We start from the raw sequence: 115,343 nt of genomic DNA, 5'->3' as shown, positions 1-115,343 counted from the left end.
AAAAAAGCGGTTCAGTTATGACTTCTAGTCAAGTAGCCAAAGAAGGGTATCGCGGATTTTTAAAAGGAGATACACTGATTATACCGGGAGTGCGCAATCGCCTATTGGCATTTATGCCCCGATTATTACCACGCAAATGGACAACACATCTCGTCAGATCAACGCAAGCTAAAAATACCCATTAATTGTTGTATTTTCAGATACAGAAGAGTAAGTATATGATGTCAGCAATCGTTAGAGTGTTTCCAAGAACTGGTTTTAAATACTCAATATCATTTTTAAAAATAATACTTTACCGATCGTTCTAGAAATGATATGCTTACTTTTAGTTAGACCAAGACGACGTTGTATACCAAATTTAGAACGATCGTTCTTGAATTATCAAAATACGATTAAAGGGAGAAATAATAATGAAATATACTGTGATTACAGGAGCAAGTTCAGGAATTGGTTATGAGAGCGCATTGGCATTTGCAGCTAAAGGCAAAAACTTAATTATCGTAGCAAGAAGAGTAGAGAAGCTGGAAGAACTTCAAGCCAAAATCAAAGAACTCTACCCAGCATTAGATGTTGTAGTCGTGGAGAGTGACCTTTCTATTACTCAGCAAGCCTATACGTTATATAACAGTCTGAAAAATTATGAAATTGAGACTTGGATCAACAATGCAGGACTTGGCGAAGGTTCTTTTATCGTCGATCAGAATCTAAGCAAAGTCGAAATGATGTTAAAAGTTAATATCGAATCGTTAACGATTCTTTCGACTCTGTATGTCAAAGATTATGCAGATGTTGAAGGTGCTCAATTAATCAATGTATCTTCAGCCCTTGGTTATGCGATTGCTGTCGGAAGTGTAGCTTACTCTGCTTCTAAATATTATGTCAGTGCATTTACAGAAGGTCTTGCCAAAGAATTAGAAATCAAAGGGGCTCATCTAAAAGCTAAAGTATTGGCTCCAGCGATCACTGAAACTGATTTTGTGAAAAATTCAAACGATATTGAAGAATATGATTACCAAGCCAATATGCCTAAGTACCACACAGCAAAAGAAATGGCTGGATTTATGTTGAATCTGTATGAAGGTACAGAGACTGTAGGTATTGTCGATACAAACTATCAATTTAATTTAACAGCACCGATCTACCCGGTCATTTCAGAATTTTAAATATCAAATCAATAGCATTTAGCTTATAACCTATCCAATATCGGAGGAATACAAATGGAAAAATTATGGACCCCCACAAAAATAGGAAATATGGAATTACAGCATCGACTAGCTATGGCACCGATGACACGCAGTAGAGCACAAGAAGATGGTACCCCTGGAGAGTTAGCCGCAGAGTATTATACGCAACGCGCTTCTTTGGGGCTTCTGATTACAGAAGGAGCACAGCCTTCAGACGATGGTCAAGGATACTTATGGTCACCCGGTATTTATACAGAACAACATATCGCAGGCTGGAAAAAAGTGATTGATTCTGTTCATGAAGCAGGCGGATATGTCTATATACAATTGATGCATGTTGGACGGATGTCACATCCTGAAAATACACCTCATCATCGTCAAGCCGTAGCGCCTTCTGCAATTGCTCCTGGCGTCGACATGTTTACAGCAAATGGTATGCAAAATATCCCTGTACCTCGTGAGTTGAGCCAAGAAGAGATTCAAATAACGATTCAAGAGTTCCGTCAAGCCGCGGCGGCTGCTATTGCAGCTGGAGCCGATGGCGTTGAGATTTATGGTGCGAACGGTTATCTGATTAATCAATTTATAGGCGAAAATTCAAATACACGTACTGATGAATATGGTGGTTCGATCGAAAATCGTGCTCGCTTTGCTATCGAAGTTGCCCAAGCCATTGTAGAGGAGATTGGAGCCGACAAAACAGGATTCCGTATTTCTCCACATACACCTCTTGGAGGTATTGAAGAAGGTGAACAGGGTCCTGATCTTTATCGTTACCTGACCAAAGAATTAGCACAATTCAATCTGGCTTATCTTCATATCATGCACCTTGGAAATGAAGAATTGTTAAAAGATATTCGATCTATATGGACGAATCCATTATTGGTTAATCGCGCAGGTCGAACTTTAGAAAATATAAGTGCAGATCTGGATAGCGGTCTAGCTGATCTTGTACCGGTTGGTGTATGGGCATTAGCTAATCCTGATTTGGTAGAAAGACTTCAAACAGGCGCACCACTAAATGAAGCAAACCCTGCTGCATTCTTTAGTGGAGGTAGCGAGGGTTACACGGATTATCCTACGTTAAAAGAATTAGAAAAACAAAAGAATTAGAAAAACAGTAACACAGTCATTCCTTTGATCTGCTTAAAGAGAGCGTACAATTTAAACCATGTACGCTCTCTATTATTCAATATTTTAATAAGTGTAAATAGGATTATTTAACATAAATAGTATATATTTGTATAATGCGACTAAAAACATAAATTCTAAAATGAATTTAAAAAGGATGTGTACTCATACATGAACAAAACAATGAAAGCTGCTCAGATCAGCAAGTATTCCAAGCAAATAGAAGCACAAGTGAATACGATTTCGATTCCAGATATTGAAGATCATGAAGTGCTGGTCAAAGTCAAAGCTGCCGCTGTGAATCCACTAGAAATGTTAATCATAACAGGTAGTGTCAAATTAATTCAAGACTATCCTTTTCCACTAACAATCGGTAATGAATTAGCAGGTGTGATTGAAAAAGTAGGCAAAAATGTACACGAATTTCAGGTAGGCGATGATATTTATACACGGTTACCTTTGAAAAAAATAGGCGCATTCGCAGAGTATGTAGCTGTAGATGCGGCGGCTATTGCACCCATGCCCAAAAATTTGTCTTATGCAGAAGGTTCAGCGGTAGCATTGACAGGACTTACTGCTTATCAAGGGCTACATGAAGAACTAGAAGCAAAATCAGGGCAGTCTGTGTTTATTCCCGGTGGATCTGGTAGTTTTGGACAAATCGCTGTATCTATCGCCAAAGCTATGGGATTAAAAGTTATTGTAAGCGGCAATGCACAGACACGCGAACGTACGTTACAGATTGGTGCAGATCAATATTTAGATTATACGAAAGAAAATTATGTAGACGTTCTAACGAATATTGATCATGTGATCGATGCTTTAGGACCGGAAGAGTTCGATAATGAATTACAAATTATGAAGCGTGGCGGACGATTACTTTCTCTTCGTACCGGGCCTAATAAACGTTTTGCTGAAGATCGTGGCTTTCCTTGGTGGAAACAAAAGCTTTTTGGTGCTGTTGGTGCGAGATACGATAACAAAGCGAAGAAGAAAGACATACAATATCGATTTATCTTTGTCCGCTCAGACAGTACACAATTGAAAGAAATTACTCAAATCGTTGAAACCAATCATATTGTTCCACTTCTTCATCCGCAGACATTTACGATCAACGATATCAATTATGCGTTAGAGCTTGTAGCTAATGGTCGACCAAAAGGTAAAGTTATTATACAATTCTGATACGTTCAGTTTTGTGGACTCTGGAAGCTGAATAGTTAGAGATCGAAGGAGGCTACAAATTGAATCATATAAGAATTGAATTGATTACAGAAGCAACCAAAGATTCTTTGCAATTACCTAATGAGACCTTTCAGATATTCGGTGAATTAGTCGTAACCAAGCCTAATGATCAATGGGAGTATCAAGAAAAGTACTTTGATCAGACGCAGGAGAAAACATTTCCAGAAGAAAATTATTCATTTGCCAAAATCTATCAGAATGGTTTTGCTATAGCTGCCTTTGATCAGGAGATCTGTGTTGGACTCGCTGTGTTTGAGATCCATTGGAATAAGTATTGTTATCTTAGTGATCTGAAAGTAAATCAAAACTATCGTAGAAGTGGTGTCTCTACAGATATGCTTGATTTGGGAATAGTCGTATCCAAAGAAAAAAATTGTAAAGGCTTGAGTACTATTGCCCAATCATATAATCTTGCTGCAAATAAATTCTATTTAAAATATGGTTTTGAGATCGGCGGTTTGAATACAAGAGATTACCATTTTACATCTGAACGAGGCAATTCTGATATCTATTATTATCTGGATTTTGAAGAATAATATCATGATTTAAAAAGATTAATACTATGATGTTAAAGGTTCAACAGTTTCTGTTAGGAATGAGTTGGGATCAATCTCACGTTTGCTGATCATTCACTTCAATGTATACTAAATAAGCGAGGTGAGCACAATGGCAAGGCATAAAGAATTTGAAATTAATGAAGTACTTGATAAAGCGATGTATCTATTCTGGTCCCAAGGTTATGAGAAAACGTCAATGCAAGAATTGGTTGATACGATGGGGATTCATCGTAGAAGTATCTATGATACATTTGGAGATAAACATGCGCTGTTTATTCAAGCGCTACAACGCTATCAACTTCTTCAGTCCCAACGACTGCAACATTTATTGGAACAGCAAGTTCCTGTTACAGATATCATTCGTATATTTCTGGAGACAACGGTTGATAATCAAGCATTACCGAAAGGCTGTCTAATGGTGAATTCTGGTGTAGAATTAGGTACACTCGATCCTGAAGTCTCTGCATTAGTAGAAGGTGCTTATACACACACTGAACAATGTTTGTTGGATCTACTGGTGGCAGGTCAAGGAAGTGGAGAGATCCAAGCAGACCTTGATGCTGAACTGCTGGCTCACTATTTTATGAATGCCTGGTTAGGTCTACGTACCACAGTGAAAACAGCTGTAGATCAGCAGAAATTAACAGATATTATAGATACCACGTTAAGGATTTTGAACAAATGAAATATCTAACCTTATAACTATAGCCTAACCATTTGCGATCGCGAGAGAGTCATAATGTTTCAGGCTTTTTTATTTGGTATACAATGTTTATATTACACGTTTGATAGAAAAGGAGGACAATATGACTTTTTTTGATCATAAAAGAGTTTGGCTAGTGACTGTAATTGTGATGTTACTGTTTATGTTAATACCTAATAGAGTACATATAACACGAAATTTCCCTTCAGATATTGTAAAGCAGTATCAGTTTGGTCAGTTTTCTTCTTTTTTAACATTGCAGACAAGTGATGATCTGACAGGATATGAAAATCTATGGTTTATCACTATGCATACAGAGAAAGTATATTTTAAAACAGATTCTTTTTTTGTATCATTAATAGGTTGCTATATTACAGCATATTTTCTAATAAAAGTGTGGCAAGTACTGCGTAATCGGTTAAGTGTAAAGTAAGCTGTATACATAACGACTAAGCTTGAGGTGAAATAATGGATTTTTTGATACAAATGCTTGTAGGTGCAGGAGTAGTCTTTATTATTTTTGGTTTTATGACGATCCAAACGAATCGTAAAAATAAGCGTAATCAACGTAAATAAACGGTAGATTTGATATTTTGCACTATAGGCTTTCTCTGTTATCTAGAGAAAGTCTTTTTGGTTTATTTTATGATCAATGTTGACTTGGAGAGTAATTTTAGTTAATAATAACTATATGTTAATAACAATAAGTGAATATCATTCGAACATATATCTGATTTATTTTGCTGAACACATTTAACCAATAAACGTAAATACTAATAATAGCTAATTCTAATACGGAGGTTATATTTATGTCTGATTCGCCAACTGATACGACGCCCATTCTTAACCATAAAGGTCTTACAGAAGAACAATTTCTGGAACAATATGATGCTGGTATATATGATCGACCTTCAGCTACAGTCGATATGCTGATTTTTACAGTGATGAATCAAGAGCAAGATAACTATCGCAAATTACCAGAAAAGTCATTGCAGTTGCTGATGATTCAACGTGGTGAACATCCATATATGGGGCAGTGGGCATTACCGGGTGGGTTCGTATCTATCGACGAAAGTCTGGATGAAGCGGCGGCTCGGGAATTGCGGAGTGAAACAAATCTAGAGCACATCTATATGGAGCAATTATACACATGGGGCGAAGTGAATCGTGATCCTCGCACACGGGTAATCAGTTGTTCTTATATGGCACTGGTCGATTCTACAACTCAGCAAGTACAAGCGGGAGAAGACGCAGACGATGCAAGATGGTTTAAGCTTAATTATCAGATTATGCAAGAGAAGAAAGTACGTTTACCCGATGGATGCGAGATTGAGCGGGATATTCGTATTCATTTACAGCATGGCGAACATGAATTATCTGGCTTGGTTCGAGTCACTCATGTCTATCGAGGTACGATTAACGATGTACGCTGGGAAGTAATAGAGAGCGAAGGAATCGCTTTTGATCATGCCAAAATGATTGCTTATGGTGTAGAACGTTTGCGTAGCAAAATTGAGTATACCGATATTGCTTTTAATTTGATGCCACCGTTATTTACATTATCTGCATTACAACAAGTCTATGAAATTATTTTGGATCGAGAGTTATTAGCACCTGCATTTCGCCGTAAAATCGCTTCACAAGTGATAGCTACGAATGAATATACCAAAGATGCAGGACATCGACCGTCCCAACTGTTTCGTTTTCGTCCCGCTTGGGAAGAGGTCATCAAATAACGTCTGGATCAAGAAAAGAGGAATCATACAATGAGTAGATCAAGCTCTCAATCTGAACGCTTTTTATTTTTTTACCGAGATGCCTCTCCATTCTCTCAATGGTATCCAGCTTCTTTTGAGTTGGAAGGGCAGCAATTTACATCAGCAGAACAATATATGATGTATGGCAAAGCTCAATTATTCGGTGATCGGGATATCGCTGCACGTATTTTATAAGCGGATCATCCACGTCAGCAAAAAGCGTTAGGCAGACAGATTCAACGATTTGATGATGAGCTTTGGAATCGAGAAGCCAAAAATATCGTATACCGTGGCAATCATGCCAAGTTTACGCAGAACCCGGAATTATTACTGGTACTGTTAGCCACAGCTGGACAGACTTTAGTCGAAGCCAGTCCAACTGATCGTATCTGGGGTATTGGATTATCTGAAGATGATCCTCGTATCCATCAGCGAGCAACATGGCGGGGAACGAATTGGCTAGGCGAAGTTTTAACACAATTGCGAGAAGGTTTATTGTCTCAAGTCTAACTAGAAATAGAGAAGTAAGGAGTTGCCAATCATGACATCACGAGAAGTTCGCTCCAAGTGGGCGCAAGAAACATTAGATATTTTAGAACGAGGTCATTACAAAGTACTATCAGGTAAACAGATTGAGATCAAGTCAGAGATTGAATATACTATCAATCATTCTGTTCTGTATACACCTGAAAAATTACCAACAGTCAAAGAAAAAGTAGTCGCAAAGATCAACACTCTTTTACAACATACAACTCATATAGGAAATCCAAATCCAGCAGATTTATTACAACCGGAAGAGTCGTCATTGTCGGATGATGAGCGCTGTGCGTCAAAGATTATTGTAAATCCTTATTCAACGCTCAAAGCAGTTGAACAACTCACCATGAGACAACAACGTGACAAAGTCGCTTGTCTCAATTTTGCTTCTGCACGTAATCCTGGTGGTGGCTTTCTAGGAGGAAGTCAGGCGCAAGAAGAAAGTCTAGCACGTTCTTCTTCTCTGTATCCGAGTCAGATTCAAATGACTGAAATGTATGACTATAATCGTAAGCAAAAAAGTTGTCTGTATTCAGACTATATGATCTACTCACCACAAGTAACGGTCTTTCGGGAAGACGATGGTTCGCTGAGAGCACAGACCTATCAAGTATCTATGATTACTGCACCAGCTGTTAATGCAGGTGTAGTCAGAGAACGTGAACCTGCAAATGTAAATCGAATCGGTGAAGTGATGTTAGAACGTATTCGCTATATTTTGGCTGTAGCCGCAGAGCAGGGAGACGAGTATCTGGTATTAGGGGCATTCGGATGTGGTGTATTTCGCAATGATCCGCACGAAGTAGCAGCGTGGTTCCGTCAAGTGCTACTAGAAGAAAAATATGCACTCTTATTTAAACAGATTGTTTTTGCTGTGTATGATCGATCCCCCAAGAAGCATGTTATTCAAGCTTTTGAGAAAGTATTTTCACTATAATGAGCGGATGGATTCAGCCAATCTCCATAGATAAAGTTCAAGTCTTATATATCTCAAAGCATACCAAAGTGGCTTGTCCATCATAAGGTATGCTTTTTATTTTTTGAAAGTAACTTATAAATTAAACTAAACAATTTAACTAACTCTCCGATATAATCCATATAGTACCAAAAAAGTATAATAACACTTATAATGTAAAGGGGTATACTCATGAAAAAAATGAACAAAGCATGTTCAGGATTAATCGCATTATCATTATTAGCAGGATTAACAGTAGCTGTTGCACCAACGGTTCAAGCACAATCCAGTCAAGCTGGAAGTTATGTGAATACCAAATCCAAAACAGTCTTTTACAAAAACTGTAGCGCTGTTCGCAAAGCAGGTAAAGCGCCTTTGTATAAAGGAGAGCCAGGATACCGTTTAAAATTAGATCGTGATAAAGACGGCGTAGCTTGCGAATAGTCTATAGCTTTTTTATATTAAAATAAAAAAAGAACCTTTGTCCTCCTCTTAGGGAGCAAAGGTTCCTTTTTATTTAATGGTGAATGTAATGCAGTCTTTAATTATTTAGTAAGTACCTTTTTTTCTCCATCTACGAATACGTTCCCATTTTTAAAAATATATAGTCCACTTTTTCCTGTTCCAATAATATTATTGCGATTAAAATTAATTGTACCCATCGTTCCGCTACCTAATGTACCGAAAACATACTTACCTGCTTCACTAATTGTATTATCATTAAATGTTACATTATCGATTTTTCCCGGTCCTGTAGTTACCAAAAGGCTTGGATGACCACCGCCTAGATTAGTAGCAGTAGAATTTAGTGTGTTGTTATTAACAGTAACTTGATTGACATCTTGAGTATTATAATCGCCCGCTTCTGTAGCCACTAAAATTCCAGCCATGTAAGTATTTTGAATAGAGTTCCCTTCAATCAATACATCATGACCGCCTACAACAGAAATACCACGTGCTTCTGTACTACCATTAACTTGATTGTTAAGAATTTTTACGTCATGAGTAGGCAGTAATTTGCCTGAGCTATCTTTATCATCACCGTAGCTAACAACAGCAATCATATCGTCCAGAGTACGATTGACCTTATTATTTGCAATCGTAATATTATAACTCCCATCAGTTGTATGAATACCATCTGCTCCTGTGTCTTGTACAATGTTATTTGTAATCGTTCCTTGATTAGCTTGACCTCTTATTAACATTCCAGCAGCACTCGATTTGTCTACAGTCACATGATCAATCGTAAAGTTAGTTGCGCCATGTACAGTAATACTGTTTTTCTCATTCGCACCATTGCCACGTTCAACGGTCGTCTGATACGTATGGGTCAATTGGCGAAGAGCAGGGCTGGTTCCAGACAGATCAATCGAGCCATTGTTAGGATCAGTAGAAGTCAGGATAGAGCTATCTTGAGATTCTCCATGAATGGCTACACTATCTACTTTAAGAATTTGACTTAGTGTAAAATTGCCTGTCGGTACATAGACTTCTTTTCCTTGTTTTTTAGCTTCTGTAATTGTTTTGGTAATCGCAGCGTAATCATCTTTGCCGTCATTGGGGATAGCTCCAAAATCGACTATCGATAGATACGGATTGTCTGGAGTGGTATACGTAATCGTTGGATTCCATAGGGTATGATCGAAGCTGATCGACTGTACTTTATTGATTACAAAATGAATTTGTGTGCCTTTGACCACTGGAATTTGAGTAACTCCGGTAGGGTTTTGGTCAGCAGTCGTTGTAATTTTTTGCGTCCACAAAGTAGTATTATCTTTTTTGATCGTAGCTTGGATACCATCGCCATCTGCGGAGCCTTTAGTGATACTTCCAGAGATCGTGATCGTGCCTGTACCTGGAGATATCCATGTACGAACAGCATCAGCAGTATTGCCGGGATGCTGAGCATTAGCAGAAACCCATGGATAACTTTGATTCAAATTCCAACGACTCGCACCCGTATTGTAAGTGAGATTAGAGTATGTATTGCCAGACCCTTGTTGATAATACCAATTATGTTGTCCTTGTGTGGTAGCAAAGTCGCTAGATGCTTGATAAGACGTAGAAGCAGCATCTACCTGAGCAGGAATCTGGTTCCATCCCAATAACATTACCGATAATATACTTATACCTATCTGCCTCTTTTTCATGACACAGCCCCCTAATAATGTTAATTCATAGTATAATCCCATAATTTAGGATCATATAATAAATTAACCAACTCTCTAAAAAGGTAAACTTACTTAATAAGTTAAGTGAATATATCCTATTCCGTAGTTGTATCCATATCATTTAAGTTTTATAGCAATCCAAAAAGGCGAATCTAAAGATTCACCTTTGGAGTCATATATTGATTTAGCAGATTTATCGAACAGAATCAGCATGGGATTATCGAGGCAACTGTAAAGCAAACGTACTACCCGCAGAAGAACTTTGACGCAATCGCAATTCGCCACCTTGAGCACGAGCAAGCAATTGACTATACGTTAATCCGAGTCCTAATCCACGTACACTACGCTTTTTACAATCTCCACGATAAAAGCGTTCGAAAATATGAGATTGATCTTCAGGTGCTACGCCTGTTCCGTTATCTGTTACTTCAACATGAACATATTGTTGTTCTGCATACATCCGAATCCGAAATTGAATCGGTATACTTTTATCAACAGCTTGTAATCCATTATTTAATAAATTGACAAAGATTTGTTGAATCCGTAGCGAATCGCCCATCGTATATAGTGGTTCTTCAGGCAGATCAAGAATCATATCTACAGGATAGGCTTCATGCGTTATTTTCCACTGGTAGGCAATCTCAGAGATCAACAACTGTAAATGCAAGCGATCACTTTGGATCTCTACACTACCCGAAGTAAAAGCATTATAATCCAGCAGATCCGCAATCATACGTTCCATACGATCTGATTCTTTCAGTGCAATATCAAGAAATTCTTTGGCTTCATCTTGGGTAACGACTTCTTCACGTACCGCCATGACCAGACCTTTAATTGATGTAACAGGTGTTTTCAGTTCATGGGTAACTCCAGCTAACGATAAAGCACGCCATTCTTCCAATTGCTTCAACCGTTGAGCCATTTCTTCAAAAGATTGCACAAGTTCGGTGATTTCTTGTTCCCGTGTATCAATATCCAAGTTAACATCGTAGTTACCTGCACGAATTTGCTTGGCGGCATCGGCTACTAATTGAATCGGTCTGGATAGTTTGCGCGACAGCCAGTAGATAGTAAGCCACCCTGAGATAATAAGCGTACTTAACAGAACCACTACTAATATAATTTCATTTGGGCTATACGTTAACGACTTTTTGGATTGAAGAAGAGTCACTTGTCCAATCTTAACTCCTTGTTCATTGAAAATAGGTGTGTTTACCGCCATATACCGTTTATCTGTCGGTTCGGCAAGATCAGGAGTTAACTTTTTACTTAATTTATCTTGCGGAAGATTAGGCATAGAGAATAAGAATTGCCCTTTTTCATTAGCGATCATAATACACATATATTCATCTAAATTAAAAAACTTTAGTCGATTTTGAATAATACCATCCAGCCTCTGAGGAATAACGATAGTCCCATTATCCGAAGTGACTCGATCAGCAACTTCCTGTCCGAGTAAACCCGCTGTTTTCAAACGGTTATCCATGGCTGTATCGCGTACCCAATAGACCGCCGCAGCTGCAATAATTAAGAATCCAACACACAGTATTAGAAAATAACGAATCGTCCAATACGATAAGATCGAAGTTTGTTTTGATTTTTTTACTCGCTTAGCCAAAATTGATACCCCATTCCGCGCAATGTTCGAAGTTCTCCCGTCTGTGATGACCAGTGAGAGAGTGACTGGCGCAATCTTTTGACCGATAGATCGACCGCTCGATCACTTCCATCGTAATCCATTCCCCAGACTTGCTCTATCAAGTGATCACGGGTAAATGTACGATTTGGATGTTCTGATAAAAAGAGTAATAATGATAGATCTCGTGGACTGAGTGCCACTTCAGCACCATTTAGATAGACACGTTTGGCAGCCATATCAATCACTAGATTACCAAAGTTCCGTTTACTGCCCCCATCGTTCCAGTGTGGACGACGACGTAGTACCGCATTGACCCGTGCGACCACTTCTTCAGGCATAAAAGGCTTGGTCATATAATCATCGGCTCCACCGTCCAGTCCAGTGAGTCGATCTTGAATATCATCGCGTGCAGTTAGCATAATAACCGGACAAGCACTTTTACTTCGAATAATTTTGAGTAAATCCCAGCCATCCATGCCGGGTAACATAATATCGAGGATAACCAATGCAGGAGCAGAAGAATTGAATAGTTCTAACGCTTGATGACCATCCGTTGCACGTAATGTTTCGAAGCCTGCTTTTTTCAAATAAGCCGAAAGTACTCGTGCAATACCTTCTTCATCTTCTACAATCAGTATTAAGTTCATATTTCAAAGGCTCCTTATATCTACATAATATCTACGTTTAGCTTGCACTATCGTTTAATGAGAGCATAATGCGTTGTCTACTTATTGTACATACCGATCTTCAATGATCAAGCCATTTTATAATATTTTATTATTTTAACCTTCCGCATCGATTTGGACATCTTCTCGACACATTCGCCGTTTATGATAGGGGTACAAGAACAGTTTACAAAAGGAGATTAAATCGATGAATAAAAAAACAAGAAATATCATCATTATTGCAGCTATCGTTATTGTGGTTGTAGCTATTGGTGGATATCAATTTATGAAGAGTTATATGGGGAACAAAGTAGCAATCGAGCAAGTCATACCAGCAGCAACGTCTACTGAATCCAGTGCAACCGCATCAGGTGCAAGTGCAACAGGCGAACAACTGAATGGCGATTGGAAAATCAATACCGATGCTTCTAAAGTGTACTTCTCCGTTACCACTTCACAAGAGACCGTTAACTTTGTAGATAACAAAGTAACAGGTAACTGGAATATCAATGTAGATGATCCTACCAAAATGGTAGCTGAAGGACAAATTGATATGAGCGCGATTGATTCAGGAACAGCGCAACGTGATGAACATGTGAAAGGAGCCGATTTCTTCGATGTTGCTAAGTTCCCACAAGCTACATTCAAAGCAACTTCTTTTGAAGGCTTGCCAACAACATGGACAGAAGGCGCAACAAATGATTTCACCATGAAAGGCACATTGACGGTTAAAGGTATTGCTAAAGATGTAACTGTTGCAGGTAAAGCAGTATACAAAGGTGGACAAATTCTACTATCCGGTACAACGACTGTCACATTTGAAGATTTCGGTATGAAAAATCCTCACTCTGTTGTATTAAGCACACAAAATGATATCGGTGTTCAATTGGAATTAACATTAGATAAATAAGAAGCTATCTTGAAAAAGCATTTCGGTCATTATGATCGGGATGCTTTTTTGCTGTCTAATTTGAGATTCAAGCTTGTTTGAAAATGTTGTAATCTTGCTTTTACATTCAAAACAGCGTACAAAGGGGGATTGAAAAAGATATACTACAGATAGAGGTGAACCCGATGACGGATATCCAAACGCAGTTCAATCATGAATCTCAGATTTCTATCGAGCAGTGGCAAGCGATTATTAATAATGATGCTTCTTATGATGGGCAGTTTTTTTATGCGGTACGTACAACAGGTATATTTTGTCGTCCTTCTTGCAAATCCAAAGAACCCAAGCCCCAAAATGTAACGATTTTTGCAGATGCTCAGCAAGCGATAACAGCCAAATATCGTCCTTGCAAACGGTGCAAACCAACAGGAGAGCGATTGCCAGATAGCGAGTGGGTATCAGTAATGACTGAATATATAGATCATCATTATACAGAACCGTTAACACTACATCAGTTAGCTGAAATATGTCATGGAAGTCCTTATCATTTACACCGCACATTCAAAAAAATCATGCATATCACGCCTGTCGATTATATTCAGCAGCATCGTATCCATCAAGCTTGCCAAGAATTAAAAGAGTCTCATCACAGTATTACGGCTATAGGACTGAATATAGGCATACCGAATACGTCTTATTTTGTTACTTTATTCAAAAAGAAAATGGGCATTACACCTGCGCAATATCGTAAACAACACCAAATGATACATCAACAGAAAGATAGCATTAAGGAGGGAATCAGCAGTGAACAATCATAATACAGCCACCAAGCCTATCATCTACTGGGCATATATCGAACATGATCAATGGAAATTCTATCTTGCAGCAACACCAGAGGGACTTTGTTATATCGGCTCACAAGGTCAACCTTATGACGAAATGGAAGTGTGGCTTCACGCCAGACGACCAGGGAGCACGATCATACATGATGAACATCAATTACAACCTTATATTGAAGAAATGATTCAATATTTAAGTGGAGAACGACAACAGTTTACGATCAGACATGACTTTCAAGGGACTTCTTTTCAAATACAGGTCTGGCAAGCGTTGTTACAGATTCCTTATGGAGCAACATGGTCGTATTCAGATATTGCACAACATATTGGGCGTCCTGCGGCCGTTCGTGCAGTAGGAGCAGCGATTGGTGCGAATCCGTTCTTAATTACAATTCCTTGTCACCGAGTGATTGGCAAAAGTGGAGCGTTAACAGGCTATCGTGGTGGATTGAATATGAAGACAACGTTATTAGATTTGGAAAAACGTAAGGAGGTTCTATGATCCGAGAGCAGATTTTAGCAAAAGTCGATTCAGATTATCAACAATTTTCAGCCAGCTTGTTGCCTACGATCACCAATATATTAGGAGTGCGCATACCTGCACTTCGTATTATGGCCAAGCAGATCGTTAAAGACGATTGGCGTATATATTTACAACAAGCCGATCATGAATATTTTGAAGAAGTGATGTTACAAGGGATGGTTATCGGGTATGCACAGATGGATATTGAAGAACGATTGCAATACATGACTGATTTTGTACCGAAAATTGATAATTGGTCTGTCTGTGATCGCTTCTGCGGTGGACTAAAATTCACTTCAACCCATCAACAGCCAGTATGGGAATTTATTTTGCCTTATCTTTCTTCAGAGCACGAATATGAGGTGAGATTTGCAGTTGTAATGTTACTTACTTATTATGTAGACGAATATTATATTCAAGATGTGCTGCGTCATTTGGATCGTGTTCAACATGAAGGATATTATGTGAAAATGGCTGTCGCATGGGCAATTTCGATTTGTTATATTCATTTACCTGAACCAACGATGCACTATTTGCAACATAATCAATTGGATCGCTTTACGTACAACAAAGCATTGCAGAAAATCACAGAATCTTACCGGATCGACCCAGAGACCAAACATCATATACGAAGTATGAGACGCAAATAATCATATTATAGATTGGTGACATACAGATTGAATATCAAGTACGATATATAGGATAGAACAGAAGGGCTACACGTCAAAATGTAGCCTTTTTGTGCATGATCATAACAATTAATTTACGAAATTGTTTTTTGTTTTTCTCAATCGTAACAAAAATGTGATATGAAAGTAGCTATTGAAGGATGAAATGGACTCTGCACATTAGATATAATAATGACGAGAGATGTCGAAATTACATAGGACAAGGGAGAGAGAAGATTATTATGTTACGCTATCAAAAATGGATACTGGTTACGATTTTAATTGGATTGTTAATTCCTCAATGGGCTACACAAACAGCAGTTGCTAGTGCAAGTAAAACAGCTACAAAAAGTGCAACTACCACACGTTCAGAAAAAGCAGAAAAAGTTATTTATTTAACATTCGATGATGGGCCAACAGCACATACTATGCAACTGTTGGATATCTTAGGTAAATATGATGCGAAAGCAACCTTCTTTATGTTAGGACCGCATATGGAACAATATCAGACAGCAACGAAACGAATTGTTAAAGAAGGCAATGGACTTGGATTACACGGTGTAACGCATGTGGTTAAAAAATTCTATAGTTCACCATTCAGCGCTTACAAAGAAATGCGTGATGCTAACGAAAGTCTATTCCAAGTGGCAGGCGTTCGTACCAGTCTTGTACGTACACCTTACGGCAGTAAACCTTATATGAAGCAAGGGTATCGTGATGTGATGTTGAATCAAGGTGGATTCCATTTATGGGATTGGAACGTCGATTCACTGGATTGGAAATACAAAAAAGACCATCAACGTGTCTACAAAAATATTATGAGTCAAGTTAACTCTGTTGAGAAACGTGGTACCGCTCCAGTCGTACTAATGCATGATCAGCCAGCGACACTGAAAGTATTGCCATTGGTATTAGAAACACTCAAAAAAGATGGATATACGTTTAAAGTACTGAACAAACAAAATCATCCTGTGAATTTCTGGAATGACGAACGTTAATCATATCTGTAAATAAATAAAACCTCCTGCCTTTTTCTCACAGAGAATAACTGTGATGTAAAGAGCAGGGGGTTTTTATTTTGCTAAAAGAATAGCGTGCTAGACATTCATCGCTTGCAGTTGTTGTTGATACAATGATAAATTATCGGCATCATAACATACAAACATAATCTGCTTTAAGGAAGTTGTAGGATGTTGCTCGATATACTCTTTTACCGTATTTAAAGCGATCGTAGCTGCTTCTTTTTTAGGGAAATGGTAAATTCCTGTACTGATATTGGGAAAAGCAATCGAAGTCAGTTGATGTTCATCTGCTAGTTGAAGAGAATGGCTATAGCATTGAGCCAGTAATTGTTGCTCATGATTAGAACCACCATTCCAGACAGGACCTACCGTATGGATCACATGCTTGGCTGGTAAGCGTCCAGCTGTTGTAATGACTGCTTCACCTGTAGGACATCCTCCTTGACGATTACGAATCTGTTGACATTCTTCAAGAATTGCAGAACCACCTGCACGATGAATAGCACCATCAACTCCGCCACCTCCTAACAGACTAGAGTTAGCCGCGTTTACAATTGCATCAACGTGTTGCACAGTAATATCTCCTTGAAGCAATACAATATGTGTCTGTCCCATCTGAATATCATTCATCTTCTTATCCTCCTACCAATGATGGACCAGAGCAATTTCTAATATTCAGATGTACTCACAGACTCATTTATCATGTTAACGCATCGGTGAGAAATCATGAACATTTTCCATGATCTGATCGATTTGTGATAATGTATCTTCGCTCAAAGTAATATTTACCGCTTCTACATTTTCTTGAATCTGATGGGGTTTGGATGCTCCGATAATAGCTGAACTCACACCCGGTTGACGAAGAACCCAAGCTAAAGCCAATTGAGACAATTTGATGTTCAGTCCTTGCGCTAATTGATCCAACTGACCAACCACCTCTAATACATCGTCTCGTAGGTAACTGTTAATCACATGGTTTACCGAATCGTCTGCTGCTCGTGTGCCTGCTGCGGGAGCTTGACCCGGCTTGTATTTACCTGTCAGAATACCTTGAGCAAGCGGGGAGAAGACGACTTGTCCTAATCCATGTTGCTGAGAAACAGGAAGAACTTCATGTTCGATATAACGTTCAAATAAATTATAAATTGGTTGATTGGCTGCAAGTGGACGTAAGCGCAGACGATCTGCTATATGAGCCGCATCACTTATCTGAGCTGCTGTCCATTCACTCACTGCACTATACAAAATTTTACCTTGTGATGTAAGATCATCTAGTGCACGTAATGTTTCTTCAGTAGGAGTCTCTTGATCAAAGCGATGGCAGAAATAAATATCAATATAATCTGTACCCAGACGCTTGAGGCTGGCTTCGCATTGTTCCATAATATGTTTACGTGATAATCCACGATCATTGGGACCTTCACCCATCGGGAAAAAGACTTTCGTGCTTAGTACATAGCTTGAACGTTCATACGAACGAAGCGCAGATCCAATCGCTTTTTCCCCTTGACCACGGTTGTAAGCGTTTGCGGTATCGAAAAAGTTAATCCCTAAATCAAACGCAGTACGTATACAATCATCGGCTGCTTGTTGTTCTGCCGCCGTACCATAAGTTAACCAGCTTCCAAGACTAATTTCGCTCACTTTTAGACCGGTTTGACCCAGATTACGATATTTCATGATAAGCGCTCCTCTGTGTATGTAGATTAAGTATCGAATTGTCAGCCAAGCTAACAACTCACTTCTTTTATCATTAACGAAAAAAATAGATTCGTCAACATTACATGAGATTCAGAAAGGGAGGATATTGATGTTACGCTCATCTTTTTTGACAAGTGGATTAAAAATAATCGCCGATTGTCAGCAACAGTCAGGAGATATCTGGGATGCTCATTATGGAACAGCTAGTATTGCCGCTTACTTCTTAGCCCAATCGCCTACGATCACAGATGAAGTAGCAACCGCGTTATTGAACCAAGCGGAGCAGATGACCACCCAATATGAATTAACATCTACTACGTATCTAAGTGAAGATCAATCGGTCAAAGAAAAGGCAGCGATACAGGATTCCACTACGTCGCTATCTTCACACAATCCAGAACAGGAATTGAAATCTACGCTTTCTTCTCCAGACGAACTTATTTCATATGCAGATGCGTCCATGTTCATTCTAGAAGCATTACAAGCTAATATCGATCAACTGCACTGGGTAGGTCACAATGTTATCTATGCCGCTGTATCATTGCTCGCTATGCGTGAACAGAACGTATGGGAATGTCGAGCAGATATAGAACGTATTCAGCAATTGATTACTGCTTTTGATCGCACGATTCCGGGACGTTCGTGGATCGGATATAAAGTATCGGACGTCAAAAAGTTAGAAATCACTACAGAGGATCATTTTCCAGCTATAACATCTCCTGCGGAATTATCTGCTTTTATTTTGCAGGAGTTAGCAGCAACAGAGCGGATCTATCTAGCAGAAGCGCATCATGATCTGATCGGGCATACGTTAACTTTTGCTCATGCACTGAATATATTACACGATCTAGGGCAACCCGAATTATTTCAACGTGGATTACATCCTTTATGGAAAATGGTCAAAATTCTACGGTACAGTCGGGATTGGGATGGAAGTACAGTGGAAGCAGTTGGGTTGTATTCTCCTGTCGACCGATTACCTCTTCAGTATGCCACTCCTGCGCCTTTTGAATATACAGATATACGATTTTGGCAACAGAATTTAGCCAGTGTAGATTGGGATTATGGACATCATTTCAAATTTGTATGGAGTTATAACGATCATATCGAACGTTCGCCTTTGTGGAGTGAAGCTACAAGTGTCCCTTTTCATTGTTTGATCAAAACAGTTAAGGAGGAGAAAGCATGATTACACTAATGATCGCAGACGATGAAGTCATGACTCGCCGGGGATTGGAAATGCTCAACTGGCACGATCATGGATTTCAATTGGTCGGCATAGCTGCTAATGGAATTGAAGCCAGACAACTCAGTCTTTCGCAAAAGCCAGATTTATTGCTTACAGATATTCGGATGCCCGGTCTGGATGGATTAGCGTTAATGGATAGTCTTAATCAGCAACTATGTGCACCTAAAGTCATCTTTATTACAGCTTATCATCAGTTGGATTACGCACTCAAAGCGATTCAATTAGGAGCATTAGGGTTTGTTTTAAAACCGACAGATCCAGATGAGATTATAGCGGCTTGTCTCAAAGCCAAAGCAACGATTCTAGAAGAACGTCAACGCCAGCATACTGAAGAAGAATTACGGGATCAACTCGAAGAATATGCACTGACTTTACAAGGTAAACATACAGCTCATCAAGAATCGCCCTCAATACATCCTGTTATTCAGCAAATGCTTCAGACGATGGAAAAGCAGTATATGAAAGATATTACGATAGAACATATTGCAGACAAAAATCACTTTAATGCCGATTATCTTAGTCGATTATTCAAAAAAGAAACAGGCGACAATTTCTTGAATACGCTTACAAGAATTCGGATGCAAAAGGCTGTTCAATTGCTTGCCAATCCTCATCTTGAAATTTATAAAATAGCAGAGCAGGTAGGGATTCGAGATGCTCGTTATTTTGGACAAGTGTTCAAAAAAAGATATGGACTAACTCCGAATGAATTTCGTAAAAAAGGAGATCAATCCCATGCTTGAAGTGTGGTTACATCGACTGATTCAAGCGGCTCGTGATCTCAATATTCGCAATAAATTATTTATCGCCTTTATCGTCCTTAATCTGATTCCATTAGCGGTCATTAGTGTCTGGACGTACCAGAAATCGAGTTCACTGATTCAAGAGCAGACAAATATTTATACAATGGATATGTTAAGTGAAGTCAGTAAAAATATTGAACTGCATATGCATGATATTGAACGTCTGTATTATGCTATTTTTACTAATCAAGAGATTCGTGGATCGCTCAAAGCTGTTAATCGACAGCAATGGTCGCCACTTCAACATGTCTCAGCAGATAAGCGCATACGTAATATTCTGTACGGGTTAATAAGTGATCGAGAAGATGTTGAAGGTGTCAGTCTATATGCACTCGATGGTACTTCTTTTCAGACCAGTACCTATCCAAGAAAGTTAGATTTGCGAGATCAGAACTGGCAAGTATTACAGCGCAACCGTGGCGATCTAACCTGGTTCAATCCGTCAGGACAGCAATCGGTCGTAGCCGCAGTAAGTACTATTTATGACGTAGATAGCCTGCAAAAGATAGGCTATTTTTTGTTGACTTATCATGAGGAAGCTTTGTACAAAGTGTACAGTCAGATCAAGCTTAATGAACAAGGTGAGCTATTTATTATTGACAGTCATGGACAGATTATTTCCAGTGGAAATAAAGCAAGTATTCATCATACACCTACTGAAGCATATCTACAGAAGATTATCACCAGTGGAGATACAGGTGATTTTGCAGATCATATTGATGATAAACAGCAGATTGTATCGTATCAACGTATTCAGAATACCGATTGGAAAATCGTTAGTATTATTCCGACTGCACGTTATTCAGAACAATCGATTGTGTTGCAGCAATGGATGTTAATTTTGTTTATCGTTGTTGCACTTATCACCCTGATATTAGGCTATTCCTTATCTGTCAGTATTTCCAGACCGATTCGTCAGTTATCGTCTATTATGAAAAATACGGAACGTGATAATTGGTCGATTAGCTTTAATTATCCTTCGCGAGATGAGATTGGTATTCTCAGTCTAAATTTCAATCGAATGATTGCACGTATTCATTATTTGATCAATCAAGTGTATGAAGAAGAACGTCTACGGCAACAATCACAACTGAAATTTCTAATGTTCCAGATCAATCCTCATTTTTTATTCAATACGCTAGAAACGATGAATTGGATGGCACGGATCGAAGGTGTCCCTGAAGTAGGCAAGTTGTCCAAAGCGTTAGGTGATCTGATGCGTGAAGGGATCAAAGGGAAAGAATTTATTACACTAAGTGAAGAATTAGAGAGTGTCAAAAAATACATTTATATTCAAAAAGTGCGGTATGTAGATAAGTTCGATATGCAATACGATATCGATCCGGCAGTCTTATCATTGATTGTGCCGAGATTTATTTTGCAACCGATTATTGAGAATGCAATTGTTCACGGATTAGAAATGCAAATGGAAAATGGAATGATCTGTATTCATGCACATCAAAGTGAAGATACTTTAATCCTATCGATCCACGATGATGGACTGGGAATGAATACTGCTCATCTGGAAACATTACGCCATTATCTAGATCATCCTTCAGATTCGAGCTTGTCAGGTATAGGGCTACTCAATGTGCATCAGCGAATCCAACTGCATTATGGAGAAGATTATGGACTACAAATTGAAAGTCTAGACAATCAAGGAACAACCGTTATATTGCATATTCCTAGAGACCACTTTTTGGAAAAGAGGTCGGAATTTTCAAGTTAAATGTCAGAAATACCACATGGTCGATATTCCAAACACCTTATATGATGAAAGCGTATTCTATACCGAAAGCATGAGAGGATGAAATGAGTCATGGCAAAGGGGTATTGGAAAAAAAGTATAGGTGTGCTGACAGGTGTTCTCTTATTGAGTAGTGTACTCACAGGTTGCGGCAACAGCTCTGAATCAGCCACAGGATCAGGTTCGGCAGGTGCTAAAGGTGAAATGGTGATCTATGATTGGCAGAATGCAGATAGTTTTGTGTATAAGATGTCGGAACAACTAGCTAAAGATTACAATGCACGCAAAGATGCTACAACGACGATGAAAGTACAACATATTCCGGGAACAGATCGTTATTATCCCAAATTAAATGCAGAACTTGCTGCGAATGCAGGGCCAGATGTATTTGTAAGTCATGCCGCTGGTAAATTAAAAACATACGCTGACTCCGGTAGAATTATGGATTTGACAGAGATTTTAAATGCAGATCCTGAGTGGAAAAAAAGCTTTACTTCTGGAGCGTTTAATCTACTGACTTTTGACGATAAAGTGTATGCGATCCCGACTGCATTTGCAACTGTACCGCTTTTTTATAACAAAGAAATTTTTGCTAAATATAATCTAACACCACCGACTACTTATGAAGAACTCAAAAATGTAATTAAAGTACTTAAAGACAATGGCGTAACTCCATTTGCTTTTGGAGCGAAAGAATCATGGACAAGCGCTCTATTTAGCGAAATGGTAGCGAATCGAATTGGTGGAGACGAGCCATTTAACAAATTGATGGATGGCACAGGATCTTGGATGGACCCTTCTTATATTCAGACAGGAAATGTGATGAATGAATTACGAGATATGGGGGCATTCCCTTCGGGATTCTTAGGATTGGATAATACAGCCATTACCAATATGTTCAAAAATGGTGAAGCGGCTATGTTTGTAATGGGAAGCTGGGCAGTAGGTTCAGTAGAAGCCGCTGACTCTAAAGTCAAAGGAAAAGTAGGCGTAGCCAAATTCCCTACTTTTGAAGGTGGTAAAGGCGATCTAGATACATGGCTAGGGCAACCGAGTTACAATCTAGTCATTCGTGCCAATACAGAGAATAAAGATCAAGCATTAGAATATATCAAAGCATGGACAAGCAATGATATTCAGACAAAGTTAGCTGAAGAAAATGGTGATATTCCAGCGGTCAACGTTAAGCTCAACAAAGATAAAGTGCCTGCGGTTGCTCAAGAACTGCAAAAAGAAATGTCAGATATGAAAGGTATGTTTATTTTCTACGATGTAGGACTAGGCGCGAAGATCGGAGACGAATACAATACAACGATCCAAGCGATCTTAGCAGGTCAAGCACCTGAAGAAGCGTTTCAAAGTCTAGAGCAGTTTACGCAAGATAATAAAGAGTAAATCATTCCTTAGTAAGCACTGTATAAAGATGAGGTCAGGAATCATGATAACAACGAAGTTACTGTATTGATAGGTAGCAACAGTGGTTAGTGATTCCTGACTGATCTTCTCAACAGATACATGTTCTAAGCGAATCTATAAGTTGCAAAGAATGAAGTTCTGGAAAGGCGGAAAATCATGGAACGAATGCTACGGAACAAATCAGCGATTATTCTATTTTTGTTGCCAGCGTTATTGCTGTATACAGCGATTGTATTTATCCCTATTGTGGCTTCGATTTACTTTAGCTTTTTTAAATGGGATGTGATTAGCCCGATGAAGTTTATCGGGATGGATAATTATACTCGTATGTTTACCAGAGACTCTGTCTTTTTTACCAGTATCAAAAATATGATGATTCTACTATTTGTGAGTCTGGTTATTCAGCAAGGATTGGGCTTTTTACTAGCCATTCTGATTACCGGCTCGATCAAAGGCAAAGAATGGTTTAAAAATATTTTCTTTTTCCCGGCTGTTATTTCTAGTGTGGCTGTAGGGATGATGTGGAGCTTTATCTATAATCCAGAAATCGGAATGCTTAATAAATTGTTAGAAGTGCTTGGTATGTCTTCACTGGCTAATGATTGGTTATCTCAACCGGATACAGCCATGTGGGCAGTATCTTTTGTAGTCGGTTGGCAATATCTGGGGTATACGATGATTCTATATATTGCGGCGATTCAGAATATTCCAGCACATATCTTTGAATCAGCACGTATAGATGGAGCTGTAGGGTGGAAAGTGGTCTGGCATATGACGATTCCGCTGGTACAACCAATTATGAAAGTAACTACAATTCTGATAACAATTGGTTCACTTAAGTTCTTTGATCTCGTATTTGTCATGACAGGTGGAGGTCCAGCCAATCAGACACAGGTATTAGCCTCTTACTTGTACGGTAGATCTTTCCGTCAATTCGAATACGGGTACGGAGACGCTCTATCTGTTATCTTGCTGTTGATGTGTCTGGTGGCAACCGTATTGATCAATATGATTTTCCGCAAATCAAGTATTGAATATTAAATCGTATCGTGATGGGGGTGAACAGGAAGGATGAAATCTTCGCCTTATGTAGAGACAACCAAACAGCAAACTAACGTAGATACACGACGTTTTTTTCCTATAGGTAAAATCATGATTTATGCTGTATTGTGTTTTGTAGCGATTTTCTATGTCTATCCGTTGTTATGGTTATTGCTAAATTCACTGAAGCAGACCCCAGAGATCTATACCAATCCATGGGGATTACCTCAACACTGGATGTGGAGTAATTATTGGAATGCTTGGACAACAGGGAATACAGGCAGATATCTGTTGAACTCGGTCTGGATTTCTTCAGCTACTTTGGTTGCTGTACTGGTATTTAGTGCTATGTCAGCATACGCTCTGACCAAATTACGTTGGAAATTATCAAAAGCGACTTTTGTTTATTTTCTACTGGGGATGATGGTTCCGATTCATGCGACATTGATTCCACTGTTTGTGTATTTTACGAAAGTTGGATTGGTCGATTCACAGTTCGGTCTGATTCTGATTTATATTTCATTTGGATTGCCAGCGGCTGTACTGGTACTGTGCGGATTTTTTACAGGTATTCCGAAAGAAATGTTGGAAGCTTCTGTGATGGATGGTTGTACGGTATATAGTATTTTTTGGCGGATTGTTATACCGATCTCGAAGCCTGCTCTGATGACCGTAACGATACTGAGTTTTGTCGGGGTGTGGAACGAGTTGTTATTGGCGCTTGTCTTTATTTCTGATCCTGATAAATTAACACTTCCTGTGGGACTGACCCGTTTTGCAGGGGAGTATACAACCGATTATGCGCCGATGTTCGCAGCGATTATGATCGCTACCATTCCAACAGTGGTCTTATTCGCTGTGTTTAACAAGCAAGTTTTAGCTGGAATGGCAGAAGGTGCGATCAAAGGTTAATATCTATCGACTTAATTGACTACAAAAATCAGTAGCAGTACAAAAAGGATCTGTACGGATCCTAATACAAGCCCTGTAATCGCAAATGCTCTACCATGTGTAGTACGAATCGAAATAAGACTAAATGTGAGCACAAGAATAAGTAGGACAATCGCTACAAATGCACTTAAAGCAAGTAATATGTTCCAAAAGCCACTATCTTCTTGTCCAAATTCTCCAATAATAGCAAAGCTCATAAAAGAAGTGAAAAAGCTAATGATCCCCAAAATAAAAGAAGTCAAAGCCAATCCAAAACGATTGCGACCTTCTTTTCGGTAAGGATCTTGATAAGGTGGGTATGTATCCATGGTCGTGCCTCCTGATTATATTCGTATACCTTCAGTACTATATATCGGATAATCAGAAGGTTTATTGAACCATATGCTCACACATCATCACATCAGCCTTACATTCTTCATACATTTTTCATCTTATTTTAAGCTAGTTTCCATAAAGAATTCATATACATTGGGTATATTATAAGTATAGAGTTCATATTTTGGAGCTGGAGTGATTATAATGAGTGAAGAATTTTTGGATGAATTACACAAAATTAGCCATGATGATGACTGGCGCTATAAACTACTCATGCAAGGTGTAAAACAAACACTAGCGTCTCGCAAAAGTGAGAGTGCACTCAAACGATACATGAGAAGAAAAACAAAACATATAACAGCTATCTGGAAATAATACAATCGGTTTGGGATAATAAACGAGCGATCAGTTCTCTACGACTGGTCGTTTTTGTTTTGGCAAAAATAGATTGAAGATGTTCTTCCACAGCACAAGGAGAAAGATGCAGAATATCAGCAATCTTGCGTGTAGACAATCCTTCGATCACTTGATCGACGATCTGCTTTTCACGTTCAGATAAATGATAATCCTCCATCATCCACGGCAAGATATCAAGTGGAGAAGCAGATTGAATGGCAATCATCAACTGAATACTTGAGGTGTGACTATACAGCGCATAAGCTGTAATATCGATATAGTCATGTTCACGTACAGGCACACACACTTGAATAGGAGAACATGGTAGAGAAGATGAACAGCAATCTGTATGTAATCGTTGATCGAATATTGTATCATCTGTTAATGCCATACTGGCAACCGTTAGAATAGAGCGTGGGAGCGCAGACGTTGTTATTCCTTCATGTTGGCGTAAAACGTCTAACCAGTGATGTGTATCTGAATTAGAAGATAATAATTCCAATTGCTGAGACAGCATCAGAATTTCGGGTGAACGTAATTTGACTTCATTGACAAAAGGAATCGCGAGGCTGAACTGGCGCAGATGTTTTGCGATGATAGGAGCAATCTCCACCATCCACTGACATTCTTGCTCACTGAATAACGATTGATCTTGTTTGCGAAATAACGTTAAATATCCCCAACAACTACCTTTATACAATAATGCCGCACGTAGCTCATCACCGAATCCAGCAGGCTGTAAAATATCCTGATATCTTGAACTCTGTTCCGGTTGACCTTCTGTCGCACAATGTAATGTTATCACAGATGTATGCGAGGGAGTCATATTATCATAGCTATGAATACCTTCTTGTCCATACGCATATGTTAGTAATTGATGGTGAATCGATTCCATATTATGTGCTACAACAGCTCCTGTAGAGAGTAAACGATACGGATCAATATTCGTACAACATGCACCTGCAAAAGGAAGAAGGGGCTTTAATTCTTCTAATAATGAATGAATATAAGAGTAAGAAGAAATAGAACGTTCCGCTAGTAATTCAAGCTTTTGCATATAAGTCTGTGTATTCATATATATCGCCTACCTTTTCTGGATTTCAATAAAGTTCGGTATACATCTCTTTTGTACACATCCCGTAGTTATAGGATAGCTATCTTCGAATAAGGCTTATACTTGATAATAGTTACCGATTATACCAGAAGCTATATAGCTATGACCAATTTCGCTCTAGTACTGAATGAAAGTGATCTGTCGCTTAGAAGCTTAAATACAATCCAGAATCAAAGTATAAGGCGTTATCTATAGAAGAAAAGAAACATGAACAGAACGAATTAGGGTATCCATGAATAGTAGGCCATATAAAGTAAATCAATCACTATAGATGATCTCTAAAGAATGAAGAGGTATGATGTTATTCATCTCTCTAGAGATCATTTCAATAGCGTTTATCATGCTCTGATTAAAGGGTCTGTAAAAATTGGCGCATCCGTTCTAAAGCTTCATCCAGTTGTACAGAGGACGTAGCATAAGAGCAACGTATAAATCCTTCGCCACCTTTACCAAATGCTGTACCCGGAACAGCGAGCACGCCGACTTCTTGTAACAATCGCTGAGCAAATTGTTCTGATGTTAAACCGGTATGAGCGATAGAAGGGAAAGCGAAAAAGGAACCCAGCGGTTCATGGCATTGTAACCCGATCTGACGTAATCCTTGTACAAAAGATATACGGCGTGCATTATACGAAGCCATCATTTCATCTTTTGCAGCAAGTCCATGAGGTTTGAGCGATTCGAGCGCAGCAATCTGACCCAGTATCGGCGCACACATGACCGTATATTGATGAATTTTGAGCATCGCTTGAATCAACTCTTCAGGGCCACAAGCATATCCAATTCGCCATCCTGTCATCGCAAAAGCTTTGGAAAATCCACTTAATAACAATGTACGTTCTTTCATACCCGGTAGACTTGCAAAACTAACATGCTTTTGCCCATACGTTAATTCTGCATATACTTCATCTGTAATCACCACTAGATTATGTTCTTCGGCGATCTTAGCAATCGGCAACCAATCTTCATATGTCATGATTCCACCTGTCGGGTTACTCGGATAGCTTAAGATTAATACTTTCGAACGTGGTGTCAGACTTGCAAGTAAGGAATCCGGAGTCAATTTGAAATTATTATGAGCAAATGTCTCCACCTCGACAGCGACACCACCACCTAGATTCGTAATCGGTGAATACGATACATAACAAGGTGCAGGTACTAGAATCTCATCACCTTCGTTGATCAAGACACGTAGTGCAAGATCCAGTGCTTCACTGCTACCAATCGTGACCATCAATTCATGCGCAGGATTGTAATGGACTTGGAAATTCGTATACAGGTATTCAGCGATACTTTCACGCAATTCAGGCAAGCCTGCATTATGAGTATACGTCGTTCTACCTTCTTCCAAAGCACGTACACAAGCTTCACGAACTAAACGTGGGGTCGGAAAGTCAGGTTCGCCGATGCCGAGCGAAATAATATCGGTACGTTCTGAAGAATAATCGAAAAATTTGCGAATACCTGAAGGTTGCATCTGTTGAATAGAAGGGGTCAAAAATTGGTTGATTGTTGAAGTTGTCATGGTTGTTCCTCCTCAAAAGTCTCTAAATAGTGAATGCTCATCTGTTCACGTATGTGTAAGATTCGGTAGAGGAATAGGGAAAAGAAAACAAAAAAGACCCGTCCCTAAAAAGGGACGAGTCTTTTACCCGTGTTACCACCCTAGTTCCACTTTGTGCGTACACAAAGTGACACTCTGCTACGTATCTATCAATACGTGTTCCCGTTAACGCTGGACATGCGGCAGCACCTAGTTGGTTATTTCAGCCTGCTTCTCGGAGATGGCTTCAGCTAGCATCTGAACGTTGGTTTGCACCGTACCCAACTCTCTGTGGATCAGATTAAAAGCATACTCTTTCTCGTCATAGAATGTGTATATACTTCATCATTATTTATAAGTGAAATTATTATAAGTCATAAAGAAAACGATTAGCGATTGATCGATCAAAATCGTAGGCTTAGTATAATCCCTCTTTTTTAGAATTGCAATACCTGAATTTGAAAGTTATGGTAGAGAGTAATACTTCAAAGACATAAGGAGATGTGGATGATGACTCTTTCCCGTAACGAATGTATTGATCTTGTCGAGCGAATTATGCAGGATCGAGGTAATGAGCAAGAGATCGATCAATGGCTTGTTACACTTGAGCAAAATGTCCCTCATCCGGAGATTAGTAACCTGATTTTCTGGAATGATAAAGACTGCTCAGCCGCAGAAATTGTAGATAAGGCTTTAGCGTATCAGCCGATACTATTACCACCTTCACCATCATCGTAACCAATCTTAAAAAGCTATTTTATTCATGAGTAGGGCGGAAAGTAGACTGTTGATTCAGGATCTTTAGCAATTGCTCAGACATATAGTGCGTACTATGCTCAAAGTCATTCTGAATCCAAGCGACAATTAATCCCCAGATCGCATACGCTTGATAACTAGCGTATAATTCTGGATTAATTCCTAGCTCAATCATGGCATTTCGGGCTTCTTCATTGCGGTAATCTTGTAAGGATAGATTCTGTAACTCGTTACAAAGTCGCTGCTGAAAACCGGGTAATGCATTAGAATTAGAGATCAGTTGATAGAAGCTACGATGTTTATACACATGATCAAAAATTTTGACAGCTGAAGCAACTAATTCTTGAATAATAAGCGTAGTGACATGTCGATAAGGTTCTTCATACGAGTCTCGAAGATCGATTATCACACTCTCTACAAGCTCATCAAGCAAGTCTTCTTTGTATGTATAATGTTTGTAAAATGTACCTCGGTTCACATCAGCGACAGCTACAATATCTGTGATCGAAATACTGCGAAATTCTTTCTGCTGTAACAGTTCAATCAGAGCAGCAGTCAAAGCTTGTTTGCTTTTACGAATACGACGATCACTCATAGATAGGCTCCTTTAATGACAGACATAAGCAAGTCCAATCGGCACATAATGAACAAAATAGAGGATATTTGTTTATTTTTCAACAAAAGCCGAATGATTTGCTGATTGTATCTCTACGGGTCTCGCTCTAAGATAATATAACAGATGTATGTTAATCAACAACTGTTGAAGATTAGAGACAAAAGCTATGGAGGTTGTATAGATGAGACTTGAACACAAAGTGGCAGTTATTACAGGAGCGGCTTCAGGAATGGGCAAAGCGATTGCTTTATTATTTGCACAAGAAGGAGCAAAAGTAGTCGTATCTGATATTCAAAAAGAAGCGGCTCAGATCACAGTAGATGAAATAGAAGCCAGTGGCGGACAAGCTGTTGCAATCGCTACCAATGTGACACAAGAGCAAGAAGTACAACAATTAATTCAAAAAGCGGTCGAAGAATATGGAACACTGGATATCCTCGTAAATAATGCAGGCATTATGGATAACTTTGTACCGGCAGCTGATGTGACAGACGATTTGTGGGAACGTGTTTTTGCAATCAATACGACAGGAACAATGCGTACGATTCGTCAAGCTTTACCGATTTTTACAGAAAAAAGTAGTGGTGTGATTATTAATATTGCTTCTGCCGGTGGATTAAATGGATCTAGAGCAGGAGCCGCTTATACCGCTTCCAAACATGCTGTAGTGGGCTTAACCAAAAATGTGGGATTCCAATATGCTCCACTAGGTATACGTTGTAATGCGATTGCACCAGGTGGAGTAGCTACGAATATTAGCAGTACAATTAATGAACCAAATGCATTTGGAATGGAACGTGCCATGATCGGTATGAATCTGAATCCCAAAACAGGCGAGTCTCATGATATTGCAAAAGTAGCCTTGTTTCTAGCTTCTGATGATTCAAGCTTTGTGAATGGTACAGTGATCGTGGCTGATGCAGGTTGGACAGCTTACTAAGACTAATTAAAGACGATAATATGCTGAAATGGTAAATATAATCTAGAACAATAAATAACAAAAAGCCTGAATTCTTTTATCAGAATTCAGGCTTTTATCTATGTTATGAATAAACTACAAGTATATAAAAAAGTATATAAAATTAACGACGAGGTGAACGCGTCTGTGAAGTAAACAATACTTTTTGTCCCGTGCTATTCAGGCTAGGTGCACCATGAACCACATGAGGTTGTGATTTTGGTGTAGCTTGGAAAGCATCTTTGAACGAAGTAGAGCAACCTGAGCATAAGCGACCTTGAGCGATAGGCTGTAAGCAACATTCGCAAGGATACGTCAAATTTTTGTAACCATTGGATAATTTACCTTGTTTAATCAGATCGTGCAATTCTGTTAGTGGAACTTTAGTCGCTTCGCTTAAAGCTTCGGTTGTTGCTTTAGGAAATCTCCACATGTAATCCATACAGTTTTTCAGAGCATTATCTAACTGATTACTACAAGAAGAACATAAGTTACGCATATTTTTTTGGAAAATAGAACCACATTTTGAACAATAATCCACCATTAGAGTCAACACGATCACCCCTTACATCTCTTTTTAGTCTTTTAGATATAGGTACATAATACTATATAGCATACAATATAACAATAGACATATCATAATAATCACAAATTTTGTCGAAAAATAAAAATAATCCTGAATATGTAGGTATTAAGACATAATTCTAATAAGTAATATTGACTTGTATATCTTAAATTAAGTTCCTGTACTATATAAAGCAATAATGGGAATTTCAATCACTTTCTAATAAAAAAACAACTTATCCATCATTGGACAAGTTGCTTGTAGCTTGAATATAAATAGAACCATTCAATCAATGCATGCGGATAACAACTGTAATACTATTCTATAGCACTACATATTTCAATAAAATGTCCATCAGGATCGGTAATATAAGCAACTGTCTGTCCCCATGGTTTGACGACAGGTTCTTTAGCAATAACGACCTGTTGCTGGCGTAAGTGTTCAATCGTGGCAACAACGTCCTCAACGACAAAACCAATCTCAAATGTACTGGATGCCATCAAATCGTCTGCAACATCCAGTCCAATATCTTGTCGAACCGATTCACGAGTGTTAAACGATAAAGTAGTCATGCCTGTATCGAATTCAACATAAGTATCGACTTGCATTTTGACTGGCAATTGCAAAACATCTCTGTAAAAATGCATCGTTTCTTCTACATTGCGAACATACAAAATAATATACTTCATAGCTAATTTCATCTACTCATCCAACTTTCTTATCGTTATTTACATTCGGTGACATTATCAATCAAAGAATCTATATCTATTATGCCTGCTTAGATGGAATAAGCATTGGAAAAAACGGTCAATATCGAACGTTGATGTACATGCTTGTGATCGAGATACGTCAATACGATTCATTCCTTTTCAAAGTTGGCTAGGAGATAGTCCATAATAACGCTGAAAGTTATTAATGAAATGCGATTGATCATAATAACCATAAGAGGTGGCTAATTCACTCATCGGTAGCTGTGGGAAACGGTACATCGCCTGCAAAACCGACTGAAAACGAATAATATCAAGTACTTCTTTGGGACGAATACCTAGCTCCTGTTGGAAAATACGACGAATCGTTCGTTCACTATAATGAACTTCATGAGCAAGAGCGGCTAGATCCATTTGTCCACGCTGGGCGTACATCAATTGCAAACTATTAGAAAGTAAAGGATGAATCGAGCGAGAGTGAATATCATATGTATATAGCACTTGAAGTAGTCGTTGTTCAATACAATCGATTCGAGACTTTATATCAGGTGCATCTAACGTCTGTTCCCAAAAATCACCTGCTGCATAACCCCATAATTCCTCTAACAACATCTGTCCCCGTAGTTCAGCAATAGGATAACCAAGTATAGCTTGTACGGCTTCGATATACATTCGAATACCGAAAAAATTCATTGATTGTTGAGGATAAAAAACTTCATAACTAGACATCCACGAAGATACAAAAGCACCTTGAGTTGCAGACACAGCATCCATATCGAAAATAATATCAATACATCCGTCAGGAATAATACGGTATTCCAAAGCATGAGATAGAGTAGAAGAAGACATCTGAAAAGTGGATGACCAGTAACAAGCTACTGTATTTTGCAATGCTAGTCGTGGAGCATATTCTTGATAATCATAATAGGAATGAAGCAAATGAGATTGCAATTTGGGTGGCTGAATAGGGCGATAGATCATCCGAACACTCCCTTTCTCTATATCTTATTTGATTGTAACATGATCTACAATTACCGCTATCACAATAATAATTAACAAATTGTTATTATCATATTGTAAATATCAATAAAGGATGTTATATTGTTATTAACAAAAAGGAAATAACAAAGGAGAGATTGATTATGTTTGGATTCCGCTTCGTCAAATTTCAACCGAGTGAATATGTGATGAAAGTAAGAAACGGTAAAATAGTTAAAGAAGGCGTAGGCTTATCATTCCGTTATTATGCGCCGACCACTTCGGTAATTGTAGTACCTGTATCTTCTATTGATGTTCCATTTATCTTTGAAGAAATAACAAATGATTATCAGACGGTAACCGTGCAAGGACAATTAACTTATCGTATTGTCGATTATCGTAAAACAACTCAAATCCTCAACTACACTTACAATTTACGTAAAAATCAATATATTTCAGATGATCCGAATAAGCTGGCTCAACGGGTGATTAATATTGCGAAAGTATTGACCAAAAAGCATCTGGAACAAATGCCACTACGAGAAGCGATTCAATCCAGTGAACGATTAGCCCAAAGTATTACACGCGAAATTATGCAAAATGAAGAATTGGAAAAGCTAGGAATTGAATTGATGGGTTTCTCTGTATTAGCGATTCTACCTAATAAAGAAACAATGAGAGCGTTAGAAGCGCAAGCTCGTGAGCAGATTCTACGTAATGCGGATGATGCACTATATGAACGACGTAATGCATCGATTGAGCAAGAACGCCGGGTCAAAGAAAACGAACTAAATACAGAGATTGCAGTAGAAACCAAGAAAAAACAAATTCGTGAAACACAATTAGATGCTGAACGTTCAGTGAGTGTGAAAAAGAACGAAATCAAAGAAGAACAATTGCAATTCGATACGATGATGGAAGAAAAGAAACAACAGTTAACAGAATTGTCTATTGCCAATGCCAAATCACAAGCCGATGCCAAAGCATACGAAATGTCTGCGGTAATGAAGTCGCTTGAAGGTGTTAATCCTGCGCTGTTACAATCCATGGCGAATATGGGCATGAATCCTGATAAGTTAATCGCTATTGCTTTCCAGGGATTAGCTGAAAATGCAGGACGAATCGGGCAACTAAACATTACGCCGGATCTATTGCAAGGACTGTTATCAGAATCGAATAACCATCAACAACAGCAAGGAGGTCGGAGTAGATGAATAGCCGGATGAGCGAAAATAAAATTGTACTCGTAAAGCGTAAAACACGATTAGAAGAATTGATTGTTCGTTATAATACGATCCAGCAAGCACAATTTTATATTGAGCGTCTCGGTGTTGATTTTACCGACTATATTCAAGAAGATCAGAATTACCGCCATGCTGTAGAGCAATCAGTAATGACATTGCAAAGTATAGGCAGAGTACAATTGCTAGAACGCGAACATGTACCCAACTTTATTTTTGGGGATGATGATATTGTAGTGGTACTCGGTCAAGATGGATTAGTCGCTAATACGATGAAGTATGTCACACATCAACCATTGATCGGCGTGAATCCTGATCCACTACGCTGGGATGGAGTATTGCTTCCTTTTCAAGTGCGTGATCTGATTAAGATTGTACCGGAAGTATTGAGCAAGCGTCGTACGATTCAAGAAGTGATGCTTGCCAAAGCAGAGCTGAATGATGGGCAGACATTGTATGGAGTCAACGATTTATTTATCGGACGCAAAACGCATGTCTCTGCACGGTATCAATTACAGTTAGCAGGGCATACTGAACAGCAATCTTCAAGTGGGATTATTGTATCTACAGGGATGGGAGCCACCGGATGGTTCAAAAGTGTGCTCGCTGGTGCAAGTGGTATTGTGCATAGCGAAAGTTATCAGCAGATTACAGGCAGTGTCCAGTACGAGGAGACACAGTCAGTCACTACGACTTCATTAGCATGGGATACACCACAGTTATATTTTACAGTCAGAGAACCTTTTCCTAGTCGTACTACATCGACGAACTGTGTATTCGGACAAATTAATCAGAATCAACCGTTACGGATTATATCGCAGATGCCTGAAAATGGGGTGATCTTTAGCGATGGGGTAGAAAGTGACTTTCTAGAATTCAATTCAGGGATGACAGCAACGATCGGTCTAGCTGAGAAGCGAGGTCATCTGGTGGTATGATGATTATTTTGTGTTATGATATCCGTATCTGTTGAAGATAATACAGTAAGGGGTATGGATTCATGAATCAAAATATACAGCAATTCAAAGCTGATTTCTTCAAAGCTTTAGCTCATCCGATGCGGATTCAGATTTTAGAAGCTCTATGTACTGGAGACAAGACTGTGAATGAACTGCAAACGATTGTCGGTTCAGAAGGATCAGCCGTTTCTCAACAATTATCAATATTGCGTAGTAAAAATGTGGTGCAGAGTGTGAAAGAAGGCACGTCTGTGATCTATTCTTTACGTGATCCGTTGATTCAAGATTTGTTAGCAGTGGCGAAGCAGATTTTTGACAATCATCTTGTAGATGCGATCTCCTTACTTGAAGGGATGCGGAATGAACCAGAATCGATCAAGCATCTGGATTGAGGATAAAATCAATAGAATAGAATGATAAAAATAAAGTATCTCTCGTTTTATTGGAGGTACTTTTTGGTGTGTACACAATATCATTGACATGATCTATACATAGGCGTACTATCTCTGTATATTCAAATAATCAGATATTTAAAATAATGATCAAATATCTAAAAAGAGAAGGTAACTGGATGAAGTGGACAGGGAGATTTGCAGGATACAATAAGAATAGTTTGCGTAAAGACTTAATTTCAGGCTTGATTGTAGGTATTATTGCGATTCCACTTGGAATGGCTTTTGCGATTGCTTCAGGAGTGAAGCCGGAATATGGAATCTATACCACTATTATTGCAGGGATATGTATTTCTTTGTTTGGCGGTTCCAAATTTCAGATTGGCGGGCCGACAGGTGCATTTATTCCGATATTATTCGCAGTCGTTATGCAGTATGGCTATGAGAATTTATTGATAGCCGGCTTTATGGCAGGGGTATTTTTATTGATTTTGGGATTATGCCGATTAGGTAAATTGATCTCATTTATTCCTAGACCAGTAACGATTGGCTTTACCGCAGGGATTGCTGTTACGATTTTTGGAGGACAGATTGCTAATTTTCTCGGTCTAACAGCACTCACTAAGCATGAAGATTTTTTCTCAAATATGCGAGAAATTGTTACTCATTTGAATACATTTAATATCTATAGCTTAATCACCGGATTAATCTGTTTTTTGGCGATGATATTGACGGCACGATTTTTCCCCAAAGTACCAGGATCATTAATCGGCTTATGTATTTCTACAGCTGTAGCGGTACTCTTTTTTCAAGGAAAAGTGTCTACGATCGAATCTTCATTTGGCGCTATCTCGGGCGCACTTCCTCAATTTCATATTCCTAACTTAACGTTGGACAACATGACACTTTTGATTCGTCCTGCTTTAGTGATTGCGATGTTAGGCAGTATTGAGTCATTATTATCCGCTGTTGTAGCCGATGGTATGACAGGGACGCGTCATAATAGTAATCGGGAGTTAATCGGACAAGGAATTGCCAATATGATTACACCTTTATTCGGTGGGATTCCAGCTACAGGTGCTATTGCTCGTACAGCTACAAATATCAAAAATGGCGCTGTATCGCCGATTTCCGGTGTAGTACATGGAATAGTGGTTTTGTTAGTATTACTTCTTTTTGCTCCGTATGCTTCTCATATTCCGCTTGCCAGTATGGCGCCTATTCTTATGTTAGTGGCGTGGAATATGAGTGAACGTAAGCATTTTATGCATATGCTAAAAATCAAAACCAGTGATTCGCTTGTATTAGCAATCACTTTTCTACTAACGGTATTTGCTGATCTGACGACTGCTGTAGAAGTTGGATTATTGTTAGCTGTGGTTTTATTTGTCCAGCGGATGAGTCAAGGCTTAACGATCACTAAAGTGTTGCCTGATCCTGATTCCAAGCATCAACAAGTACACAGTCACATGGTCACCGAAAATCATGATTGTCCGCAGATTAGTATTTATACAGTAGAAGGGGCTCTTTTTTTCGGCGGAACCCATATAATTGAATCTGCTATAGATGAAGCTATCGCTAATCAACCTCGTGTGGTGTTGCTTCGGATGGCTAGAGTACCGATGATTGATACGACAGGGGATGCAAATGTACTGACACTGGTACATAAAGTACAAGCTTATGGCGGAATCGTTATCATCTCAGGTATTCAGCAGCAACCACTTGAACTGATGCGTAAAACAGGTCTATATACGATGATCGGAGCTAACCATTTCTATGAGCGTACAGGAGTGGCTATTAACAAAGCATTAGACCATCTGAACCTGGAACAGTGTCGTGGTTGTCAGCATTTTGCTTTTCATGAATGTCAGGCGTTGTCTGCTGGAATTCATACGCCATCTGTATCCACACCAGTACAACTAAGAAAAACGTTAGAAGCGAATATTTAATATCCATAAATAGATACCAAAAGTAGACGCAGTATAACTATCGGATCGCTGTATATCAACCCGATAGTTATATTGCGTCTATTTGTATTGTTTCATGATTCTCATAATAGACATTATAGAGTGAAACGATACTTCATTTATTTGATCTGAATTAGTGTTGTATCTCCTACACGATCGGCATCTCGCGTCACGACTTGTAACTGTAATGTTTTTGGTTGGTCTAATAAATTGCTATAAAAAATATATTCATAACTGTTGGGATCATCGAAAGCGACTTTGCGATTAAGCGCACGTAACAGCACTTCCTGATCGCCTTCGCCAGCAAGGATACCTGTAGCCTCAACCCATTGTCTACTGGTGTTGTACGGCTCGAAAGGCTGATCTGATGTGAAGCGTACACGCATCTCCAGTGGAGACATTTCTACACGAGCTAAAGCAACAGTATGATCTCCTAAAGTAATCGTATGATTCGGATAAACAATTTCAGTCTCAGGTCGCTTGAATTGACTGGCTAATGAGAAGTGGATAAGTAAGGTAGGTGAATGATGCATATCTTCTGTACTGGTATTGGTCACCGGATCGCTAAGTCGACCTTCATCAACAGAAGCGATCTGGAATTTGGCTGCAATTTCTTGTGGAAAAGGTTCTCTAGATTTCAAACGAATAGTGGTCGTGCCACGGAATACATTCTCCCGATCGGCATCATGTGTTCCATTATTGCGTGAATGCCCTAACGATTTGCCAGTAGCGATACTGCTTAATTTGACACTGTTCATCCCATAGATTTCTTGTCCATTTAAGCTTTTGGCAGTATACAGAAGGATTAACTGATTCTCATCGGCTGTTACAGCATTGACAGTGACAATATAACCGTCTTTCTCAGCGCTTTCATTTACATACTGAATATAATTATGTTTGATAGCCGAGATTAAGCTTTGGTTCTGAATGACTTCCGATTGATATTGCTGAAAAGGTTCTAATTTGCCCCAAGAAGAGGCAGTAGTGTTGGTACTTTCAGTAGGCATAGGCACAATAAGTAAGATCAACATTACAACAGAGGTAAAACCGACCACAACCAGTAATCGAGCATCCAACCAGGGGAAACGTGAGCGCATGCGTTTGGCTTCGAATAGAGCTTCTTCATCTGTTGGAGTAGGGGTATGAGACATTTCCGATACAGAAGGTGTCTGTGTATGTAATGGAGTACTAGATGATTTAGAATGTTCTTGTTTGGATGTACTCATAATGACTATTCCTCCTGATTCAGAATGATTTACAAAGTTGCTTAATTATTATAAAGACTGAGTGTAGGATGCATTTGTATCTTTTTATGTCTACTTCTTCTAAGTACTTATTGTATATATCGGTGGTAAATCTACTTTTGTTACGGTTCTACGAGAAGTCAGAAGGAAAATCTCTCTTTATTCTATCTTACTACTAAGAAGCATTACAAGCAGACCGACAACAGCCCTAATCTCTTTTGAAAAGCAATCCTTTTCATTTTAGAGAATTAGGGCTGTTTGATCTATAGGTTTTAATATCTATTTTATAGTAAGCATAGAGGTTGCCGATACGGATCTGTATTAAATTTTGAATTCGTTCATTTCACTATGCAGTTGTTCAGCGGTCTCGGCTAGAGAAGACGAAGAAGCATTGATTTCTTCCATCGATGCTAATTGCTCTTGTGTCGCAGCGGATACACTAAGCATACCTTCAGCAGACTCTTGAGCAATATGAGAAATCTGTCTAGAATACTCGACAATCTCTGTTGTGCTAGCAGACATTTCTTCAGCACCGGCAGATACTTCTTCAATATCACTTGCAACTTGATTAACAGCTTGTAAAATATCCTGGAATGCTGTACCTGCAACTGCAACCGAAGCCATCCCTTTATCAAATTCACGATTGTTCAATTCAACAGCTTCAATCGCATTTAATGTATCTTTCTGGATAAACGAAACCAGTTCTATAATTTGCTTCGCCGATTGAGAAGATTGTTCAGCAAGCTTACCGACTTCATCAGCTACGACTGCAAATCCACGACCTGCTTCACCTGCACGAGCCGCTTCAATCGAAGCATTCAGAGCGAGTAGATTGGTCTGTGAAGAGATCCCAGTGATCACTTTGGTAATATTACCGATTTCTTGTGAACGATTACCTAACTCTTTCACAACAGATCCCAAAGACTGAAGAGATTGTTGGATCGAATCCATTTGGGCAACCGCTTGCTGAATCGCCTGGTTACCATCGGAAGACTTACTTGCTGCATCTACCGCAGAAGTGGATACTGTCTGTGCACGCACAGCGATTTGTTCGACTCCAATTGCCATTTCTTGCATCGCTTGAGAAGATTTCGTTGCAATATCGACTTGTTTAGCGGTACCAATCGCATTTTCCTGTACCGTTTCAGCGATTTGTTCAGCTGCTTGTTTGTTCTGTTCACTACTTGCTGTTAGTTGTTCAGACGAAGCCGCTACCAACTCGGACGTAGAAGCGACCGATTCGATAACCTGACGTAGATTTTGCTTCATTAGGTTAAAGGAAACAGCAAGTGAACCGATCTCATCTTTATTTTTGATGATAAGGTCAGCACCTGTCAGATCACCAGCAGCGATCTGTTCAGCCGCTTGTTGCAATGATTTGGCAGGTTTGGAGATTGAGCGTGCAATAAGGAAAGCAATAACCAAAGCAACAATAACAGCGATTACACTTAGGACAATAATATTAAAGCTTGCTGTCCGAGAGATATCTACAGATTCATTAGTAAGTTGCGTTGCTTGCTTGTTATCATAAGCAACCAATTCAGCAATCGTTGAGTTCGCATTATACCAGAAAGCGTATGCATTACGATGTAATAAGATCGCTTTATCCAGTTCATCATTCAGACCTGCATTTAATACATTAGGAGAAACTTTAACATAAGCTTCATACTGAGTAGAGAAGCGTTCATACAATCGCTGCTCATCATCACTTTGAATCAATTTTTCATAAGCTGTACGTTCCGTTTGGATTTTGGCTAATAATGCAGTATAGTCTTGATTTAATTTAGTTACTTCATCTGCATTATCTTCGATAATAATATTGATCAGTAGACGCTCTAGATCGGAAACATCCCCATTAAGTGTACCTAATAAAGTCACACTCGGCATCCATTTGGTATTCACATCGGTTGCTTGATTCCCCATCGTTCTGGTGCTTGTTAGAGCAAGTAAGCTAACAATAACTAATAACAGGATTACACTCAAAAATCCAGTTAATAGCTTAGTTTGTATACTCATTTTGATTCTGCTAACTTTGCCTACACGTAATCGTTTCATAATATTTTGTCCCCCAATATGTAATAGTGACGTTCTCAACTTTATCTATATCGACAAAATCTTTTTATAATTTAGTTTTTTTAGGAAAAATTAGTTCTAAGGGCGTAGTTCATAGGGTTGTATTTGTAAATGCTTACATATTAATATATCTATTCTTTATTTTTAGGGATGTACTATTACTCACAATGTAAGCGAGTAGCCCACAACAAAAAAAGCAATCTATAGTGGTTACCTATAAATTGCTTTCTATTATGCTATTTATATTTCATTTTGTACTATCCATTTAAAGCGGTGTATCAAACGATTACTTCTGACGAATCCATGCTAATGCCATCGTACCTTCACCTGCATGAACACCTACAACTGGAATAAAAGGAGCAATCTCGATTTTGAGGAAAGGAGCAAAAAGACTAATTTCTTTTTCCATCTGGAATGCTTCTTCAATATTGTTAGCATGCATAATACAGACACTTTTAACAACATTAATATCTCTTTTTAATATATCCATCAATTTTAATTTGGCTTTTTTAAATGTACGAATTTTGTCTTCTACAATAATCTTACCTTCTACAAAACGTAGCAATAAATGAATACGTAGCAATTGGCTAATCACCAGTTGAGTACCAGATACACGTCCACTACGATGCAATTGAGAAAGACTAGCTGGAATGAGATAGAAGTCCATATTTTCGATGATCATATCAATTTTGGCTTTAATCTCCAGGGCAGTATCACCTTGTTGTTGCCATTTGATTCCTTGCATGACCATTTCACGTAAAGGGAAAGCACCTACTCTAGAATCAATACCGATCACTTCTGTTTCGGTAATCTCAGCTGCTTGTAGAGAAGTGTGATACGTACCACTTAATTCAGAAGAACAATGAATCACAATAATATCGTCATACTTGCCTTTAAGTGATTCATAGAGTTCCATAAACTCGCCAATGGGAGGTTGTGAACTACTGACACTTTCATGTTGACGCATTTTCTCATAGAACTGTTCTGAGGTAATTTCTACATTTTCTTTGTAAGCTTCGTTGTTCACAATCAGACGTAGAGGTACAATATAAATATGATTCTCTGCTGCAAAGTCTTTATCAATCATAGCTGTACTGTCTGTTATCCAAGCAATCGATTTCATTCAAACCACTCTTTCTGTACACAGGGATATAATATAGTAGAAAGGCTATATTAAGATTATTAAAATTTTAACATATAAAACTAATAACTTTGTGATATAGTTATTATAACCATATAGAGATATAAACACAAACTTCGTACTATACAACCTACAATATTTATTCAGCTCAAGGAGGATTACATATGGAAGACAAACTTGCTCAAGAATTAGAAGCATGGGGCAAAGAGAAAGTAGCATATACATTTCCTCGGTGGGAGCAGATTCCAGATATAGAGTTGTATATGGATCAAGTGATTGCCTTACTGGAAAAGCATTTTCACAAGTTCCCAGGAGATAGTGCAGGTAAGTTGATCTCACCTTCGATGATTAATAATTATGTCAAACAAGGGATTATTCCGCCTACTATCAAAAAGCGTTATTCCCGTACCCATATTGCTTATCTGATGATGCTCTGCACACTTAAGCCAGTCTTGCCTTTGGCTGTAGTGCAAGGGATTATCGAGTTTCAATTACAGACCAAAACATTTGCCGAGGTCTATGATCACTTTGCAAACGAACAAGAACAAGCTTCGGTCTATACGATGGCACAAGCCAAAGCCGAAAGCGAATTATTGGGACAGACAGCAGCAACAGAGCAAGAAATGCTCAGCAATCTTTCGCTCAAAATGGCGGTATTGGCGAACTCTAGCAAAATTTTAGCAGAAAAGATTATTGAGATGGAGCGAGCAGAAGGCAAACTCTCGACTTTGGATGATAAAGGGAAGAAAAGTAAAAAGATCAAAATGTAAAACGATTAGGCATATAGACAACTAAAATACCCCTTATCCTGTATAAACGATCTTCTGATCATACAAGATAAGGGGTATTGTTTTATCATTAAAGAGTGTCAATAAATGATTATACTTTGAATTCACTCACTTCTGCGTGAAGTTGTTCTGCTGTCTGTGCTAGCGAAGAAGAAGAGGTAGTGATTTCTTCCATCGATGCTAATTGTTCTTGAGTCGCGGCAGATACACTAAGCATACCTTCAGAAGCTTCTTCAGCAATATGAGTGATTTGTCTAGAGTATTCAACAATCTCTGTCGTGCTTGCAGATAGTTGTTCAGCACCAGCCGATACTTCTTCAATATCTCCAGCCACTTGATTGACCGCTTGTAAGATATCTTCGAATGCTTCACCAGCGATAGATACTGAAGCAAGACCTTTATCAAATTCTCGATTATTCAATTCTACAGCATGGATCGCTTCTGTCGTGTCTTTTTGAATAAAAGTAACCAGTTCAATAATTTGCTTCGCCGATTGAGAAGATTGTTCTGCTAGTTTGCCAACTTCTTCTGCGACGACTGCGAATCCGCGACCAGCTTCACCTGCACGAGCCGCTTCAATCGAAGCATTCAGAGCAAGAAGATTGGTCTGTGTCGCAATACCAGTGATGACTTTAGTAATATTCCCAATTTCTTCTGAACGATTACCCAACTCTTTGACTACAGTTCCGAGAGAATGGAGGGAAGTCTGAATAGAATCCATCTGTGTAACAGCTTGTTGAATCGCTTTGTTACCATTAGATGATTTACTTGCTGCATTGGTAGCAGAACTCGATACCGTCTGTGCGCGAACTGCAATCTGCTCTACACCGATTGCCATTTCTTGCATTGCTTGTGAAGACTTCGTTGCAATATCGACTTGTTTGGCAGCACCATTTGCATTTTCTTGTACGGTTTCAGCGATCTGTTCAGAAGCTTGTTTATTTTGCTCACTGCTGGCTGTTAATTGCTCCGATGAAGCGGCAACGATCTCAGAAGTTGCGGCTACTGATTCAATCAAGCCACGTAGATTAGCTACCATTTGGTTGAAAGCGACAGACAGTAAGCCCACTTCATCTTTGTTACGAATAACAATCGCTTCTCCTGTAAGATCACCACCAGAGATACGTTCTGCTGCTTGCTGGATTTGTTTGACAGGGCGAGAAATCGAGCGAGCAATCAAGTAAGCGATAGCGATACCAATCAGAACCGCTAGAATACTCAAAATAATAATGTTTCTGCTTGATGTTGCAGCTGTATCGACAGACTCGGCTGTGATCAAAGCGGCTTGCGTATTATCTAAAGTGATTAATTGAAAGATGGTATTATTGGCTGTAGACCATTCATCATAAGAAGCACGATGCAATTGTTGAGATTGTTCCGCATTATTAGTCATAGCAGCCTGAACAAGTGCAGGTAGTGTTGTTAGATAACTATCATAATTAGTAGAAAATTGTTCATACAATTTCTTCTCATCTTCAGATTGAATCAATGCCTGATATTCTTTACGTTCGATTTCGATCTTTTTCAATAATTCCTCGTAACTTGTTTTGATTGCAGTCAGTTCAGTAGGATCCGTTTCAATCACCATATTCAGAACCAAACGTTCTACATCAGATACATCTCCATTCATCGTGCCTAGCAAAGTAACACTTGGCATCCATTTGTTATCAATCGCTTTGGTCTGATCTCCCATCGTTTTCATACTCCATAAAGATAGGATACTAACTAAAACTAATAATAAAATAACACTTAGAAATCCAAGTAATAATTTAGTCTGAATACTAATACGCATAATTCCACTCCCTATGATTGTTTAAACATATAATGTAATATCTATATCGACAAATTTCGCTGTTTGTTTATATTTGATTATTAAATATTACAATTAAAGTAAAAAATTTATAGAAGATTGAAATGAAATATTTAATGAAATGAGCATACCTGCTAGGGATTCAGCCATCATGATTTGCATGAAGAGGACATTTCCAGACTCATATGGGGGATGTCCTTCTTTTTTGGAGTTGAACCATTATTTTGAAAAAAAGTATTTCCAATATCGTCCAAACAAAGTATGATGTAGGTAAATAAGCTCCCAACTTAAGACCTAAAAATTTAAAGGTTTTAATTTGAAGTAAATTCATCGCAGATTTCCAGAAGAACTGGACTCTATCTATATCTTCTGCCTGCACTAAGGAGAATACATCTATGGCGTATACGATTCCAGAAACTATTCCTAGAAAAGCAACCGCAGGCGAACGCCTTCTTTTCCAGACCCTCAAAGAACATCTTCCAGACGATTATATTGTCTACTACGAACCAGAGATCGGTGGAAGACGACCGGATTATGTGATTATCGGACCCGATCTAGGACTACTTGTACTCGAAGTGAAGGACTATACCGAAAATACCCTCTATGAACTCAATACTCATGAATGGCAGCTACATACTCAAAAAGGAACAGGATCGGTGGAAACGGTCAAGAACCCACTGCTTCAAGCAAGAGATTATGCTTTTCGCATTAACAATAAGCTCAAAAAAGATCAGAATCTAACTCAACAAAGTGGAGTCTATGCAAATAATCTCAAGTTCCGCTATGGACATGGAGTTGTCTTTACCCGTCTTAAGCAGACGCATATCGTGAAGCACAGTCTGCATCGAGTGATCGATCCTAGATATATGCTGACACGAGAAGAAATAGACCTTGAAGATGCCAATTGCACCGCAGATCATTTATTAGAGCGGATTACCCATATGTTCGATACGCCTTTTCATATGAATCAGATGCTCACAGACGAAGATATCCAAGCGATTCGTTATCATCTATTCCCGGAAGTGCGAATTAGTGCACAGTACCGTGAACCGGTGTATTACCAAGATCAATTATTACTATCGCTTCATAATATCCAAGCGATGGACTTACATCAGGAATCACTTGCCAGACAATTAGGGGATAAGAACCGCTTAATTCGTGGTGTGGCAGGAAGTGGTAAAACCTTAATTTTAGCTGCTAGAGCGAAAATACTAATTAAAGAACATCCTGATTGGAAAATCCTTGTTCTCTGCTATGGGATTCCATTATCCCGTGTGATTCGTAGCCAGATCCATCGGATGCTCGAAGAGCCGGAAGATTTGTTAGACTTTGCCAACAGTCAGGAGAATCCACCTTCTATTGAAAAACGATCACAGCTACAGATTGCTACATTCCATGAATGGCTATGGAGCACCATGCGTATCAAAGACGAGCTGATCGAACCCTACTTGGAAAAGATTAATCGAGGCGAAACCATCTTACCGCAATACGATGCGATTCTGATCGACGAAGGACAAGACTTCGAACCGTCATGGCTAGAACTACTAAGTAAGGTGCTTAATCCGGAAACCCAATCGTTATTGCTAGTAGAGGACAAAGCGCAAAATATCTACAAACGCAAAACCAGTCTGAGCCAGAATACCGGACTGGACTTCCGTGGACGTTCCAAGATTCTTAGTATCAACTACCGCAATACCGCTCAGATCGTCAACTTCGCCTGGGACTTCTACCGTACCCATTCCAGCTTAGGGGAAAAGGTCAAAGAAGGCACAAGTGTAGAAGGGGTAGAGATTATTCCACCACAAAGTACCAAGCGTAAAGGATTAGAGCCACAGATCAAGCACTGTGCTTCGTTTGCAGAAGAAGTGCAATGGGTCGCACAGCAGATGAAGATACTACACGAGCAGAAAAAAGTACCTTATGCCGAAATGGCTGTTCTGTATCGGGTACAAAAGCGCTATTCATACTCTTATATCGATGTATTGCAAAAAGAACTATCCAAGCATGAGATTCCATACAATTGGTTCACCGAAAATACCGCCGCCAAACGACAATTCGAACGCCACCAAGAAGCCGTCAAGCTATCCACACTCGACAGCTCCAAAGGGCTAGACTTCAAAGTGGTGTTTATCGTCAATATCGACAGCATGCCATTCAAGCTAGAAGAACATCCAGAGCGAGAAGTATCGTTATTTTATATCGGGATGACGAGAGCGATGGACTGGTTGTTTTTGAGTTATAGCAAGGTTGAGGGATTTGCAAGATGGTTGGAAGAGAAGGTTGTCGAGGCAAGTAATACAGTTGAACAGAAGAAGCAACAACGATTTCAATCATAGAATACACTTTAGAACATTTTCAAAGGGGAGTTACACATGGCACGTAGAAAGAGCAAAAAGAAGCAACAGCAAGAATCTGCCAATGCAATCGGTGGACTGATTATATTCGGGGGAATAGGCTTTAGTTACTTTGCTAAAAGTATTGCAGTAGGTGTTGTTGCCGTCGTATTAGGTATCATTATATTTTGGATGATTAACCACTGGATCAATCAGGCGAGGATCAACAAATTGAGAAGATCAGGGATAGCTGAAATAGACAAAATGACAGGCGATCAATTTGAGCATTATCTAGGTCAACTTTTTCACCTTCAAGGATACAATGCCACAGTGACTCAGGCACAAGGAGATTATGGTGCCGATCTGGTATTGAACAAAGATGGCAAGCGGATTGTAGTTCAGGCGAAGCGGTATAGCAAGAATGTAAATTTAAAAGCTGTACAAGAAGTATATGGAGCTATTGCACACTATAAAGCTTCTGCGGGTTGGGTTGTAACAAACAGTCGTTACACTCAATCTGCAATAAACCTTGCAAGATCGAATAACGTTCGATTGGTCGATCGTGAGGAACTGGTTGAGATGATTTTGAGAGTGAAGGAAAGTAGAAAATTATAAAGGAATGATGAAAGTGGATATTAAAAAGACTGAGCAACTTTTGCTATTAAAAGCTAATGAATATAAAAGTAAATTTAATATAGAAGCTACAGACACAGAAGTCGTAGAAGCAATTCATTATTTACTAAACCAGACACCCGAGAATGTAGGAGGAATAACAGCGTTAAGAGGATTTGTATACCAATACTATGTAGCTATGTATTATATGGTAGAAATGTTATATGAAAAGAATTCTTGGTGGGATAATGTGGTTTTTGAAATTTTAGATGATATTGCATTAATTGGCAAGGATCAAATTAGATTTATTCAAGTAAAAACTGTTCGTGAAGATGGAGAAGACAGACATTTAACTGCTAAACATTTATATGAAAGAAAAGATGAGTTGAATAGCTGGTTAGATAAATTATTTTACAATATGCAAAAATTTAATAAAGACGAAATAGGTATTAATATATCCAAAGATATGCAATTCCAATTTGAATTAGCTACCAATGCAACATACGAAAAAGAAGGATTAGGTATATACGCAAAAAACGATTTTTACAAAATTGAAGATAAGATACTTACAGACAAAGATATATTATTAAGTAAATTAAATAAAGAGCTTGTTAAATCCTCAACAAAAAAATCTAATTCCAGAATAGTATTGAATTTTAATGAGCGAGTTGGTCAAGAACCAAAATGGTGTTTAGAGAGATTTTATTTAAATCATTTTGGAAGTATTGAAAGTTTGAAAAATAAAATAATAGGAAAACTTTCTGATTATTGTAGAAGAAGCATGGTAGAAGAAATATTAAGTGAAAAGAAATCTTTAAATATAAATCCAAATAATAATCCTTTATTTACAGAGATTTCTTCGAGAGTATTACAAAATATGCTTGTAACGATAGTTGAGAAAACTCATAAAGATCATTTACCAGATAAATATTCATTTGTTTTCTCAAGAAAAGAATTTGAAAATTTAGTGAATGTATGGACAAAACATGCTATTACAAATATGCAACTCGATATACAAAATTTTAATTTTAGAGAACTATTTTTAAGTTGTTTTCAAGAATTAGATAGTGAAATTGATTTAAGCTGTAGTGTATTATCTGTGAAGAAAGACTTAAGAGAATCAATTACTTGGATTTATGAGGCATTAGAAAATGAGAACTCTAAAATTAGTAAATTTGTATATGAGAAATTTTTAAATCGTTTATTTCATTTAGACAATTCAAATTTCCCTATTTCTCAAAAAATAGGTGATGATAAATTTTTAAAAGATTCTTTAAAGTATATTGTGTTGTACTTAGCATTTTATTCAGATCGTGAATTTATTTTTGATAATAATAAATTTTTATTTAAAAAAGGTAGATCAGATCAAGAAGCTATTTGGAACTTATTTTCTATGTACAATGCTCGAGGAAAAGATACTTATTTACAAGCACAAAAGAAAATTATTTCCCAAATTGAAAATTGTTCTTTTTCAAATAGTATTCAAGAACCATATCATTTTTTTATTACTCATGAAGATAAAGCAGCAAATCCTAACAATACAAATCCTTTCTTTATAAATAATTCTATAACTCATAATTATAGAAGCGAAGAAAAAGAAATAATAGATATTCCAATTTATGTAAAATTCCATGAAGAGAAAGATTTACAAGCAATATATGAATTATCTCAATCGTCGGATGAAACAATAGAATTTAAAGGTGATGAAACAATAAAAATTTGGCATGAAATGTTGTGGAGGGAATAAATATGAGAATGAAAAATATAAGAGAAAAACTGGAATTTAAAAACTTTTATAATAATGTCAAAATATTAGAATCATTAGATAAACATACTCAAGATTCAATGTATCAGAATAATTTAGAATTATGGTTTACAGAAGAAAGAGTTGTTTTTATTAAAGAATATACTAGTGACGACTATTTTAAAAAAAATTGGAGATCAGATCAGATTATCATTTCTGATTTTTTAGCATTATGCGAACCTAAATACAAAAACAATTTATATTTCTTATTAGTTTTAAATTGGGTATCCGAATTATCTACAGATACATTGCTAGAAGTTAATGAAATTGAGAAAAATTCAAGAGTTTGTAGAAAATATGTGTTGTACGCACAGAGTGATTTATTGAGAATTTCATTCCTACAAGAGGAGTATATCAAAGTTATATCTAAAGAAAATTTTGCGGATAAATTAAAAAATAGGTTATTGTCTAGTAATAAAGAAAATAATCCTATAGTTGAACAATTATTAAATAGTTTTTTTGAAATAAATAATATCTACAACAAAAATAATTCGAAAGATATTATTTTGAACATTTTAAAGGAGAATAATATTGATGAAAATTAAATATATAGAATTAGAAAACTTTAGAATTTTTTATGATAAAACAAAAATTGATTTTTCTAATAAAAAGCTGATACTTATAAGTGGAAATAACGGTCATGGAAAAAGTTCATTATTTGATTCGATTCAATGGTGTATCACCGGAGAAATATTGAGATACAAAGGATCGAATGAATATCAAAAATTCAATTATATAATTAATGAACATGCTATATCAAAATTTGATAAAAATGTCAGTACTTCTGTTAAAGTTGCATTAGAGCATGAAAATGAAATATATATAATCAAACGAAAACTTACTTACAACCGAAAAAAATTTAACACAAAACTATATATAAACGATAAAAATTATGGAGTGAATGAGGGTAACCAGAAGCTAGCAGAAATATTATTTTTTTCTTCTGATAAAGATGTAAACAATAATGATAATTCACAAAAGCAATTAGCTAACTATTTTTCGGCAACACAGATTTTGTCTCAAGATCAGTTGCATGATTTCATTCATCAAAATAAACCGCAAGATCGTTTTAATCTTATGGAAAAAGTCTTAGGATTGGATGGTTATGGAAGTGATCTTGAAAAATATTTTATTGATTCATTACAAGTTATCGGAGAGTTGAAAATCGAAATACAAACAAAATTAAATCTTATAAATACTGATTGGACTAGAGTTAATACTCAACTTGAAGAAAAAGAAAAATTAAATATTAGATTAGGTGGTATCACGGAAGAACAATTATTAAAAGAAATAAATTTATTTAGTAAGGATTGTAATTTGCTAGGTATTGCAACATCCCAAGATTTATTAAATCAAAAAATTATTAATGAGGACTTTTTAAATAAGTTTATTTTATTTAAAAATAATTTTTTGTCCGTATCAGATAAAATTAATGTAATTATTGCATTATTAGATGAAACTGAAGATTTATTTAATACAACGATAGCTAATAAGCAAAAAAAAATTGAAGAAGATTCAAATTCTTTTCATCTTTTAGACATTCAAAAAATAAAAAGAGAAGATTATGTTAAAAAAATCAAGGAAAGACGGTTAGAAGTTACAGCTTTAATTTCACAAAATAAATTATTCAAAACAAAATTATTAGAAAGTCAAAAAATTAATGAAACAAAAGAAAATAAGCAGATTGAGATAGCTTTACTTGAGAACAGAATAAAAAGTATTGGGAGTTTGGAAAAATCTTCTGACAGAACTTTATTTGTAGAAGAGTTTGTAATAAAGAAAAAAAATGTTGATATAATTAATAAAAAAATAGATTTTTATCATAAAAGATCAAAATTATTAAAATTAAAAAAAGATCAAAGTGACTTATTAAAAGATTTGGAAAATTTAAACAAAAATCAAATTTTAGAAGCAAATAATCTTGATATAACAGGAAAAAAAATAGACAGATTGTCTCACAAAATAAACTTACAAAAAAATGATCTTATAAAGCAAATTATATTTGATGTACAACAACATATATTGAGAGGAACAGAAAACAAATGCTTGGTATGTGGAAGCATTTTTGAATCTTCAATTGAAATCCATGAGTCAGTAAAAAAAATTATTGAGACTAACAATAAAGCCTTATCAAATGATGAACAAGAGTTCCAAAAATTACTAAGTGAACAAAAAACAATTACTAATCAGATTACTTCAATAAATAATCAAATTAGTATTCTAAATAGCAATTTGATTGTTTTATCAAATGAACTTGAGAATATTGAAATTGGGGTACAGCGTTTATTAGGTGAATTGCCTGAAATAGAACACAGTACATTAGTTATTAAAGAATTAAATAATCTTTTAAATAAAGATAATGAATTTATTGAAAAACATCAGCTTTTATATAATCTTTTAAATGAAATTGAAAAAAATAATAATGAACTAGCACAAATAATACGAAAAGAAAAAATTAACAAGAAAGCAATTGATGATCAGATAAAAATTGCTGGTAATAATGCTAAATATTTATACAAAGAAGAAATTTTCATTATAAGCAAAATTCAGAAAATAGATTTATATCTACTTGAAACTGAAAAATATTTTCAACAAGTTAAGATGAAATTAGATAACTATTCAGAAAATATTAAAAAAATAAACAAAAAAGTTATAATGCAACAAGAAAAAGAGAAAAAATTATTTGAATTACTTAAACAATTTAATATTGATTCGTATAATTTTAATGATTTAATTCTTAATTTTAATGATAAGAAGAAAAATTATTCTAAAATGTTTATTGATTTGGAATCGTTGCTAGAAAAGTTAGAAGTATATATATCGAGTCCTGGAATTTCTAAAATTAGATCAAAAGAAAAACTTTTAAGGGAAGATATAATTAGTTTAGATTCAAAACTGAAAAATTATAATATTTTAGAAACTCAAATTGCTACTCTTAGGAAAGAGCATGTGGGTGCACGTAGTGATACAATGGTTGAATATTTAGAAGAATACAGCGAAGCAATTGATAGACTCTTTATGCAGATTAGCCCACACCCTATATACAAACATGTAAATTTAGTTCCTAAAGATGGAAAACTATTTATTTTAATGAGTGAAGAAATTCAGAGTTCTCGAGATTGGACAAAAATGACTGATAATGAGCTAACTAGTAAGCTAAATGCAAGTTTAACATTCAGTTCCGCACAATCTAATGTACTTGCAGTTTGTATATTTTTATCACTTGCACTTTCCCAAAGTTGGACTCCTTTAAACACAATAGGCATAGATGATCCATTTCAAAATATGGACGATATAAATGTATTTTCCTTTATAGATATAATAAGTCAAATAGTCACTGATAAACAATTATTAATTAGTAGTCATAACGAAGTTTTTATAAATCTCATAAAAAATAAGGCTGGCTTAGAAACAGATCAATTAGGTTATATTCATTTTAAATCTTATAGTAAAACTAAAATAGATATTGAGAGTAACTGCATTATAAATTAGTAACTTATAACTGGCAGAAAATCGAAGATAACGTTTAATTAAGCATTATCTTCGTTGTCTTTTTGTAATTTTCGCCAGCTTTCTATTACTAAATGTGCAAGCTTCTTTTCTTCATTAGTCCAAGTTTTAATTTTAGAAAAATCTTCTTTATTTATAAAATTTTTTTGTTTCATTTCTGATAAATTCAATAAATAGTCGCTAGAAACATTTAATATCTTTACAAGATTCACTAGCGTCTGAGAATCAACATCTCTTTTACCAGTTTCATAATTACCATAAGCTTGGCGAGTGATGCCGAGCTTTTTTGCCATATCTTCTTGAGTTAAGTTTTGTGTAATACGTTCTTCTCTTAATCGTTCACCATTTAACACGATATCACCTCTATAAAGAGGAGTATAATGCAACTCTATGTTGCATACACGAAAGGAAACAAATCGTTTCTAATTCAGATAAAAGGAAACATTTTGTTGCTTAAAAGCGATTTGAAGTGTACAATTTGTTGCATAGAACAATATATACCTGAGAGGAGAAAATAACCATGTGGATCATAAGCCAAGATGAGCAAACTATCGTCAAATCTGTTGCTCTTACCCTAGAAACATCAACCGAAGGAACTGTTCTTTCCGCTTATGTAGGAGACGGTTCGGTCGAATCTGCCTTTACAGTAGGTACGTTTCAACAGAAGGAGAGAGCGGTCGAAGAATTGTCTCGTTTCCGTCAATATTTGTCCACGATCAATATGGAACCTTTTTATATTCAACCCGATCTTTAGGCTCAATTTTACTTTTGTATTTTAAATTTAATATTTCGATAAAAAGCCTATTCGATTGTTTTCGAATAGGCTTTTTTAGTTATAATCTGTATACTGCAAAATGTTAATAGAAAATTGATACTTAAGTACTTAATTTATACAATACAGCTAGAATTTTAGAGGATTATTTACAATTAGCAGAAAATTAATTGTCTAATTATGTTTGAAATAAGGGTGCTAAGATCTATTTTATAGTCTTATAGTATTGCAACATAAATATATTTTTACATATAGTAAGCAATTTTGACTTCGGTTTTATTTATGGTTATATTTTACAAACGTTACTAATTCAAGTTTTTATAATTAGTCACAATCAAAATAATATTAGAAAGGAGTTTTAGAAAGATAAAGTTTAGAAGTAATTAGTATATTTATTGTTAATAGAAAATACTTAATTTTTAAAGCGATTTATAAAAGCTTTTTGAGTTTTAATTCTAAAGTTTATAATAACTAATTTAGGGGAGATTATATTGAGAATTGAAAAAATGAAAAGAAGTATTATAGCGTTAATTATTACTATTTTAATTGTTCCTACAACCGTTTCTGCCCATACTGTTACAGGTGGTGGAGAAAGTAGTGGGTATATTCTTATTCCACATGATGCTAATAAAAATCCATATTTCTACTGGATGCCTGGGACTGACCAGTTCTGGAAAGATCGTCTAACTAATGCTAACAATTACATGTATTCAGAAACTAGTAATAATTTAAAATTTATTAATAGTACAATTGCATCTACTGAAAATTATATTGAAGGTACTAGTGCACCTGCTAGTACTTGGGTAGCTCGGGTAGTAAGTTCTAATAACGAATCTCATAAACTTAGATGGAGAATGCAATTTAATGGAGCTAAGAAAGATAATTATAGTACTGCTCAATGGAGTAGAATTGCTCAACATGAGATGGGTCATGTATTTGGTTTAGGTGATCTCAAGTCCTCATCGAATGCAGCAAAATTGATGTATGGATTTGCAGGAAACTATAGTGGTGTAACTCCGGCTGATTTAGTTGGCTTAAAAAAAGTTTGGGGGTTTTAATATGAAAATATCAACGTGGAAAGTCTTAGGAATGACTATTATACTCACTGGAATTACTGCTTTTGGCTATGTTCTGCATACTTCTTATGGAGAAGAAGATATCGCTCCTAAAGAATCCATATCTGTCGAAGCAACTTTTCCAGATTTATCCACAGAAGAGTTGAAAAATAATTCAGAATTAGTTGTTAAAGGGATACCTCAAAAAATAGATCAAGTGATTATGGATGGCGAAGATAATCCAATTACAGTTTTTTCTTTTGAGGTATCTTCAACTTATAAAAATGATAACTCTAATAATTCTAAAATCATCCATGTATATCAAGATGGAGATGCTACATTACAATATGCTGAACATCCATTGATGGAACTAAATAAAGAATATGTTTTATTTTTAGAAAAATACAATGATAGTTACCTTATGCTCGGTGGACCTAGTGGTAAATTTGAAAATAGCGGAAATCCTTCGATCATGTCAGAGCAAGATCCAACTTATTCTGCAACAACTGATAAGTCTATTACGTTAGAAGAGTTAGAGGGATTACAAGGAGGTTAAATGATGAAAATATTTTTTTCTTTAAGTGTACTAATTTTGTATACTGCACTGCTAGTAGGATGCAATAGCGAAGCCGACAAGGGTTCTTATGAGGCAATTATAAAGTATAACGATCAAGAATATATTGGGCAACAAGCTGTGAAAACAGAACAGTATCCAGATGTTCAGCAATTAGGTACTATTGTTGAAAAGGTATCAGAAGATAAAAAACCTACAGAAAACTTATCCTCTAATGCTGTGGATAAAGGTGTAGAAGTTTTTCAAGCTCCTGATGGAACTTTATTAGCTAAAACAGCAGATGGTAATTATCAGATTTTTGAGCTAGCTAAATCTTCTTCTTAGAATTAATCTTATAACTTTAAATTAATAAATTCTATTATATTAAAAAAGCTTATACAGAAATATCTCCCTTTAATAAATAAGAGAAAAAGACATCTGTTAAGATGCATTTAATCTTCTTTATTAAAGGGATTTTTTATTTGTAGTAGAGCTAATCTGTTTTATAATCTTGCTAATACATCAACAATATTATTCCATTCATTTGACCAATCAAGGGTTGATCTGGTTTGACGATAATTTTGAATATATTAATATTTGGGCATCCTCTGTTTGGACAGAAAAAGAAGATCAACACCATTCTCTTTTTATTGTAGGAGCAGCTAATAATCTAAAAGAAGCTCTTTCTATCCAATCGGATATGCGTATGCGATTCAAAGGTACATTTTTACCCAAGTAGTATTTATTAGAGAAATGTAGATTACATAGCCATTTGATAATAGAGTAAAGAGGAGCGAACCTTCATTTGAAATCAGCAATAGTAATTACCTTATTAGCCACACTTCTAGGTTGTAGTTCCAGTACCGTACAGACCCAGCAAGGAGTACAACCTAACAACATTACAGAAATCAGCACGACAGAAATTTTAGCCCAAGAAACGATACGTGATTCACCACATGCAGATTTATTTATATTCAAGAATAGAGTATATGTTGTAGATCACCAGCTCACCGTACAGAGTAACCAGATCGGAGAGAAGTTAGGAACGATTCAACAACAACATAAAGCCGATGAACCTTTTACCGAGTTCATGTCTACCACACTACCTATAGGAACCGAAATGTACCAAATCAAAAATGAAGTTCATATAGATCAACTTGCTATTAAAGTTAAGGATCACTATAAAGTATACAAAGCGCTTGAAGAAGGATAAGTATAGTATAGTATCGTTATCGCTATGCTGAAATATCAAATTACGTATATAACGATTGAATGAATATGATAAAATTAAAGTAAAAATAAAATATAGCTATTATGATTTGGGAGGGTATTATCGTGAAATGGCAGGAAGTAAGAGAACTGTTTCCAGATCAATTTTTATTAGTATCTATCCTTCAATACCATGAAGAAGATAACAAGAAAATCGTAGATGAAGTGGCTCCTATTCGTACTGTTTTAGCTGAAGACGCAAACAGAGAATTTTTCCAAGCAGATGAAGGTAATGTGGTGTATCATACTGCTCATCCAGATTGTATTATACATTTGCGTAAAGATCCTTTAATGAGAGTCATACAATTACATAAATAAAAGTTTCAATAAGTATTCTTATATAAAAATTATATCTACAAGAATAAGGAAAAAAGCTTGTGTATTAAAACACTATTTTTCCTTATTTCCCTATATAATCCTTCCTTATACTTTTGTATATTTAACTCTGTAAGCGCTATCTATACAGATAGTTATTCCAACCACAGAGGAGTTGTGATTATGAGAAAGCGTTGGGCGATAGGGGTATTGGCAATGTTGCTGGTGGTATCACCAACAGCAGGGCAAGTGGCACAAGCAGAAAATGAGGTAGAAGCGGTCAATAGTAAAACATCTCAATCGCAGATCGTGAATCTAGCAGATGCAGACGCAACCAAAGCTACACGTTCGCTATTTACCTATTTGCTGAATAACGAAGGCAAAGACATATTATTCGGTCACCAACATGCCACTACCGAAGGGATCGGGATTACAGCCGAAGATGGAACGCAATCTGAAGTGAAGCGATCTGTTGGTGATCTGCCGGGAGTATTTGGATGGGATACGCTAAGTCTAGAAGGATTTGAGAAGCCCGGAGTGTATGGTGGATCAGTTACAGAGAATCGGGACAATCTGGTTAAGGTAATGAAGTCGGCTTACGAGCAAGGTAGTGTACTCAATTTAAGTTCGCATATGCCTAACTTTGTAACTGGAAATGATTTTTATGATACCAAAGGGAATGTAATCAGTCATATCTTACCGGGTGGAGACAAGCATGCAGATTATAATGCTTTTCTCGATCAGGTTGCCGACTTTGCTCATCATCTTAAAGATGACCGCGGGCAAGCGATTCCGGTGATTTTCCGTCCGTTCCATGAGCAGAATGGCGGTTGGTTCTGGTGGGGTGCGCCTTATCGGACAAAAGAAGAGTATGTTGAGATTTATCGGTATACGGTAGAATATCTGCGTGATGTGAAAAAGGTGCATAATTTCTTGTATGCATTCTCACCAGGCAGTCCATTCAATCAGGATGCAGATACTTACTTGGAGACATATCCCGGAGATGATTATGTCGATATTCTGGGATTTGATACGTATTATGATGGCAATACACCCACATGGTACGATGCAGTCGTCCAAGATGCCCGATTAGTAGCTGAGATTGCAGAGCAGAAAGGCAAAATTTCAGCATTCACTGAATTTGGCTATTCGAATGTGAAGCCAACAGGTACGAAAGATTTGCATTTTTTTACCAAGTTATTAAAAGCATTACAATCTGATCCTCAAGCGAAAAAGATGTCTTATATGCTCACATGGGCGAATTTCAATACGGATTCTATCTTTGTTCCTTATCGGGATGCACCGAATGGGCTAGGCAATCATGAACTGTTACCAGATTTCCAAGCTTTTTATGATGATCCATATACTGCTTTTCAACAAGAGGTTGAAGCTGATCGTCCGTATCAGCAGAAGTCCAAAGTAGCCAAAGAGCAACCATTTATGCATATCGCTTCGCCGATCAACAATGCAACAATTCCACTTAGCAAGCCGACAACGATTCGAGTGCGAGTGAATGAAGCCAAGATTGCCAAAGTGACCTATCAAGTGGAGGGTAATAGTACAGAGCACAAAATGAAAAAAGATGCAGACGGATTCTATTATGTAGCAGATTGGACACCTGATGCATCGCTTGCAGAAGAGGGAACCACATTAACGGTACAAGTTGATCTCAAAGGTAGTCAGGTGCTTACCCAAACAGTGCAATTGTATGTGAGTGATAGTGATGTAACAACCGATCCATGGGTAGTCGATCTATTTGAAACGTATAAAGGTAGCGATGAATTACTAGATCGAGCATATGTTACAGCAGGCGATCCGAATACAGTCACACTGAGCACGTATGGCAAAAATAGTGGAAAATACGGTCTGAAATATGACTATAGGCTGAACAGTCAGGGTTATACAGGCGAGTCCAAAAATATGCAAAATAGTGACTGGTCAGGCACCAATGCAGTTCGGTTCTGGATGAAGCCAGATGGTAGTGATAATAAGCTAGTCATTCAGATTAACATCAACGGTACTTCGTTTGAAGCTTATCCTTCGCTTCATGGAACAGAAGCAGGGATGATCGAGATTCCTTTTACCGACTTCAAGCCAGCCCCATGGGACACTGCTAATGCGGATAAAGTGATTACAGCATCCAGCTTGAAAGATGTGCGAATGTTCTCGATCTACGTTAATAAAAGTGAAAATTCTTCGGTGACAGCAGGCACGTTGTATTTCGATGATATTGAAGCTTATAACGACGGAAGTACAAGTGTACCGGAGTAATGTAGGAAAAGTAAAAAAGCCCTTGAGTTTTTCAAGGGCTTTTCTTTTATACTAGATAGAAAGGGAGGGGGAATCACTGTGATTATGAAAGAGCAAATGATAAATTTATAATTAGAAGCTTGCCCTTCTTATCAGGAGCCATGGAACGAATATATGAAGGATGAAGATACTGATGAAGAACGAATATATTATTTGGAGCTATCTGACTTTATTATATATTTTGGGAAATCTACTTTGATTAGCTGGGAATCATTATTCAGATTTTGGAAAGGAGAAGGTTGCATTGAGTAAATCCAAGATTAAGATTGTAGACGACTTATCACTGCGAGCAGAGATTGAACAGAAGATAGAGAAGATGAGTCATATTCAATTAGCACAATGGGCGCTTAGTATAGCACAGCATGTTCTACCTTATCTGGAGCAAGAATTACCGAATCTTGAAAAAGTGGAGCAAGCATTCAAAGTAAATGAGCTATGGCAAGTAGGACAAGCTACGGTACATCAAGTAAGGCAAGCTGGATTCCAGATTCACAATATTGCTAGAGAGTGCCAGAGCGAAATAGCCAAAACAGCAGCAAGAACTTCCGGACAAGCGGTAGCTGTGGGACATATGAGAGAACATGCTATAGTCGCGAGTGATTATGCGATTAAAGTGATCGGTCTTGCATCAGATAACAATATGAAGTTTATTACCGAAGAACGCACATGGCAACTCATGCAATTGCAAAGCTTTCAGCAAGACCATTAATAACAAGAACTACGATAAACGAATAAAAAAGAACAGCTCTCCAAATTTCGAGAACTGCCCTTATTATCATGCAAAATTAAAGATAACCGGCTTTATCCAAGCACTCCAGATAATGAGCAAAATAAGGATCGTTAGGATTGGTACAAGCTTCAGGTTTAATTCCTTTAAGTACATAGAGTTCATACATTAACACTTCACATAAACCTTGTAAGTTAAAGCCTGTCATCGTGCTACCATTATCCGAGTCTACAATCACTCGAATCATTCGACCTTCTTGGATATCTCCCCATATGTTATATTCCCTTGTTTCTGAGTATGTAGAATGCTTTTTTGCCATTTCTGCTTGAATTGAACGTTCTTCTTCTGTAAATAAAGAATCAAGTAACACTGCATCTGTAATCACATAACACTTATAAATCGCATCAAAATCGCACATAGGATCTTTTTTCAAATCCTCGACAGTACGTTTACTGACTTCAATAGCAGCATATTTAGTCCGAAGCAACTGATCCACGAATGTTAGATCGTATTCGTAAGGAATCTGTTTACTTTGGAAAAGGGTATATAGCTGTTCGCTCATGATTAGGCGCTCCTTAGGTATAGAAAAATTTGGAATAGGTGTATTAATTTTATGTTATAATTTTACAATATAACGACTCTTATTCATGATTTTAGCGTAAAGGAATCACACAAAGAAATCAAATGTAGAGCATATAACAAAGCGACCTATTCAGAACAAAAGAGGTGAAGTATGAGACTATTTATCATAACTTGTTGCATACTAGTGTATTCATTGTTTTTAATAGGATGTAATGCTAACACAGAGAGTACTGCTTGTTATGCAGCTATTATTAATTATAATAATCAACAATATTTAGGTGGACAATCTGTAGATATCAAGCAGTATACAAATATTCAGCCAGTCGGTGAAATTGTACAACGAGTCGATGCAGAGGTTTATCCATCAGTACACCTGATGTCCAACGCTGTAGATAAAGGTACAAAAGTATTCGAGACATCAGATCATAATTTGTTAATTAAGCAATTGAATGGAGAGTATCAATTATTTTTTCCAGATGACAATGGAGTAAAAGGGTAATAGTTCACAAGTGGATATTCTAACGAGTATAAGAACGCATTTGAGAAGATAAAGTAAACTCTGAGGCATGTATATCTCATATTGTGAATCAAATCATATACAATAAATCATAAAAATAAGCTAAAGCCACACATCGATCACGATCATGTTGGCTTTAGCTTATTTTTCTATTCCTATAATATACGTCATGATTCCGTTGCTCTCATCATACATAGACAAACTTTTACCTGATGGGTTCCATTGGATCGAAGCGTTGGAATCTTGGATTTTAGAGAAAACAGGGGTTGTTTTACCAGTAACTTGATCGAAAATATACAACCCGTTCATCCCTTGTTGATTCACCTGATTGATTGCAAAAGCAAGCATACGGCTATCTGCGGACCATACACTATGACTGATTAAGCTTCCTTGCGCTAATGTCCCTTTCACATCACCTTGCGGATCAATAATGATCAGCTTAGCAGGTTCAGTTGTATTCCATAGGCGTTGTTCGATTGCTATACGTTTGCCATCTGGAGATACAGTAAAGGTTCTCACATTGCTAGCAATCGCAGTCATAGTAGGTTCTGATTGATTAGCGTATTGTACCAGCCGATAGACATGAGTATCTGAACCTAAAAAGTAAATCACTTTACCGACCTTCTGTACATTGTCGATTCTATCCTGTGGTTGCATAGAATAGGGTAGAACAACATCGGAAGAGTGACCGTTTAGATCGATTAAGCGTATACCGCCACCGATTTGATCTGTAATTAAGTGTTCATTGTCCGCCCAGCTGACGGTTTTGGTAATATCCAGTCTACCGATAGATGTGACTTTGCCTGTCGATACTTCCCAAATATAGCCTTGAATCTCATACGGATCACCATCTACACCTTCTGTAAAAAATACATGCTGACCATCTTGAGAAGTTAGTGCAAGATATTGAGGCGATGTGCGATCAGGTGTAAATAATTTCTCTTTAGCTGTTGTTATATTATAAATATACAGCCGATCTTTTTTGTTAATAATCAGTTCGGTATCGGATAACCATGTACGTGTATACCGATTTTTCAATGGATCTACTGTGGAGAGAAGCACTTCGTCGGCTTTTTTTTGCGTAGATGTATCCAGCGGTAACACGGTAAGTTGTGGTTCTGATGAGCGAAGTCCGCCTGTATGGGTTAACGGACTACATGCACTAAGTAACGTCATGAATAGCATACTACTAATCAGCAAGTACATAGAATCTCGACGATAGAATATCTTTATTTTTTTCACAAAAGAACATCTCCCTTATATGATCGATTTCTTTACTATAAGGTGCAGACGTTTCGTAAATATATCGAATTGTATCCAAGTTGTAAATAATAGCTTGTAATCGTGCATTATAAAGGAAGTTCCAATATAAATACAGTTCCTGATGGATTCGATTGCTTAATATACAATTGACCTTGCAAACGTTCTGCTAGGCGGCGGGCAAGAGGAAGACCTAGACCTGTTCCGCTACCTGTACGTGCACGGTCACTGCTTAATGTAGCATACGGTTCGAATACATTGTCCCATTGATCTTCGGGAATAATAGCTCCCGAATTGGCAATACGGATGATCGTTTTGTGATCATCTAGCGTATTCGATAACTGAATCCAACCATGCTTACGATCATTATATTTCACTGCATTATCTAACAAATTCAATAAAATATGCATAAGATGCTTGGGATCGGTAATCATGTTCACCGACACCGTCTGCACTTGTAGATCAATACCAGAAGTGGATGCTTTGCCACGGGTACGTTCTGCTACATCTTGAAGTAGTTCATCTAACTGTACCGTATGCAATTGCAATTCAAAATCATATTTCTCAAGCAACGATAAACGTATCGAATCTTCAATCAATTCAATCAGACGTTTGGTTTCTTTGGCAATGCTTTCGCTCGCTTCTTGCACTAATGAAGGATCATCCCCATACATATGTAACAAGTCGGCATACGCTTGAATAGAGGTGATCGGTGTTTTCAATTCATGACTGATATTCCCGATAAACGCTTTTTGCAATTGTTCCAGTGCTGTTAATTTGGTGACAGCTTGTTCCAGCTGTTGTTTTTCATTTTCCAAATCGTTCATACTTTGAGCAATCATATGTCCCATCTGTACAATACCTTCTCCAAGTTGCCCTAATTCGTCTTTACGAGTAAAAAGAGTTGTCTGAGCAACAGGATATTGACCTTGAGCTATCGAAATAGTCTCCTGAGTCAGTCGCTCAATATCTGTAGTCTGCTTGCGAATATACAACCATCCGACGATAAAGCTGATCATCAACACAGACAATCCTATCCAGAGCAATAAATGTACGATATCTTGATAAAAGGCTTGCTGTTCTGCGATTGAAAGGTGAAGTTGTGCCACTCCAAGTAAACCGTTCGGCCCTTGAATGGGAGATAAGTAAATCACTGAAGAACCTGCTGTAATATAAGCGATCTGACCTTTTAAAGCATACGCAAGTGCCTGCTCTACATGGGCTTGAGGAGCAAGAGGTAAGGAATCGCCGACTAATTGTCCTTTAGCATCGTATAACACAATCCGCATATTACTGGATATTCCCAGTTGACCCGCAAGTTCTGTCGCTCGTAATTTCATAAATGACTTGGGATCGGAAGGATTGCTAGCTAGATACTCTTGCCGTATCGTAAGCCCTACAATTTCACTTTGACGTTTGAGTGTGTTTTCAATTTGGTTCTTCTGATTCGATTGAATCCCGATCAGTACTAGCGTACTTAATACACCTACCGTAAATAAAAGCAAAACCGCTAAAAGTAGTGGGAATTTCCAACGTAAACTCCATCCGCGTGATTGAAATAGATGTGAACGTGTAGTTGGTTGAGCATTCTTAGATGCAGAGTGCTTCACGATAAATGTTCCGCTTTGTAGCCAATACCATAGACCGTTTGCAGTAAAGCTTGGTGTGGCTCTATTTTTTTACGTAATCGCTGAATATGAATATCGATTGTTCGTGTTTCTCCCAAGTAATCCATTCCCCATACCAGTTCTAGCAGTTCTTCGCGTGTATAGACACGATTCGGATGCGCAATAAGTAGAGCAAGCAAGTCGAACTCTTTCGGTGTAAGTTCTATCGGTTGCTGATCAACTAACACTTTACGACTACTCGTGTACACTTCAACTGCTCCTAATATTGAAGGGGCATCGTTAGCCGAAGGTGTGCTTTCTCGTTCCATACGTCGTGCTAATGCTTTGATCCGGGCAATTAATTCACGAATATCAAAAGGCTTAGAAAGATAATCATCTGCACCCATTTCTAGACCTAATATTTTGTCAATAATATCGGACTTGGCAGTAAGTAAGAGAATACCAATGCCTTTACGATTATTCAGCTCACGACAGACTCCATATCCATCAAGCTTAGGCATCATCACATCAAGTACAATAACATCAGGCTTGAAAATATTTGTTTTGGCAAGTGCATCTTCACCATCGATAGCCGTTTCTACGATAAAATGTTCTCTTTTCAAAGCATAAGCAATCGAGTTACGGATACTTTCTTCATCATCTGCGATTAGTATTTTTTTGGACATAAGTGTAACCCTCTCTTTATTCAATCTTTCATTATTATATCGGAAATAGTATGCAATAGATTTCCTAATGCAAACAGTATAACAGACATTGCTTTAACCTCGCAGGTCGTTACTAGAACAGATATATTAATATATTACTGTATAACAAAGGGTTAGAACCATAACATGACACCAGTGGCAGGTATAGTATTTTTACCTGTAGTTTCTGAAGTGATTAATGAAGTTAATCATCTTGCATTAGACACCATTGTACTTATAAATATAGCAAATACGGTATGTAGAGCATGACTTATGCTGATGATTAGATGCAAGAGTCTGTATAGTTATACTATAATAGAAGATATCGCTTATATCCGTTATCCAAATAAGGAGTGTTGACTATGGAATTAGAATTGTCTCAATTAGGATCTTGTGAATTTTATCCACCGGCTGAAAATAGTACGATCCGTGATGCAGAGAAATGGATGAACACTACATTTCCCAAAGCGTTAAAACAACTATGGAAAAAAAGTGATGGTTTATATACCGATGAAGGTGTACTGATCTATGGAGCAGAGCAAATTGCTGAACGTAATCAGACATGGGAGACAGAACTGTATGCAGAAGGGTATGTAGCTGTAGGCGACGATAGTGGAGGTAAAGTATTAATTATGCTTGCTGAAGCAGGAGCCAAAGATGTATGGATTGTGGATGGTGGGAGTATGAGCCCTGATGATGGTATGCATGTCACCGATCATTTTATTCGTTGGGTGAATGAAGGTCTAGAACTGGGCGAACCTGAAGAAGATGAATACATAGACGAAGATGATGATTTAGATTAAGTCATCTTTTCCCATCGCAAATGAAATATAAAGTTATACCTCTTTTTATATGTCATGTAGTATAACATTGAATAATTAAAAGTATACTTTATTTCGTTTATATGTTATATTAATGAACATTTAAATGACGTATTTTTAATTATTTAAACATATAGAGGAGGATATAATAATGAGCAATCATCTGAACGGTCTTGATGTGTCTTCTCTACCCAAAATAGATTTACATGTTCATCTGGATGGAAGCTTGCGTCCGCAGACTGTACTGGATCTAGCAGAAAGTCATGGTGTTGAACTGCCAACAACAGATAAGCATGTGTTACTTTCTCATATGCAGGTCAATGAACATTGTAGTAGTCTGCAAGATTACTTGAGCAAATTTCATTTTACAACTCAATTTTTGCAAACAGCTATAGCGTTAGAGCGAGTCGCTTTTGAAATTGTTGAGAAAGCGATGGGACATCGTTGTAAATATATCGAGATTCGGTTTGCTCCTCAATTGCATCGTGAACGTGGACTATATACTGAAGAAGTGATCCATTATGTACTTGCAGGTCTTAAGCGTGGTGAACAACAGTTCGGTGTAAGAGCACGGGGGATCGCGATCTGCATGCGTAATCACAGTTATCAACAAAATATTGAAGTGATTCATGCTGCTTCCAAATATATAGGCAAAGGTCTCGTTGCTGTCGATTTGGCTGGTGATGAAGCTTCATATCCACCTGAATTATTTCGTGATATTTTTGCCGCTTCTCATCGTAGAGATATTCCGGTTACGATTCATGCAGGTGAAGCCGCTGGAGCAGCTAATATTTATGAAGCGGTATCCAATCTGGGAGCGACTCGAATCGGTCATGGAGTACGTCTACAAGAAGCACCGGCAATTATGGATATGATGATTGATCGTCAGATTCCGCTTGAAATGTGCCCGGTGAGCAATATTCAGACCAAAGCCGTCTCCAACTGGGAAAGTTACCCGATTCGTGATTATTTTGAACGTGGATTAATGATTACGGTGAATACAGATAACCCTGGTGTATCCGGTACAAGTATGACCAAAGAATACAGTATTCTAGCTGAACGCTTTGGATTTACAGCTTCCGAATTAGGTAGGATCGCTATGAATGGAGCGCATGCTGCTTTTCTAGAAGAAAGTGAAAAAGCGAAGTTAAAGCGAGAATTGCGAGCAGAGTTTGCTAATCTTGGCATTTCAGTATGAGATGAAACGAATGATAACGATGTAGAGACTTTCCTGATATTGATGGAAAGTCTTTTTTGTGCGTTCTTTTTGAAGATGCAGTGTAGGATTCGCAAGTGTGCGTGCAATACTCAATCCAATAGAAAAGATGACGATTATAATAGCTTCAGGAAGAAATAGTTATCATCTAACATAAAGGGGACGAGTACCAATGACCTTATTAGATATCTGCAAGAGCGAATGATCACTGAACCTGTATCTACCGTATCTATAACCAATGAAGCCTTAGAACAATGGACAGAGTATATTCAGTTACCTGTCCAGTATAGACATGCGTTTTTGGAAAGCTATAGCAAATCCGAACAAGAATTCAATTCGTTAACCCATCCGTTAGCTCCAGACATTGAATTAGAAGATCAACAGAAGTGGATTGATGATCTACAACAATTAATGAGCGATTTTAATGCAAATGAGAGTATATTATATGCGGTCAAAGGACATATTCCTACCGAACATCCGAAATGGAATCCCGACTGTATGCAATCTTATCAAGGGATTCCATTTCAACAGCGACGACAAAAACCATTCTATTTCTGTAGCGGTCTTTATTAATAACCGCCAATTTTAAGCGGATTTTCACCCATTCTCCTCATATGAAAGGAGTGATCGATCATGTCCGTAACTCAAGCCATGACTTCTATCATTCAGACTGAATTAAAACGTATTGAACAAGAACAACAAGTTCGTATTTTATATGCTTGTGAATCCGGTAGCCGTGCATGGGGGTTCCCTTCTCAAGATAGCGATTATGATGTGCGCTTTATTTATGTGCATCCTCCAGAATGGTATTTGTCGATTTTCAACAGGCGAGATGTTATCGAATATCCAATCAGTGAGCAGTTAGATATCAACGGTTGGGACTTGCGCAAAGCACTGAATCTGTTCCGCAAATCCAATCCGCCATTGATAGAATGGTTGCACTCTCCTATTCAATATGCCGAAAATAGTTCACTTGCTGAGCAAATTCGAAACGTATCACCAACTCGTTTTTCTCCACGTGCTTGCATGTATCACTACCTGCATATGGCAAAAGGAAACTTCCGTGGATACTTGCAAGGGGGTACTATGAAGATCAAAAAATACTTTTATGTATTGCGTCCGATCTTAGCTTGCCTGTGGATAGATCAAAAAGGAACCATGCCGCCTGTAGGCTTTGATGAGTTAATCGAAGAAATGTTGCCAACGGGACAATTACGTAGCGATATTGATGAGTTGCTGACTCGCAAAAAAGCAGGCGAAGAATTCCATCTAGAGCCACAAGTTCCATCGATCCAGTCTTTTTTAACCGATATGATCGATATTTTGGAACAACAAGTTGTGCATATGTCGACTTCGGAACAATTACAAGATGATCTACTGGATCAGTTGTTCCGCGAAGCATTGCAATATGCCTATCCAAACGAAGTTTCACTTTTGTAAGCAGACTCGTTTACAATAATAAATAAGCCTCTCTGAATAAAGAGGGGCTGACCTGAAAGAGGTTTTACCGATTATGAGTACTCCAATATCATCTTCTTATATTCATGAAGTGAAGCTTCCTGTGGGAAGTGTACATGTTTACGCCAATCCAGAATTATTTGCAGGATTGGACTATAAAGTCTTTAATATGGCAAATAATAATTTACAAATCCCAGGTATTCAGTACATGGGATATTTACTTATGTTTTGCATATCCTTTTTTACACTGGATGCAGCAGAAGCAATTTTTACTTGAAGCTGTACATCATCTGATATCCGATTTTAATCAGATTCAAGTCGAATTTGACTTGTTGGGAGCTTTGACAGCGATAGAAATGAACAAAGGGGACAGTCATTGTGATAAGAAGACAGTACTGATCTGCGGATTTGAACATGGCAAAGTGGTATACAAGTCCAAGCCATTACAAGTGAATGATCATATGAATCAGATTATCGAATATATGAATAATTATGAATTAGAGTATCCGATTGAGCCGCTGCCTATTATTGCTTATCAATACTACGGATGGCAATTGTATATCGAACAAATCAGTAGTACATCCGAAGCAGAAATAGAAGATTTATATTACAAATTAGGTGCTTATATCTGCTTGTTACATGTATTAATAGGAAGCGATATGCACGCAAAAATGTAATTATGTTAGCCAATAATCCTTATTTTGTAGATTTGGAATCTTTATTTCAAGGATATGATAGCCAAGATATACATAAAGAGACAGCTTACAAAAAAGTGCTCTACAGTATTAAAGATTCTGTGATTCGTACCTGCTTATTTCCAGCCAAGTTAGATAAACAGTCGAATCTGGATATTAGCGGTCTTACCGGTACAGGATCAAGATTGTCTGATAGACGAAGTGTTGTCGATAGCGATTCAATGCGGAGAACATCTTCTGAAGAATGCTATCCAACTAAATGACTATCATATAGGTTGGTCCAATACAAACGGTGACGGAAGTGTACTTACAGGCATGGCACATGGTAATGCAGGCATAGCATGGGCATTAACCAAGTTATATGAAGAGACTCACATCGTGCCACTCCGGGATTATGCTATTCAAGCGTTTGCTTATGAGCGGGAAATGTGCTCACCAGAAGAAAATAACTGGTTTGATCTACGCAATCGTCAACATCGTATTCAAAAAAACTTTCCAGAGCCTGTGAATTGGTGTCATGGTGCGCCAGGAATTGGTATGGCAAGAGTCAAAATATTTAATATTATTGCTGAACAACAAACAGGTATTGAGATTAAGCGAGCGATTCAGAAAACACTTCAAGAAGGATTCGGAGGTAGCGATTGTCTATGCCATGGATCGATGGGGAATATAGACCTGCTATTGTTATCTGCTCAACATCTAGGTCAATCGGAACATCTGGATATCGCTCAACGTATTGTCGGTGATCTGGTGAAGAATGCTCAAGCAGATCAATGGTATAGTGGTATTCCGCAGACTGCTCAAGTGCCGACTCTAATGATTGGCTTAGCAGGTATTGGATATCAACTATTGCGTACTATAGACCCTTATCATATTCCATCAGTACTGACACTGGAATTACCTCATCAATCCCAAGTATAAATAGTTAAAGATATTCATTTCAACCATAAAGGAGAATAGATGATGACTAATAATGCTGTACTCATCGCCAAAAATATTGTCAAATCTTACGATCATGTTAAAGCACTAAATCAGATATCGCTTGAAGTCCAAAAAGGAGAATTTGTAGGCATTATGGGTTCCTCAGGCTCAGGCAAAACAACATTATTAAATGTATTATCTACGATTGATCATATTTCAGATGGAGAAATTTTTATTGATGGGACAGAGATCAGTCGATTGAATGATAATCAGACAAGTGATTTTCGCAAAGATTATTTAGGGTTTATTTTTCAAGAATATTTATTATTAGATAGTTTAACGATTCATGAAAATATAGCAGTTCCTTTAACATTACTTAAAAAGAAACCAGCTGAAATTGAAGCCTCGATTCAAGCATTAGCCACACGTTTTGGTATTGAAAATCAATTACACAAATATCCGAACGAATTGTCAGGTGGACAACGCCAAAGAGCTGCGGCAGCCAGAGCCATGATCAAAAATCCAAGTATTTTATTTGCAGACGAACCGACAGGTGCGCTTGATTCCAACTCTGCGCAAGAACTATTAGAAAAGCTTAAAGAAATTAACGAAGAGTTACACACAACGATCTTAATGGTCACTCATGATGCGTATTCAGCAAGTTATGCTAATCGAATTATTATTTTAAAAGATGGTCAGACGATCAAGCAATTACACAAAGCTCAAAAAAGCCGTCAAACATTTTTTGAAGAGATATTAGAAGAAATTGCTGCTCTATCCAATCGAACACTTTCCAGTATATAAAATTAGAATAAAGTATGGTTAAAGGAGGTTTATATGTGAGTTTGCTCCGTATTGTACAAAAGAATTTGAAAAAAAATCTATCATTTTACTCTTTATATTTAGGTTCAGTTGCTTTTGTACTGATGATTTTTTACTTTTCTATTTCTTTTGGAAGTAATGATCTGATTCTGTCTCGTTTAATGGGGGATAATAAGTTACAAGCGATGATTAAAGTGGTATTACCCCTACTTATGGCTTTTGTGTTGTTTTATATGTCTTATTCGAATACTTTTTTTATGAAGCGAAGAATGAAAGAATTAAGTATTTATGCATTGCTTGGTTTTAATAAACGTAAAGTCATTTGGATTTTATTTTTAGAAAATATTTTTATTTGTTTGCTGGCACTCGGTATTGGCATTATAGTGGGTGGTATTGTCTATATCGTATTGATTCAGATCGTTATTCAGTGGCTTGGTGTTTCTTTGGATCAGTCTAATATTGTATGGTTTAACAGTGATGCAGTACTGATGACCAGTTCTTTTGTTGTACTGGCATTAATCGTTTTATTATTTTCTAATTATCGATTTATCCGCAAGCATACACTACTGGATCTGGTCAAAGTGGAAGGTACACGTGAGAAACCGATTCAACTACAATTGTGGAAAGCGATTGTCGGTTTTGTTGCTCTTGTCGCTGGATATATACTGGCACTTGATATCAAAAGAGGAGCCGATTCGTTATGGGTGACGATTGGATTTGCACCGTTATCCATGTTGACGTTTATACTAGTTGTTGTCGGAACGATTCTATCTATCCATTCTTTTTTGCCATATACGTTAAATAAATTAAAAGCCGCTAAACATTCTTTTTATCGGGATACCATGATTATTACGATTCCTCAATTTGTACAGCGGATTACTAGCAATTCGAGAACACTTATTGTCTCTACGTTAATCTCTGCTACAGCATTAGGATTATTGGGAGCTGGGGTGATTACGTTTTATTATCCTGTTAAAGCGATTGAACGGACCAACCCAGCTGCTTTTGAATTTCCAATGCAAGATGCGGTATTGACGCAAAAGGCTTTGGCTATTGTGAAGCAACAAGCAGACGCAGATCATATTCAATCCAAGCAGACTACCGTATTGGAAGTGCAATCATCTTCAAAGAATTTGCCGTTTGAGTATAGTGCTAAAGAAAAAGCAGGTTTTGATCTGATCTCCGCATCGGATTATCAACGTTCTTTAGTATTACAAGGTGACACTCCCAATATGAATGATCTAACCGACAATCAAGCAATTTTTATCAAATACAATCAAAATAATGTAGATGAACGTGGCAAAGTCTATACATTAACCCCTCCACAAAGCAAGCCGATTGATGTGGATGTTAAGTACACCACACTTGAAAATACAATCTCTTTCGCAAATAGTGTAGGTACATTAGTATTACCGGATGCTTTGTATCAGCAGATTCAAGCCACAGGCGTACCTTCACGTCAGATTATGAGTATTTACGGTGATGGATTGCGTAGTGACGCTGTTGTTCATGCACAGTTGAGTCCACTTTTTGCAGACAATCCTTATTTTCAAAGTGCGATTGGAAAACGAACGGTCTTTTTACAAGCGAACAGTTCATCTTTATTGATTAGTATTTTTGCGAGTACGATCTTTTTAATTTCGACAGGTAGCATTTTGTACTTTACTAATATTTCGAATACGTATTCCAAAATTAATGATTTTAGAATCTTAGAAAAGTTAGGCTATCGTAAATCGAAAATTAAAAAAATCGTCAATTACCAAATTTTTATCACGCCGGTTATTCCATATATTCTGGGTAGTCTTCATAGTATTTTTGCTCTAGAATGCTTCAAGACATTAATGCCTAACTTGATTGGAGATGCCAGTGCATTCTGGTTACCGGAGATTGTAGCAATCGGTATATTTACAGTAATCTATGGGGTGTATTATCTAATCACCCAGTATTCTTCATATAAAGTCATCTGGGGTCGTGCAGTTAAACCACGTACGATAACGCAACCTCCTGATTCTAAAGAATATGTTTCATCGTATGGAAAGCGCCGTGCACGTAGTTACAAATAGTTTCCTTATAATTTTACAAATTATATTAATTAGTGATTAGATCTAAAGAAGAAACACACAGTACTTGTGTGTTTCTTTTTTTGTTATATTGATGCAAATGATCTAAACTGACCAAATTATTTTAAATAAATAATAAGATTGCGCTTTTTACTCATTCTAAAATATGTAATTATTGTTATTTTTAGTATGTAGTTATTGATAACTATAAATGATGCAGGGAGGAGGCGTGCTATATGAAAGAATTATTTGTAGATTTGTCAGCAGTGGAAGATATTACAGAAGCTGAGTTACAAGCAGCAGTAGCTCCAGGCGATGGATGGATTACAACTTTGACAGACGATTGCCCGAACTCCATTATTGTATGTTGTTAATTTTATGTTGTCAGGCGAGGAACTTAAAGGAATATAGCAGTTTACTGCATACTTACACACTTGAGATCAATATGGTTCAAAGTGATTCACCAATACAATCCTAAGGAGTGTTTAAATATGAAAGAATTATTTGTAGATTTGTCGGCTGTTGAGGATATCACAGAAGCAGAATTACAAGCAGCAGTAGCTCCAGGCGATGGATGGATTACAACTTTGACAGATGATTGTCCTAACTCTATTATTGTTTGTTGTTAAGTGACCAAATAATAATAAAGAATACAGAGCCGATATCTTAGGATATCGGCTTTACTTTTTTTTACAAATAAATGGTATATTATACAAGTGGGATAAAATTGCTAACGACAAAGTGTAGAGAGGTATTCTATATGCATGACAAATACATAAAACAACAATTATTTATCCTTTTTAATCAGACATTAGTCATTATTTTTTTATATTATCAATATATTCAGCATCTGAATAATAGTATCTCAAATATGATGTCGCTAGTTGTAATATCAATTGCTATCTATGTATTATCTTATATTAAAATGACAAATTTGAATGGGAGTATGATTTTAAATCAATTTGCTAATTTATTATTATTATATTCTTGGCAAATTCTTTTGATGTTTGGAAAAGATCCACTCTTTTATTATATAGTGATCTTTTTAAATGTAATTGTGTCCTATACATTATTACGTTTTTTGTTACGATTTATTTTTCAAGATTCTGCTTATATGCATAAAAGGCAAGTCGATTGGATATTAAAAGTAATCTCATTATTCACGTTAATTTCGATTTATGATAAGCAACTCTATTCCATCATGTTTTTCTGGCAATGGGTGATTAGTGGAATTCTAATTGCAGTCACGGTATTTAAAAATAAAAAACGAATCCAATTTTTTCTGAACAAACAATCGAAAAGTCTAACGTATGCGCTAATGATGACGGCTATCCCTTTTGGAACGTATATTTTATTTATGGATAAAGCAAAAAATGTGTTCACCAATCTCGTATTCTACTTTATTTTTATTTTTCCTTTATATGCGGTATACAGTATTGTACAAAATAATGTTAAAGGATTTATACAACTTACACAGCTTAGTACATGGAACAAATGGCTGATGATTGTGGTATCTGTTATAGGTGTTGGCTTGATCGGTCAAGTGTTCGGGGCCGGGCCTTTGTTTTATATGATTGTTTTTCATTCGCTGATCTGGTTATTGATTTTTTACTATCTATTGTTGTACAAACAAATTAAGCAGTCTTTAGAAGTCACACAAGCAACAGAGCAGAAGCAATACGATTCTTATGTGAGTCGAGTAGCGCAGGTGGCGAAAGAAGAACAACTTAAAAAAGAATTTTCTAATTATCTACATGATGAGATATTACAAGATTTATTAGCAGTCAAAAATATGATGAATAAGTCTAATAAAGCAGAAGTACAGCAGATGATTACAGAAACGTTAACTGAATTAAATAAATCGATTCGCAATCAGATGCAAGAGTATCATCCAACCTTACTCAGCTCATTAACACTCAAGCAAAACTACGAGAATCTACTGCAAATTATAAAAAAAACGTATGCTCATCAACAGATCAATGTTTCGTTTACCTGCAAAGATGATCTGTTTTTAGTTGAACCGTATCACTTTATTTTTTACCGTCTGATCAAAGAATTAACAACTAATGCGTTCAAACATTCACATGGAAGTCAGATTTGGATCCAATTAACACAGCATCTGGAGCAGATTGAGTTAACGGTGGAAGATGATGGGGTAGGGCTAGATCCTACTGAGTATAAGCATAATCAAGGGCATCGGGGATTGCATTCGATTCAAGAACAGATTGCCTTGTTAGAAGGTGAAATGAATTTTAGTATGCGCAAGCCGCATGGATTAAAGATTCAGATTATCTTGCAAATGAAGGGAGAACATTCGTATGAATATTTTATTAATCGATGATCATATATTATTTGCCAAAAGTTTGGAAATCGCTTTTGAAGATTATCCAGAAGTGAGTACATTTCGATCGGTACAAGAAGTGGCAGATGTTATGACGATGATTGAAGATAAGCAACCGGACATTTTATTAGTAGATATTAATCTAAGCAATATTAGTGAGCAAGATGGATTGATTGTAGCTGAATCGGTATCTAAAAAGTATCCTGATTTGAATATTGTGATTTTGACAGGATTTGACCTGCCAGTCTATCGTTATGAAGCGAAAAAAGCAGGAGCACGTGGATTTATCAACAAAAATGTATCTCCTGATCAGTTGTTACATATCCTACTTCATATTCATGCAGGCTGTACATATTTTCCCGATGAAGAAGAAGAGATCGAGCAACTGACTGAGCAAGAGACCAAAATTTTGCAAATGTTAAGCGATGGGTACAAAAGAGAAGAAGTAGCCGATACGCTGTTTATTAGTAAACGTACGGTATCTAATCATATTCAACATATTTTTGATAAATTGCATGTCAGTTCAGCATTAGAAGCAGTAACCAAAGGCATCAAATTAGGTTATGTCAAAACGTATAAGCAATCATAATCAAAGGTTGATTAGAAATCCCGTAACTTATCAAACAGTTCGTATAAACCATCTTTATCTACAAGTAATTTACCTTGTTCACCTAGTTGTTGTTGCAGTTCTGTTAACAGTTCTTCTAACACAGCGTAGATTTCTTCACGCTCTATCGTTTCAATAATGTGATTACGCCGATCCATTTTGTTAAACGTTTCTGTATATTCAGTCACCATTTTTTCCAACAACGAGTAGACGGTATCTGCATGAATAGATGGATCGATCATACGTGTAGTAGTGAGCATTTTTTTGTAAGATTGAGCCGCTTTTTTAGCATTGGCAGCCGAAATATGTTCACGTCCATCCCAATCGCGGAAAGGATTAAGTAAATTTTCAGCTAGCCATTCGGGTTTACGAGGTTTGGTAATCCAGAGATCCAGCCCGAGAGTAGCCGCTTTTTTATATTTCGTTTTGACCGATTTGGCTACATTGGCTGGAATGCTGCTCATCCATAACGTTGATAACTTGGATAACTGTTCAGGAGATGGGAACTCATCTGCCTCGAATCCGAATAGATCATCTGTGTTCAAAATTTGCAAATGAGGTAGTTTTGCTAGATTTTGTATATGATGTACAACACCTGGCTTGCCTGATACTCGCAGTTCGGTCAAATAAGGAAAGCGCTCCACTATAGTGTTGATATCTATCTCTTGTATACGAACTAGAGATAGTCCGGCTAAATGATCTAGACCATGAAACTGGAAAAAATGGTTCCAACATTGTAAATCAATAAATCGTCCATCAGACACACTATGAATATGCAGATCAGGAGAAGGTTCACTATTGAGCATAAAATGTGTAAGATCATCATTAAGATAAATGGTAATAAGATGATCTGGTTTTAGCATCAAACGATTTAAATGGCTCTGCCTCAAATCAAGTTCAGTCACTATCGAAGATTTCCATTGTAATTCATGAATAAGAGGATTCTGGTTGATATAGTGTGCCAATTCTAGTGTACCTTGTTCAGTCTCAATCGATATGAGGCAAGGAAGCTTGTCCAATTCAGAGAAGTCTTCTATCTTTTGCAAGATCAGATCGTTAATTCTTGTCGTATTTTGAGGTAGTGTCTGACTCCCTACGACTACTTCGATATCTGGAGAAGCCGATTTGAATAGGTTTCTTTTCGTCACATCAATACGTTCCCAGCGACGTTGGTTATGGATGCTATTGCCGTTATACCAACCTCCAGCGTAGCTTGTTACTTCTTGATCCACTAGAGGAGGAATATTCCCTACAAATGAGTATTCTGGAGGCACGTTGGCGCTAACATAGTTATGATCATATCGATCATTCCAAAAATAAAAGTTGCACACTAACGGCTTCATGGTATGTAAAGTATCTTCATCAGGCAATGTATCTCCTGTCCAGTCTAATTCTAAAATAGCGGCTAGTGGAGATTCTTTTGGAGATGATCCTTCTTTAAGATGAGTGACCTGACAGGCTACATATTGCTGTAGCTTTTGAGAAAAAACACAATAGATATCTCCAACTTGAGGTAGCATCATCTTTTCCTTTCGTGTATAAATATAGAATGCATGAATTGTACTCAGTATAGCAAAAGCATTTCAGTAATACGAACAATATCTTATGAAAATGAGTAGATTATATAGACCAGATTGATCTATAAATTAATCGATGAAGGTTCACTTCAAGCTAACTTTGGTATGCAAGATATGGCACTAATCTTGAAGCAACTGTCTTCACGCATTGTAGAAGATATTCTTCAAGAAGAAAGCGAGCAGATTGCTTCATTCGATCTCAAAGAGATTCGTAAAGTGATCGGTAAGCAATTGCCGGCATTGATAAAAGAGGTTATAGACGCTAAAAAGTAAGAGGAGAACACGATGCTACTTTTTCAATCCCAAAAGAATGACGGGCTTCAGAATGCTACTCAACCCTTAGAGATTGTCATATGCAGTTGATCAGCAAGCCGAACTCATTTTAGAACATGAAGAATGTTATTAGCTGAGTTTAGAATCTATCTTTGAAATGCTAGAGGTAGACTGCGAAAATATGAAAATATCAATAAGAAAGACCACTCTTGGTATCGAAAGAGCGGTCTTTTTGATATTAAACTTATAGTGCGCTAGAAATTCATCTTTTGTTGCTCGTGATTGATGTTAAATAGGTTAGATTCAGAATACTAATAAGGTGAGGTACTACGTCTAAAACAATAAATACTACCGAAAAGATCGGAAAATCACTATAACGTAGGCAAAATATCCGATATGCTAAATAAGCTTAAAGTAAAGTTTTTAGAAAAAACATGAAAAATAGAAGCAATACTAGAATTACAAGGCATATTAACTTTGTTCGTAATATACTTTTCAATACATTTTTTTATACATTATGGAGGTTAAATCATGACAGAAAATACTCGCCAAAAAATAGTCTTTATCGATATAGACGGCACACTGGTAGACGATGATGGTCATATTCCTCTTTCTGCACAGCAAGCTTGTCAACAAGCACGTAACAACGGACATTTGCTTTATTTATGTACAGGACGATCTAAAGCTGAGATTTACGATAGTATCTGGGATATCGGATTTGATGGACTGATTGGAGCAGGTGGAGGTTATGTGGAGTTTGGAGAAGATGTTTTGTACCACAAAAAGGTGACAGCAGAAGATGTACGACATATGGTCGATTTTTTCAATACTCATCAGATCGACTTTTATCTGGAATCCAATTCAGCATTGTATGCAAGCGCTAATCTTCAGCCCCATTTAGAACGACGGATCTATGGCGATATTGAGAATGATCTGGTAGCACGAGCCAAAAAAGAATCTCAACCTCATCCTTTTATCACTGGATTAACGTATGGTGAAGCCAATCTGTACAAAGATGATGTCAATAAGGTCTGTTTTCTAGAAAGTGCTACGATTCCTTTTGAACAGATTAAGCAAGAATTTGAAGGGAAATTTCAAGTGATGCAATGTACTGTTCCGATATTTGGCAAAGGCAGTGGAGAGTTAGTTATCCCTGGGATACATAAAGCATTAGCGATAGCAGATTTACTCGAACATCTGAGTATGTCGCGTGAAGACACGATTGCTATTGGAGATGGAATGAATGACGCTGAAATGCTAGAGTACTGTGCAATCGGGATAGCGATGGGAAATGCCAAGCCTGCGCTTCAAGCGTTAGCAGACGATATTACAGCGACTGTAGAAGAAGATGGTCTGTTTCTAAGTTTTCAGAAATACGGACTTCTTGGATAAGAGTCTCTATAAAAGTAAAATATAAACTATATTAAAGAAGCAATAAGAGTGAGATCGATGTTAAACTCTGTTGCTTCTTTAGTTTGTTCTCAAAATTTATTATTTTTGACTTTTATCCGATATACATAAGTAATACTTAATTGGTTAATTTTGCACATTAGATTAATATTTACTATGAAATAAAATAAAAACTTTATACAATAATAAGTATCACGCTTGTACACATACATTGGAGGGAAATCATGAACGAAATGAGTCAGCTTGAAATGGTGACGGACGAACTAGTTATACGCACTCTACAGGATAATTTAGCTATTATCCGTTTTGGGACGAATCGTAAAATTGCTTATGTTAATCCTATTTTTGCAGAAGTCGTTAAATATTCGCCAAATCAAATGATTGGCATGCATCATAAAAATTTATGTTTTCCTGAATTTGCGAATAGTATAGAGTATGAGAAATTCTGGGATAGTCTATTATCTGGAGAAACATTTCACGATAAAATAGAACGTAAAGATGCAAAAGGGAATGCAATCTGGCTAGAAGCAACTTATATGCCGGTATGGAACAAAAATAGAAATGAAGTTATTGGTGTTACCAAAGTGGCTACAGATATTACCGAGCGTCAAAGCGATCTTTCTTGTGTCGTGGATGATCTCCAAAAAACAGCACAAGCACTTAATATTCGTTCATCCGCAGGGATTGAGCACAGTCAAGAACTACTAAAAAGTATGAACACCATTGTAGAATCATCGACGACGAATACAACCACACTTATTAATTTGCAAGAACAAGCATTAGAGATTCAAGGGATTGTACAGACGATCCGTAAAATAGCCTCTCAAACTCATATGTTGGCTTTGAACGCAGCGATAGAGGCTACACATGCAGGTGAATTTGGACGAGGATTCAATGTGGTTGCTAGAGAAGTACGTAAACTGTCTTCGATGGTACAAGATTCGATTATAGAAGTGAAAAAAAGTGTAGATTCAATGAGTCTAGAAGTGCAGAAGATTTCTAATGGCACAGACGATGTACGACAAAGTGTGCAACAAGGGCAACAGCAAGTCAATACAGCAATGAAAGCTTTTACAGATATTGCTTCATCCGCTCAAGTGCTGGATATTCAAGCGCAAAAAGTAGCTAAGATTATTTGATCGACGATGTAAAAATCCCTTGAGAAATGTAACATGAAAGCCATTAAACAATGACTTTTACGTTACGATCTCAAGGGATTTTTTATTTTTAAATTTTGCTATTAACGTCCAGCTGTATCCGATGCCCACATTGGACCTTTACCACCACTAGAATACATCACTAGATTACCATCGTCTTGAATAGCAAGTATCTCTCCAACCATGCCTGCTGGAACATTACCTTGATAGTAATTATTACTCCATGCTTGAGGATTAGCAGACCAGAAAGTATAATCTTTGAATTGATCAGTTACTCGAAAACTACTTGGATTAAAAGTAAGCAATTGTGGTGTTCTTGTAATGACATAACCACTAATCGGATCTTGCCATCTATACCGCTTACCATCTGTATTTGTAGACCATATCGATATACCACCATCTTTATACAGTACTAAATTACCATCCGCTTGCATCATCAAATTAAATCTTCCATTGTTGGAAGTTAACTTCTGATCTTTGCCAAGCGTTTCTCCCGGACTCAAAGTGTTTTTAGCAAACGCTGCTGAAACCAGACACAGTTGAAGCATAAAAACAGCGAGTACAATCAAAGTTGTTTTTCGGACTACCTTTTTCATATGTATCATTCTCCTCTAAAAAAATATTTGATTACAACTAAAATATAGCATTTAATGTATAAAATTGTAATATTTTAAAATAGAAGTAAATGTATAGGAATATAGATGCATTTTTTGAGGAGAGAGAATTTTCTTTGAAGGTAAGTAGAGTTTTGCTTTGTTTTACATAAAGACTGATATGATCAGCACGTATGCCCGAGGATGATGAGTTCAACCTTATCAAAACTTAAAAAGCTTTTAAAAATAGAAGATGTGAGGTTGAAATGAATGATCTTTTTTCTCCACTTCCGATTGCTAACATCTATTTAGGGTAAAATAATATCAAGTATATAATCCAAATTTAGAATTGGTGGTGTCCTATGTCAACGAGCAATACATCCAATAGATTAGCTAAAGAAAAATCTCCTTACTTACTTCAACATGCTCATAACCCTGTGAATTGGTTCCCTTGGGGAGAAGAAGCTTTTACCAGAGCTAAATCAGAAAATAAACCCATTTTTCTCAGTGTAGGATATTCTACCTGTCATTGGTGCCATGTAATGGAAAAAGAATCTTTTGAAAACGAAGAAGTGGCTCAGTTACTTAACGAATCTTATATTTCGATCAAAGTCGATCGTGAAGAACGGCCGGATATTGATAATTTATATATGGCGTATTGCCAAGCATTAACCGGGCAAGGTGGATGGCCTTTAACAGTATTGCTAACCCCTGACCAAAAGCCATTTTATGCGGGCACGTATTTTCCGAAAGAGACTAAATATGGTCGAATCGGTATGATGGATATGCTGTCTCAGATTCGTGATAAATGGACAGAAGATCGTGAAAATATTGTTCGATCGGGTGATGATATTGTAGAACGTATGAATCGCCAGCAGACGAAGATTACGAAGTCTGGGCAGTTTGGTGAAGAACTTGTACATCGTGGATACAAAACATTTCAGAGTTCATTTGATGAAGTGTATGGTGGATTTGGCGGGGCGCCTAAGTTCCCGACTCCACATCATTTGATGTTTCTCAGTGCCTATTCTCATGTGTATCAAGAACCAGAAGCGTTACATATGGTGCGCAAAACATTAGATCATATGTATAGTGGCGGCATCTATGATCATATCGGATTTGGCTTTTCTCGTTATTCGACCGATGAGAAGTGGTTAGTTCCTCATTTTGAAAAAATGTTGTACGATAATTCATTATTAGCGATTGCTTATCTGGACGGATATCGTCTGACCAGTGAAACCAAATATGCACATATCGCAGAATCTATTTTTACTTATGTATTGCGGGATATGACTTCACCTGAAGGAGCTTTTTATAGTGCAGAAGATGCGGACTCCGAAGGGGTCGAAGGGAAGTTCTATGTATTTACTCGCGATGAGATCGAAGAAGTATTAGGCCTGGAAGAGATGCATAAATATTGTAACGTGTATGATATAACGCCTGAAGGTAATTTTGAAGGTAAAAATATTCCAAACTTGATTCCTTTTTCTACCTCAGAAATTGCAGAGCAACGTGATCTCAATGAACTGGCATTACGCACCGATCTAGAAGAAGCCCGTCAGAAATTATTTGATTATCGTGAGCAACGCGTGCACCCTTCCAAAGATGATAAAGTGTTAACCGCATGGAACGGCATGATGATTGCGGCTCTCGCTAGAGCAAGTCAAACTTTACAAAAACCTGAATATGCACAAGCAGCAGTTAAAGCAGCTGATTTTATTTGGGAACATATGCGTCGTGAAGATGGTCGTCTGCTTGCTCGCTACCGTGATGGGGAAGCCGCTTATAGTGCTTATGTCGATGATTATGCTTATTTGATCTGGGGCTTACAAGAATTGTATGAAGCGACTGGATTAGCGAAGTATCTACAACAAGCGATAACACTCAAAGAACAATTGATTGCTCTATTTTGGGATGAAGAGCAGGGTGGATTTTATTTCACAGGTCAAGATGGAGAAGCATTGATTACTCGTACAAAAGAAATTTATGATGGAGCGATGCCATCGGGTAATTCTGTTGCGGCATGGACATTAGCCAAATTAGCTGCGGTGACGCAAGATATAGAACTGCGTCAATATGCCGAACAAATTGTGACTACATTTACAGGTACGGCTGAGCAATATCCAGCAGGGTATTCGATGTTACTACTTGCGGGATTGCAATTGTTGCAAGGGAATCAAGAAATTGTACTCGCAGGGAAAGTAGAAGATATCCATTTTCAAGAAATGATCGCTGAAGTGCAAAAAGCTTATTTACCATTTGCTTCTCTAATTATTCATGCAGATGGTACATCAGGTGAAGCCATTAGAGAGTTGCTTCCTCATTTGCAAGACAAAGGTATGCAACAAAGTCAGGCAACCGCGTATATCTGTGAAGGTTTTGTCTGTCATGAGCCATTAACGACAGTAGAAGCATTGCGTGAGTCTGTTCATCGCCCTGTGCATCTAAAATAGTTAAACAACTTGTAATCTAGCAGATAAGATTTTCAATTATATGAAAACCTACTTCTACATTCACATGTGGAGTAGGTTTTCTTTTGTATAGGTGATTATCTAGTAATTTACAACTATATCGTATAAAATAACAAAGTTGGTAGAAATGTATACATAGCAGAATAGGAGTTAGATGAAATGAATGAAGCAGGAACCAGTTCTCACGGCTACGCAGGATTTTGGAAAAGAACAGCAGCGACGTTGATCGATGGATTTATTGTCGGATTTGTGTTATTGATTTTGCTAGGAATTCCTACGATCATCGGATTTGTGAATGGAACATGGATGAAGAATGAAAATGAATACACGACAGGCGATATTACTTTTTTGATTGTATTTTACATTTTATATGTTATTGCCGAATTAGTCGTACCGTGGTTGTATTTTAGTTTATTTGAAAAATCGAAATACCATGCCACACCAGGTAAAATGGCTCTAGGTATCATAGTAGTAGATCGTTATTTCCAACCGATTCGTTTTGGTCGAGCAACAGGACGCTTTTGGGCTAAAAATTTATCGTATATGATCTTATGCATCGGTTACATGATGGCAGGTTGGACACAATACAAGCAAGCATTACATGATATGGTCGCTAGCACCTATGTTGTAAATAAAAAAGATTGGGAACAATACATGTATATGCAACAACAGCAACAAGCAGCTTCTTGGAACCAACCAGAGATATCTCCTTATTTGCAAAAAGATCAACCCGAATTTAGATAAAAATTAAAGAGTCAGAGGAGAAACGATTATATTGTATGCAGGATTTTGGAAAAGGTTTGCAGCTATATGTATAGATGCGATTATTCTTAGTATTGTATATTTAATTTCAAGTGTTATTTTGAGTGTAGTTATTGTGGGTATCCTCCATCTTACAGACCATTCACTCAGTAATGAAGTCTTTATAGGAGATCTACTGCCTATTATTTTTCAATTATTATCTGTTTTGTTAACCTGGTTATACTTTGGATTATTTGAGAAGTCGAAGTATCAAGCAACTTTGGGTAAAATGATACTCAGAATCAAAGTAGTAAATCGTTCTATGCAACCGATAGGATTCGGACGTGCAGTAGCACGTTATTTCTTAAGAATATTATGTAATTTCACTTTAGGCATAGGATACATTATCGTTGGATTTACAAAGTATAAGCAAGGTATTCATGATATGATTGCAGATACGTACATTGTAAATAACCGCGCTCTGGATAATTACTTATATGAACAGCAATTTCAATCTCCACCACAGACCGAATATCCTTTGAATATGGATAAAAATATGTAGTTGGAAGCCTTATATCATCATTTGTAGGTTTGTTGAAAGTCTATTTTGCTTCAAGCAAAGTAGGCTTTTTTTGTTCAAATCTATTCAAAATTCTTAATTAAATGCTTACTCAATATAATTGTAACCGTTAACTATCACATAAATGGAAGAAACTGACGAAAATAAAGATATAAACTACTCTGAAGGAGAAGTATCATGAGTATATTGATTGTAGATGACTCCAGACTTAATCTTGTCTTTTTGCAAAATGTACTCGATACAGCAGGGTACAAGCATATACAGACGGCTTCTTCGGCTCAAGAAGCATTCGATATTCTTAGTATTCACGACCAAGTATCTCCTCGTAAAGCAGCGGCGATTGATTTAATTTTATTGGATATTGTAATGCCTGGAATCGACGGAATTGAAGCCTGTCGGATTATTAAGAGCTGTATCGTTTATCAGGATTTGCCTATTATTTTCCTCACCGCAGATCGGATTCATTTCAAAGAAGCTTTTAATGCAGGTGGTATGGATTTTATTGAAAAAGGTGGACCTGATTATGAACTACTGGCACGAGTTCAATCCGCTATTCGACTTAAAAAAGAAATGGATTCACGCAAAATTCGAGAAGAAAAAGTGCAAAAAGAACTGCAATTGGCTAAACATTTACAACGTAGCGTCCTCAGTCCACCAATTAATGAACCTACTATTCGAGTGCACAGTAGCTATCTACAATCGACCGAAGTATCCGGTGATATGTTGTACTGGAAAATGTTCGATCCACAGCATTGTGGTGTACTGCTCATTGATGTATCTGGTCACGGAATATCGGCTGCACTGATCAGTATGTCGATTCGTTCTCTGCTTGATGGCATTGTAGGTGTAGTGAAAGAGCCTCAACTGGTCTGTCAGGAATTGAACAAAAAGATGAGAGCACTATTTGGTAAAAATCGCCGTGCTGCTTACTTTACAGCGATTTATCTATTTATCGACTTAGAGTTAAAGCAAATTGAGTATTTTAATGCAGGACATCCACCAGGCTTATTATTTTTGAAAGATCAATTTCCTACTCAATTAACAGGCACAACCGTCCCAATCGGTATTCAAAATGATATGAAATTAGATACAGCTACAGTGACGTACGAGACACCTGCACGCATTGTCTTATACACCGATGGATTAGTCGAAAAGCCTGGCGTCTCTATCCATGCAGGAATCGAAAAGTTAGAACACTATGCTCAAAGCCTACACTATTTGGAAAATGAAGCGTTCGTAGTGAAATTAGAACGTTTGATTCAGCATCGTAAAGATGATGTCTGCATTATTTCGATTGAATTGACATGAGAAAGGTATGGAGGAGGTACCCACTATGGAGCGTAGTGTGATTGCTAGAGCCAAAACAGTGCAAGATGCCGTGGAGCAAGCTCTAACTTTGCTAGATGCTACCAAGCAACAGGTTCATATTGAAGTGATGGAAAGTGAAGCCAAAGGGATGCTTGGGCTTTATTCCAAGCAAGCTGTAGTCAAAGTAACACTCAAAACAGAAGAAATACTAGATCAATCGCTGGATATGGCAGAGTATTCTCCGCCGATCTCTATAGCTGAAGCCAGTGTGAATATACCACCTTCTAGAATCGAACATCCAGTCACTACCCCCTCTATAGATGATACAGAAGGTAAAGTATGGATTGAAGCAGGGCAAGTCTATTTTCATTCCAAAGGAAACCATCAACCTAGTATTCGTGCAACTGAACAGGTATCTCTTTGGATTGACGAAGTACCTATTCTCGCAGGGGAAACAGTAAAATTATCTGCTGGCGATATTGTCCGATATGAAGTAGAAGATAAAGTGGTAGAACCGGTCTGGGACATTCATATTGATGATAAAGCAATGAATGTACAATTACGAATTGAAGCAGGATATCGCATTATTCGGCAGGTTGTTGATACTCCACCAACATTGCGATTGGTTCTCAAAGCAGAAGAACAGAAGCAACATACACCGATTGAACCGATAGCCGTACGCAAAAAATTAATCGAGCAAAAAGTAGTCTACGGTCTGTACCATGATGAGATCAAAAAAGCTTGCCTGAGTGAAGTAAATGATACATTTCTGATTGCAGAAGGTGAGCAGGCAATCGCAGGTACGAATGGATACTTTGAGATTAAAGTCGATACCAAGACTCGCAAAGTACAGCCAAAAATGCGCGAAAATGGAACAATCGATTATCGTGAGATTAAAGAATTTCCTTGTGTCGATGATGGTGATTTGATCGGTCTAATCTATCCACCTGTGATTGGCATAAATGGAGTCAATGTATTTGGAGAACCTGTTCTAGCACCACCGGTAACAGGTGTAATTGTGTTAACTGGTCATGGTACACAGCTATCTCAAGATGGATTGGAAATTCTTGCTACACGTACCGGAATGCCTGAAGTGATTATACAGGGAAGACATGTAAAGGTTGCGATTATTCCGAAGCTTGAGCATCGTGGAGATGTTGCTCTTCAGACAGGCAATATTCATTTTCAAGGTGATGTTGAAATTAGCGGCACAGTTCAAGATACAATGAAAGTCGAAGCAGATGGTAATATTCATATTAAAGGCAATGTGAATATGGCAGAAATTATAGCAACTCAGTCATTAATGGTCACTGCTAATGTGATCGGAAGCGAAGTAGCTGTTGGACAATTGTTCCTTTTTTATGGTCAAGCAGAACCTATTTTGCAAGTGATTTTGCAACAAACGGAATTTTTGACGACAGCGATCGAGCAATTGAATCGCGCAGCAGCTTTTAAAATCACAGATATTGATCAGCATGGGCTTGCTCCTTTGCTTGACGTTTTATTTCGTGGACGGTTTAAAGAGTTGCATAAGCAATTACTTTTGTTTATGCGTACTATAGAAGAACACAAAGCGTTAATCAATGAAGAATGGCAAAAATATATCAAAGAAATCAAAAATGGTTTTTTAAATCTAACAATGAGTCATTTTAAAACAGCACAGGATTTAGATCGTTTTGTTAAGCGAACAGCCTATTTGTTAGACCGAGTTGTTTTACCTCAATTGGATCATATTTTTGCACAATTTCATTATATTCAGAATAGTCAAATTCTTGTAGGTGGGCCAGTCCAAGTGAAAAAAGGATGTTACAACACACAATTGCGCTGTGCAGGATTACTTGAAGTGACAGGATTTCTACGTGGTGGAGATTATTATGCCGCCAAAGGGATGCATATTCAAGAAGCTGGCACGATAGGCAGTAATTCTACGAAATTAACCGTCAAAGAAGGCGCAGTGATTCATGTGGACAAGTTACTAGGCGGAACGATTTTACAGATCGGCTCCAAAATGCACCATTTTAAAGAAGATACCTTTAATGTCAAAGCACGCTTGAATGAGGATCGCCAATTTGTATGGTAGGAGAGTGAAAAATAATGTTTGCATATCAAATCGTGACCGATGAAGTACAAGCTACAATTTATTTTGAAGGTGATATTGATATTGATGCTGGGGATGTATTAGAGGACGAGATCGAACCGGCTGTAGCACCGTATACGAATATTATATTGAATTTGGAAAAGGTATTCTTTGTAGATTCTTCTGGGATTGGACTGATTATTCGTCTGGTACAAGTGTTGCAAGAATTAGGGCGTAATGTCTATATTGAACAAACTCAACCGGAGGTTATGGAAGTTTTTGAATTGCTTCAACTGGATGAGATTCTGGGCAAGGAAATCTTTAGATAATGAAAGAAAAGAACGGTTATACGATATTGCTCAGCCTTGTAGGGGTAGCAAGTATCGTATATATGATCCGCGAATGGCATTCAATTGCATTGTTTGCAATTGCGCCGATTCTGTTTCTTATCGTTTTGTTGGATCTGTTTCCGGTCAGATTACTAAGCGGTGAGGAGTACAGCGGAAGTCTGGTTGGGTTTCTTATTCTTGCGCTTGCTTTTGGGTATAATCCTGCTATTTTGGGAATAGTCATCAGTACGATTATATCTTACACACGCAAAAAGAATTTTGATATTCGGCAAATGAATCTTTTTCGAATCTGCTCTGCATTAGGCAAAAGTGTAATTAGTATTTATTTATCGTATCAAGTGATGGAAGCCTTGAATCCTTTTTCTACCTATATTCAGGCAGGGCTAGGAGCTCTAGTATTTAGTCTGGTCTATATGTTATTACTAGCAGGTGCTTCTACAACGATTATCGGCACACCTTTTCTTAATGATATGGTGCTCAAATTAAAAGAGTTGATCGTACCTGTATTGTTATGTACGATTATCGTTCCTCATTTTCTAAGACATATCTCGTTAGGCAATATCGTATACGAAACAGTGTATGTGTTATTGTTTTTGCTACTAATTATTTTTTTGTCGCATGGATTTATTCGTCAATTACAGATTCGAATGAAATCTTCAGAAGAGTTTATTCGATTAAGCGAATTGAGAATTTCTCAACGTAATGAAGGGCATGGTAAGAACACAGGGATTCTTTGTCAGTATATGTTGGAACTACTGGCGTATCCCAAAAAAAGAAGAACAGATTTAGTCAATTACACTACACTACATGATATTGGTAAATCATTATTACCGATGGAGATTCTGACGAAGCGTGGTGCATTATCTTTAACAGAAGAAAAAGAGTATCAGTCTCACGCTACTGAAAGTTCTAATATTATTTATGCGATTAGTGGAGATAAGAAAGCAGCAGCCTGGGTACTTCATCATCATGAACGTTATGATGGCAAAGGATTCCCGTCTGGCTTAAAAGGTCAGGATATTCCTTATGAATCGCGTATTATAGCGCTCTGCAATCATTTGGAACATTTGTTAAGTAGTCATTCCGATAATGTAGACGTCTTACACCAATTACAACGACTTTCAGGCAAAGTATTAGATCCTAAGTTGATACAACGGATCACATTAGAGATTATTATCGCTTTGCGCCAGCTTGTGATCACTAAGCCGTTACTTGAAGGTTCGGATCTGATTGATTCAGAACTTCCATCTGTAGATGAACACAAAGAAATGAGTGGATTCACTGGTGGGACTGTATTGCTTAAATATAAAGACCATCATAGTCTGCAAGAGATGGAAGACATTCATTTGAAAAATCAATTAGGGCCACTGGCTGAACATGCATTACGTGTCTCTGAAAATTTCTATGAAGTGATCCAGAGTAATCAAAAAACATTTGAAGCTCATTTTTATCCAGAAAATAATTGGGTTGCTATTGTATTAACAGATATTACACCGGCGTTAGAATACCGTGAACAATTGCATCAAAGTACGATGCGCTCGTATAAAGATGTGATCGAAACACTTTCTAAAAGCAAAATTGATATCTGTCTAGAACAACAAGAGATTGAAGAACATCTGGGTAGTCCACTAGCTAATATGGATATTATGACTAAAAGCGACGTATCTTCAGGACGCTCATTGGTGATGGAGTATATTCCAGAAGAGCTCAAAATCAATCAACCGAAAAAACTGATGCATATTAAACTCGCTGTATCTGAAGGAGTTACCAATCTGATTAAACATGCTGCACATGGCAAATTGTCTGTGTATAGTAAGCCTAATGTTCTGCAAATTTATATTACAGATCATGGTTCAGGTATTCCTATTCATGAGTTGCCTAAGATGATACTGATCTCAGGATATAGTAGTAAGCGTTCACTAGGTAAAGGTTTTGCATTGATGTACACCTCAGCAGATCGAATTATGGTGCATACCAGTTCAAAGGGAACATCTATTTTGCTAGAGTTTGATGTTTTGTTAGAAGAAGCAGGTTAATGATAGATATATATCGCTATCATTAACTTGTTTTTATATAAACTAGCGATATAATAAAGGCATTATCAGGTCGTTATAGAAAAAGAGAGCATATACAACTCAAAATGATAACGTGTGCATAGGAGGAGAAATATGGGCGACTGGCAGGGAGATACACTGTTAAAGCAGTTATATACAGATACTGCGGCACAACATTCATTATCTTTTGCAGAAGAAGGACAGGATCGATCTCAAGGACGAACATTATTGCAACAGCTTATCGGTATATTTCCATCAAATGATAGTGATGAAGTAAAGCTTTTGGAAACCGTTGATTGTGGTACATATATTCGCAAGCGGATAGAATTGTCCGCTTCTCCTTATAGTTCATTTGCTGCTTATGTCTTAATTCCCAAACATCTAACGACACCTGCACCCGCAGTGATTGCTATTCATGGTCATGGCTACGGTAGCCGTGAGATTGTAGGCCTATTGCCAAATGGAGAAACCGATCTCAATACACCGGGTATTCATCAACATTATGCTGTACAACTGGTCAACCGAGGGCTGATCACTATAGCTCCTGATGTGATCGGTTTTGGAGAAAGACGATTAGCTGAAGATATGGCTAGAAATGCAGAGGTTGCTAATTCATGTGATTCTTTATCGAGCCGAATGTTATTAATGGGGAAGACGTTGGCTGGATTTAGAGTACATGAACTATTGAAAGTAGTAGATGTTCTAAGTGAAATGCCAGAAGTGGATGCAGAGCGGATTGGGATTATGGGATTTTCAGGAGGAGCATTGATTGCTTATTTGATAGCGGTACTTGATCAACGGATACGTGCTACAGTACTTACAGGATTCACCAATACGTATCAGGACAGTATTCTGCATATTCATCACTGTATCTGTAATTATATTCCCGGTCAGGCGGTGTATGCCGACTTGCCTCAATGGATCGGTCTGATCGCGCCACGACCTTTATTTGTAGAAGGGGGAAAGGGTGACCCGATTTTTCCTTTAGAAGGTGTGGAGCAGGCGATAACACAGTTACAACAGATCTATCTACAGCATCATGCAGAAGAACAATTTGCATATGATTTATTTGAAGGTGGGCATGAGATTAGTGGACGATATGCGTATGATTGGATACAAAAAAAGCTTACGATATTCGACTAAATGATAGTCTATATCGCAAGCTTTTGGAAAGTATTCTTCATTAAATGAATAGAGTAGAGATTAGTTATCGCGAATAATCGCTTGAATTTCTTCTTCGTCATCGTTGATAACTAATTCTACCTGTTCTTTAAATACACGTGCATTATACTCACTGAACATATAACGTAAGATCGCTTCGTTCAGATTACTTTCGACTAAATATTGGCTTCGTCCTTCTGTCCACACTTCTGCGGTGTAACCCGTGTCTTCTTCCCAGGAAAGTTGAACCGTTACATCCGTAGGTTTGAGTCCTTTGCGTTCAGCGATATTCAAGCACACTGCGTTAATGATTTCATCCATACTGAGTCGCATAGGCATTAACGTCTGTTGTACGGATCAGCGGATTTTTTACGTTGACGAATCATACGGTAAATACCACGAGCCGCTATAAATAGAATATAAATAGCAAATAAGTTGATAACTAATCCTAACAAGTCTCCGAACATTCCCATATTACCGAACATTCCGCCGAATAACATACCGGCAAGACCACCAATCATTAATCCTTTGAAAAAGCTACCACCGCTGAAAAATCCACGATTAGCTGTTGAACCGGCTGTAGTATTTTTGCTACGGTTCGTGCTGTTCATTGTACTGCTATTGCTATCTGTTGATTTTTTAGGTGTTGTTGTGTAAGACTTCGGTGAAGATTTGAATCCACCACTACGTCTTGCATCTGCATCATTAGCAAATCCGCTAAATAAGGTGAAGAATAATGTGAATGCTACAAAAACCATCAGCATTTTTTTCATTGTGTTCATGATCCTCCTAGTAGTTGTCTTCAATGACAGTATAGTTATTATACGAAGCACTTATTATTAGGTTTCAAAATGTTTTAATATTGATTCTCTTTATTTTGAACCATTGGCTTCGTATAAACTGTTCATTGGTGTTGAGGTTGTGAGGAGCTTTCTGTTGTTGTGGAATTTTTGAGCATGTCGATCACCCATGTTGTCCATTCCAAATTCGCTTTAGCTGTTGCCAATGCTTTTTGACGCAAAATGTATAATCCAAAATCGCGTGTACCGAATTGACGTACTTCTTCAGGCATTTTGTGAATCGCTTGCTCAAAGTAATGAATACGTTCTTGGTAATAAATAGATCGTGTACTAAACAAAGAGATAGCGTTTTCGCGATCGGTTGTCCATAAGCAAAATGCTTTGAGAACCAACTCATCACGACTAACAGGTTCACCCGCAGGAAGTTGCATCCATTCTTTGAGACGTTGCTCTCCTAGAGGGGTAATTGCGTAAATCTTTTTGTCTGGCTTGTCTGTTTGTTGAATCCATTCTGCGGATAACAGATGTTGTTCTTCCATGCGTGATAACAATGGATAAATTTGACTATGTTTTGCCTGCCAAAACGGTTGAATCTTGAGCATCAAGTCGTAACCTGACGAATTATTGCGTGCAAGCAAGGCAAGTAAACCATAAGATAGCGTGTTCATAGGGCATTCTCTCCTATCTTTTAAAACAGCCATTTGGCCGATTTAAGATAAAGTGTACACTACAACTGTATGCTTTCGCAAGGAAGCTCATAGCGATTTTATATAAAGTTATTGAAATATAAAAAAGATAGACAAAGAATGTTCAAATTTTGAAATGAAGCAATATTTTGCTCGTTTCAATAAAAATAAATAGCAAAAAGACGTGGATCAGTGACCTCCACGTCTGATATATCTACAGCCTTTTATGCTGTATTTTGAAGCGAATAATCGGTTGAAAATTAAGAGTTAGAAGGGACTTCAACCTGATCATAACCATTGACAAGTAGCTCTAATTGTCCTGTTGCTGGATCAATAATCATGCCGTGTACAGGAACGCTAGCAGGAAGTAAAGGATGGTTTTTGATAATGTCTACGCTACGCATAACGCCTTCTTTTTCGTTATCAAAACCTTGAAGCCATCTTTTAAGTTTAATCCCTGAATTTTCGAGTGTAGTCAGTACTTCTGGCGCAATTCCGCGTTCATGGATTTTCTCAATCATATGATCTGAGTTCAGTGAAGCCATACCACATCCATGATGACCAACTACGATCACTTCTTCTGCTTTTAATTCGTAAATAGCGACAAGAATACTACGCATTACACTACCAAATGGTTGTGAAATAATAGCACCTGCGTTTTTTAGAATTTTGGCATCACCGTTACGAATATTCATTGCTTTAGGCAATAATTCAGTCAAACGGGTATCCATGCACGTCAAAATGACCAACTTTTTCTCAGGAAAAGGACTGGAAAGATACGCTTCATACTCTTTACTTGTCACGAACTCCTGATTGTGTTGCATAATAGTTGTAATCGAATTCATTGATTATCCTCCTGCTCATCTTACGGATTCATAATAAAAAATTAGGCTAATGCTTTGCGTCCATCAAGAACGCGAATACTTCTACTATAGTACTGAGAAGCACTACTGAGTCTGAGTGAAGAACCTGCATCATCGGTTGATAATGTCAATTCATCATCATCATAATACGATTCACCACTTTGATGCATGGTGAGTGTTAGTACATTGCTTTCGATAACGGTATCTCGTTTGCCAGGCTCATCAATTAAACGAAGTGCCGGGATACCACCTGTACATCCGCAATCTTCATTATCTACGAAAATTCGAATAACAGCTTTGTTATCTCCTATTTTGCGTGCTAAATACTGTTCTGCTTGAGGGGTTACATTTACTTTTACCATTACGATTCACTCCTTAGAAGTTACAGGTATTATGATATGAGCAAAAATGGTTAAATGTATTCTTATAGACTCATAAATCAAAGTGTATAGCACAATCTGATGAATGATGTCTATAATATTTAATTGTGTACCATTGATTATACGTCTAGAAGAACGTATCATCAAGAGGTGTCTTTTTACAAAAATAACAATATTACATGTCATAGCCCAAGTGTTGTGTATGTAAGCAGAGAGGTGAACCCTATTATGGAACAATATGTACAAGATACGTTGACGCAATTCCGGCAATTGGTTCGCAAAATTAGCAGTTATGGTGAAGCGCTCGCATTGATGGGATGGGACTTGCGTACAGGAGCCCCACGTAAAGGTGCAGAGCTACGTGCAGATACGATTGGTGTACTAGCAACAGAACATTTCAAACTGTCTGTATCGAAAGAAATGGGCGGGTATATTGAAATCTTGTCACGTCCAGATGTATTTGAACAATTAGAAGACAATGACAAACGCATTGTACAAGATGTTCGTAAAGAGTATGAACTAAATGAAAAGATTCCACCTGAAAAAATTCAAAAATATTCTAGCTTAACGACTCATGCACAAACGGTATGGGAAGAAGCCAAACATAATGATGATTTTAAAGGCTTTGAGCCATTACTTAGTGAGATTGTAGCAATGAAACGTGATTTTATTGATTACTGGGGTGTGAAAGAAACACGTTATGATACATTGCTCGATATGTATGAGCCTGATTTGACAGTCGCCAAATTAGATGTGGTATTTGATCGATTGAAAGCACGTCTTGTTCCTTTATTGGAAAAAATCAAGCAATCTGCACATCAACCTGACAATGATTTTTTGAAGCAACAGTATGATATTGGTCAACAAGAAAAGATAGGTCATTTGTTGCTTAAAGAAATGGGTTTTGATTTTGATGCAGGACGCTTAGACGAAAGTGTGCATCCTTTTGCTACAGGTCTTAATCCAGGAGATGTACGGATTACAACAAATTATATGCCTGAAGATGTGATGAGTGCGATTTTCAGTTCTCTTCATGAAGGCGGACATGCATTGTACGAGCAAAACATTTCGCACGATCTAGCAGGCACTCCATTGGCAACAGGAACATCGATGGGGATTCATGAATCTCAATCCCGTTTCTGGGAAAATGTAGTAGGACGTAGTCGTTCATTCTGGGATCGTTATTATAGTGATCTGCAACAGTTGTTCCCTGAACAGCTTAAAGAAGTATCACTTGATACGTTCTATCGTGCAGCAAACCGTGTAGAAAATACATTGATTCGTATCGAAGCTGACGAGTTAACATACAACCTTCATATCATTATTCGTTATGAAATTGAAAAAATGTTATTTAACGAAGGTCTAGATGTGAAAGATTTGCCTAAAGTATGGAACAGTAAATATCAGGAGTACCTGGGTATTACACCACCTAATGATGTACTAGGCGTATTGCAAGATGTACACTGGTCAGGTGGAGACTTTGGATATTTCGCTTCCTATTCACTGGGAAATATGTATGCAGCGCAAATGACGCATACGATGCGCAAAGAACTGCCTGATTTTGAAAAGTGGATTGCTGAAGGTAATCTATTGCCGATCAAAGAATGGTTAACAGATAAAATTTATAAATATGGTAAAAGTCGTACTCCTTCCGAATTGATTCAGCAGATTACAGGTGAAGACTTGAACCCGGATTATCTTGCAGACTATTTGGAAGAAAAATATAACGAGATTTATCATTTACAAACTTCAAATTAATGTAGCAAGAAGCTTTCATCTGCGAGTAGTCTAAGCCGATGAAAGCTTTTTGTTTTGCTATTCTTTTATCTAATAACAGACGAATATGATATTGTCGAATACCGGTAAATCAAGTAGGATAAAAGCTATACTCAAAAGAGTAAATGAGATTACAAAATACAGATAGAGAAAAAGAAGTGGAGTAGGGAGAGAAAGACGCATGGGTTTTCGCGTGATCAAAACGGCTATTGCGGCATTATTAGCAGTAGTTGCAGCCAGCACTTTAGGAGTTCCAAGTGCAATGTCGGCGGCGTTATTAGCTATACTGGGAGTCGATGTTACACGTAAACGAAGTCTCAAAACGATTTCAGCGCGATTTTTTGCTTCGTTGATCGGAATGATTTGTGCTTTTGTTTTATTTTCATTATTTGGATTTCATCACTGGGTATTTGCCTTATATATTTTAGTGGCGTTTCCTTTGATTACACGGGCTGGGTTTAGTGCAGGTATTGTTACCAGTTCTGTGGTAGTCGTGCATATTTTTAATGGAGCGACGTTAACAGCACATACGATGTTAGTAGAAATTGAACTGTTATTGATCGGTCTAGGATCAGCGGCTATTGTCAATCTGATCTATATGCCTAATCCTCATCAGCGCTTAGATGCAATTCGTAGTGAAGTCAATGAGCTGTTGTCTCAAATGTGTGAGCAGATCGCCAAAACGCTTCGCAGTCCTTCTTTTGCTTGGGACGGAAAAGAAGTGATCGAAGCCTATACCAAAGTAGAGCAAGGACTGACCGAATCGAAGCGTGAATTGGAAAATCAGATGTTGCATACCGATGAGTCATGGACAGTCTATTTTTATATGCGAAAACAGCATTTGGATTCGATTCAGAATATGATGCAATTGGTAGCTCAAGTGTATCGTAAAATGCCTCAAGCTGATGCCGCTGCTGAAATGTTCGAACAATTATCCAGAGATGTCAAAACGCCGTATTATACTGGAAAAACCGAACATTTGCTTTTAGCATTGGAAGAAGAATTTCGAAATATGGATTTACCGACAACACGTGAAGAATTTGAAATGCGTTCCGCTATCTTGCAATTATGCAGAGAATTGGGTCAGTACCTAAAAATATCCAAACGTGATAAATTGCGTAACCCCTTGCTAGGTATGGATAATAAGGTAAAATAGAATATAAGTTTAATCATAGAAGCTATCTATATCGTCACACGTTATGATAGCTTTTATGCTAAATTCTTTTCACCAATTTGGAAAAAAGTTAAATTTTATTGACCTTTGGAAGATTATAAATATAAAATGATAACAATTAATAAGAAATGTTTACATTGCGTTAAAGATTGAAGGCGAGGAGGCAATCCAAATTTGAACACAGAATCGGTATTGGAAATCAGAGACCTGACAGTAGCTTTTCGTATCAAAGACGAGTATTACCCTGCTGTCGATCAACTGAACTTAACGATCAACAAAAACGAAGTTTTGGCTATTGTAGGTGAATCGGGTTGCGGTAAAAGTGCCTTGGCACTTTCTCTGACACGACTTCATGATAGCAAAAACACACGTATTGAAGGTGAACTGCTTTTTAAAGGGCAGGATTTGAACACATTGTCACCTGGACAGATGAACAAAATTCGTGGTTCCGAAATTGGAATGATTTTTCAGGACCCATTAACAGCGTTGAATCCTTTGATGACGATCGGCAAACAAATCGAGGAAAATCTCGATTATCATACGTCGCTATCTCGAAAAGAAAAAACAAAGCGTGTTATCGAATTATTGGAAAATGTAAATATTGTTGATCCAAAAAGGGTGTATGCCCAATATCCACATGAGTTATCTGGTGGGATGAGACAGCGGATTATGATAGCGATTGCCATTGCATGTCGCCCTTCATTAATTATCGCTGATGAACCAACAACAGCTCTAGATGTAACGATTCAATCTCAAATTTTGGACTTACTGAAGCAATTGCAAGCCGAAAATGACGCCGGTATTGTTCTTATCACGCATGATCTTGGTGTTGTGGCTGAAATGGCAGACCGTGTCGTTGTAATGTATGCAGGCGAAATTGTAGAAATTGCTGATGTAAACGAGTTATTCAACAATCCCAAACATCCGTATACCCGCTCACTATTGGCTTCAATGCCAGGAGCAAATGTAGGGCAGGAGAGCTTACATGTGATTGAAGGTCGTGTACCTTCATTACAGAATATCCCTCGCGGTTCCTGTCGCTTCTCAGAACGTATTCCTTGGATTCCACAGACGCATCATGCAGAGCATCCTGAGCTGAATGAAGTGGCTCCGCAACATTGGGTGCGTTGTACATGCTATCAGAATTTTCATTTTGAAGATGAAGTGGGAGATGGAAAGGAGATTGTATTGAATGGCATTGCTGGAACTCAATAACCTAAAAGTACATTATCCGATTCGTGGTGGCTTTTTCCAGCGTGTTGTCAGTCATGTCAAAGCAGTAGATGGCTTATCGATTCAGATCGAAGCAGGTAAAACTTACGGGCTTGTCGGTGAATCCGGATGTGGCAAAACAACAACAGGACGCGCAATTATCGGACTCAATAAAATAACAGAAGGAAATGTAACCTTTGAAGGGCAAGATTTAACCAAAATTGCTCACAAAAATCAGCATTCCTTACGCCGGGATATTCAAATGATTTTTCAAGATCCGTATTCTTCGCTAAATGGTAGAAAGCGTGTACTGGATATTATTGCAGAACCACTACGTAATTTTGAAAATTTAACCAAAGAAGAAGAACGTAGACGTGTGCAAGATTTACTTGAAAAAGTAGGTTTGAATCCAGAAGCGGCTTTTAAATATCCGCATGAATTTTCAGGTGGACAGCGTCAGCGGATCGGTATCGCCAGAGCATTGACGCTGAATCCGAAGCTGATTATTGCAGATGAACCGGTATCTGCTCTGGATGTATCGGTGCAAGCACAAGTGCTTAACTTTATGAAAGAAATCCAGAAAGAATTTAATCTAACCTACTTATTTATCAGTCATGATCTAGGGATTGTACGTCATATGTGTGATGAGATCGGGATTATGTATCGTGGTCGTCTGGTAGAACAGGGGAATACAGAAGATATTTATGAGAATCCACAACATGTGTATACCAAGCGATTGATTTCAGCGATTCCGAATATTGATCCAGGTCAGCGCCAAGCGAGTACACAGGCACGTCAAAATATTTTATCTTCATATCAACAAGATCTTAATAATCTCTTAGACCCAGAGGGCAAGCCATTGGCATTGAAGTCGATCAGCTCGTCACATCAAGTCGCATTACCATAGGGGGGAAATTAAATTATGTGGAAATTTACGCTTCGCCGCATTCTGATCATGATTCCCCAATTGTTCGTACTGAGCGTGCTGATCTTCCTCTTAGCTAAAGCAATGCCGGGCGATGCGTTAACGGGTGCTATGCAAGCCAATCCGAATGTGAGTCCACAAGTCTTAGCAGAACAACGGGAAAAATTAGGTCTAAATGATCCAGCATGGCAGCAATATGGACGTTGGGTAGGAAATTTAGTACAAGGGGATCTGGGAAAGTCATATGTACATAAAATTGGCGTTGCTGATCTGATCGGCAGTCGTCTGGCGAATACCTTTTACCTTGGTGTTGCAATTCTGGTTTTAACGTATTTGATTTCGATTCCACTAGGGATTTTGAGTGGTCGCTATCAGAATTCATTATTAGACAAAACGATTACAGGTTATACGTATCTCAGTTTTGCTACACCGCTATTTATATTTGCACTATTAATACTATTCGTGTTTGGATTCCAATTAGGATGGTTCCCAACAAGTGGTAGTGTAGATGTAGGGATAGATCCAGGCTCCGGTTCGTACTATGCGAATAAGTTTTATCATTTGATCTTGCCTGCAATAGCAGGGGCATTAGTAAGTACAACAGCAACGATTCAATACCTTCGTAATGAAGTGATTGATACAAGATTGAAAGATTTTGTGAAAACAGCTCGTTCTAAAGGGGTGCCTGAGTCTAAAGTATATTCAAAACACATTTTGCGTAACTCTTTACTTCCTATCGCTGCTTTTCTTGGTTATGACTTAACAGGCGTACTGGCAGGTAATCTGTTTATCGAATCTATTTTTGGATATCCAGGACTAGGGCAGTTATTTTTACAATCCATTACACAACGTGATTATTCTGTAGTTACCATACTGGTTATGCTTTCCGGCTTACTTGCTCTTATCGGTACATTATTGTCGGATATCATTTTAAGTTGGGTTGATCCACGTATTCGGATTGGCTAAGCTGAAGCACATTATACAATCTGGCACGTACCATCAGACATAAGAACGGAGGAAGCCTGTAATGGGAATGAGAGCTCAAACATTTGCACCTGAAGAAACGATTCAAAAATCACCTTCAAGTTGGTCGATTTTAGGTAAAGAATTAATCAAAGATAAAATGGCGATGATTTCCTTAATCTTTTTAGCATTATTTTTGATTGTTATTTATGGGTCTATATTCTTTATTGATCAAGAAGCTGTGACCAAAGTTGATTTGACCTCCATCAAGGCTCCACCTAGTGCAGATCATTGGTTAGGGACAGATCGAGCAGGTAGTGATATTTTCGGTCAAGTGATGATCGGAGCACGTAATTCGATTACGATTGCGTTTGCAATTACCATTTTTGCTGCTGTTATTGGTCTAAGCATAGGATTAATCGCAGGTTTCTTTGGTGGAATCGTAGATAATATTATTATGCGTTTTATCGATTTTATTCTTGTTCTTCCTTTTTTAATGTTAGTTATCGTATTTGTAACTATTGTACCTAAATATAATATATGGTCATTTATTTTCATTATGACTGCCTTTCTCTGGGTAGGTAAAGCTCGTTTGATTCGAGCCAAAGTACTTGCTGAACGAGAATTGGATTATGTACAAGCCTCCAAAACATTAGGTACGCCAAACTGGAAGATTATCGCTTTTGGTATACTTCCTAACCTGAGTTCAATCGTTATCGTAAATATGACATTGAATCTTGCTGGTAATATCGGGATTGAGACAGGGCTATCTTTCCTCGGATTTGGATTACCTCAAAGTACACCAAGTCTAGGGACGATTGTAAGTAATGCAACAGACCCTGATATTTTGCAAAACTATTGGTGGATGTGGTTACCAGCATCGCTGCTGATTTTGGTTCTTATTCTAGCGATTAACTTTGTCGGTCAAGCCCTCAAACGTGCGACAGATGCTAGACAGCGATTAGGATAATAAATTTACAGTACGATCATCAAAAGGAGGAAAATTTATGTTGGGAAATACAAAGAAAAAAATCGTATCTATTTTGTTCATTGCATTTGTATTGGTGTTATCTGCTTGTACAAGTGGAAAGTCAACACCAACGGCTCAAGATGCACCAGCAACCAATGAAAGTGTTAAAGAGTCTGGTAAGTTTCCAAAAGCAGCAACGAACACAGCTGCTGCAATTGAAGGTGGAACGATGAATTATGGTTTGATTTCCGATACTCCGTTTGAAGGTATTTTGAATCCTATTTTCTACAGTGGTAACCCGGATTTTGAAGTCATTCAATTCTTCTATCCGTCTTTCTTTGCTACTGATGAGAACTTTGATGTAAAAGATGGCGGAGCTGCTAACATTAGCTTCTCTAACGACAACAAAACAGTTAATGTCAAAATTGATGACAAATTAAACTGGTCTGATGGCAATCCTGTAACAGCAGAAGATTATGCTTTTGCTTTTGAAGTGATTGGTAACAAAGACTATGATGGTGTACGTTATGATACAAGCTTTATGAATATTGTTGGTATGGAAGATTACCATGCAGGTAAAGCAAAAACAATCTCAGGTATCAAAATCGTAAATGATAAAGAAGTACAAATTGACTTTAAAGAAGCAGATCCTTCTGTAAAATCAGGTTTATGGTCTTATCCTTTAGAGAAAAAAGTATTTGGAGATATTCCTGTAGCAGATATGTCTTCTTCTGATCCTGTACGTAAAAACCCTATCGGTTATGGCCCGTACAAAATCAAAGCGATGGTTACAGGTGAGTCTGTACAATTTGAAGCAAATAAAGATTACTTCCACGGCGCACCTAAATTAGCAGGTGTTAATCTAAAAGTAGTAAATCCTAATGTAGTGATTGAATCGTTGAAAAAAGGCGATATTGATTTAGCTTCATTCCCGAACAGTCTATATGATGGTAAAAATGTTCCGACGAATGTTGAGTTCTTAGGTAGACAAGAATTGTCTTATGATTATATTGGTTTCAAACTAGGTAAATTTGATAAAGCTAAAGGCGAAAGCATTATGAATCCAGATGCTAAGATGGCGAATAAAGAATTGCGTCAAGCGATGGGTTATGCTTTGAATAATGAACAAGTAGGTACACAGTTGTATCACGGACTTCGTACACCTGCTACTTCATTGATTATTCCTGCATTTGCGCAATATCATGATGATAGCATCAAAGGATATAACTATGATCCTGAAAAAGCAAAACAATTGCTGGATCAAGCAGGTTATGTAGATAAAGATGGCGACGGATTGCGTGAAGATCCTAAAGGTAACAAATTAACAATTAACTATGCAGCTATGAGTGGAGACACTATCTCAGAAGCTCGTGCTCAGTTCTATTTACAAAATTGGAAAGATGTAGGTCTGAATGTTCAATTGCTAGATGGTCGTCTACAAGAATTTAACTCTTTCTACGATCGTATTGAAAAAGATGATCCAGACATCGATGTGTATGGCGCAGCATGGGGAACAGGTACAGATATTAACCCTGCTGGATTGTATGGTAGTAAAGCTTCATTTAACTACTCTCGCTTCGTAAGTGCAGAGAATGACAAGTTATTAACAGAAGGTGCATCTGCTAAATCATTTGATATGGCGTATCGTAAAGATATTTACAATCAATGGCAGCAGTTGATGATTGACCAAGCACCTGTCATTCCAAGTCTTTACCGTTATGAAGTTCAAGCTGTAAACAAACGTATCAAAAATTATGATATTTCTTATGGTGGTAGCTATGATTCACTAGCTGAAATTGAATTGACTTCGGATAAACCTGAAGTACAACAATAAGAAATGACTGTAAAGTAGAATAAAAGAAGTGCGAACCGTTAACATGGGGTTCGCACTTCTTTTTTGATCCATAGCACTTTTTAAGCTCTTTCGTTATAATAAAGAGACGAACACGTATTTGCATTTCGAAAAGGGATTGCATATGACAACAAGTATGAGTACGATAATATTTCGATAAAAAACAAGCATGTTACATCTATGCTTAACGATATTCTGGAATGCTTTTTGGAGGGGAAACATGACTACGTATACACCGATGATGATGCAGTATCTCAAAATAAAAGAACAAGCACAAGATGCTTTTTTATTTTTCCGATTGGGGGATTTTTACGAACTGTTTTTTGATGATGCAATTTTAGCATCTAAAGAATTAGAAATTACACTTACTGGCAAAGCCGCAGGTGCACCTGAACGCATTCCCATGTGCGGTGTTCCTTATCATTCCGCAGAAAATTATATTCATCGCTTAATCGAAAAAGGATACAAAGTCGCGATCTGTGAACAAGTAGAAGAAGCAGGAGCAAGCAAAGGCATTGTGAAACGTGAAATTATTCGTGTCGTGACACCGGGTACGATGATGGAAAGCAAAGGCTTAACCGATAAAGCGAACAACTATATGATCTGTCTGACAGAGCGCGAAGGCAAAATGGCGTTAGCAGCTTGCGATTTGTCTACAGGCGAACTGCATGTGACTTCAGCATTGTCCTCGCAGCAATGGCTACGTGATGAATTAGGTCTGTATGAACCATCTGAAATTATTGGACAAATTGATCTTATAGATGAGCCATACCGCCAAGCACTTCAGTTAGGACGTAAAGTACTCTATACGCCTTGGGACAAAGCACGTGAGGAATTAGCGCGTCGTCAATTTGGAGAAGCAGCATGGGCAAGGTTGGATGAAGAGCGCCAATTATGTATTTCGATTCTGATTGGGTACTTGAGTGAAACGCAAAAACGTTCATTAGGACAGCTAACACATATCAGTGCCTATGAACCTGAACATTATATGATTCTTGATCCATTTACACGTCGTAATTTAGAGTTGATCGAGACGGTTCGTGAGCGTTCTCGTAAAGGTTCTTTGCTCTGGTTACTTGATCGTACAGAGACACCGATGGGTGGGCGACTGCTTCGTCGTTGGATCGATAAGCCATTGTTATCCCGGAAATTAGTCGAAGAGCGCTTAGAAGCAGTAGAGAAGCTTCATCATGGATTAATTTTGCGTGAAGACTTGCGATCTCAGCTTAAAGGTATTTATGATCTGGAACGGTTAGTAGGACGAATCGCTTTTGGAACAGCCAATGGACGCGATATGTTAGCGTTACGTGATTCACTGGCTCAGATTCCTGAATTGCGTCGTCAATGTACCGATTCTTCTTCTTCGACGCTTCAACAAATCTCGCAATTGATGGATGAATGTACAGACTTAACGGATGCAATCAGTACAGCGATCGTAGATGATCCTCCTGTATCAGTTAAAGATGGAGGCTTGATTCGAGAAGGGTATCATGCTCATCTGGATGAATTGCGCGAAGCTAGTGTAAATGGCAAGCGTTGGATCGCTGAGCTTGAAGCAGCAGAACGATTAGCAACAGGTATCAAATCGCTCAAAATCGGGTATAACAAAATTTTCGGTTATTATATAGAAGTGACACGCTCTAACTTAAATGCTTTACCAGAAGGCAGATACGAGCGCAAACAGACATTAGCCAATGCAGAACGTTATGTTACCCCTGAATTAAAAGCTAAAGAAGCATTGATTCTGGAAGCTCAAGAAAAAATGGTTGATATTGAATATGAACTATTTGCAGATCTGCGAACTCAAGTAGCTAACGAGATTCCACGGTTAAAACAGTTAGCTGAAAAAGTAGCAGAGATTGACGTTTATCAGTCTTTTGCAGCAATTAGTGCAGAACGTGCCTTTGTCAAACCTGTATTAACGGATCGATATGATCTGATTGTGAAAGAAGGTCGCCATCCTGTTGTAGAATCAGTGATGAACAATACTTCTTTTATATCAAATAGCACCGAAATTACCGAAGACAAAGCGAACATTTTACTGATAACAGGTCCTAATATGGCGGGTAAAAGTACGTATATGCGTCAAGTAGCTTTGGTATCGATTATGGCACAAATCGGGTGTTTTGTACCGGCGCAACATGCTGAAATTCCGATGATCGATCGTATTTTCACCCGTATTGGAGCCGCAGATGACCTGATCGGTGGACAAAGTACGTTTATGGTCGAAATGGCTGATATTCAAGTGATGACAGAACGAGCAACACCACGAAGTCTGATTATTATTGATGAATTAGGTCGAGGAACATCGACCAGTGAAGGCATGTCGATTGCACAAGCGGTGATTGAATATGTACATCATGAGATTGGATGTAAAGCGCTGGTATCTACTCATTTTCATGAATTAGCGCATCTGGAAGAAACGTTAGAACATTTGCAAAACTTCTCGATGGCAGTGAAAGAAAGCGGAGATAAAGTTCATTTTCTACGTAAACTTGTTCCAGGTGCAGCAAGTACCAGTTATGGTATTTATTGTGCGCAATTAGCAGGTTTACCAGAAAGTATTATTGATCGCGCCAATGGCATACTGAGTCGGATGGAACAAGCAAGTAGCACCGTTGTAGCCGATCAATCGACTATATCATCAGCAACTAGACCTGCACATACGGAACAGCATCAGACGACGTCTCATTACTCGTCTAACTATAAAGAGTCATCTTCTCCTATTGCTGAAAAGAGTGCTGCGCTTTCGCCAGATACTTCATTTACTGCAATAGATACGCAACAAATGGAAGATCAATATACTAAGCCTACCTCTAAAAATAAAGCACAAGATGTTGTACAGATGTCTATTTTTGGAGATGAAGAAGAAACGACTCAGACGATAATCAAAGAAGACCCTGTAGCCAAACAAATCGTTGAGTTGATTCAAAATACAGACATTATGAATATGACTCCTTTACAAGCGATGCAATTGCTAAATGATCTCAAAGTGAAAGCAACCTATTAATGTAATGGAGTAACGATAATGGATAAGAAATGGAATATGGAAGGAGGAAATAAACATGGGTCAAATTCGTGTATTGGATGAACATATCGCTAACCAGATTGCCGCAGGTGAAGTGGTCGAACGTCCAGCTTCAGTGGTTAAAGAGTTGGTTGAAAATGCAATAGATGCTCAGTCTAGTCGGATCGATGTGCATATTGGTGAAGGTGGACTTGAATATATTCGTGTGCAAGATAACGGGCAAGGGATCGCCGCGGACGACTGTGAGACTGCTTTTTACCGTCATGCTACAAGTAAACTTGTTGATGATCGCGATCTATATCAAATCACAAGTCTGGGCTTCCGTGGTGAAGCTTTACCGAGTATTGCTGCTGTATCCAAAGTCGAATTGTTATCAAGCGCTACAGATGATGGTGCAGGCAGACGTCTATTGATTGAAGGTGGGACACTTAAAGTCAACGAAGACGAAGCTGCGCCACGTGGAACTGATTTTCGTGTGAATTCGTTATTTTATAATACGCCAGCACGATTAAAATATATGAAAACTGTTCAGACGGAACTTGGACATATCTCAGATGTAATGTACCGGATGTCTTTAGCTCATCCAGAGATTGCGTTTACGTTTCGGCACAATGGCAATCTGTTGCTTCAGACGCCCGGAACAGGCGATACGCTTCAGGTGATTGCGGCAGTCTATGGGACTTCAGCCGCCAAAATGGTTTTGCCATTAGAAGGTGAAAATCTGGATTATCAGATTGGCGGATATATTGGGCGACCTGAAATTGCTAAATCAAGTCGTAATGCAATGTCGATTGTAGTAAATGGTCGTTATATTCGTAATTATGCCGTTAATCAAGCTATTTTGCGTGCTTATCATACATTGCTACCTATCAATCGTTATCCGTTAGCGGTGCTACAATTGACGATGCATCCTTCATTAGTAGATGTGAATGTGCATCCTTCCAAAATGGAAGTGCGTTTTAGTAAAGAGGCGGAATTGATGTTGTTTGTCGAAGAAGCGATTCGGCAGACATTGCGTAAAGAAATATTGATTCCACATGCGACCAAGCAGACGATTAAGCGTGGTAATAGTGAATCGATTATTCAAGAGCAATTTAATTTCAGCAAAGCACCTGTAGAATATCTTGAACCGGAAAAAACCAATCAACTTTCAACTGAATTAGGCGATCTGGATGCACCGTATATTCCGCCATTTACCGATGCAGATTTGCCACCAGAATCGACAACTCATTTACCTGCTGTTTCAAATGAACAACAGATAACGTATAAGAAAAAGGAACAACCTATCACATCACCTGTAACAGAAGCGCAAAAAGTACCAGCGAGTCCTAATGACTCTATAACGCAGCCTAAAGATGTTCAGTCTGATCCTGTTCAGCCGTCTCATCCATTACCTGCTTATACAGCTCCGGTACATGCTGAATCGGCTCCACAAATTCAGGAACAAATTCAGACTGCTCAATATGCTAAAAGTACTGCGGCACCATCTAAAAATACTTCTGGTTCGTCTGCAAGATCGCCACAGCAACGAAGCAACTATAACAATACTAACCAACGTCCATTTAATGCTGAAATGCTGTATGGCACTGCTGAAGAACCAGAGATTCCTCAATTTCCAGATATGAACTTGATTGGTCAGCATCATGGTACTTATCTGGTTGCACAAAATGATGAAGGATTATTTCTAATTGATCAGCATGCGGCACATGAACGGATTAATTATGAATTTTATTATGAGAAATTCGGTCGTCCTGAAGAAGTATCGCAAGAATTGCTATTACCGATTACACTTGAGTTTACGTTAGCAGAAGCGAACAAGCTTAAAGATCGGTTACACTGGTTTGAAAGGGTAGGTGTCTATTTAGAGCATTTTGGGGGTCTGACTTTTCGTGTAACTGCGTATCCTTATTGGTTACCAAAAGGCGAAGAGCAACAAGTGATTGAAGAAATGGCAGAATGGGTGCTTAGTGAACGAGCGATTGATCTAGCGAAGTTACGAGAGCAAGCTTCTACCCTCTGTTCATGCAAAGCTTCGATCAAAGCCAATCAGAAACTAACGGAAGCAGAAGCACAATCGTTATTGGATCGTCTGGCTATATGTCGTCAGCCGTATACCTGTCCACACGGGCGTCCTATCGTTGTTTCTTTTTCATCGTATGACCTGGAAAAAATGTTCAAACGTGTGATGTAACACAGAGTTATGGTATTATGGCATACAATAACTAGAAATACCTTTATCCCAAATAATAGATAGAGTATGTATGTTAGTGTAAGATATTTTGCTTCGCAAAATCATTCTTCTATTTATCTAGAAGAAGTCGCGCTTTATAGGGAAGCACTAGAATGGAGAATAACCGAATGATGATTACAACTGGCGATGATGCTGCAAACTATACGATCCAGCGTGCCAAACAGCTGGCAGCAGAATTCGCTGTTCCTTATATTGAACGAGCTGGACATTCTATTCCCAAGCTTGCGGCTAAGTACAAGGAGACTGAATTTATTGTACTGGTTGAGCAAGAAGTGAGAATTATGCGTCCAGGGGAACCTATTATGCAGTTTCACCCCAGTATGGCTTATGTCAGAGCCAAACGATTGCTTAAAGGGGAAGCAGATCCTATGATCACTCACTCGCTGATTGAGCCTGGAGATCAGGTGATCGATTGTACGGCTGGATTGGGTTCCGATTCACTTGTCTTTTCCATGTATGCAGGTGAGAAAGGCAAAGTAGTATCATTAGAAAGTTCGTTACCTCTTGCAGCATTGTTAACCGAAGGATTGCGTAGTCATGTCACAGCGTTAGAACCTGTGAATGAAGCCATGCGTAGAATCGAAGTGATTCCGCAAGATCATCTAACTTATCTGAGAGAGCAACCTGACAAAAGTGTAGATGTGATCTATTTTGATCCTATGTTTCGTGAAGCAGTTCAGCAGTCAGCTGCGATTGCACCTTTAAGAGGATTTTCCAACAATAATGCGCTGAGTGAAGAAGCCGTTCAACAAGCGATTCGTGTTGCTCGTAAATCGGTTTTGCTTAAAGAAAAATGGGATAGTCCGGAATATGAACGACTTGGATTTAAACGAATACAACGCAAAACATCAAAAATTGAATACGGAGTGATTTATCCATGACCCAAGCGGTTAAAAAGCCAAGGTTACTGGTCCTAATGGGTCCAACAGCTGTTGGCAAAACTGGAATCAGTATAGAAATCGCCAAATTATTTGGCTGTGAAATTATTTCAGGTGATTCCATGCAGGTCTACCGTGGTATGGATATTGGGACAGCCAAAATCAAACCGGAAGAAATGCAAGGTATTCCTCACCATTTAATTAATATTCATGATCCACAAGAATCATTTTCAGTAGCAGAATTTCAGCAACGTTGCCGAAAATTGATTCCAGAAATTACAGCCCGCGGAAATCTTCCTTTTATCGTGGGAGGAACAGGATTGTATATCGAGTCTGTGTGTTTTGAATTTGAATTTAGTGAAAATGGCGCAGATGAAGCATTCCGTCAAGAACAAGCGGCGTATGCTGAAGAACATGGTGCTCAAGCGCTCCATGACCGTCTAGCAGAGATTGATCCTCCCTCTGCCAAACGATTGCATCCCAACGACCAAAGACGTGTTATTCGCGCTCTGGAAGTGTATCATATGACAGGAGTCAAACTTTCCGATCAATTATCGGGACAAAATAAGCAATCTCCTTATGAGTTATGCTTTGTAGGTTTGACAATGGATAGGGAAATGCTATATAAACGTATTGAAGCCCGTATAGACCAGATGCTAGAAGAAGGGCTGGTTGAAGAGGTAAGAAACCTTTTGAATCAAGGGTATACCCCCGGAATGGTCGCAATGCAGGGGCTAGGATACAAAGAGATTGCTGCTCATCTTGCAGGTCATGTATCGCTTCAAGAAGCAGTGGTACTGCTCAAACGGGATACACGCCGTTTTGCAAAAAGACAGCTTTCCTGGTTCCGTCATATGAATAATATTCATTGGGTTGATGTTAGCGATGTGGACAGAAGCGACGAACACACCCGTGAAGTTCAGAATATCATAGCAGGAACATTCCCTGCGGATATGGAATATACATCAACAACCTAATATCATTGATTACACTGAGATTACATTCTTACATGAATTGAGCATTTATCAATGCTGAATTAATAATCACTTGGGGGTACGGCTAATGAATAAGTCTATTAATATTCAAGATACGTTTCTAAATCAATTGCGTAAGGAAAATATTCCAGTGACTGTTTATCTGGTCAATGGTTTTCAAATTCGTGGTACGATCAAAGCTTTTGATAACTTTACCATTATGGTGGATAGCGATGGACGTCAGCAAATGATTTACAAACATGCTGTATCTACATTTACACCATCACGTAACGTATCCCTAATGCCGGATAATCAAAGCGATAACTAACATTTAAATGAAACTTTTTATGCTCAAACATCGTCTAACTATAGGACAAAGAATCGGACAACCTGTTCTATAGGTTGTTCTTTTCTTTCTAAGGTTAGACACCACAGCAAGCCATCTATATTTCAAATCATTTGATTGATAAATGATGCAAATTGTTTTACTGAAAGGGAGTCAGAACGAAAAATGCCAAGACAGCAGCTATCCCGCAGTGACAAAAGTAAGCCGGAAACAAGAACAAGACCGGGACAGTCCAAGCCAACACCCAAAAAGAAAAAGAAGAAAATAACAGGTAAACGTGTCTTTTGGACATTGTTTATTGTCGCTGCTTTAGGCGTATTTTGTGCACTAGCCGGTTATATGTTTATTATGGTGAGTGGCGAAAAAATCTATCAACAAAACATCAATAAATTGGCTATAAACGGCCCTACACAAATCTTTGATCGTAACGGCACATTGATTCAAGAACGTTCTGTAAGGACAGGGGACCCTGTAAAATACGATGAAATTCCGAAGTTGCTTGTAGATGCTTTTGTAGCAACAGAAGATCGTCGCTTTTTTGAACATCAGGGTGTAGACATCTGGTCAATTGGTCGTGCAGCTGTTCGTGATATCGTGGCACGCTCTGCTGTAGAAGGCGGAAGTACGATTACACAGCAATTAGCTAAAAACGTATTTTTGAATGATGACAAAACGTTTTTCCGTAAAGCAACTGAATTATCGATTGCTTTAGCGATTGAGCGCAAAATGACTAAAGAAGAAATTATTACAACGTATCTTAATCGTATATTCTTTGGTAAAGGTGCGTATGGGATCAAAGAAGCATCAGAGACTTATTTTGGTGTGACCGATCTGAACAAATTAAAAGTGTGGCAGATTGCTACGCTGGCAGGTTTACCTAAAGCTCCATCACGTTATAACCCACAATCGAATCCTGATCTATCCAAGGAACGTCGTGGAGTGGTACTTCAATTGATGGCAGATCAAGGGTATATTACGCAAGCTGAAGCCAAAGAAGCCGCAGCAGTAGATTATGCGTATAATTCTCAAAACAAAGATAAAGACAAAAATTATGAAGCATTTATTGAATATGCGATGCAAGAAGCAGAAGATGTAACAGGCTTAACATCGGATGATCTGAACCGTGGTGGATATAAAATCTACACGACGATGGATGCTAAAGCTCAACAGAACTTGGAGACCTCTTTCAAAAATAACGAGCTCTTCGAAAAAAGTGCAGATGATGTACCTGTACAAGGATCGATGGTTATCGTCAATAACGATACCGCAGGTATTGTCGCTTTATTAGGTGGACGTAACTACAATACAGGTAACTTCAGTCGTGTTACTAGCCGTAGACAGCCGGGTTCGGCATTCAAGCCGATTATTTCGTATGCTCCTGCGCTAGAATCGGGTACATTTACACCGAATTCATTGCTTAGTAATGAAAAGCAGTGTTTTGGCAATTATTGTCCAACGAACTTACATGGATACACATCTACAGTAACGATGGATGAAGCGATTCAAGATTCGATTAATATCCCTGCGGTATGGACACTGAATCAGATCGGTATCGATAAAGGGCTCTCTTTTGCCAAATCGGTTGGATTCTCGTTGACCGATCAGGATCGTAACTTAGCACTGGCATTAGGTGGACTAAGTACAGGAACGAATACGTTAGAAATGGCTCAAGCTTATCGTACATTTGCAGACGGAGGAACATACACTCCTGCGTACGCTGTGAAAAGTATAGTCGATAGTGGCGGCGATGAAATTTATAAAAACAAAGCTGATTCTTCTCAAGTGATGAGCAAGCAGACAGCGAATGAAATGACTCAAATGTTGCAAGATGTTGTTAATGATGGTACAGGTAAACGTGCTCAAATTAACCGTCCTGTAGCAGGTAAAACGGGTACAACTCAGCATGGTATTGATGGGTTCAGAAGCAGTGCGAACCGCGATGCTTGGTTTGTAGGATACACCAAAGAATGGACAGCTGCGGTATGGATGGGTTATGACAAGCCAGACCGTACGCATTTGTTGAATCAAAGTAGTGGTATGGCAGCAGCGATGTTTGCAGCTGTAATGGGACCTTCGCTTGAAGGATATCCTGTCCAACAGTTTGAAGCTCCTACACCAAGTGCTCCTGTAGAACAGCCGGTAGAGGAAGAACCGGAACCGGAAGTATCTGCGGTAACAGGCATGTCTGCTTCTTACGATAAAGACAATCAAGTGGTCGCTTTATCTTGGAAAGCTTTAGCAAATGCAAGTTCATATACGGTTTATCGTAAAGGCAGTACAGATGGTCAATTTACTGCGATATCTAGTGGGTTAAGCGACACTTCTGCACAAGATAGCGCAGCAGCACCTGGACAGACTTACGAGTATTATGTAACAGCAACGATGAAAGATGGATCGCAATCTGATGCTTCAGATACGGTTCAGATTACAGTCGATGAAGCTACAGAGACTCCTGTAGAGCCGGAAGAAAATCCTGAGGATGGTGTGGTTCCACCAGAAGGTGAACCGACAACTCCACCAACAGGGGAAGAAGTACCGGGTACCGATACAGGGACAGGAACTGACCAAGGAACAGGAACAACACCTACAGATCCGAATACAGATCAAGGCACCGTTCCACCTGATACGGGAACAACACCACCAGATAGTGGTACAAATAGTGGACAAAATGGAGCAACAACGCCAACCACTCCAGAACCAACAACACCGGGAACAACAACAGATCCAGCCGCAGGAACAACCGAAGGTACAACAACTGCACCACAGACAACAACGCCACCTACTACACCGTAAATAGGCGCTCAAAAAAGCCTCCAGTGATTCATTGGAGGCTTTTTTTTGAGTGCATGGCGCAAATATGCTATTCTGAAGTTACTTTGTTGGGAAAGGGATACTTCCATGAAACGTAAATTTGCGGATCGAGCGAACTGGCGTAGAGTAATTCAACGTAATTATTCAAGACGCTATGTAAACAATAGTTTATTTACAGGGTATGTCACTCTCTACCGTATGAATCGTTTACGTGAACCTTTATATAAAATATATGGAGGACGGCGGTTCTGTATTGCAGCAGCAGGTTATTCGTGGATGCAGTATTATCCAGAACATGCGAACTATGTAGTCACTGCAATGTTTGATGATAAACGTGAAATTATAGAGTGGTATATTGATATTTGTAAAACACAAGGATTAACCGATCAAGGCGTACCATGGTTTGATGATCTTTATCTAGATATCGTCGTCATGAAAGATGGACAAGTCTTTTTGCTCGATGAAGATGAGTTAGATGATGCTCTGCGTAGACAGATCATTACAGACCAAGATTATGAATTAGCACAGCATACCGCGCAAAAGTTACTGGTACAAATTGATGCTCATGCTTTTCCATTATTCACATTATCGATTAAACACCGCCAAAGTCTATTTGGTAAAGATAGTAATTCATGATTCAATATCAAAAAGTGTGAGAAGTATGTTAACATGACAAGTATAAGACTTCACGATACAAGCAAGAAGTAGGTAAGATTACAAGGAGCGGGATATACAAATGAAAAATGAAACCCATGGTGTAGAAATAGAGATTCAACCGAGAGCTGTTCTCGTAAGCTTAGTGACACAGAATGATAAGCGTGCAGGTGTTAATGCAGATGGTTCTATGCAAGAGCTAGTTAGTCTTGCTAAGACAGCAGGAGTCGAAGTGCTAGAACAAGTGATTCAGAATAAAGAGAAACCTGATTTTAGATGGTTTATCGGTAAAGGTAAAGTAGAAGAAATTCGTATTTTGATGGATTCTTTAGGTGGAAATAGTGTTATTTTTGATCAGGAATTATCAGGTGCTCAAGTACGTAATTTAGAAGCCGCACTTGATGCCAAAATTATTGATCGTACGCAACTGATTTTGGATATTTTTGCGCAACGTGCCAAAACACGTGAAGGAATTATTCAAGTGGAACTTGCCCAGCATAGTTACTTATTACCTCGTTTGTCTGGACAGGGTAGTAACTTATCCCGTCTAGGTGGGGGTATCGGGGCAAGAGGTCCAGGTGAGACCAAACTAGAGACAGATCGGCGTCATATTCGTACACGCATTACCGACTTGAAGCATCAACTTGAAGAAGTAACACGTCATCGTACATTGTATCGTGAACGTCGTAAAAAAGCGGGTGCTGTACAAGTTGCATTAGTAGGTTATACCAATACAGGGAAGTCTACACTACTCAAGCAGTTAACCGGTGCAGATATATATGTTCAAGATCAGTTATTTGCTACACTCGATCCAACATCACGCAATCTAGACCTTCCAGGCGGTAAAACAGTAGTGTTAACAGACACCGTCGGTTTTATTCAAAACTTGCCTCATAATCTTATAGCAGCTTTCCGAGCAACGTTAGAAGAGGTGAATGAAGCAGACCTCATCTTACATGTGGTTGATGCTTCTTCTGATATGCGAGATGAGCAGATGAAAGTAGTCGATGATCTGCTACAAGAATTAGGTTCAAGTGATAAGCAGCAAGTTGTTTTATATAATAAAACGGATCTGTGTACACCGGAACAGTTAGAAATGTTACCAGACGATGAAACCCATATGCGGATTAGTGCTTATAAAGAAAGTGATTTGGAGCGTATTTTGAATATCATCCAAGATCAATTAGCTGGTGGTATCAAAACGTATCGTATTCCGGCAGA

General features: G+C 37.8%; 107 protein-coding genes, 4 pseudogenes and 1 other annotated feature (2 of these 112 running past the window's edge). Of the genes and pseudogenes, 83 read left to right on the top strand and 28 right to left on the bottom strand.

The features are described 5' to 3' along the window. The 11 genes and pseudogenes from PO903_RS18835 to PO903_RS18785 form a co-directional block, all read left to right on the top strand. Positions 1 to 185 carry the end of an SDR family NAD(P)-dependent oxidoreductase gene (locus PO903_RS18835; protein WP_273594285.1) on the top strand. It extends 604 nt beyond the left edge of the window, so the window shows 185 of its 789 coding nt (coding positions 605-789); its start codon lies off the left edge, out of view; its stop codon occupies positions 183 to 185. 225 nt (positions 186 to 410) lie between these two features. After that, complete coding sequence (locus PO903_RS18830) at positions 411 to 1,163, top strand: SDR family NAD(P)-dependent oxidoreductase (RefSeq protein WP_273594284.1); 753 nt, start codon at positions 411 to 413, stop codon at positions 1,161 to 1,163. 54 nt (positions 1,164 to 1,217) lie between these two features. Then, the gene (locus PO903_RS18825; RefSeq protein WP_273594283.1) at positions 1,218 to 2,297 is read left to right on the top strand and encodes an alkene reductase; all 1,080 of its coding nucleotides are present in this window, start codon (positions 1,218 to 1,220) and stop codon (positions 2,295 to 2,297) included. A 189-nt stretch (positions 2,298 to 2,486) separates the two neighbouring features. Then, positions 2,487 to 3,500: an NADP-dependent oxidoreductase gene (locus tag PO903_RS18820; RefSeq protein WP_273594282.1), complete on the top strand. Its 1,014-nt coding sequence runs from the start codon at positions 2,487 to 2,489 to the stop codon at positions 3,498 to 3,500. Positions 3,501 to 3,559: 59 nt separating this feature from the next. Then, complete coding sequence (locus PO903_RS18815) at positions 3,560 to 4,096, top strand: GNAT family N-acetyltransferase (RefSeq protein ID WP_241669447.1); 537 nt, start codon at positions 3,560 to 3,562, stop codon at positions 4,094 to 4,096. A gap of 130 nt (positions 4,097 to 4,226) precedes the next feature. Continuing rightward, positions 4,227 to 4,802: a TetR/AcrR family transcriptional regulator gene (locus tag PO903_RS18810; RefSeq protein WP_273594281.1), complete on the top strand. Its 576-nt coding sequence runs from the start codon at positions 4,227 to 4,229 to the stop codon at positions 4,800 to 4,802. Between the two features lie 121 nt (positions 4,803 to 4,923). Continuing rightward, a complete protein-coding gene (locus tag PO903_RS18805) occupies positions 4,924 to 5,253 on the top strand; it encodes a hypothetical protein (protein ID WP_069328759.1) in 330 nt (109 codons plus the stop codon). A 376-nt stretch (positions 5,254 to 5,629) separates the two neighbouring features. Further along, entirely contained in the window at positions 5,630 to 6,556 is a 927-nt protein-coding gene (locus PO903_RS18800; protein WP_273594280.1) for an NUDIX hydrolase, read from the top strand. A 30-nt stretch (positions 6,557 to 6,586) separates the two neighbouring features. Further along, a pseudogene (ybiA, locus tag PO903_RS18795) lies at positions 6,587 to 7,087 on the top strand (riboflavin biosynthesis intermediates N-glycosidase). A 31-nt stretch (positions 7,088 to 7,118) separates the two neighbouring features. Next, the gene (locus tag PO903_RS18790) at positions 7,119 to 8,051 is read left to right on the top strand and encodes a TIGR02452 family protein (RefSeq protein ID WP_273594279.1); all 933 of its coding nucleotides are present in this window, start codon (positions 7,119 to 7,121) and stop codon (positions 8,049 to 8,051) included. Between the two features lie 294 nt (positions 8,052 to 8,345). Beyond that, positions 8,346 to 8,513 (top strand): annotated as a pseudogene (locus PO903_RS18785) (excalibur calcium-binding domain-containing protein); the annotation flags it as partial. Positions 8,514 to 8,614: 101 nt separating this feature from the next. Here PO903_RS18785 and PO903_RS18780 read toward each other — a convergent pair. The 3 genes from PO903_RS18780 to PO903_RS18770 all read right to left on the bottom strand — a co-directional run bounded on the left by PO903_RS18780 (position 8,615) and on the right by PO903_RS18770 (position 12,526). Beyond that, positions 8,615 to 10,219: a right-handed parallel beta-helix repeat-containing protein gene (locus PO903_RS18780; protein WP_273594278.1), complete on the bottom strand. Its 1,605-nt coding sequence runs from the start codon at positions 10,217 to 10,219 to the stop codon at positions 8,615 to 8,617. Positions 10,220 to 10,457: 238 nt separating this feature from the next. Next, the gene (locus PO903_RS18775; protein ID WP_273594277.1) at positions 10,458 to 11,858 is read right to left on the bottom strand and encodes a HAMP domain-containing sensor histidine kinase; all 1,401 of its coding nucleotides are present in this window, start codon (positions 11,856 to 11,858) and stop codon (positions 10,458 to 10,460) included. Next, positions 11,843 to 12,526 carry a response regulator transcription factor gene (locus PO903_RS18770; RefSeq protein ID WP_069328790.1) on the bottom strand — a complete coding sequence of 228 codons (684 nt, stop codon included), beginning with the start codon at positions 12,524 to 12,526 and terminating at the stop codon, positions 11,843 to 11,845. The genes PO903_RS18775 and PO903_RS18770 overlap by 16 nt, the downstream gene beginning before the upstream one ends. Positions 12,527 to 12,752: 226 nt before the next feature. Between PO903_RS18770 and PO903_RS18765 the strand changes: the two genes are divergently transcribed. The 5 genes from PO903_RS18765 (at position 12,753) to PO903_RS18745 (ending at position 16,461) form a co-directional block, all read left to right on the top strand. Continuing rightward, on the top strand, positions 12,753 to 13,454 hold the full coding sequence (locus PO903_RS18765) for a YceI family protein (protein WP_273594276.1): 702 nt from the start codon (positions 12,753 to 12,755) through the stop codon (positions 13,452 to 13,454). 164 nt (positions 13,455 to 13,618) lie between these two features. Further along, positions 13,619 to 14,251, top strand: a complete 633-nt coding sequence (locus tag PO903_RS18760; protein WP_069328752.1) for a bifunctional transcriptional activator/DNA repair enzyme AdaA — start codon at positions 13,619 to 13,621, stop codon at positions 14,249 to 14,251. Next, complete coding sequence (locus PO903_RS18755; RefSeq protein WP_273594275.1) at positions 14,238 to 14,774, top strand: methylated-DNA--[protein]-cysteine S-methyltransferase; 537 nt, start codon at positions 14,238 to 14,240, stop codon at positions 14,772 to 14,774. Before PO903_RS18760 ends, PO903_RS18755 begins: the two co-directional genes overlap by 14 nt. Next, complete coding sequence (locus PO903_RS18750) at positions 14,771 to 15,445, top strand: DNA alkylation repair protein (protein WP_273594274.1); 675 nt, start codon at positions 14,771 to 14,773, stop codon at positions 15,443 to 15,445. Before PO903_RS18755 ends, PO903_RS18750 begins: the two co-directional genes overlap by 4 nt. Positions 15,446 to 15,705: 260 nt before the next feature. Further along, complete coding sequence (locus PO903_RS18745) at positions 15,706 to 16,461, top strand: polysaccharide deacetylase family protein (protein ID WP_069328749.1); 756 nt, start codon at positions 15,706 to 15,708, stop codon at positions 16,459 to 16,461. Between the two features lie 99 nt (positions 16,462 to 16,560). On the opposite strand, the gene PO903_RS18740 is transcribed toward PO903_RS18745, so the two are convergent. After that, entirely contained in the window at positions 16,561 to 17,115 is a 555-nt protein-coding gene (locus PO903_RS18740) for an O-acetyl-ADP-ribose deacetylase (protein ID WP_273594273.1), read from the bottom strand. A gap of 75 nt (positions 17,116 to 17,190) precedes the next feature. Continuing rightward, the gene (locus PO903_RS18735; RefSeq protein WP_273594272.1) at positions 17,191 to 18,165 is read right to left on the bottom strand and encodes an aldo/keto reductase family protein; all 975 of its coding nucleotides are present in this window, start codon (positions 18,163 to 18,165) and stop codon (positions 17,191 to 17,193) included. Positions 18,166 to 18,295: 130 nt separating this feature from the next. Here PO903_RS18735 and PO903_RS18730 point away from each other — a divergent pair, with 130 nt between their 5' ends. The 6 genes from PO903_RS18730 to PO903_RS18705 all read left to right on the top strand — a co-directional run bounded on the left by PO903_RS18730 (position 18,296) and on the right by PO903_RS18705 (position 25,354). Next, the gene (locus tag PO903_RS18730; protein ID WP_273594271.1) at positions 18,296 to 19,375 is read left to right on the top strand and encodes a hypothetical protein; all 1,080 of its coding nucleotides are present in this window, start codon (positions 18,296 to 18,298) and stop codon (positions 19,373 to 19,375) included. Further along, positions 19,372 to 20,178, top strand: a complete 807-nt coding sequence (locus PO903_RS18725) for a response regulator transcription factor (protein WP_273594270.1) — start codon at positions 19,372 to 19,374, stop codon at positions 20,176 to 20,178. The genes PO903_RS18730 and PO903_RS18725 overlap by 4 nt, the downstream gene beginning before the upstream one ends. After that, complete coding sequence (locus PO903_RS18720; protein WP_273594269.1) at positions 20,171 to 21,967, top strand: cache domain-containing sensor histidine kinase; 1,797 nt, start codon at positions 20,171 to 20,173, stop codon at positions 21,965 to 21,967. The genes PO903_RS18725 and PO903_RS18720 overlap by 8 nt, the downstream gene beginning before the upstream one ends. Positions 21,968 to 22,057: 90 nt before the next feature. After that, positions 22,058 to 23,380, top strand: a complete 1,323-nt coding sequence (locus PO903_RS18715; protein WP_273594268.1) for an ABC transporter substrate-binding protein — start codon at positions 22,058 to 22,060, stop codon at positions 23,378 to 23,380. A gap of 177 nt (positions 23,381 to 23,557) precedes the next feature. Continuing rightward, positions 23,558 to 24,442, top strand: a complete 885-nt coding sequence (locus PO903_RS18710) for a carbohydrate ABC transporter permease (protein ID WP_137225760.1) — start codon at positions 23,558 to 23,560, stop codon at positions 24,440 to 24,442. Between the two features lie 30 nt (positions 24,443 to 24,472). Then, the gene (locus PO903_RS18705) at positions 24,473 to 25,354 is read left to right on the top strand and encodes a carbohydrate ABC transporter permease (protein ID WP_137225762.1); all 882 of its coding nucleotides are present in this window, start codon (positions 24,473 to 24,475) and stop codon (positions 25,352 to 25,354) included. 11 nt (positions 25,355 to 25,365) lie between these two features. Here the strand turns inward: PO903_RS18705 and PO903_RS18700 are convergent, their stop codons facing one another. Beyond that, the gene (locus PO903_RS18700) at positions 25,366 to 25,701 is read right to left on the bottom strand and encodes a hypothetical protein (RefSeq protein WP_273594267.1); all 336 of its coding nucleotides are present in this window, start codon (positions 25,699 to 25,701) and stop codon (positions 25,366 to 25,368) included. Positions 25,702 to 25,912: 211 nt separating this feature from the next. On the opposite strand from PO903_RS18700, the gene PO903_RS18695 reads away from it, so the two are divergent. Continuing rightward, the gene (locus tag PO903_RS18695) at positions 25,913 to 26,083 is read left to right on the top strand and encodes a hypothetical protein (RefSeq protein WP_161594331.1); all 171 of its coding nucleotides are present in this window, start codon (positions 25,913 to 25,915) and stop codon (positions 26,081 to 26,083) included. Here the strand turns inward: PO903_RS18695 and PO903_RS18690 are convergent. Then, positions 26,070 to 27,179 carry a helix-turn-helix transcriptional regulator gene (locus tag PO903_RS18690; protein ID WP_273594266.1) on the bottom strand — a complete coding sequence of 370 codons (1,110 nt, stop codon included), beginning with the start codon at positions 27,177 to 27,179 and terminating at the stop codon, positions 26,070 to 26,072. The two genes, PO903_RS18695 and PO903_RS18690, sit on opposite strands and share 14 nt — an antisense overlap. 388 nt (positions 27,180 to 27,567) lie before the next feature. Continuing rightward, entirely contained in the window at positions 27,568 to 28,743 is a 1,176-nt protein-coding gene (locus PO903_RS18685; protein ID WP_273594265.1) for an aminotransferase class I/II-fold pyridoxal phosphate-dependent enzyme, read from the bottom strand. 107 nt (positions 28,744 to 28,850) lie between these two features. Continuing rightward, positions 28,851 to 29,096: a binding site (T-box leader), on the bottom strand. Between the two features lie 172 nt (positions 29,097 to 29,268). Between PO903_RS18685 and PO903_RS18680 the strand changes: the two genes are divergently transcribed. Continuing rightward, entirely contained in the window at positions 29,269 to 29,499 is a 231-nt protein-coding gene (locus PO903_RS18680; RefSeq protein ID WP_245703498.1) for a bacteriocin immunity protein, read from the top strand. Between the two features lie 19 nt (positions 29,500 to 29,518). Here the strand turns inward: PO903_RS18680 and PO903_RS18675 are convergent, their stop codons facing one another. Continuing rightward, positions 29,519 to 30,112, bottom strand: a complete 594-nt coding sequence (locus PO903_RS18675) for a TetR/AcrR family transcriptional regulator (RefSeq protein WP_273594264.1) — start codon at positions 30,110 to 30,112, stop codon at positions 29,519 to 29,521. A gap of 202 nt (positions 30,113 to 30,314) precedes the next feature. Here PO903_RS18675 and PO903_RS18670 point away from each other — a divergent pair, with 202 nt between their 5' ends. Beyond that, a complete protein-coding gene (locus PO903_RS18670; RefSeq protein WP_273594263.1) occupies positions 30,315 to 31,073 on the top strand; it encodes an SDR family oxidoreductase in 759 nt (252 codons plus the stop codon). Positions 31,074 to 31,215: 142 nt separating this feature from the next. Here PO903_RS18670 and PO903_RS18665 read toward each other — a convergent pair whose 3' ends face one another. The 3 genes from PO903_RS18665 to PO903_RS18655 all read right to left on the bottom strand — a co-directional run bounded on the left by PO903_RS18665 (position 31,216) and on the right by PO903_RS18655 (position 33,344). Beyond that, on the bottom strand, positions 31,216 to 31,644 hold the full coding sequence (locus PO903_RS18665; RefSeq protein WP_069328735.1) for a hypothetical protein: 429 nt from the start codon (positions 31,642 to 31,644) through the stop codon (positions 31,216 to 31,218). Between the two features lie 329 nt (positions 31,645 to 31,973). Beyond that, a complete protein-coding gene (locus PO903_RS18660) occupies positions 31,974 to 32,357 on the bottom strand; it encodes a VOC family protein (protein WP_273594262.1) in 384 nt (127 codons plus the stop codon). Between the two features lie 168 nt (positions 32,358 to 32,525). Then, entirely contained in the window at positions 32,526 to 33,344 is an 819-nt protein-coding gene (locus tag PO903_RS18655; protein WP_273594261.1) for a helix-turn-helix transcriptional regulator, read from the bottom strand. A 161-nt stretch (positions 33,345 to 33,505) separates the two neighbouring features. Between PO903_RS18655 and PO903_RS18650 the strand changes: the two genes are divergently transcribed. The 4 genes from PO903_RS18650 to PO903_RS18635 all read left to right on the top strand — a co-directional run bounded on the left by PO903_RS18650 (position 33,506) and on the right by PO903_RS18635 (position 37,882). Continuing rightward, on the top strand, positions 33,506 to 34,555 hold the full coding sequence (locus tag PO903_RS18650) for an SPFH domain-containing protein (RefSeq protein WP_069328732.1): 1,050 nt from the start codon (positions 33,506 to 33,508) through the stop codon (positions 34,553 to 34,555). Continuing rightward, complete coding sequence (locus PO903_RS18645) at positions 34,552 to 35,520, top strand: NAD(+)/NADH kinase (RefSeq protein WP_273594260.1); 969 nt, start codon at positions 34,552 to 34,554, stop codon at positions 35,518 to 35,520. The genes PO903_RS18650 and PO903_RS18645 overlap by 4 nt, the downstream gene beginning before the upstream one ends. Positions 35,521 to 35,582: 62 nt before the next feature. Further along, complete coding sequence (locus PO903_RS18640) at positions 35,583 to 35,933, top strand: ArsR/SmtB family transcription factor (RefSeq protein ID WP_273594259.1); 351 nt, start codon at positions 35,583 to 35,585, stop codon at positions 35,931 to 35,933. Positions 35,934 to 36,112: 179 nt separating this feature from the next. Then, on the top strand, positions 36,113 to 37,882 hold the full coding sequence (locus PO903_RS18635) for a SulP family inorganic anion transporter (protein ID WP_273594258.1): 1,770 nt from the start codon (positions 36,113 to 36,115) through the stop codon (positions 37,880 to 37,882). A gap of 137 nt (positions 37,883 to 38,019) precedes the next feature. Here PO903_RS18635 and PO903_RS18630 read toward each other — a convergent pair whose 3' ends face one another. From PO903_RS18630 to PO903_RS18620, 3 genes are all read right to left on the bottom strand, one after another. Further along, a complete protein-coding gene (locus PO903_RS18630; protein WP_273594257.1) occupies positions 38,020 to 39,126 on the bottom strand; it encodes a DUF4179 domain-containing protein in 1,107 nt (368 codons plus the stop codon). Between the two features lie 339 nt (positions 39,127 to 39,465). Continuing rightward, on the bottom strand, positions 39,466 to 41,199 hold the full coding sequence (locus PO903_RS18625) for a methyl-accepting chemotaxis protein (RefSeq protein WP_273594256.1): 1,734 nt from the start codon (positions 41,197 to 41,199) through the stop codon (positions 39,466 to 39,468). Between the two features lie 304 nt (positions 41,200 to 41,503). Beyond that, positions 41,504 to 42,340 (bottom strand): DegV family protein, encoded by an 837-nt coding sequence (locus PO903_RS18620; protein ID WP_273594255.1) that lies wholly within the window; start codon positions 42,338 to 42,340, stop codon positions 41,504 to 41,506. 182 nt (positions 42,341 to 42,522) lie between these two features. On the opposite strand from PO903_RS18620, the gene PO903_RS18615 reads away from it, so the two are divergent. Next, complete coding sequence (locus PO903_RS18615) at positions 42,523 to 43,128, top strand: DUF1836 domain-containing protein (RefSeq protein WP_273594254.1); 606 nt, start codon at positions 42,523 to 42,525, stop codon at positions 43,126 to 43,128. Between the two features lie 109 nt (positions 43,129 to 43,237). On the opposite strand, the gene PO903_RS18610 is transcribed toward PO903_RS18615, so the two are convergent. Next, positions 43,238 to 44,938 carry a methyl-accepting chemotaxis protein gene (locus PO903_RS18610; protein ID WP_069328725.1) on the bottom strand — a complete coding sequence of 567 codons (1,701 nt, stop codon included), beginning with the start codon at positions 44,936 to 44,938 and terminating at the stop codon, positions 43,238 to 43,240. Positions 44,939 to 45,351: 413 nt separating this feature from the next. Between PO903_RS18610 and PO903_RS18605 the strand changes: the two genes are divergently transcribed. From PO903_RS18605 to PO903_RS18585, 5 genes are read left to right on the top strand one after another with little or no spacing between them, the layout of a single operon-like run. Then, positions 45,352 to 47,292 (top strand): 3'-5' exonuclease, encoded by a 1,941-nt coding sequence (locus PO903_RS18605; protein WP_273594253.1) that lies wholly within the window; start codon positions 45,352 to 45,354, stop codon positions 47,290 to 47,292. 36 nt (positions 47,293 to 47,328) lie between these two features. Further along, positions 47,329 to 47,904 (top strand): restriction endonuclease, encoded by a 576-nt coding sequence (locus tag PO903_RS18600; protein WP_273594252.1) that lies wholly within the window; start codon positions 47,329 to 47,331, stop codon positions 47,902 to 47,904. Positions 47,905 to 47,917: 13 nt separating this feature from the next. Next, on the top strand, positions 47,918 to 49,648 hold the full coding sequence (locus tag PO903_RS18595) for a dsDNA nuclease domain-containing protein (RefSeq protein ID WP_273594251.1): 1,731 nt from the start codon (positions 47,918 to 47,920) through the stop codon (positions 49,646 to 49,648). 2 nt (positions 49,649 to 49,650) lie between these two features. Next, positions 49,651 to 50,250, top strand: a complete 600-nt coding sequence (locus PO903_RS18590; RefSeq protein WP_273594250.1) for an ABC-three component system middle component 1 — start codon at positions 49,651 to 49,653, stop codon at positions 50,248 to 50,250. Next, complete coding sequence (locus PO903_RS18585) at positions 50,240 to 53,197, top strand: AAA family ATPase (RefSeq protein ID WP_273594249.1); 2,958 nt, start codon at positions 50,240 to 50,242, stop codon at positions 53,195 to 53,197. The genes PO903_RS18590 and PO903_RS18585 overlap by 11 nt, the downstream gene beginning before the upstream one ends. A gap of 38 nt (positions 53,198 to 53,235) precedes the next feature. On the opposite strand, the gene PO903_RS18580 is transcribed toward PO903_RS18585, so the two are convergent. Then, positions 53,236 to 53,568, bottom strand: coding sequence for a helix-turn-helix domain-containing protein (locus tag PO903_RS18580; protein WP_273594248.1), 333 nt, complete (start codon positions 53,566 to 53,568; stop codon positions 53,236 to 53,238). A 167-nt stretch (positions 53,569 to 53,735) separates the two neighbouring features. Between PO903_RS18580 and PO903_RS18575 the strand changes: the two genes are divergently transcribed. The 8 genes from PO903_RS18575 (at position 53,736) to PO903_RS18540 (ending at position 60,198) form a co-directional block, all read left to right on the top strand. Then, the gene (locus tag PO903_RS18575; RefSeq protein ID WP_273594247.1) at positions 53,736 to 53,969 is read left to right on the top strand and encodes a hypothetical protein; all 234 of its coding nucleotides are present in this window, start codon (positions 53,736 to 53,738) and stop codon (positions 53,967 to 53,969) included. A 509-nt stretch (positions 53,970 to 54,478) separates the two neighbouring features. Further along, entirely contained in the window at positions 54,479 to 55,045 is a 567-nt protein-coding gene (locus tag PO903_RS18570; protein ID WP_273594246.1) for a hypothetical protein, read from the top strand. 1 nt (position 55,046) lies between these two features. Continuing rightward, complete coding sequence (locus tag PO903_RS18565) at positions 55,047 to 55,598, top strand: hypothetical protein (protein ID WP_273594245.1); 552 nt, start codon at positions 55,047 to 55,049, stop codon at positions 55,596 to 55,598. Positions 55,599 to 55,601: 3 nt separating this feature from the next. Then, entirely contained in the window at positions 55,602 to 55,940 is a 339-nt protein-coding gene (locus PO903_RS18560) for a hypothetical protein (RefSeq protein WP_273594244.1), read from the top strand. 460 nt (positions 55,941 to 56,400) lie between these two features. After that, positions 56,401 to 56,808, top strand: a complete 408-nt coding sequence (locus PO903_RS18555; RefSeq protein ID WP_273594243.1) for a hypothetical protein — start codon at positions 56,401 to 56,403, stop codon at positions 56,806 to 56,808. Between the two features lie 122 nt (positions 56,809 to 56,930). Then, the gene (locus tag PO903_RS18550) at positions 56,931 to 57,182 is read left to right on the top strand and encodes a hypothetical protein (protein WP_273594242.1); all 252 of its coding nucleotides are present in this window, start codon (positions 56,931 to 56,933) and stop codon (positions 57,180 to 57,182) included. A gap of 180 nt (positions 57,183 to 57,362) precedes the next feature. Next, positions 57,363 to 59,450, top strand: coding sequence for a glycosyl hydrolase (locus PO903_RS18545; protein WP_273594241.1), 2,088 nt, complete (start codon positions 57,363 to 57,365; stop codon positions 59,448 to 59,450). A gap of 283 nt (positions 59,451 to 59,733) precedes the next feature. Then, complete coding sequence (locus PO903_RS18540; protein WP_273594240.1) at positions 59,734 to 60,198, top strand: putative immunity protein; 465 nt, start codon at positions 59,734 to 59,736, stop codon at positions 60,196 to 60,198. A gap of 76 nt (positions 60,199 to 60,274) precedes the next feature. Here the strand turns inward: PO903_RS18540 and PO903_RS18535 are convergent, their stop codons facing one another. Next, positions 60,275 to 60,778: a hypothetical protein gene (locus tag PO903_RS18535; protein WP_273594239.1), complete on the bottom strand. Its 504-nt coding sequence runs from the start codon at positions 60,776 to 60,778 to the stop codon at positions 60,275 to 60,277. 171 nt (positions 60,779 to 60,949) lie between these two features. Here PO903_RS18535 and PO903_RS18530 point away from each other — a divergent pair, with 171 nt between their 5' ends. Next, on the top strand, positions 60,950 to 61,297 hold the full coding sequence (locus PO903_RS18530) for a hypothetical protein (protein ID WP_273594238.1): 348 nt from the start codon (positions 60,950 to 60,952) through the stop codon (positions 61,295 to 61,297). Positions 61,298 to 61,456: 159 nt separating this feature from the next. Here PO903_RS18530 and PO903_RS18525 read toward each other — a convergent pair whose 3' ends face one another. From PO903_RS18525 to PO903_RS18515, 3 genes are all read right to left on the bottom strand, one after another. Further along, complete coding sequence (locus tag PO903_RS18525; protein WP_273594237.1) at positions 61,457 to 62,557, bottom strand: WD40 repeat domain-containing protein; 1,101 nt, start codon at positions 62,555 to 62,557, stop codon at positions 61,457 to 61,459. Between the two features lie 107 nt (positions 62,558 to 62,664). Continuing rightward, positions 62,665 to 64,185, bottom strand: coding sequence for a sensor histidine kinase (locus PO903_RS18520; RefSeq protein WP_273594236.1), 1,521 nt, complete (start codon positions 64,183 to 64,185; stop codon positions 62,665 to 62,667). Continuing rightward, positions 64,182 to 64,868: a response regulator transcription factor gene (locus PO903_RS18515; protein WP_273594235.1), complete on the bottom strand. Its 687-nt coding sequence runs from the start codon at positions 64,866 to 64,868 to the stop codon at positions 64,182 to 64,184. Before PO903_RS18515 ends, PO903_RS18520 begins: the two co-directional genes overlap by 4 nt. A 380-nt stretch (positions 64,869 to 65,248) precedes the next feature. Here PO903_RS18515 and PO903_RS18510 point away from each other — a divergent pair, with 380 nt between their 5' ends. The 13 genes and pseudogenes from PO903_RS18510 to PO903_RS18445 all read left to right on the top strand — a co-directional run bounded on the left by PO903_RS18510 (position 65,249) and on the right by PO903_RS18445 (position 75,809). Further along, positions 65,249 to 65,689 carry an SMI1/KNR4 family protein gene (locus PO903_RS18510; RefSeq protein WP_069327799.1) on the top strand — a complete coding sequence of 147 codons (441 nt, stop codon included), beginning with the start codon at positions 65,249 to 65,251 and terminating at the stop codon, positions 65,687 to 65,689. Positions 65,690 to 65,858: 169 nt separating this feature from the next. After that, positions 65,859 to 66,905 (top strand): adenosine deaminase, encoded by a 1,047-nt coding sequence (gene add, locus PO903_RS18505; protein WP_273594234.1) that lies wholly within the window; start codon positions 65,859 to 65,861, stop codon positions 66,903 to 66,905. 219 nt (positions 66,906 to 67,124) lie between these two features. After that, the gene (locus tag PO903_RS18500) at positions 67,125 to 67,496 is read left to right on the top strand and encodes a hypothetical protein (protein ID WP_273594233.1); all 372 of its coding nucleotides are present in this window, start codon (positions 67,125 to 67,127) and stop codon (positions 67,494 to 67,496) included. Between the two features lie 60 nt (positions 67,497 to 67,556). Next, entirely contained in the window at positions 67,557 to 68,363 is an 807-nt protein-coding gene (locus PO903_RS18495) for a nucleotidyltransferase domain-containing protein (protein WP_273594232.1), read from the top strand. A gap of 73 nt (positions 68,364 to 68,436) precedes the next feature. Continuing rightward, a pseudogene (locus PO903_RS18490) lies at positions 68,437 to 68,598 on the top strand (RtcB family protein); the annotation flags it as partial. Positions 68,599 to 68,632: 34 nt separating this feature from the next. Further along, positions 68,633 to 69,339, top strand: a pseudogene (locus PO903_RS22310) (DUF4135 domain-containing protein). Then, a complete protein-coding gene (locus tag PO903_RS18475) occupies positions 69,278 to 69,997 on the top strand; it encodes a lanthionine synthetase LanC family protein (RefSeq protein ID WP_273594229.1) in 720 nt (239 codons plus the stop codon). Before PO903_RS22310 ends, PO903_RS18475 begins: the two are co-directional and overlap by 62 nt. Before the next feature lie 42 nt (positions 69,998 to 70,039). Further along, positions 70,040 to 70,801 carry an ABC transporter ATP-binding protein gene (locus PO903_RS18470; RefSeq protein WP_502921655.1) on the top strand — a complete coding sequence of 254 codons (762 nt, stop codon included), beginning with the start codon at positions 70,040 to 70,042 and terminating at the stop codon, positions 70,799 to 70,801. A 35-nt stretch (positions 70,802 to 70,836) separates the two neighbouring features. Further along, positions 70,837 to 72,882 (top strand): FtsX-like permease family protein, encoded by a 2,046-nt coding sequence (locus tag PO903_RS18465; protein ID WP_273594227.1) that lies wholly within the window; start codon positions 70,837 to 70,839, stop codon positions 72,880 to 72,882. A gap of 233 nt (positions 72,883 to 73,115) precedes the next feature. After that, positions 73,116 to 73,253, top strand: coding sequence for a type A2 lanthipeptide (locus PO903_RS18460; RefSeq protein WP_083243493.1), 138 nt, complete (start codon positions 73,116 to 73,118; stop codon positions 73,251 to 73,253). Between the two features lie 117 nt (positions 73,254 to 73,370). Beyond that, entirely contained in the window at positions 73,371 to 73,508 is a 138-nt protein-coding gene (locus PO903_RS18455; protein ID WP_083243493.1) for a type A2 lanthipeptide, read from the top strand. 485 nt (positions 73,509 to 73,993) lie between these two features. Continuing rightward, positions 73,994 to 75,220 carry a sensor histidine kinase gene (locus PO903_RS18450; RefSeq protein ID WP_161594208.1) on the top strand — a complete coding sequence of 409 codons (1,227 nt, stop codon included), beginning with the start codon at positions 73,994 to 73,996 and terminating at the stop codon, positions 75,218 to 75,220. Continuing rightward, positions 75,198 to 75,809 (top strand): response regulator transcription factor, encoded by a 612-nt coding sequence (locus tag PO903_RS18445; protein WP_137221487.1) that lies wholly within the window; start codon positions 75,198 to 75,200, stop codon positions 75,807 to 75,809. Before PO903_RS18450 ends, PO903_RS18445 begins: the two co-directional genes overlap by 23 nt. 11 nt (positions 75,810 to 75,820) lie before the next feature. Here PO903_RS18445 and PO903_RS18440 read toward each other — a convergent pair whose 3' ends face one another. Further along, positions 75,821 to 77,347 (bottom strand): hypothetical protein, encoded by a 1,527-nt coding sequence (locus PO903_RS18440; RefSeq protein ID WP_273594226.1) that lies wholly within the window; start codon positions 77,345 to 77,347, stop codon positions 75,821 to 75,823. Positions 77,348 to 77,461: 114 nt separating this feature from the next. Between PO903_RS18440 and PO903_RS18435 the strand changes: the two genes are divergently transcribed. The 3 genes from PO903_RS18435 to PO903_RS18425 all read left to right on the top strand — a co-directional run bounded on the left by PO903_RS18435 (position 77,462) and on the right by PO903_RS18425 (position 80,226). After that, entirely contained in the window at positions 77,462 to 77,677 is a 216-nt protein-coding gene (locus tag PO903_RS18435; protein WP_273594225.1) for a hypothetical protein, read from the top strand. A 531-nt stretch (positions 77,678 to 78,208) separates the two neighbouring features. After that, positions 78,209 to 79,069: a Cof-type HAD-IIB family hydrolase gene (locus PO903_RS18430; protein WP_273594224.1), complete on the top strand. Its 861-nt coding sequence runs from the start codon at positions 78,209 to 78,211 to the stop codon at positions 79,067 to 79,069. 242 nt (positions 79,070 to 79,311) lie between these two features. Next, the gene (locus PO903_RS18425; protein ID WP_273594223.1) at positions 79,312 to 80,226 is read left to right on the top strand and encodes a methyl-accepting chemotaxis protein; all 915 of its coding nucleotides are present in this window, start codon (positions 79,312 to 79,314) and stop codon (positions 80,224 to 80,226) included. Between the two features lie 101 nt (positions 80,227 to 80,327). Here PO903_RS18425 and PO903_RS18420 read toward each other — a convergent pair whose 3' ends face one another. Continuing rightward, positions 80,328 to 80,840: a hypothetical protein gene (locus tag PO903_RS18420; protein ID WP_273594222.1), complete on the bottom strand. Its 513-nt coding sequence runs from the start codon at positions 80,838 to 80,840 to the stop codon at positions 80,328 to 80,330. 359 nt (positions 80,841 to 81,199) lie between these two features. Here PO903_RS18420 and PO903_RS18415 point away from each other — a divergent pair, with 359 nt between their 5' ends. The 8 genes from PO903_RS18415 to PO903_RS18380 all read left to right on the top strand — a co-directional run bounded on the left by PO903_RS18415 (position 81,200) and on the right by PO903_RS18380 (position 91,561). After that, the gene (locus PO903_RS18415) at positions 81,200 to 83,290 is read left to right on the top strand and encodes a thioredoxin domain-containing protein (protein ID WP_273594221.1); all 2,091 of its coding nucleotides are present in this window, start codon (positions 81,200 to 81,202) and stop codon (positions 83,288 to 83,290) included. A 177-nt stretch (positions 83,291 to 83,467) separates the two neighbouring features. Further along, positions 83,468 to 84,052: an RDD family protein gene (locus PO903_RS18410; protein WP_273594220.1), complete on the top strand. Its 585-nt coding sequence runs from the start codon at positions 83,468 to 83,470 to the stop codon at positions 84,050 to 84,052. Positions 84,053 to 84,083: 31 nt separating this feature from the next. Further along, the gene (locus PO903_RS18405; protein WP_273594219.1) at positions 84,084 to 84,611 is read left to right on the top strand and encodes an RDD family protein; all 528 of its coding nucleotides are present in this window, start codon (positions 84,084 to 84,086) and stop codon (positions 84,609 to 84,611) included. Positions 84,612 to 84,806: 195 nt separating this feature from the next. After that, complete coding sequence (locus PO903_RS18400; protein ID WP_069326026.1) at positions 84,807 to 85,937, top strand: PP2C family protein-serine/threonine phosphatase; 1,131 nt, start codon at positions 84,807 to 84,809, stop codon at positions 85,935 to 85,937. 25 nt (positions 85,938 to 85,962) lie between these two features. Further along, positions 85,963 to 88,017 (top strand): FapA family protein, encoded by a 2,055-nt coding sequence (locus PO903_RS18395; RefSeq protein ID WP_273594218.1) that lies wholly within the window; start codon positions 85,963 to 85,965, stop codon positions 88,015 to 88,017. A 14-nt stretch (positions 88,018 to 88,031) separates the two neighbouring features. Next, a complete protein-coding gene (locus tag PO903_RS18390) occupies positions 88,032 to 88,343 on the top strand; it encodes an STAS domain-containing protein (RefSeq protein WP_069326024.1) in 312 nt (103 codons plus the stop codon). Beyond that, positions 88,343 to 90,400 (top strand): HD domain-containing phosphohydrolase, encoded by a 2,058-nt coding sequence (locus PO903_RS18385; protein ID WP_069326023.1) that lies wholly within the window; start codon positions 88,343 to 88,345, stop codon positions 90,398 to 90,400. Before PO903_RS18390 ends, PO903_RS18385 begins: the two co-directional genes overlap by 1 nt. Before the next feature lie 132 nt (positions 90,401 to 90,532). Further along, positions 90,533 to 91,561 (top strand): dienelactone hydrolase family protein, encoded by a 1,029-nt coding sequence (locus tag PO903_RS18380; RefSeq protein ID WP_273594217.1) that lies wholly within the window; start codon positions 90,533 to 90,535, stop codon positions 91,559 to 91,561. A gap of 60 nt (positions 91,562 to 91,621) precedes the next feature. On the opposite strand, the gene PO903_RS18375 is transcribed toward PO903_RS18380, so the two are convergent. The 5 genes from PO903_RS18375 to PO903_RS18355 all read right to left on the bottom strand — a co-directional run bounded on the left by PO903_RS18375 (position 91,622) and on the right by PO903_RS18355 (position 94,290). After that, positions 91,622 to 91,912: a YxcD family protein gene (locus PO903_RS18375; RefSeq protein ID WP_069326047.1), complete on the bottom strand. Its 291-nt coding sequence runs from the start codon at positions 91,910 to 91,912 to the stop codon at positions 91,622 to 91,624. Positions 91,913 to 91,917: 5 nt separating this feature from the next. Beyond that, entirely contained in the window at positions 91,918 to 92,352 is a 435-nt protein-coding gene (locus tag PO903_RS18370) for a hypothetical protein (RefSeq protein ID WP_273594216.1), read from the bottom strand. 131 nt (positions 92,353 to 92,483) lie between these two features. Next, positions 92,484 to 93,047 carry a PadR family transcriptional regulator gene (locus PO903_RS18365; RefSeq protein WP_069326020.1) on the bottom strand — a complete coding sequence of 188 codons (564 nt, stop codon included), beginning with the start codon at positions 93,045 to 93,047 and terminating at the stop codon, positions 92,484 to 92,486. Positions 93,048 to 93,325: 278 nt separating this feature from the next. Next, entirely contained in the window at positions 93,326 to 93,910 is a 585-nt protein-coding gene (locus PO903_RS18360) for a beta-class carbonic anhydrase (protein ID WP_069326019.1), read from the bottom strand. Positions 93,911 to 93,951: 41 nt separating this feature from the next. Continuing rightward, the gene (locus PO903_RS18355) at positions 93,952 to 94,290 is read right to left on the bottom strand and encodes an iron-sulfur cluster biosynthesis family protein (RefSeq protein WP_137221509.1); all 339 of its coding nucleotides are present in this window, start codon (positions 94,288 to 94,290) and stop codon (positions 93,952 to 93,954) included. A 246-nt stretch (positions 94,291 to 94,536) separates the two neighbouring features. Between PO903_RS18355 and PO903_RS18350 the strand changes: the two genes are divergently transcribed. The 15 genes from PO903_RS18350 to hflX form a co-directional block, all read left to right on the top strand. Next, the gene (locus PO903_RS18350; protein ID WP_273594215.1) at positions 94,537 to 96,066 is read left to right on the top strand and encodes a carboxypeptidase M32; all 1,530 of its coding nucleotides are present in this window, start codon (positions 94,537 to 94,539) and stop codon (positions 96,064 to 96,066) included. Between the two features lie 199 nt (positions 96,067 to 96,265). Beyond that, positions 96,266 to 97,240: an aromatic acid exporter family protein gene (locus PO903_RS18345; RefSeq protein ID WP_069326016.1), complete on the top strand. Its 975-nt coding sequence runs from the start codon at positions 96,266 to 96,268 to the stop codon at positions 97,238 to 97,240. Positions 97,241 to 97,432: 192 nt separating this feature from the next. Further along, positions 97,433 to 98,473 (top strand): ABC transporter ATP-binding protein, encoded by a 1,041-nt coding sequence (locus tag PO903_RS18340; RefSeq protein WP_069326015.1) that lies wholly within the window; start codon positions 97,433 to 97,435, stop codon positions 98,471 to 98,473. Next, positions 98,451 to 99,377 carry an ABC transporter ATP-binding protein gene (locus PO903_RS18335; RefSeq protein ID WP_273594214.1) on the top strand — a complete coding sequence of 309 codons (927 nt, stop codon included), beginning with the start codon at positions 98,451 to 98,453 and terminating at the stop codon, positions 99,375 to 99,377. Before PO903_RS18340 ends, PO903_RS18335 begins: the two co-directional genes overlap by 23 nt. Positions 99,378 to 99,392: 15 nt before the next feature. Further along, positions 99,393 to 100,361 carry an oligopeptide ABC transporter permease gene (opp4B, locus tag PO903_RS18330; protein WP_069326013.1) on the top strand — a complete coding sequence of 323 codons (969 nt, stop codon included), beginning with the start codon at positions 99,393 to 99,395 and terminating at the stop codon, positions 100,359 to 100,361. A gap of 61 nt (positions 100,362 to 100,422) precedes the next feature. Beyond that, positions 100,423 to 101,328 carry an ABC transporter permease gene (locus PO903_RS18325; RefSeq protein WP_273594213.1) on the top strand — a complete coding sequence of 302 codons (906 nt, stop codon included), beginning with the start codon at positions 100,423 to 100,425 and terminating at the stop codon, positions 101,326 to 101,328. 37 nt (positions 101,329 to 101,365) lie between these two features. Then, positions 101,366 to 103,162: an oligopeptide ABC transporter substrate-binding protein gene (gene opp4A, locus PO903_RS18320; protein WP_069326012.1), complete on the top strand. Its 1,797-nt coding sequence runs from the start codon at positions 101,366 to 101,368 to the stop codon at positions 103,160 to 103,162. Positions 103,163 to 103,400: 238 nt separating this feature from the next. Then, on the top strand, positions 103,401 to 106,190 hold the full coding sequence (gene mutS, locus PO903_RS18315) for a DNA mismatch repair protein MutS (RefSeq protein ID WP_273594212.1): 2,790 nt from the start codon (positions 103,401 to 103,403) through the stop codon (positions 106,188 to 106,190). Between the two features lie 55 nt (positions 106,191 to 106,245). After that, complete coding sequence (gene mutL, locus PO903_RS18310; protein WP_273594211.1) at positions 106,246 to 108,399, top strand: DNA mismatch repair endonuclease MutL; 2,154 nt, start codon at positions 106,246 to 106,248, stop codon at positions 108,397 to 108,399. 152 nt (positions 108,400 to 108,551) lie between these two features. Then, entirely contained in the window at positions 108,552 to 109,340 is a 789-nt protein-coding gene (locus PO903_RS18305; RefSeq protein WP_273594210.1) for a class I SAM-dependent methyltransferase, read from the top strand. After that, on the top strand, positions 109,337 to 110,314 hold the full coding sequence (gene miaA, locus PO903_RS18300; protein WP_069326008.1) for a tRNA (adenosine(37)-N6)-dimethylallyltransferase MiaA: 978 nt from the start codon (positions 109,337 to 109,339) through the stop codon (positions 110,312 to 110,314). Before PO903_RS18305 ends, miaA begins: the two co-directional genes overlap by 4 nt. Before the next feature lie 85 nt (positions 110,315 to 110,399). Beyond that, positions 110,400 to 110,639: an RNA chaperone Hfq gene (gene hfq / locus PO903_RS18295; RefSeq protein WP_069326007.1), complete on the top strand. Its 240-nt coding sequence runs from the start codon at positions 110,400 to 110,402 to the stop codon at positions 110,637 to 110,639. Positions 110,640 to 110,822: 183 nt separating this feature from the next. Continuing rightward, positions 110,823 to 113,450: a PBP1A family penicillin-binding protein gene (locus PO903_RS18290; protein WP_069326006.1), complete on the top strand. Its 2,628-nt coding sequence runs from the start codon at positions 110,823 to 110,825 to the stop codon at positions 113,448 to 113,450. Positions 113,451 to 113,555: 105 nt separating this feature from the next. Further along, positions 113,556 to 114,104, top strand: a complete 549-nt coding sequence (locus tag PO903_RS18285; protein WP_069326045.1) for a ribonuclease FAU-1 family protein — start codon at positions 113,556 to 113,558, stop codon at positions 114,102 to 114,104. Positions 114,105 to 114,204: 100 nt separating this feature from the next. Beyond that, a protein-coding gene (gene hflX / locus PO903_RS18280) for a GTPase HflX (protein WP_137221520.1) crosses the window boundary here: on the top strand, positions 114,205 to 115,343 show its 5' portion. 148 nt of this gene lie beyond the right edge of the window; the window shows 1,139 of its 1,287 coding nt (coding positions 1-1,139); it begins with the start codon at positions 114,205 to 114,207; its stop codon lies off the right edge, out of view.

This window comes from Paenibacillus sp. PK4536, assembly GCF_028594455.2.
In the GTDB taxonomy this organism is placed as follows: Bacteria; Bacillota; Bacilli; order Paenibacillales; family Paenibacillaceae; genus Saccharibacillus; species Saccharibacillus nuruki.
Note: the sequence above shows the minus strand (reverse complement) of the source record. Positions and strands in the feature narration are given on the sequence as shown.

What these genes read in the sequence shown, in the direction of transcription:
- PO903_RS18615 (WP_273594254.1), top strand. Translation starts at nt 42,523, where the DNA reads ATGGAAGACAAACTTGCTCAAGAATTAGAAGCATGGGGCAAAGAGAAA.
- PO903_RS18510 (WP_069327799.1), top strand. Translation starts at nt 65,249, where the DNA reads ATGGAATTAGAATTGTCTCAATTAGGATCTTGTGAATTTTATCCACCG.
- PO903_RS18425 (WP_273594223.1), top strand. Translation starts at nt 79,312, where the DNA reads ATGAACGAAATGAGTCAGCTTGAAATGGTGACGGACGAACTAGTTATA.
- PO903_RS18630 (WP_273594257.1), bottom strand. Translation starts at nt 39,126, where the DNA reads ATGAGTACATCCAAACAAGAACATTCTAAATCATCTAGTACTCCATTA.
- PO903_RS18635 (WP_273594258.1), top strand. Translation starts at nt 36,113, where the DNA reads ATGAAGTGGACAGGGAGATTTGCAGGATACAATAAGAATAGTTTGCGT.
- PO903_RS18565 (WP_273594245.1), top strand. Translation starts at nt 55,047, where the DNA reads ATGAAAATATCAACGTGGAAAGTCTTAGGAATGACTATTATACTCACT.
- PO903_RS18710 (WP_137225760.1), top strand. Translation starts at nt 23,558, where the DNA reads ATGGAACGAATGCTACGGAACAAATCAGCGATTATTCTATTTTTGTTG.
- PO903_RS18645 (WP_273594260.1), top strand. Translation starts at nt 34,552, where the DNA reads ATGAATAGCCGGATGAGCGAAAATAAAATTGTACTCGTAAAGCGTAAA.
- PO903_RS18495 (WP_273594232.1), top strand. Translation starts at nt 67,557, where the DNA reads ATGTCCGTAACTCAAGCCATGACTTCTATCATTCAGACTGAATTAAAA.
- PO903_RS18780 (WP_273594278.1), bottom strand. Translation starts at nt 10,219, where the DNA reads ATGAAAAAGAGGCAGATAGGTATAAGTATATTATCGGTAATGTTATTG.
- PO903_RS18640 (WP_273594259.1), top strand. Translation starts at nt 35,583, where the DNA reads ATGAATCAAAATATACAGCAATTCAAAGCTGATTTCTTCAAAGCTTTA.
- PO903_RS18560 (WP_273594244.1), top strand. Translation starts at nt 55,602, where the DNA reads ATGAAAATATTTTTTTCTTTAAGTGTACTAATTTTGTATACTGCACTG.
- mutL (WP_273594211.1), top strand. Translation starts at nt 106,246, where the DNA reads ATGGGTCAAATTCGTGTATTGGATGAACATATCGCTAACCAGATTGCC.
- PO903_RS18430 (WP_273594224.1), top strand. Translation starts at nt 78,209, where the DNA reads ATGACAGAAAATACTCGCCAAAAAATAGTCTTTATCGATATAGACGGC.
- PO903_RS18690 (WP_273594266.1), bottom strand. Translation starts at nt 27,179, where the DNA reads ATGAATACACAGACTTATATGCAAAAGCTTGAATTACTAGCGGAACGT.
- PO903_RS18400 (WP_069326026.1), top strand. Translation starts at nt 84,807, where the DNA reads ATGAGTATATTGATTGTAGATGACTCCAGACTTAATCTTGTCTTTTTG.
- PO903_RS18650 (WP_069328732.1), top strand. Translation starts at nt 33,506, where the DNA reads ATGTTTGGATTCCGCTTCGTCAAATTTCAACCGAGTGAATATGTGATG.
- PO903_RS18370 (WP_273594216.1), bottom strand. Translation starts at nt 92,352, where the DNA reads ATGAAAAAAATGCTGATGGTTTTTGTAGCATTCACATTATTCTTCACC.
- PO903_RS18515 (WP_273594235.1), bottom strand. Translation starts at nt 64,868, where the DNA reads ATGTCCAAAAAAATACTAATCGCAGATGATGAAGAAAGTATCCGTAAC.
- PO903_RS18445 (WP_137221487.1), top strand. Translation starts at nt 75,198, where the DNA reads ATGAATATTTTATTAATCGATGATCATATATTATTTGCCAAAAGTTTG.
- PO903_RS18530 (WP_273594238.1), top strand. Translation starts at nt 60,950, where the DNA reads ATGAGACTATTTATCATAACTTGTTGCATACTAGTGTATTCATTGTTT.
- PO903_RS18420 (WP_273594222.1), bottom strand. Translation starts at nt 80,840, where the DNA reads ATGAAAAAGGTAGTCCGAAAAACAACTTTGATTGTACTCGCTGTTTTT.
- PO903_RS18610 (WP_069328725.1), bottom strand. Translation starts at nt 44,938, where the DNA reads ATGCGTATTAGTATTCAGACTAAATTATTACTTGGATTTCTAAGTGTT.
- PO903_RS18440 (WP_273594226.1), bottom strand. Translation starts at nt 77,347, where the DNA reads ATGCTACCTCAAGTTGGAGATATCTATTGTGTTTTTTCTCAAAAGCTA.
- PO903_RS18620 (WP_273594255.1), bottom strand. Translation starts at nt 42,340, where the DNA reads ATGAAATCGATTGCTTGGATAACAGACAGTACAGCTATGATTGATAAA.
- PO903_RS18810 (WP_273594281.1), top strand. Translation starts at nt 4,227, where the DNA reads ATGGCAAGGCATAAAGAATTTGAAATTAATGAAGTACTTGATAAAGCG.
- PO903_RS18450 (WP_161594208.1), top strand. Translation starts at nt 73,994, where the DNA reads ATGCATAAAAGGCAAGTCGATTGGATATTAAAAGTAATCTCATTATTC.
- PO903_RS18770 (WP_069328790.1), bottom strand. Translation starts at nt 12,526, where the DNA reads ATGAACTTAATACTGATTGTAGAAGATGAAGAAGGTATTGCACGAGTA.
- PO903_RS18695 (WP_161594331.1), top strand. Translation starts at nt 25,913, where the DNA reads ATGAGTGAAGAATTTTTGGATGAATTACACAAAATTAGCCATGATGAT.
- PO903_RS18355 (WP_137221509.1), bottom strand. Translation starts at nt 94,290, where the DNA reads ATGGTAAAAGTAAATGTAACCCCTCAAGCAGAACAGTATTTAGCACGC.
- PO903_RS18830 (WP_273594284.1), top strand. Translation starts at nt 411, where the DNA reads ATGAAATATACTGTGATTACAGGAGCAAGTTCAGGAATTGGTTATGAG.
- PO903_RS18680 (WP_245703498.1), top strand. Translation starts at nt 29,269, where the DNA reads ATGATGACTCTTTCCCGTAACGAATGTATTGATCTTGTCGAGCGAATT.
- PO903_RS18455 (WP_083243493.1), top strand. Translation starts at nt 73,371, where the DNA reads ATGAAAGAATTATTTGTAGATTTGTCGGCTGTTGAGGATATCACAGAA.
- PO903_RS18765 (WP_273594276.1), top strand. Translation starts at nt 12,753, where the DNA reads ATGAATAAAAAAACAAGAAATATCATCATTATTGCAGCTATCGTTATT.
- PO903_RS18410 (WP_273594220.1), top strand. Translation starts at nt 83,468, where the DNA reads ATGAATGAAGCAGGAACCAGTTCTCACGGCTACGCAGGATTTTGGAAA.
- opp4B (WP_069326013.1), top strand. Translation starts at nt 99,393, where the DNA reads ATGTGGAAATTTACGCTTCGCCGCATTCTGATCATGATTCCCCAATTG.
- PO903_RS18730 (WP_273594271.1), top strand. Translation starts at nt 18,296, where the DNA reads ATGTTACGCTCATCTTTTTTGACAAGTGGATTAAAAATAATCGCCGAT.
- PO903_RS18705 (WP_137225762.1), top strand. Translation starts at nt 24,473, where the DNA reads ATGAAATCTTCGCCTTATGTAGAGACAACCAAACAGCAAACTAACGTA.
- PO903_RS18290 (WP_069326006.1), top strand. Translation starts at nt 110,823, where the DNA reads ATGCCAAGACAGCAGCTATCCCGCAGTGACAAAAGTAAGCCGGAAACA.
- PO903_RS18395 (WP_273594218.1), top strand. Translation starts at nt 85,963, where the DNA reads ATGGAGCGTAGTGTGATTGCTAGAGCCAAAACAGTGCAAGATGCCGTG.
- PO903_RS18590 (WP_273594250.1), top strand. Translation starts at nt 49,651, where the DNA reads ATGAGAATGAAAAATATAAGAGAAAAACTGGAATTTAAAAACTTTTAT.
- PO903_RS18670 (WP_273594263.1), top strand. Translation starts at nt 30,315, where the DNA reads ATGAGACTTGAACACAAAGTGGCAGTTATTACAGGAGCGGCTTCAGGA.
- PO903_RS18285 (WP_069326045.1), top strand. Translation starts at nt 113,556, where the DNA reads ATGAAACGTAAATTTGCGGATCGAGCGAACTGGCGTAGAGTAATTCAA.
- PO903_RS18600 (WP_273594252.1), top strand. Translation starts at nt 47,329, where the DNA reads ATGGCACGTAGAAAGAGCAAAAAGAAGCAACAGCAAGAATCTGCCAAT.
- PO903_RS18460 (WP_083243493.1), top strand. Translation starts at nt 73,116, where the DNA reads ATGAAAGAATTATTTGTAGATTTGTCAGCAGTGGAAGATATTACAGAA.
- add (WP_273594234.1), top strand. Translation starts at nt 65,859, where the DNA reads ATGAGCAATCATCTGAACGGTCTTGATGTGTCTTCTCTACCCAAAATA.
- PO903_RS18625 (WP_273594256.1), bottom strand. Translation starts at nt 41,199, where the DNA reads ATGAAACGATTACGTGTAGGCAAAGTTAGCAGAATCAAAATGAGTATA.
- PO903_RS18575 (WP_273594247.1), top strand. Translation starts at nt 53,736, where the DNA reads ATGTGGATCATAAGCCAAGATGAGCAAACTATCGTCAAATCTGTTGCT.
- PO903_RS18360 (WP_069326019.1), bottom strand. Translation starts at nt 93,910, where the DNA reads ATGAATTCGATTACAACTATTATGCAACACAATCAGGAGTTCGTGACA.
- PO903_RS18585 (WP_273594249.1), top strand. Translation starts at nt 50,240, where the DNA reads ATGAAAATTAAATATATAGAATTAGAAAACTTTAGAATTTTTTATGAT.
- PO903_RS18390 (WP_069326024.1), top strand. Translation starts at nt 88,032, where the DNA reads ATGTTTGCATATCAAATCGTGACCGATGAAGTACAAGCTACAATTTAT.
- PO903_RS18825 (WP_273594283.1), top strand. Translation starts at nt 1,218, where the DNA reads ATGGAAAAATTATGGACCCCCACAAAAATAGGAAATATGGAATTACAG.
- PO903_RS18605 (WP_273594253.1), top strand. Translation starts at nt 45,352, where the DNA reads ATGGCGTATACGATTCCAGAAACTATTCCTAGAAAAGCAACCGCAGGC.
- PO903_RS18335 (WP_273594214.1), top strand. Translation starts at nt 98,451, where the DNA reads ATGGCATTGCTGGAACTCAATAACCTAAAAGTACATTATCCGATTCGT.
- PO903_RS18800 (WP_273594280.1), top strand. Translation starts at nt 5,630, where the DNA reads ATGTCTGATTCGCCAACTGATACGACGCCCATTCTTAACCATAAAGGT.
- PO903_RS18725 (WP_273594270.1), top strand. Translation starts at nt 19,372, where the DNA reads ATGATTACACTAATGATCGCAGACGATGAAGTCATGACTCGCCGGGGA.
- PO903_RS18415 (WP_273594221.1), top strand. Translation starts at nt 81,200, where the DNA reads ATGTCAACGAGCAATACATCCAATAGATTAGCTAAAGAAAAATCTCCT.
- mutS (WP_273594212.1), top strand. Translation starts at nt 103,401, where the DNA reads ATGACTACGTATACACCGATGATGATGCAGTATCTCAAAATAAAAGAA.
- PO903_RS18790 (WP_273594279.1), top strand. Translation starts at nt 7,119, where the DNA reads ATGACATCACGAGAAGTTCGCTCCAAGTGGGCGCAAGAAACATTAGAT.
- PO903_RS18700 (WP_273594267.1), bottom strand. Translation starts at nt 25,701, where the DNA reads ATGGATACATACCCACCTTATCAAGATCCTTACCGAAAAGAAGGTCGC.
- PO903_RS18385 (WP_069326023.1), top strand. Translation starts at nt 88,343, where the DNA reads ATGAAAGAAAAGAACGGTTATACGATATTGCTCAGCCTTGTAGGGGTA.
- PO903_RS18305 (WP_273594210.1), top strand. Translation starts at nt 108,552, where the DNA reads ATGGAGAATAACCGAATGATGATTACAACTGGCGATGATGCTGCAAAC.
- PO903_RS18760 (WP_069328752.1), top strand. Translation starts at nt 13,619, where the DNA reads ATGACGGATATCCAAACGCAGTTCAATCATGAATCTCAGATTTCTATC.
- PO903_RS18375 (WP_069326047.1), bottom strand. Translation starts at nt 91,912, where the DNA reads ATGCGACTCAGTATGGATGAAATCATTAACGCAGTGTGCTTGAATATC.
- PO903_RS18535 (WP_273594239.1), bottom strand. Translation starts at nt 60,778, where the DNA reads ATGAGCGAACAGCTATATACCCTTTTCCAAAGTAAACAGATTCCTTAC.
- PO903_RS18545 (WP_273594241.1), top strand. Translation starts at nt 57,363, where the DNA reads ATGAGAAAGCGTTGGGCGATAGGGGTATTGGCAATGTTGCTGGTGGTA.
- PO903_RS18325 (WP_273594213.1), top strand. Translation starts at nt 100,423, where the DNA reads ATGGGAATGAGAGCTCAAACATTTGCACCTGAAGAAACGATTCAAAAA.
- PO903_RS18345 (WP_069326016.1), top strand. Translation starts at nt 96,266, where the DNA reads ATGGGTTTTCGCGTGATCAAAACGGCTATTGCGGCATTATTAGCAGTA.
- PO903_RS18350 (WP_273594215.1), top strand. Translation starts at nt 94,537, where the DNA reads ATGGAACAATATGTACAAGATACGTTGACGCAATTCCGGCAATTGGTT.
- PO903_RS18745 (WP_069328749.1), top strand. Translation starts at nt 15,706, where the DNA reads ATGTTACGCTATCAAAAATGGATACTGGTTACGATTTTAATTGGATTG.
- PO903_RS18685 (WP_273594265.1), bottom strand. Translation starts at nt 28,743, where the DNA reads ATGACAACTTCAACAATCAACCAATTTTTGACCCCTTCTATTCAACAG.
- PO903_RS18675 (WP_273594264.1), bottom strand. Translation starts at nt 30,112, where the DNA reads ATGAGTGATCGTCGTATTCGTAAAAGCAAACAAGCTTTGACTGCTGCT.
- PO903_RS18750 (WP_273594274.1), top strand. Translation starts at nt 14,771, where the DNA reads ATGATCCGAGAGCAGATTTTAGCAAAAGTCGATTCAGATTATCAACAA.
- PO903_RS18805 (WP_069328759.1), top strand. Translation starts at nt 4,924, where the DNA reads ATGACTTTTTTTGATCATAAAAGAGTTTGGCTAGTGACTGTAATTGTG.
- PO903_RS18740 (WP_273594273.1), bottom strand. Translation starts at nt 17,115, where the DNA reads ATGAATGATATTCAGATGGGACAGACACATATTGTATTGCTTCAAGGA.
- PO903_RS18720 (WP_273594269.1), top strand. Translation starts at nt 20,171, where the DNA reads ATGCTTGAAGTGTGGTTACATCGACTGATTCAAGCGGCTCGTGATCTC.
- PO903_RS18735 (WP_273594272.1), bottom strand. Translation starts at nt 18,165, where the DNA reads ATGAAATATCGTAATCTGGGTCAAACCGGTCTAAAAGTGAGCGAAATT.
- miaA (WP_069326008.1), top strand. Translation starts at nt 109,337, where the DNA reads ATGACCCAAGCGGTTAAAAAGCCAAGGTTACTGGTCCTAATGGGTCCA.
- PO903_RS18660 (WP_273594262.1), bottom strand. Translation starts at nt 32,357, where the DNA reads ATGAAATTAGCTATGAAGTATATTATTTTGTATGTTCGCAATGTAGAA.
- PO903_RS18655 (WP_273594261.1), bottom strand. Translation starts at nt 33,344, where the DNA reads ATGATCTATCGCCCTATTCAGCCACCCAAATTGCAATCTCATTTGCTT.
- PO903_RS18820 (WP_273594282.1), top strand. Translation starts at nt 2,487, where the DNA reads ATGAACAAAACAATGAAAGCTGCTCAGATCAGCAAGTATTCCAAGCAA.
- hfq (WP_069326007.1), top strand. Translation starts at nt 110,400, where the DNA reads ATGAATAAGTCTATTAATATTCAAGATACGTTTCTAAATCAATTGCGT.
- PO903_RS18365 (WP_069326020.1), bottom strand. Translation starts at nt 93,047, where the DNA reads ATGAACACGCTATCTTATGGTTTACTTGCCTTGCTTGCACGCAATAAT.
- PO903_RS18715 (WP_273594268.1), top strand. Translation starts at nt 22,058, where the DNA reads ATGGCAAAGGGGTATTGGAAAAAAAGTATAGGTGTGCTGACAGGTGTT.
- PO903_RS18380 (WP_273594217.1), top strand. Translation starts at nt 90,533, where the DNA reads ATGGGCGACTGGCAGGGAGATACACTGTTAAAGCAGTTATATACAGAT.
- PO903_RS18500 (WP_273594233.1), top strand. Translation starts at nt 67,125, where the DNA reads ATGATCACTGAACCTGTATCTACCGTATCTATAACCAATGAAGCCTTA.
- opp4A (WP_069326012.1), top strand. Translation starts at nt 101,366, where the DNA reads ATGTTGGGAAATACAAAGAAAAAAATCGTATCTATTTTGTTCATTGCA.
- PO903_RS18470 (WP_502921655.1), top strand. Translation starts at nt 70,040, where the DNA reads ATGACTAATAATGCTGTACTCATCGCCAAAAATATTGTCAAATCTTAC.